At 73.1% G+C, this 115343-nt stretch carries 77 protein-coding genes, 3 rRNA genes and 1 pseudogene; 40 read left to right on the plus strand and 41 right to left on the minus strand.

Going from position 1 to position 115343, the window contains the following annotated elements; genetic code table 11:
• Nucleotides 1–71 precede the first annotated feature (71 nt).
• From C9F11_RS16500 to C9F11_RS16515, 4 genes are all read right to left on the minus strand, one after another.
• Nucleotides 72–752 (minus strand): hypothetical protein, encoded by a 681-nt coding sequence (locus C9F11_RS16500; protein ID WP_138960011.1) that lies wholly within the window; start codon nt 750–752, stop codon nt 72–74.
• Nucleotides 753–1111: 359 nt separating this feature from the next.
• On the minus strand, nt 1112–2218 hold the full coding sequence (gene prfB / locus C9F11_RS16505; protein WP_138960012.1) for a peptide chain release factor 2: 1107 nt from the start codon (nt 2216–2218) through the stop codon (nt 1112–1114).
• A 488-nt stretch (nt 2219–2706) separates the two neighbouring features.
• Nucleotides 2707–3936, minus strand: coding sequence for a serine/threonine-protein kinase (locus tag C9F11_RS16510; protein ID WP_138960013.1), 1230 nt, complete (start codon nt 3934–3936; stop codon nt 2707–2709).
• A gap of 177 nt (nt 3937–4113) precedes the next feature.
• Nucleotides 4114–5736 (minus strand): serine/threonine-protein kinase, encoded by a 1623-nt coding sequence (locus C9F11_RS16515; RefSeq protein WP_138960014.1) that lies wholly within the window; start codon nt 5734–5736, stop codon nt 4114–4116.
• A 538-nt stretch (nt 5737–6274) separates the two neighbouring features.
• Between C9F11_RS16515 and C9F11_RS16520 the strand changes: the two genes are divergently transcribed.
• From C9F11_RS16520 to C9F11_RS16555, 8 genes are all read left to right on the plus strand, one after another.
• Nucleotides 6275–9601, plus strand: a complete 3327-nt coding sequence (locus C9F11_RS16520) for an FHA domain-containing protein (RefSeq protein ID WP_138960015.1) — start codon at nt 6275–6277, stop codon at nt 9599–9601.
• Between the two features lie 219 nt (nt 9602–9820).
• Nucleotides 9821–11197, plus strand: a complete 1377-nt coding sequence (locus C9F11_RS16525; protein ID WP_138960016.1) for an extracellular solute-binding protein — start codon at nt 9821–9823, stop codon at nt 11195–11197.
• 109 nt (nt 11198–11306) lie between these two features.
• Nucleotides 11307–12587, plus strand: coding sequence for a sugar ABC transporter permease (locus C9F11_RS16530; protein ID WP_138966574.1), 1281 nt, complete (start codon nt 11307–11309; stop codon nt 12585–12587).
• A complete protein-coding gene (locus C9F11_RS16535; RefSeq protein ID WP_138960017.1) occupies nt 12584–13483 on the plus strand; it encodes a carbohydrate ABC transporter permease in 900 nt (299 codons plus the stop codon). Before C9F11_RS16530 ends, C9F11_RS16535 begins: the two co-directional genes overlap by 4 nt.
• Before the next feature lie 210 nt (nt 13484–13693).
• Nucleotides 13694–15985, plus strand: coding sequence for a bifunctional glycosyltransferase family 2 protein/CDP-glycerol:glycerophosphate glycerophosphotransferase (locus C9F11_RS16540; RefSeq protein ID WP_138960018.1), 2292 nt, complete (start codon nt 13694–13696; stop codon nt 15983–15985).
• 1 nt (nt 15986) lies between these two features.
• The gene (locus C9F11_RS16545) at nt 15987–16886 is read left to right on the plus strand and encodes a class I SAM-dependent methyltransferase (RefSeq protein WP_138960019.1); all 900 of its coding nucleotides are present in this window, start codon (nt 15987–15989) and stop codon (nt 16884–16886) included.
• 84 nt (nt 16887–16970) lie between these two features.
• Nucleotides 16971–17906, plus strand: coding sequence for a hypothetical protein (locus tag C9F11_RS16550; protein WP_138960020.1), 936 nt, complete (start codon nt 16971–16973; stop codon nt 17904–17906).
• On the plus strand, nt 17903–20743 hold the full coding sequence (locus C9F11_RS16555) for a stealth conserved region 3 domain-containing protein (RefSeq protein ID WP_138960021.1): 2841 nt from the start codon (nt 17903–17905) through the stop codon (nt 20741–20743). Before C9F11_RS16550 ends, C9F11_RS16555 begins: the two co-directional genes overlap by 4 nt.
• On the opposite strand, the gene C9F11_RS16560 is transcribed toward C9F11_RS16555, so the two are convergent.
• Nucleotides 20740–21375 (minus strand): response regulator transcription factor, encoded by a 636-nt coding sequence (locus C9F11_RS16560; RefSeq protein ID WP_138960022.1) that lies wholly within the window; start codon nt 21373–21375, stop codon nt 20740–20742. The genes C9F11_RS16555 and C9F11_RS16560 overlap by 4 nt on opposite strands.
• Nucleotides 21376–21702: 327 nt before the next feature.
• Here C9F11_RS16560 and C9F11_RS16565 point away from each other — a divergent pair, with 327 nt between their 5' ends.
• From C9F11_RS16565 to C9F11_RS16595, 8 genes are all read left to right on the plus strand, one after another.
• Complete coding sequence (locus tag C9F11_RS16565; protein WP_138960023.1) at nt 21703–21984, plus strand: hypothetical protein; 282 nt, start codon at nt 21703–21705, stop codon at nt 21982–21984.
• Nucleotides 21985–22077: 93 nt separating this feature from the next.
• Nucleotides 22078–22671 carry a stage II sporulation protein M gene (locus C9F11_RS16570; protein WP_138960024.1) on the plus strand — a complete coding sequence of 198 codons (594 nt, stop codon included), beginning with the start codon at nt 22078–22080 and terminating at the stop codon, nt 22669–22671.
• Between the two features lie 228 nt (nt 22672–22899).
• Nucleotides 22900–23586, plus strand: coding sequence for a hypothetical protein (locus C9F11_RS16575; protein WP_138960025.1), 687 nt, complete (start codon nt 22900–22902; stop codon nt 23584–23586).
• A gap of 23 nt (nt 23587–23609) precedes the next feature.
• A complete protein-coding gene (locus C9F11_RS16580) occupies nt 23610–24128 on the plus strand; it encodes a hypothetical protein (RefSeq protein WP_138960026.1) in 519 nt (172 codons plus the stop codon).
• Nucleotides 24125–25816, plus strand: coding sequence for a hypothetical protein (locus C9F11_RS47400; protein WP_171075754.1), 1692 nt, complete (start codon nt 24125–24127; stop codon nt 25814–25816). Before C9F11_RS16580 ends, C9F11_RS47400 begins: the two co-directional genes overlap by 4 nt.
• Complete coding sequence (locus C9F11_RS47405; RefSeq protein ID WP_171075755.1) at nt 25813–26424, plus strand: ABC transporter ATP-binding protein; 612 nt, start codon at nt 25813–25815, stop codon at nt 26422–26424. Before C9F11_RS47400 ends, C9F11_RS47405 begins: the two co-directional genes overlap by 4 nt.
• Nucleotides 26421–27395: an ATP-binding cassette domain-containing protein gene (locus C9F11_RS16590; RefSeq protein WP_138960028.1), complete on the plus strand. Its 975-nt coding sequence runs from the start codon at nt 26421–26423 to the stop codon at nt 27393–27395. The genes C9F11_RS47405 and C9F11_RS16590 overlap by 4 nt, the downstream gene beginning before the upstream one ends.
• Nucleotides 27388–28137: an ABC transporter permease gene (locus tag C9F11_RS16595; protein WP_138960029.1), complete on the plus strand. Its 750-nt coding sequence runs from the start codon at nt 27388–27390 to the stop codon at nt 28135–28137. Before C9F11_RS16590 ends, C9F11_RS16595 begins: the two co-directional genes overlap by 8 nt.
• A 58-nt stretch (nt 28138–28195) precedes the next feature.
• Here C9F11_RS16595 and C9F11_RS16600 read toward each other — a convergent pair whose 3' ends face one another.
• A complete protein-coding gene (locus C9F11_RS16600; RefSeq protein WP_138960030.1) occupies nt 28196–30295 on the minus strand; it encodes a CDP-glycerol:glycerophosphate glycerophosphotransferase in 2100 nt (699 codons plus the stop codon).
• 154 nt (nt 30296–30449) lie between these two features.
• Between C9F11_RS16600 and C9F11_RS16605 the strand changes: the two genes are divergently transcribed.
• Both C9F11_RS16605 and C9F11_RS16610 read left to right on the plus strand, forming a co-directional pair.
• On the plus strand, nt 30450–33914 hold the full coding sequence (locus C9F11_RS16605; protein ID WP_138960031.1) for a CDP-glycerol glycerophosphotransferase family protein: 3465 nt from the start codon (nt 30450–30452) through the stop codon (nt 33912–33914).
• Nucleotides 33911–35434 carry a hypothetical protein gene (locus tag C9F11_RS16610; protein ID WP_138960032.1) on the plus strand — a complete coding sequence of 508 codons (1524 nt, stop codon included), beginning with the start codon at nt 33911–33913 and terminating at the stop codon, nt 35432–35434. Before C9F11_RS16605 ends, C9F11_RS16610 begins: the two co-directional genes overlap by 4 nt.
• Here the strand turns inward: C9F11_RS16610 and C9F11_RS16615 are convergent.
• Nucleotides 35419–36846: a glycosyltransferase family 39 protein gene (locus C9F11_RS16615; RefSeq protein WP_138960033.1), complete on the minus strand. Its 1428-nt coding sequence runs from the start codon at nt 36844–36846 to the stop codon at nt 35419–35421. The genes C9F11_RS16610 and C9F11_RS16615 overlap by 16 nt on opposite strands.
• 296 nt (nt 36847–37142) lie before the next feature.
• On the opposite strand from C9F11_RS16615, the gene C9F11_RS16620 reads away from it, so the two are divergent.
• The 5 genes and pseudogenes from C9F11_RS16620 to C9F11_RS49940 all read left to right on the plus strand — a co-directional run.
• Nucleotides 37143–38786, plus strand: coding sequence for a glycosyltransferase family 2 protein (locus C9F11_RS16620; protein ID WP_138960034.1), 1644 nt, complete (start codon nt 37143–37145; stop codon nt 38784–38786).
• Between the two features lie 94 nt (nt 38787–38880).
• Nucleotides 38881–39873 carry a UDP-glucose 4-epimerase GalE gene (gene galE, locus C9F11_RS16625; RefSeq protein WP_138960035.1) on the plus strand — a complete coding sequence of 331 codons (993 nt, stop codon included), beginning with the start codon at nt 38881–38883 and terminating at the stop codon, nt 39871–39873.
• Nucleotides 39874–40003: 130 nt separating this feature from the next.
• Nucleotides 40004–40900, plus strand: coding sequence for an NAD(P)-binding domain-containing protein (locus C9F11_RS16630; RefSeq protein ID WP_138960036.1), 897 nt, complete (start codon nt 40004–40006; stop codon nt 40898–40900).
• A gap of 116 nt (nt 40901–41016) precedes the next feature.
• Nucleotides 41017–41802 (plus strand): ABC transporter ATP-binding protein, encoded by a 786-nt coding sequence (locus tag C9F11_RS16635; RefSeq protein WP_138960037.1) that lies wholly within the window; start codon nt 41017–41019, stop codon nt 41800–41802.
• An 830-nt stretch (nt 41803–42632) separates the two neighbouring features.
• Nucleotides 42633–42947, plus strand: a pseudogene (locus C9F11_RS49940) (FtsX-like permease family protein); the annotation flags it as partial.
• A gap of 1506 nt (nt 42948–44453) precedes the next feature.
• On the opposite strand, the gene C9F11_RS16645 reads toward C9F11_RS49940, so the two are convergent.
• From C9F11_RS16645 to C9F11_RS16660, 5 genes are all read right to left on the minus strand, one after another.
• Nucleotides 44454–46124, minus strand: coding sequence for an IS1182 family transposase (locus C9F11_RS16645; protein ID WP_138958190.1), 1671 nt, complete (start codon nt 46122–46124; stop codon nt 44454–44456).
• Nucleotides 46125–46457: 333 nt separating this feature from the next.
• Complete coding sequence (locus tag C9F11_RS16650) at nt 46458–47102, minus strand: response regulator transcription factor (protein WP_138960038.1); 645 nt, start codon at nt 47100–47102, stop codon at nt 46458–46460.
• The gene (locus C9F11_RS16655; protein ID WP_138960039.1) at nt 47090–48259 is read right to left on the minus strand and encodes a sensor histidine kinase; all 1170 of its coding nucleotides are present in this window, start codon (nt 48257–48259) and stop codon (nt 47090–47092) included. Before C9F11_RS16655 ends, C9F11_RS16650 begins: the two co-directional genes overlap by 13 nt.
• A 10-nt stretch (nt 48260–48269) precedes the next feature.
• Nucleotides 48270–48434 (minus strand): hypothetical protein, encoded by a 165-nt coding sequence (locus C9F11_RS47410; RefSeq protein WP_171075756.1) that lies wholly within the window; start codon nt 48432–48434, stop codon nt 48270–48272.
• A 135-nt stretch (nt 48435–48569) separates the two neighbouring features.
• The gene (locus C9F11_RS16660; RefSeq protein WP_138960040.1) at nt 48570–49202 is read right to left on the minus strand and encodes a TetR/AcrR family transcriptional regulator; all 633 of its coding nucleotides are present in this window, start codon (nt 49200–49202) and stop codon (nt 48570–48572) included.
• 148 nt (nt 49203–49350) lie between these two features.
• On the opposite strand from C9F11_RS16660, the gene C9F11_RS16665 reads away from it, so the two are divergent.
• From C9F11_RS16665 to C9F11_RS16680, 4 genes are all read left to right on the plus strand, one after another.
• A complete protein-coding gene (locus C9F11_RS16665; RefSeq protein ID WP_138960041.1) occupies nt 49351–50274 on the plus strand; it encodes an ABC transporter permease in 924 nt (307 codons plus the stop codon).
• Nucleotides 50261–51040, plus strand: a complete 780-nt coding sequence (locus C9F11_RS16670) for an ABC transporter ATP-binding protein (RefSeq protein WP_138960042.1) — start codon at nt 50261–50263, stop codon at nt 51038–51040. Before C9F11_RS16665 ends, C9F11_RS16670 begins: the two co-directional genes overlap by 14 nt.
• Before the next feature lie 154 nt (nt 51041–51194).
• Nucleotides 51195–53411 carry a CDP-glycerol glycerophosphotransferase family protein gene (locus C9F11_RS16675; RefSeq protein WP_138960043.1) on the plus strand — a complete coding sequence of 739 codons (2217 nt, stop codon included), beginning with the start codon at nt 51195–51197 and terminating at the stop codon, nt 53409–53411.
• The gene (locus C9F11_RS16680; RefSeq protein ID WP_138960044.1) at nt 53408–55084 is read left to right on the plus strand and encodes a glycosyltransferase family 2 protein; all 1677 of its coding nucleotides are present in this window, start codon (nt 53408–53410) and stop codon (nt 55082–55084) included. The genes C9F11_RS16675 and C9F11_RS16680 overlap by 4 nt, the downstream gene beginning before the upstream one ends.
• On the opposite strand, the gene C9F11_RS16685 is transcribed toward C9F11_RS16680, so the two are convergent.
• The 3 genes from C9F11_RS16685 to C9F11_RS16695 form a co-directional block, all read right to left on the minus strand.
• Nucleotides 55023–55535: a GtrA family protein gene (locus C9F11_RS16685; RefSeq protein WP_138960045.1), complete on the minus strand. Its 513-nt coding sequence runs from the start codon at nt 55533–55535 to the stop codon at nt 55023–55025. The genes C9F11_RS16680 and C9F11_RS16685 overlap by 62 nt on opposite strands.
• The gene (locus C9F11_RS16690) at nt 55532–56419 is read right to left on the minus strand and encodes a polyprenol monophosphomannose synthase (protein ID WP_138960046.1); all 888 of its coding nucleotides are present in this window, start codon (nt 56417–56419) and stop codon (nt 55532–55534) included. The genes C9F11_RS16685 and C9F11_RS16690 overlap by 4 nt, the downstream gene beginning before the upstream one ends.
• Nucleotides 56420–56611: 192 nt before the next feature.
• Nucleotides 56612–61585 (minus strand): NAD-glutamate dehydrogenase, encoded by a 4974-nt coding sequence (locus C9F11_RS16695; RefSeq protein WP_138960047.1) that lies wholly within the window; start codon nt 61583–61585, stop codon nt 56612–56614.
• Between the two features lie 523 nt (nt 61586–62108).
• Here C9F11_RS16695 and C9F11_RS16700 point away from each other — a divergent pair.
• Complete coding sequence (locus tag C9F11_RS16700) at nt 62109–62675, plus strand: DJ-1/PfpI family protein (RefSeq protein ID WP_138960048.1); 567 nt, start codon at nt 62109–62111, stop codon at nt 62673–62675.
• A 78-nt stretch (nt 62676–62753) separates the two neighbouring features.
• On the opposite strand, the gene C9F11_RS16705 is transcribed toward C9F11_RS16700, so the two are convergent.
• On the minus strand, nt 62754–63431 hold the full coding sequence (locus C9F11_RS16705; RefSeq protein WP_138960049.1) for an HAD family hydrolase: 678 nt from the start codon (nt 63429–63431) through the stop codon (nt 62754–62756).
• 82 nt (nt 63432–63513) lie between these two features.
• Nucleotides 63514–64029 carry a hypothetical protein gene (locus tag C9F11_RS16710; protein WP_138960050.1) on the minus strand — a complete coding sequence of 172 codons (516 nt, stop codon included), beginning with the start codon at nt 64027–64029 and terminating at the stop codon, nt 63514–63516.
• 561 nt (nt 64030–64590) lie between these two features.
• Between C9F11_RS16710 and C9F11_RS48640 the strand changes: the two genes are divergently transcribed.
• Nucleotides 64591–65103: an Rv3235 family protein gene (locus tag C9F11_RS48640; protein WP_249401762.1), complete on the plus strand. Its 513-nt coding sequence runs from the start codon at nt 64591–64593 to the stop codon at nt 65101–65103.
• A 123-nt stretch (nt 65104–65226) separates the two neighbouring features.
• Here C9F11_RS48640 and secA read toward each other — a convergent pair whose 3' ends face one another.
• Complete coding sequence (secA, locus tag C9F11_RS16720; protein WP_138960051.1) at nt 65227–68082, minus strand: preprotein translocase subunit SecA; 2856 nt, start codon at nt 68080–68082, stop codon at nt 65227–65229.
• 310 nt (nt 68083–68392) lie between these two features.
• On the opposite strand from secA, the gene C9F11_RS16725 reads away from it, so the two are divergent.
• Nucleotides 68393–68965, plus strand: a complete 573-nt coding sequence (locus C9F11_RS16725; protein ID WP_138960052.1) for a GNAT family N-acetyltransferase — start codon at nt 68393–68395, stop codon at nt 68963–68965.
• Between the two features lie 240 nt (nt 68966–69205).
• A complete protein-coding gene (locus C9F11_RS16730) occupies nt 69206–70408 on the plus strand; it encodes a crosslink repair DNA glycosylase YcaQ family protein (RefSeq protein ID WP_138960053.1) in 1203 nt (400 codons plus the stop codon).
• Between the two features lie 127 nt (nt 70409–70535).
• Here C9F11_RS16730 and C9F11_RS16735 read toward each other — a convergent pair whose 3' ends face one another.
• From C9F11_RS16735 to mtnA, 7 genes are all read right to left on the minus strand, one after another.
• Nucleotides 70536–71279 (minus strand): response regulator transcription factor, encoded by a 744-nt coding sequence (locus tag C9F11_RS16735; protein ID WP_030686988.1) that lies wholly within the window; start codon nt 71277–71279, stop codon nt 70536–70538.
• A 198-nt stretch (nt 71280–71477) separates the two neighbouring features.
• Nucleotides 71478–72227, minus strand: a complete 750-nt coding sequence (gene raiA, locus C9F11_RS16740) for a ribosome-associated translation inhibitor RaiA (RefSeq protein ID WP_138960054.1) — start codon at nt 72225–72227, stop codon at nt 71478–71480.
• A 258-nt stretch (nt 72228–72485) separates the two neighbouring features.
• Entirely contained in the window at nt 72486–73385 is a 900-nt protein-coding gene (locus C9F11_RS16745) for a ComF family protein (RefSeq protein WP_138960055.1), read from the minus strand.
• 220 nt (nt 73386–73605) lie between these two features.
• Nucleotides 73606–75360: an LpqB family beta-propeller domain-containing protein gene (locus tag C9F11_RS16750; protein ID WP_138966579.1), complete on the minus strand. Its 1755-nt coding sequence runs from the start codon at nt 75358–75360 to the stop codon at nt 73606–73608.
• A 73-nt stretch (nt 75361–75433) separates the two neighbouring features.
• Complete coding sequence (gene mtrB / locus C9F11_RS16755) at nt 75434–77611, minus strand: MtrAB system histidine kinase MtrB (RefSeq protein ID WP_138960056.1); 2178 nt, start codon at nt 77609–77611, stop codon at nt 75434–75436.
• 1 nt (nt 77612) lies between these two features.
• Nucleotides 77613–78302, minus strand: a complete 690-nt coding sequence (gene mtrA / locus C9F11_RS16760) for a two-component system response regulator MtrA (RefSeq protein ID WP_189176211.1) — start codon at nt 78300–78302, stop codon at nt 77613–77615.
• A gap of 4 nt (nt 78303–78306) precedes the next feature.
• On the minus strand, nt 78307–79425 hold the full coding sequence (mtnA, locus tag C9F11_RS16765; protein WP_138960057.1) for an S-methyl-5-thioribose-1-phosphate isomerase: 1119 nt from the start codon (nt 79423–79425) through the stop codon (nt 78307–78309).
• 392 nt (nt 79426–79817) lie between these two features.
• On the opposite strand from mtnA, the gene C9F11_RS16770 reads away from it, so the two are divergent.
• From C9F11_RS16770 to C9F11_RS16790, 5 genes are all read left to right on the plus strand, one after another.
• Nucleotides 79818–81116: a hypothetical protein gene (locus C9F11_RS16770; RefSeq protein WP_138960058.1), complete on the plus strand. Its 1299-nt coding sequence runs from the start codon at nt 79818–79820 to the stop codon at nt 81114–81116.
• A 106-nt stretch (nt 81117–81222) separates the two neighbouring features.
• On the plus strand, nt 81223–81900 hold the full coding sequence (locus tag C9F11_RS16775) for a DUF4129 domain-containing protein (RefSeq protein WP_249402187.1): 678 nt from the start codon (nt 81223–81225) through the stop codon (nt 81898–81900).
• A complete protein-coding gene (locus tag C9F11_RS16780) occupies nt 81897–83201 on the plus strand; it encodes a DUF4350 domain-containing protein (protein ID WP_138960060.1) in 1305 nt (434 codons plus the stop codon). The genes C9F11_RS16775 and C9F11_RS16780 overlap by 4 nt, the downstream gene beginning before the upstream one ends.
• On the plus strand, nt 83198–84181 hold the full coding sequence (locus tag C9F11_RS16785) for a MoxR family ATPase (RefSeq protein ID WP_138960061.1): 984 nt from the start codon (nt 83198–83200) through the stop codon (nt 84179–84181). Before C9F11_RS16780 ends, C9F11_RS16785 begins: the two co-directional genes overlap by 4 nt.
• Nucleotides 84181–85491 carry a DUF58 domain-containing protein gene (locus tag C9F11_RS16790; RefSeq protein ID WP_138960062.1) on the plus strand — a complete coding sequence of 437 codons (1311 nt, stop codon included), beginning with the start codon at nt 84181–84183 and terminating at the stop codon, nt 85489–85491. Before C9F11_RS16785 ends, C9F11_RS16790 begins: the two co-directional genes overlap by 1 nt.
• Before the next feature lie 110 nt (nt 85492–85601).
• On the opposite strand, the gene rrf is transcribed toward C9F11_RS16790, so the two are convergent.
• The 4 genes from rrf to C9F11_RS16810 all read right to left on the minus strand — a co-directional run bounded on the left by rrf (nt 85602) and on the right by C9F11_RS16810 (nt 92464).
• Nucleotides 85602–85718: ribosomal RNA gene (gene rrf, locus C9F11_RS16795) — 5S ribosomal RNA — on the minus strand.
• 89 nt (nt 85719–85807) lie between these two features.
• Nucleotides 85808–88931, minus strand: a 23S ribosomal RNA gene (locus tag C9F11_RS16800).
• A gap of 318 nt (nt 88932–89249) precedes the next feature.
• A 16S ribosomal RNA gene (locus C9F11_RS16805) occupies nt 89250–90775 on the minus strand.
• Together the 16S, 23S and 5S rRNA genes form the textbook arrangement of a ribosomal RNA operon.
• A gap of 681 nt (nt 90776–91456) precedes the next feature.
• A complete protein-coding gene (locus C9F11_RS16810; RefSeq protein WP_138960063.1) occupies nt 91457–92464 on the minus strand; it encodes a stage II sporulation protein M in 1008 nt (335 codons plus the stop codon).
• A gap of 107 nt (nt 92465–92571) precedes the next feature.
• Here C9F11_RS16810 and C9F11_RS16815 point away from each other — a divergent pair, with 107 nt between their 5' ends.
• The gene (locus C9F11_RS16815; RefSeq protein ID WP_138960064.1) at nt 92572–93579 is read left to right on the plus strand and encodes an RDD family protein; all 1008 of its coding nucleotides are present in this window, start codon (nt 92572–92574) and stop codon (nt 93577–93579) included.
• A gap of 8 nt (nt 93580–93587) precedes the next feature.
• On the opposite strand, the gene C9F11_RS16820 is transcribed toward C9F11_RS16815, so the two are convergent.
• Both C9F11_RS16820 and ahcY read right to left on the minus strand, forming a co-directional pair.
• Nucleotides 93588–94202: a hypothetical protein gene (locus tag C9F11_RS16820; protein ID WP_138960065.1), complete on the minus strand. Its 615-nt coding sequence runs from the start codon at nt 94200–94202 to the stop codon at nt 93588–93590.
• A 518-nt stretch (nt 94203–94720) separates the two neighbouring features.
• Nucleotides 94721–96178: an adenosylhomocysteinase gene (gene ahcY, locus C9F11_RS16825; protein WP_138966581.1), complete on the minus strand. Its 1458-nt coding sequence runs from the start codon at nt 96176–96178 to the stop codon at nt 94721–94723.
• 377 nt (nt 96179–96555) lie between these two features.
• On the opposite strand from ahcY, the gene C9F11_RS16830 reads away from it, so the two are divergent.
• Together C9F11_RS16830 and C9F11_RS16835 are read left to right on the plus strand one after the other, a co-directional pair.
• Complete coding sequence (locus C9F11_RS16830) at nt 96556–98733, plus strand: fructose-specific PTS transporter subunit EIIC (RefSeq protein ID WP_138960066.1); 2178 nt, start codon at nt 96556–96558, stop codon at nt 98731–98733.
• A gap of 140 nt (nt 98734–98873) precedes the next feature.
• Nucleotides 98874–100544, plus strand: a complete 1671-nt coding sequence (locus C9F11_RS16835; protein ID WP_138958190.1) for an IS1182 family transposase — start codon at nt 98874–98876, stop codon at nt 100542–100544.
• A gap of 124 nt (nt 100545–100668) precedes the next feature.
• Here C9F11_RS16835 and C9F11_RS16840 read toward each other — a convergent pair whose 3' ends face one another.
• From C9F11_RS16840 to C9F11_RS16870, 7 genes are all read right to left on the minus strand, one after another.
• Nucleotides 100669–101601, minus strand: a complete 933-nt coding sequence (locus C9F11_RS16840) for a cation diffusion facilitator family transporter (protein ID WP_138960067.1) — start codon at nt 101599–101601, stop codon at nt 100669–100671.
• A gap of 138 nt (nt 101602–101739) precedes the next feature.
• The gene (manA, locus tag C9F11_RS16845; RefSeq protein WP_138960068.1) at nt 101740–102891 is read right to left on the minus strand and encodes a mannose-6-phosphate isomerase, class I; all 1152 of its coding nucleotides are present in this window, start codon (nt 102889–102891) and stop codon (nt 101740–101742) included.
• A 119-nt stretch (nt 102892–103010) separates the two neighbouring features.
• On the minus strand, nt 103011–104165 hold the full coding sequence (locus C9F11_RS16850; protein WP_138960069.1) for an SIS domain-containing protein: 1155 nt from the start codon (nt 104163–104165) through the stop codon (nt 103011–103013).
• Between the two features lie 83 nt (nt 104166–104248).
• Nucleotides 104249–104425, minus strand: coding sequence for a Trm112 family protein (locus tag C9F11_RS16855; RefSeq protein WP_138960070.1), 177 nt, complete (start codon nt 104423–104425; stop codon nt 104249–104251).
• A 211-nt stretch (nt 104426–104636) separates the two neighbouring features.
• Nucleotides 104637–106001 (minus strand): phosphomannomutase/phosphoglucomutase, encoded by a 1365-nt coding sequence (locus C9F11_RS16860; protein WP_138960071.1) that lies wholly within the window; start codon nt 105999–106001, stop codon nt 104637–104639.
• A 160-nt stretch (nt 106002–106161) separates the two neighbouring features.
• The gene (locus C9F11_RS16865) at nt 106162–107778 is read right to left on the minus strand and encodes an L-lactate permease (protein ID WP_138960072.1); all 1617 of its coding nucleotides are present in this window, start codon (nt 107776–107778) and stop codon (nt 106162–106164) included.
• 256 nt (nt 107779–108034) lie between these two features.
• The gene (locus tag C9F11_RS16870; protein WP_138960073.1) at nt 108035–108457 is read right to left on the minus strand and encodes a DUF3499 domain-containing protein; all 423 of its coding nucleotides are present in this window, start codon (nt 108455–108457) and stop codon (nt 108035–108037) included.
• 262 nt (nt 108458–108719) lie between these two features.
• On the opposite strand from C9F11_RS16870, the gene C9F11_RS16875 reads away from it, so the two are divergent.
• Nucleotides 108720–109175 (plus strand): metallopeptidase family protein, encoded by a 456-nt coding sequence (locus C9F11_RS16875; protein WP_138960074.1) that lies wholly within the window; start codon nt 108720–108722, stop codon nt 109173–109175.
• A gap of 15 nt (nt 109176–109190) precedes the next feature.
• Here C9F11_RS16875 and C9F11_RS16880 read toward each other — a convergent pair whose 3' ends face one another.
• The 3 genes from C9F11_RS16880 to C9F11_RS16890 form a co-directional block, all read right to left on the minus strand.
• Nucleotides 109191–110675: a DUF5719 family protein gene (locus tag C9F11_RS16880; RefSeq protein WP_138960075.1), complete on the minus strand. Its 1485-nt coding sequence runs from the start codon at nt 110673–110675 to the stop codon at nt 109191–109193.
• Nucleotides 110672–114394, minus strand: a complete 3723-nt coding sequence (locus tag C9F11_RS16885; RefSeq protein ID WP_138960076.1) for a glycosyltransferase — start codon at nt 114392–114394, stop codon at nt 110672–110674. The genes C9F11_RS16880 and C9F11_RS16885 overlap by 4 nt, the downstream gene beginning before the upstream one ends.
• Nucleotides 114395–114628: 234 nt before the next feature.
• Entirely contained in the window at nt 114629–114892 is a 264-nt protein-coding gene (locus C9F11_RS16890) for a WhiB family transcriptional regulator (RefSeq protein WP_030672713.1), read from the minus strand.
• Between the last annotated feature and the right edge of the window lie 451 nt (nt 114893–115343).

A 115343-nucleotide genomic window follows, 5' to 3' on the forward strand; every position in this document is an offset into this window, starting at 1 on the left:
GGCCGCGCACGCGAAAAGGGCCCGGAGCCGCTCGGCTCCGGGCCCTTTTTCAGTTTGTCGCCCCGGGAGGGTTACGCCGCGGCGCCGCGGTTGCCGACCAGGCGCGGCAGCAGGCGGAAGCCGATGCCTCCCGCGATCATCGTCGCGGCACCGATGACCAGGAAGGTCACCTCGGTGGCGCCGGTCTCGGCCAGCTCGCCGTCGTTCTTGCCCTGCCCCTTGTCGGCCACCTGGTCGACCTGCTGCGGGGAGGTACCGGTGTCGGTCAGGCTGTCCTTGCCCTGGCCCTGCTCGACGGGCCGGTCGCCGCCACCGGCGGGGTCGGCGCCGTTGCCGCCGCCGTTGCCACCGCCGCCCGTGCCGCCGTGGCCCGGGTCGCCCGGGTCGCTGGTGGGCTTGGGCGGGTTCGTGGGCTCCGTGGGCGGGTCGGTGGGCTCCGGCGGGTCCGTCGGCTCGGTCGGCTGGTCCGTCGGCTCCGGCGGGTTGGTGGGCTCCGGCGGGTCCGTCGGCTCGGTCGGCTCGTCGGTCGGCTCCGGCGGGTTGGTGGGCTCCGGCGGATCGTCGTCGTCACCCGGGAGGTCCGTGTCGACGCCGACGCCGTTGTCGTCGGCGGAGGCGCTCGCGCCCGTGCCGCCCAGGTCGACGCCCACGTCCAGGGCCGAGGCGGCGCCGGCGGCGGTGAGCGACGCACCGGCGGCGATCACCGCACCAGCGGCTATCCGCGCGATGCGGATCCGCGTCTTCTTGGTCATCAGGCTGCTACCCCCAGTAGCTGAATCGTCAGTGAGGCAGCGCCCGGGGCCCGGGTCACGGGGTGGCTCTCGATCGGCCCCCCGGATCACACGCGCCCCAGAAACACGCATGCCGCCCGACAGCTTTTCCACTTTCCTGAGCACCGTCAAGGACGTTGCGCGCGCGATGCCCGTTATGCGCTCAGTTGACCGTCGAGCGGACATGCGACTGTGACGAAAGGACGCGGGAAAAGCGCGCGGGGCCCACAACTGCCCCACAGAACACGGCAACCGCGGCCCTGTGGGCCGCGGTTGCCGTGAATGCCGCGGGGTGCCCGACGACCCGGCGGAGACCCCGCCATGTCGACAAAGCGCCGAAATTACTTCTCCTGCTGCTTGCGCCAGCGAATTCCGGCCTCCAGGAAGCCGTCGATCTCGCCGTTGAACACCGCTTCCGGGTTACCGACCTCGTGCTCCGTCCGCAGGTCCTTCACCATCTGGTACGGGTGCAGGACGTACGAACGCATCTGGTTGCCCCAGGAATTGCCGCCGTCGCCCTTGAGGGCGTTCATCTTCTCCTGCTCCTCCTGGCGGCGGCGCTCGAGCAGCTTCGCCTGGAGGACGTTCATCGCGGTCGCCTTGTTCTGGATCTGCGAGCGCTCGTTCTGACAGGAGACGACGATGCCGGTGGGGAGGTGGGTCAGGCGGACCGCGGAGTCCGTCGTGTTGACGCCCTGGCCGCCGGGGCCCGACGAGCGGTACACGTCGACGCGCAGCTCGCTCTCGTCGATCTCGATGTGGTCGGTCTGCTCGACCACGGGCAGGATCTCGACGCCCGCGAAGGACGTCTGACGGCGGCCCTGGTTGTCGAACGGGGAGATGCGCACCAGGCGGTGCGTGCCCTGCTCCACGGAGAGCGTGCCGTACGCGTACGGCGCCTGGACGGCGAAGGTGGTCGACTTGATGCCGGCCTCTTCCGCGTACGACGTCTCGTACAGCTCCGTCTTGTAGCCGTGGCGCTCCGCCCAGCGCAGGTACATGCGCTGGAGCTTCTCGGCGAAGTCCGAGGCGTCGACGCCGCCGGCCTCCGCGCGGATCGTGACCAGGGCCTCACGGGCGTCGTACTCACCGGAGAGGAGGGTGCGGACCTCCATCTCGTCCAGGGCCTTCCTGACCGCCGTGAGCTCCGACTCGGCCTCCGCGCGGGTGTCCGAGTCGTCCTCCTCCTCGGCCATCTCGAAGAGAACGCCCAGGTCGTCGATGCGCCCGCGCAGGGTCTCCGCCTTGCGCACCTCCGCCTGGAGGTGGCTCAGCTTGCTGGTGATCTTCTGCGCCTCGTCCGGGTCGTCCCAGAGCGACGGCGCGGCCGCCTGCTCCTCGAGCACGGCGATGTCTGCCCTCAGCTTGTCGAGGTCCAGGACGGCCTCGATCGACTCCATGGTCGAGGAGAGGGACTTGAGCTCTTCGGATACGTCGACGACTGCCACGACACCAGCGTAACGGCTGCGGCTGGCGTCCCTCCCCCCTGCGGGGCGGGACGCCCCTGCGGCGGCCTGCGCCGGAGCCCGGCCGGGCCTCCTCGGGCCGGGCCTCCCGCCCGCCCGCTGCCCGGGTCCGGCGGGCCGGGGCCCTTCACTCGGGGCGCCTGGGCCCGGGGCCCCCGGTGTCCTTCCGCCGCTACCGCGGCGGTGCTCCCCACCCGCCCACCCGTCGCTCCCCGGCTTCGCCCGCCCGGCCCCGACGCGGGGCGCCGCGGCCGCCGTCGCCGACTCCCCCGCCGCTGCCGCGGCGGGCCTGCCCACCCTCCCACCCGAATCTCCTGGCTTTGGGGGTGGGCCTCCACCCGGGGCGGCGGGACCGGGGCGCGGGGCTCGGCACGGGGCCAGTGCGCGCTGGGCACTGCGGGTGAGGTGGGGGCGGGTGGGTGGGGCCAGGCCGCGCTAGCGGGTGGGGCCGGGGCGGGGCACGGGGTGGGTCAGGGGGTTGGGGGGGCTGTGGTTTTGGGGGTGGAGGGCGGGGGGTCGTCCGTGGTGGCGTACCAGGCGCCTGCGCCTATCGCGGCGGCCAGGGCCGCCCCCGCCACCCCGAGGGCGATCCGGCGGCGCCGCGTCGTGGAGCGGTGGCGGGCCGAGCCGGGCCGGGCGGTGCCGGTCGCGCGGGGGACGCGGGCGGTGCCCAGGGCGCCTCCGGCCAGCTCCTCGGGGCCGGGGACGCGCATGGAGGTGTGGGTGTCGCGGTTGGCGTCGGCGGGGGTGGCGCCGGGGACCAGGGGGACGGCGCCGCGCCGGGGGGCGCGCGGCCGGGGCTCCGGTGGCGCCTCCTCGCGCGCCTCGGCGCCCTGCGTCTCCGCGTCCGGCTCGTCGACGTCCAGGGGCGGGATGCCCGCGAGCAGGGGGAGCTGTTCGCGCAGGCGGGCCGCGAGCTCGGAGGCGCGCAGACGGGACGCGGGCGCCTTGGCCAGGCACTGGACCATGAGCTGCCAGAGCTCTTCGGGGATGCCGGGCAGGGGCACGACGGTCTCGGTGACGTGGCGGCGCAGGATCGCGCCGGGGTGGCCGCCGCCGAAGGGGGTGAAGCCCGCGAGGAGCTCGTAGAGGACAGTCGCGAGGGCGTAGATGTCGACGGCCGCGCGCGGGGGCAGGCCCTCGATGATCTCGGGCGCCAGATAGTCCGGCGTACCGATGATCTTCGTGGCCCGGGTCCGGCGCGGGGTGTCGATGAGTTTGGCGACGCCGAAGTCCGTCAGGAGGGCGGGGTGGGAGCCGCCGGGGCCGAGGGGGCCCTGCATGTCCAGGAGGACGTTCTCGGGCTTGACGTCGCGGTGCACGATTCCGGCGGCGTGCGCGGCGGCCAGGGCGTCGGCGACGTCCGCGACGATGGCCACGGCGGCCTCGGGGGCGAGGCGGCGCTCGCGCTCCAGGCGGGTGCGCAGGTCCGTGCCGCGGACGAGGTCCATGACGAGTGCGAGGTCGTTGCCGTCGACCACCAGGTCGTGGACGCCGACCACGCGCGCGTGGTCGAGGCTCAGCAGGGCCGTGCGCTCCTGGACGAAGCGGCCGACGAGCTCCTGGTCGGAGGCCAGGTCCTCGCGCAACAGCTTGATGGCGACGGGCCCCTCGGGCCCCTCGCCCAGCCACACCGTGCCGGCGCTGCCACGGCCCAGGATCTGATGGGCGGTGTACCGGCTGCCGATCTTGCGTGCCAAGACTGCTCCTACGGATGTGTGTTGGCGTCAAAAGTACGCGTCCGTGACACCAACCTTCACTCCGGGAGCGGAAATCACCCCTCAGATGTCGACAAATCCCCTAGGTCGCGGGGATGTTGCCGTACGGCGGCCCGGACGGGGTCCGGGCCGCGGGCTCAGCCGCTGATCGCCGCGGGCTCAGCCGTTGATCTTGGAGCTCCACTCCGAGAGCTTGTCCCAGACGTCCTGGAGCTGGTCCCAGTACCCCTTCGTCGTGCCGATCCAGTCCTGGAGCGGGCTCAGCTCCCAGACCAGCCAGCTCGCGACGAACAGGATGACGAGAACGACCAGGCAGCCCTTGAGGCAGCCGAGGCCCGGGATCTTCGTCGGGTTCGCGCTGCGCTGGCGGCGCTGCCGGGGCGGCTCGGGCTGCGGCGGCTGGGGCGCCGGGGCGGGCGCCTGGGGGGCGTACGGCTGCGGCTGCTGCGGCGCGTACGGCTGGGGCTGGTGCTGCGGCGCGTACTGCTGCTGCGGGGGGTACGGCTGCGGCTGGTGCTGGGGCGCGTACGGCTGCGGCTGCTGCGGCGGGCGCTGCTGCTGGGGGCGGGCGACCTGGCGCTGCGGCCGGCGGCGCAGCGGGTCCTGGCTGGGGTCCAGGTACTGCACCTGCGTCTGGTCGTTGCGGTCGCGGGCGGCGCGCATCTGGCTCTGCCAGGGGTGCGGGTCGTCCGGGCCCTGGCCGGGGCCCACGGGCGGCATGACGGCCGTGGGGTCGGCGCCCTGGGGGCCGCCGGTGTGCGGCATGACGCTGGTGGGCGCGGCCGGGTCGTAGGCGCCCGGGGCGCCCGAGGTGTTCGGCAGGACCTGGGTGGGGTCGGCCGCGCCGGGGGCGCCGGGCACCGGAGCGGGCGCCGGGTCGGGCGCGAGCAGGGCGGCGACGCCCTCGGCGGCGGCGATCTGCGCGGCGGAGGCGTGCACGCCGATGCCGTCGGCGACGGTGCGCAGGGCGCGCGCCAGGTTCTCGGCGCTGGGGCGGCGGTCCGGGTCCTTGCTCAGGCAGCGCTCGATGACCGTCCACAGGGGGTCGGGGACGGTGGAGGGGCGGCGCGGCTCGGCGCTCAGGTGCTGGTGCAGGACCTCGAGCGCGGAGCCGCCGGCGAACGGCGGGCGCCCGGTGACCAGCTCGTACAGCAGGATGCCGGCCCCGTAGATGTCGACCGCGCTGGTCTGCGGGCGGCCCTCGGCGGACTCCGGCGCGACGTACGCGGGCGTGCCGACGAACTCCTGGGTGCGGGTGAGGCCCGGGGAGTCGGCGAGGCGGGCGATGCCGAAGTCCGTGAGCATCGGGTGCATGCCGTCGGCGTCCTGCTTGACCAGGACGTTCGCGGGCTTCAGATCGCGGTGGACGACGCCGTCGGCGTGGCTCGCGGCCAGCGCGTCGGCGATCTGCGCGGTGAGCAGGGCGGCGGCGGCCGGGCTGAACGGGCCGTTCTCGCGCAGGTACTTGTGCAGGTCCGGGCCCTCGATGAGGTCCATGACCAGGGCGAGCAGATCGCCCTCGACGACGAGGTCGCGGGTGCGGACGATGTTCGGGTGCGTCAGCCGGAGCAGGACGGAGCGCTCCCTGAGGAAGCGCATCACGACGTCCGCGTCGTTCGCGAGCTCCTCCTTGAGGACCTTGATCGCGACGGTCTCGCCGGGCTGGCCGGGGACGGCCGCCTCGGCACCCGCGGTCTCCCGCTGGCGGGCTCGCCAGACGGTGCCCGTGGCGCCGCGCCCGAGCGGCTCCTCGAGCAGGTACTTGCTGCCTACCGGCCGCACGTCATGCGCTCCCTGCTGGATCGGTCTGGATCTGTGGTCCTCGGGCTCCCGGTGACCCGGGGATCCCGGTCGGCCCTCGCCGCGATGGGCGTTCCGACCCACTGTAGTGCCGCCGGACGGGGCACTGGACGACGATCTTGCCAGTGGCCGCCGCCCGTGCGGACCTTTGTTCGCAGGGAAGACGCGCTACCAGGGCCGTTGGTTGCCGACGCCCTCGGACCGGGGTGCGAAAGGGGCCCCGGGCGGGGCTCTCGCAGGGGTTCGACAGGGGCTCGATAAGGGCTCGGCAGGGGCTCGGCGGAAGCGCGCGCCCTCCGGGGGGTGACGATTTTCCTTCTGGCCCGCTTCCCGCACTTTTCCGGGCACGTTTCCGTACAGAGGCGACCAATCAAGATCACTTACGGGTGGGGGGCGGGCGTGTTGTCAGTGGCAGGTGCGAGGATGCTTCCGTACTGGCCGACGTGCCCGTGTGCGGTGGGGGGAATCACAGCGCGAGTCCCCGTGCCGGGCGCCCAGCGCAGAAGGGACCGCTGACGGCATGCAGATCCGGCTGACCGTCCTCGGGCCGCGTGGCGGCCAGACCGCCGAGCCGGGGGGACGCCCCGCGACGGCCTGCGACGTGCTGGTCACCGCGCCCGCCGGGACCGCGCTCGCCGCCGTCGCCTCGGGCCTCGCCGCCGCCGTCGCCGCGGGCGAGGGCCCCGCCGTCCTGTACGCGGAGTCGGAGCGGCTCGACCTCCAGCGCTGCACGCTCGGCGAGCCCCCGCTGGTCGACGGAGCGGTGCTGTGCGTGGGCACCCCCGCCGAGCCGGGCCCCGAGCTCGCGGACGCCGCCGCCCAGCTCCACGTCGTCGCCGGTCCCGACGCGGGCGGCGTGCACCTGCTGCACGGCGGCCAGATCCGCGTCGGCCGCTCCGCGCAGGCCGACGTCCCCCTGGACGACCCGGACGTGTCCCGGCTGCACTGCGCGGTCACGCTCGACCCGGACGGCCGGGTCACGGTCACGGACCTCGGCTCGACGAACGGCACGGCGGTGGACGGCCGCGTGCTCACCGACCGGCCGGTGCGGCTGGCCTCCGGCTCGCTCCTGCGCATCGGCGAGTCCGTGCTCCGGCTGACCACGGGCAGCGGCATGGGCGGCGTGCTCGACACCGCGGCGGACGGCGAGGGGCACGTGCGCGTGCGGGTCACCGCGGAAGGAGCCGAAGGAGCGACAGGAGCGACAGGAGGGGCCGGAGCCACGGCGAGGGGCGTCGGGGATCTGCGCGGCGCCTGGGGCGCCCAGGTCGCGGGAGGCGCCGGAGCGCCCGGCTTCTCGCCCTCGCCGGGTGCCGCGTCCACCGTGCCCGGCCCGGCCGCCGCACCCGGCCGCCGCGCGTCGTCGTCCGGTCCGTCCGTCCCCGTCACCCCCGGAGAGGGCGTGACGCAGCACGCGTACGGCACGGCCGAGTGGGGTGCCTCCGGAGGCAGCGGGGACGGTGAGAGCGGGATCGCGGAGTCCCCCGTGGTGCCCCGGCAGGGCGGCGTGCCCGAGGCCGAGCGGCACCGGACCGGCACCCCCGCGCGCGGGACGCCCCTGCCGCGCGGCGTGCGCAAGCGGGGCGGCCTGTCCGCGTGGGCGCGGCGGCTGACCGGCGGGCGCGGCGAGGAGACGGCGCGCGAGCACGGTGCGTACGACGAGGTGCACGAAGGGCCACAGGACCCCGAAGCGGTGGAGGAGTGGGGCGACGCCGGGCCGCTCCCGGAGCCGGTGCCCGAGGTGTGGCCCGACGCGGCGGCGCTGCTCCTGACGGCGCTCGGGCCGGGGACGCGGCTGTGGGAGCGCGGGCCCGCGCACCCGGAGGCACTCGCGGTGCGCCTCGGCACGGTCGACCGGGCGGCACCCGGGCAGAGCGCTCTGCTGCCCGCCGTGCCGGTGACGGTCAGCCTCGGGGAGACCGGCGCGCTCGGTCTCGCCGGGCCGCGCGAGCGGCTCGCGGGGCTCGCCCGGTCGGTGCTCGCCCAGCTGGCCGCGCTGCACTCCCCCGCGGACCTGGAGATCGTGCTGATCAGCACGGACCGGGCGCGGACGCCGGGCGAGCGGGCCGCGGAGTGGGCCTGGCTCGGCTGGCTGCCGCATCTGCGGCCCGCGCACGGCCAGGACTGCCGTCTGCTGCTCGCGTACGACCGCGAGCAGGCGGCGGCGCGCACGGCCGAGCTGCTGCGCCGCCTGGACGAGCCGGAGCCGGCCGAGGCGGGTCCCGGCGGGCCGGGGCGGGCTCAGGAGCGGACGGTCCGGGAGGCGTCCGGGCCGCGCACGGTGGTGGTCGTCGACGGCGACCCCGGTTCCGCCGCGCTGCGGGAGGCCGCCGTGCGGCTCGCGCGGGACGGCGGCCGGGCCGGGATCCACGTCGTGTGCCTGGCCGAGACGGCCGCCGCCTCGCCCGCGTCCCCGGTGACGGAGACGTACGAGGCGGCGTGTTCGGTGTCGCCCGCCTTCCGCGCCTGCGGGGCGGTCGCGCTGCTCAGCGGTGACGTGGCGACGGCCCTGCGGGTGCTGCGCACGGCGGACGGGCAGCCCGCGGGGCACGGCACGGTCGCCGTGGTGGACGCCGTGTCGGCGGCCTGGGCGCAGCGCTTCGCGCGGGCGCTCGCCCCGCTGCGGCCCGACGGCACGGGCGGCGGGCACGCGCGCGTGGCGGCGCCGCTGCCGCAAGCCGCGCGGCTCCTGGACGAGTTGGGGCTCGCCCGGGCCACGCCCGCCTCGCTGATGGCGCGGTGGGCGGCCGCCGGGGACGACGCGGGTGCCCTGGGCGGGCGGGCCTGGGCGGTGCTCGGCGCGGGGGCGCGCGGGCCCGTCGTGGTGGACCTCGCCGCGGACGGGCCGCACCTGCTGGTGGCGGGGCCGCCCGGCAGCGGACGCACGGAGCTGCTGCGGTCCGTCGCCGCGTCCCTCGCCGCCGCCGAGCGGCCCGACCGGCTCGGCGTCGTCCTCGTCGACGGCGGGGTCGACGGGCGGGACGGGGGCACGGCGGGCGGCACCGGTGCGGGCGAGCGGCCCGGCGAAGGGCTGCGGGCCTGTACGGACCTCCCCCACGTCGGCACCCACCTCGCCGCCAACGACCCCGTACGGATGCGGGAGTTCGCGCAGTCCCTCACCGCGGAGCTGAAGCGGCGGGCCGAGCTCCTTGGACGGCAGGGGTTCGCCGAGTGGCACGCGGGGCGGCTGGTGGCCGGGCGGATCGTGGCGCCCCGCGGGGCGCCGGACGCCGAGGCGGGCGGGGCCGTGGGGGCCGGGGACATCGAGGCGCCGAGCAGCTCCACGCTGCGGCTGCGGCCGCCGGGGGCCGGGGCGCGGCCCGAGCCGGGGCCGCCGCTCGCGCGGCTCGTCGTGGTCGTCGACGACTACGACTCCTTGCTGGCGCCCGCGCTCGGGTCGCCCGGGCGGCCCGCCGCCGGGTCCGTCGTCCGGGCGCTCGACGCGGTGGCCCGGGACGGGGAGCGGCTCGGGGTGCATCTGGTGGCCGCGGTGCGGGGTGCCGAGCGCGTGGCCGAGACGGAGGTCGGGCGGCGGACGGGGCTTCGGGCCACGCTGGACGCGCCCGGGGGCGGGGTGGAGGATCCGGCTCCCGGGCGGGGGGTGTTGGGCGGGAGTGACGGGCGGGTCACCGCCTTCCAAGCGGGGCGGGTCACGGGGCGCATCCCCCGTACGGCGACCCTGCGGCCCACCGTGGTCCCCCTGGAGTGGGATCGCATGGGGGATCCCCCCACGCGCCGCCCCGTCCGCGAACTGGGCAACGGGCCTACGGACTTGGCGCTGCTGGCCAGTGCGCTCGATCGTGCGGCGCGGGAGGTCGCTGCCGACCAGGTGCCGTCCCTGCTGTGACGCCGGGGCCGCGTCCGGGCCGCGCCCCTGCGTGAAGGCCGCGCGGCACCTGGTGCGGCCCCGCGGGACGACTGCCCACGGCAGGGACGGAGCCGAGGAACTGACCGTCACAACGGCATCACGATCGGCGACTTGACAGCGTAGGCCGTCTTGCCGCCCCACGCCCCCGGGCGTAGACAGACCGGAACGGGACTGTCAGGGGAAGAGAACGGGGCAGTGATGCGCAGCACTCTTCGTACACGCACGACCGGCAGGATGGTCGCCGCCACGGCGGTGGGCGCGCTCGCCCTCGGCCTCACCGCGTGCGGCGGTGACGACGACAAGGACGACGACGGCAACGGCAAGGGCGGCGGCAAGAAGACCGCGGCCACCGTGCAGCTGCCGAAGCTGGACGGGCAGAAGCTGTCGGTCTCGGCCGTGTGGGGCGGTGCGGAGCGCAAGGTGTTCCTCAGGGTCCTGGACGAGTTCGAGAAGCGGACGGGCGCCAGCGTGTCGTTCGTGCCCGCGCAGGAGCCGATCATCAGCTTCCTCGCGTCGAAGGTGGCGGGCGGCCAGCCCCCGGACGTGGCGATGCTGCCGCAGGTCGGCGCGGTGCAGCAGGCCGTGGCGAAGAAGTGGGCCAAGCCGCTGGGCGCGGCGGCGCAGAAGGAGCTTGACGAGAACTACGCGCAGGGCTGGAAGGACCTCGGGACGGTCGACGGCAAGCAGTACGGCGTGTACTTCAAGGCGGCCAACAAGTCGCTGGTCTGGTACAACACCAAGGTCTTCGAGAACGCGGGCGTCGACGAGCCGAAGACCTGGGACGCGTTCCTGAAGACCGCCCAGACGGTGTACGACTCCGGGGTCGCGCCCGTGTCCGTGGGCGGCGCGGAGGCCTGGACGCTCACCGACTGGTTCGAGAACGTCTACCTCTCGCAGGCGGGCCCCGAGAAGTACGACCAGCTCGCCCAGCACAAGATCAAGTGGACGGACCCCTCCGTCAAGAAGGCGCTGACGACGCTCGGCGGGCTCTTCGGGAAGAAGGGGTTCGTCGCCGGGGGCGCGGACGGCGCGCTGCAGACGGAGTTCCCGGCGTCGGTGAAGCAGACGTTCGTGGGCGGCGAGCAGCCGAAGGCGGGCATGGTCTTCGAGGGCGACATGGTGTCGCTCTCGATCTCCGAGACGAAGGCGAAGATCGGCACGGACGCGAAGGTGTTCCCGTTCCCGGCGGTCGGGGACGAGTCCCCCGCGGTCGTCGGCGGTGACGCCGCGGTCGCGCTGAAGGACGGCAAGGGCGCGCAGGCCCTGCTCACCTTCCTGGCCTCGCCGGACGCGGCGAGGATCTGGGCGGAGGCGGGCGGCTTCGTGTCGCCGAACAAGAACCTGGATCTGGCCGCGTACCCCAACGACGTGCAGCGCGGCATCGCCAAGGCGCTCATCGCGGCCGGCGACGACATCCGCTTCGACATGTCCGACCAGGCGCCCCCGGCCTTCGGCGGCACGCCGGGCAAGGGCGAGTGGAAGGCGCTCCAGGACTTCCTGAAGAACCCGAAGGACGTCGCGGGCACCCAGCGGACGCTGGAGGACGCGGCGGCCAAGGCGTACCCGAAGAGCTGACGGGGCGATGACGACTCCGGACGCCGGGGGCACCGCCGCGGTGCCCCCGGCCAGGCCGACGGCGCGTACGTCCACGACCGGCCCGCGCGGCGCCGGTCCGCGCAGGAGCGTGACCGGGACCCGCAGGACGGTGGCGGCCCTGTTCCTGCTGCCCGCCCTGGTCCTGCTCGGCGCGCTCGTGCTGTATCCGATCGGGTTCTCGGTCCTGCGCAGCTTCTTCGACAAGAGCGGTGACTTCGCGGGCGTCGACAACTACGAGACGATGTTCGAGGACTCCGGGATCCGTACCGCCGTCAAGAACACGGCGATCTGGGTGGTGTTCGCGCCCGCGGTGGCGACCGCGCTCGGCCTGATCTTCGCCGTCCTCACCGAACGGGTGCGCTGGGGCACGGCGTTCAAGATCGTGATCTTTATGCCGATGGCGATCTCGATGCTGGCGGCGGGGATCATCTTCCGGCTCGTGTACGAGGCGAACCCCGACCGCGGGGTGGTCAACGCCGTGTGGGTGGGCGTGCACGACACGTTCGTGGAGTCCTCGCACTTCCCGAGCGGGCACCTGGCCGCGCGGTCCCCGATGAAGGAGGCGGGCGGCGGCGCCTTCGTGACCCGCGCACCCGTGCGCGCCGGGCACCCGGTGGCCCTGCCGCTGACCGGCGTACCGCCCGACAAGATGCCCGACGACGCCGCGTCGGCGAAGCGCGCCGAGGCCGACCCCGGCAAGGTCACCGGCACGGCCTGGCAGGACTTCACCCGCGGCAAGGGCCGCGGCGAGGTCAACGCCCCGGACGCCGTCGAGCTCGGCTACCCGGGCATCAGGATCGAGGCGGTCAAGGACGGCGAGGTGGTGGCCTCGACGACGGCGGCGGACGACGGCACCTTCGCCCTGCCGAAGGAGGCCGACGGGGCGCTCCTGCGCTACCCCGCGTCGAACTTCCGCGAGCCGTACGACGGGGTGAACTGGCTCGGCCCCTCGCTCATCACCCCTGCCGTCATCGGCAGTTACGTGTGGATGTGGGCCGGGTTCGCGATGGTCCTCATCGCGGCGGGCCTCGCGAGCGTGCCGCGCGAGCTCCTGGAGGCCGCGCGCGTGGACGGCGCCAACGAGTGGCAGGTGTTCCGCCGGGTCACGGTGCCGCTGCTCGCTCCCGTCCTCGCGGTCGTCCTGGTCACACTGATGATCAACGTGATGAAGATCTTCGACCTGGTCTTCGTGATCCCGCCGGGCTCCTCCAAGGACGAGGCGAACGTCCTCGCCGTCCAGCTCTACAACTCGGCCTTCGGGGACCAGAACGACGGCGTGGCGAGCGCGATCGCGGTGCTGCTCTTCGTCCTCGTGATCCCGGTGATGTGGTTCAACTTGCGGCGGCTGCGGCGGGAGGCGAAGCGATGAGCACGCACACTCGGGCCGCCGCGGAGACGGGCGTGGTGAAGGCCCGGCAGTCGCTGGGCGGGCGGATCGCGGGGCTGCTCGGCGGCACCGCGGTCCGGGTCTTCCTGATCCTCGTCGGCCTGTTCTGGCTGGTGCCCACGCTCGGCCTGCTGCTCGGCTCGCTGCGCACCAAGGAGGACATGAGCGCGACCGGCTGGTGGAAGGTCTTCGGGGCGCCGTCGCAGCTGACGTTCGAGAACTACTCCAGCCTCCTGAAGGACGAGACGATCACCGACTCGATCCTGACGAGCGTGTCCATCACCGTCCCGGCGACGCTGCTGGTCGTGGTGCTCGGCTCGCTCGCCGGGTACGCGTTCGCGTGGATGGAGTTCCCGGGCCGCGACTGGTGGTTCCTCGGGGTGGTGGGGCTGCTCGTGGTGCCGGTGCAGGTGGCGCTCGTCCCGGTCTCCGACCTCTTCGGCAAGATCGGGATCTTCGAGACGACGACGGGCGTGGTGCTCTTCCACACGGCCTTCGGGCTGCCGTTCGCGATCTTCCTGCTGCGGAACTTCTTCGCGGAGATCCCCCGCGAACTCCTGGAGGCCGCGCGCCTGGACGGCGCCGGTGAGCTGCGGCTCTTCATCCGTGTGGTGATGCCCCTCGGCGCGCCGGCGATCGCCTCGCTGGGCATCTTCCAGTTCCTGTGGGTGTGGAACGACATGCTGATCGCGCTGATCTTCGCGGACGCGGGCAGCCCGCCGATCACCGTGGCGCTCCAGCAGCAGGTGCGGTTCTTCGGGGACAACGTGCAGATCCTCGCGCCCGGCGCGTTCATCTCGATGGTGATCCCGCTGGCGGTGTTCTTCGCGTTCCAGCGGCAGTTCGTGTCCGGCGTGATGGCGGGCGCCGTCAAGTGAGGACGCGTGCGCGCCCGCGCGCCCGGTGGCGCAGAAATGATCAACTGCCTTACGCCGTACGGGGTTTGAGCGGAAGGGGACGGTCCGGCACCGGACCGGCCCCTTTCCGTTCGCTTGACGGGCGTCCCCCGATGGGGAGACCCGGGCGTAACCAGATCACCCCACCGGGCGTTCCCGGGCAGAGTGCCCGCGCCGACCCATGGATGTGCCGTGCCCCGGTTCAGTGTCATCGTCCCCGCGTACCAGGTGCAGGCCTATCTGCACGAATGCCTCACGTCCGTGCTCGAACAGAGCTTCGCGGACTGGGAGCTGATCGCGGTCGAGGACCGCTCGCCGGACGGCTGCGCCGCGATCATCGACGAGTTCGCGGGCCGGGACGCCCGGGTCAGGGCCGTCCACCTGGAAGAGAACGTGGGTCTCGGCCGCGCGCGGAACGCGGGCATGGAGCACGCCACCGGCGACTACCTGGTCTTCCTCGACGCCGACGACAGCATGGCGCCCGGCTCCCTCCAGGCCATCGCCGACCGGCTGAAGGAGACCGGCGAGCCCGACGTCCTGGTCTACGACTACGAGCGGACGTACTGGACGGGCGAGCGGGTCCGCAACCAGCTCGCGCACCTCCTCGACGAGGACGGCCCCGCCCCCTTCGAACTCGGCGACAGGAGCGGCCTGCTGCGGCTGCTCATGGTCGCGTGGAACAAGGCGCACCGCCGTGAGTTCGTCGAACGCATCGGCCTCACGTTCCCGCCCGGCACCTACGAGGACGCGCCGTGGACGTATCCGCTGATGATGTCCGCGAAGTCCATCGCGACGCTCGACCGGGTGTGCGTGCGCTACCGGCAGCGGCGGCGCGGCGGGCTCCTCGGCACGGCGAGCCGCGCGCACTTCGACGTCTTCGACCAGTACGAGCGGGTGTTCGCGTTCCTCGACGCGCGCCCCCACCTGCCGGAGGCCTGGCGGGCGCTGGTCTTCCGGCGCATGGTCGACCACTTCCTGACCATCTACTCCCGCCCTGAGCGGCTGCCGCACGGCAGCAGGGCCGAGTTCCTGCGCCGGGCACGCGCCCACTACCGCCGCTTCCGCGTCCCCGGCTCCCGGCCGCGGGCGGGCGCCCGGCTGCGGCACGCCCTGGTGCGGCTCGGCTCGCACCGCGCGTACCAGGTCCTGCGGTCGGTGCGCCGGTTCGGCGCGGCGGCCGTGCGGTACTCCGCGGGGGCCCTCGGCCGGGCCCGGGAGTCCTTGCTGCGGCTGCACTACCGGATCCAGCTGCGGCGTCCGGTGCGCGCGGACCTCGCGGTGTTCACGGCGGGCGACGGGCGGGGGCACAGCGGCGACCCGGGCGCCCTGGAGACCGCGTTCCGCGAGCTCGCGCCGCACGTGCGCACCGCCTGGCTGGCCGCGCCCGCGCACCACCACACACTGCCGACCGCGACCCGCAGGCTCACGCCCGGCACGGCCGCGGCCCGGACGGCCCTGGCGCGCGCCGCGTACCTGGTGAGCGACTCCGGCTTCGACGGCCGGCTCGCCAAGCGCCCCGGGCAGCTCGTGGTGCGGACCCACCCGGGCACGCCCCTGCGGCACGAGGGCGCCGACCTCCTGGAGCGCCCGGCGGCCGCGTGCGGCACGGACGTCGACGCGCGGCTGCGCGACGCCGACACCTGGGACTACGTCGTGTCCCCCAACCGGCACGCGACCCTCGCGGGCGAGCGGGCGTACCCGGCGGCGTACACGACGCTGGAGTACGGCTGTCCGCGCAACGACCGCTACCAGCGCGCCACCGCCATCGACGTGGCGCGGATCCGCGAGAGCCTCGGCGTACGGCCGGGGACGACGGCGATCCTGTACGCGCCGGAGTACCGCGACTACCGGCGCACGCAGCGGCTCGGCGTCGACCTGGAGCGGCTGCTCCGCCGCCTCGGCCCCCGCTTCACGGTCCTGGTGCACGCCCCCCACGTCGACGCGGAGCCGCTGCCCGACGACCTCACCGGGCGCTGGGTCGACGTGTCCGGCGAGCCGGACCCGGGGCGGCTGTGCCTGGCGGCGGACGCGCTGGTCACGGACTACTCGTCGCTGATGTTCGACTACGCCAACCTGGACCGGCCGATCGTCCTGCACGCCGACGACTGGGAGGCGTACGAGGCGGCCCGCGGCACCTACTTCGACGTCCGCGCCTTCCCGCCGGGCGCGGTGGCGCGCGGCGAGGACGAGCTGGCCGACATCTTCGCGTCGGGGCACTGGCGGGGCTCGCGCTCGGCCCAGCTGCGGCGGGCCTTCCGGGAGCGGTTCTGCCCCTACGACGACGGGAGTGCCGCGGAGCGTGTCGTGCGGCGGGTGGTGTTCGGGGCGAAGATCCCACTACCTTCGGTCGTGGCGCTCCCGGAGCGGCACCCCACGCCGGCGGCGGGGCCCGAGGGCACCCGTGTGTCCGGGGCCGAGGGCTCCGGGGCAGCGCAGACCGCCGCGCTCCTGTCGCAGCGCACTCCCCCCAACTCCAGGATCTGAGATGCCCGAAGCCTCCGCTTCCGTGCCCACGTCCGCGCCCGCGTCCGCCGAGGAGCCGGACGACCTCCCCGTACCCACCGCCTTCTCCGACGTGAAGGGCTGGTTCCACCCGGCCGACCAAGTGCTCTTCGACTGGTTCCTCAGCCGTCAGCTGGACCTCGGCGAACCGGGCGACCTGCTCGAACTCGGTGCCTATCTGGGCAAGAGCGCGATCTTCATGGGGTCCTATCTGCGGCCCGACGAGACCTTCACGGTCTGCGACCTGTTCGACTCGCCCGCGCCCGACGACGCGAACTCCAAGGAGATGGGCCGCTCGTACGCGACGCTGACCCGGCGCGCCTTCGAGGCCAACTACCGCTCCTTCCACGACGAGCTGCCCCAGGTCGTGCAGGCCCCCTCGGCGGGGATCGCCACGCACGTGCCCGGGGGGAGCTGCCGCTTCGTCCACATCGACGCCTCGCACCTGTACGAGCACGTGCACGCCGACATCGCGGCGGCGCGCGAGCTGCTCACGCCGGACGGGATCGTCGTCCTGGACGACTTCCGGGCCGAGCACTGTCCCGGCGTGGCCGCCGCCACGTGGGGGGCCGTCGCCACGACGGGGCTGAAGCCGCTGTGCATCACGGCGACGAAGTTCTACGGGACGTGGGGGCGGTACGAGGCCGTGCACGGGGAGCTGGGGCGGCTCCTGAAGGGGCGGGACGACATGTGGCACGGGGCGGAGGAGGTGGCCGGGCACCCGATGATCCGCATCAGCGGCCGCAAGGCCCGCACCCCGGCCCACCCCCGGTCCCGGCACGCCTCCGTCGCGCCGCCCCGCAAGGACGAGGCCGGGCCCCGCCGCACCCGCCGCCCGCGCGGCCGGGGCCTGGCGGCGCTCCTGCCGGGCCGCAGGCGCTGACCCCTGCCGGGTGCCGCCCGGGGGCGGGGTGACCGCCGCGCGGCGCTCCCGGTGCTCCAGGCACCGAGCGGGCAAAGTGGGGCGATGCAGACTTTTCTGGCCAGGGGGTTGGCCCGCAGGGCCCGGCAGGCCACCCGCAGGGCCCGGTTCCGGGTCGAGCGGGCCACCGCGGGACGGCAGCGGCAGGGCGACGGTGAGCTGCTCGGGCCCGTTCACCTGTCCCTGCGGGACAGCCGCACCCTCAATGTCGCCCTGTCGGCCCCCGGCCCCGCGCGGCTCCTGATCAGCCGCGGCCCCCGCCGCTTCCGCGTACCGCTCGTGCTCGAAGCGGAGACGGCGCTGCTCACGGCCACCGTCAGCCTGCGGGACGCCGCCGAGGACGCGCGCGGCGCCGGGCCCGTCCTGGGTGAGGGCGTGTGGCGGCTGACGGTGGAGACGACCGGCGCCGACGGCCGCGTACGCCGTCAGGGGCTCGCCCTCGCCGACGCGCCGGGGCCGCCGGGGCCGACCCTCCCGCACGCCCCGCACCCGCGCACCGGCACGCTCCTGCGGCTCGTGCGCTGCCGGGGCGGGCGGGCCGCGGTGCAGGTCACGCGGTCGCGGCCGCGCGCGGAGCTGGTGCGGTTCGAGCCGCGCGGGGACGGCATCACGGTGCACGGCCGGATGGTCGCGGCGCGCGCGGCGCAGCGGGCCAGCGCGGTGCGGCGGCGGGACGGCCTGGCCGTGCCGGTGCGGCCCGAGTGGGACGGCGACCGGTTCCGCTTCGCGCTTCCGCTGGCGGCGATGGCCGGGGCGGGGCCCGGCCAGTGGGTGTGGGACTTCCGCGTGGGCGAACTGCCGCTGGGGCGCTGGCTGACCGACGTACGGGACCTGCCGTCGGCGTTCCCCACGCCCTTTCGGCTCGTCGCCCTTGAGGGCGGCGGTCTGGTGCGGGCCCATCCGCACGTCACCGCGTCCGGCGCGTTCGCCGTGACCTGTCTGGACCTGGGGCGGGGCCTGGAGCAGAAGGAGACCTCATGAAGATCACGTACCTCCTCGGCTGGGGAGACGAGATGGGCGGCACCGAACTCGCCACGTACACCCAGGCGCTGCACCTGGCCGAGCGGCACGACGTGGAGGTCCTCTCGGTCTTCCGCACCCGGGCCGAGCCGTTCTTCCCCGAGGCGCGGGGCCTGGCCGTGCGCTATCTGGTGGACCGCACGGTGACGCCCGAGCGGCCGGTGCGCGGCTCGCGGCTCGACGAGGCCGCCTGCCGGGAGCTCGCCGCGCTGCCCAGCGAACTGATCGCGCGCTCCTGGGAGTCGGCGTTCGACCGGCTCGCGGACGTGGAGCTGACGGCGGCGCTGACCGATCTCGACGCGGACGTCCTGGTCACCACGACGCCCGCGCTGCTCGCCGCGGCCGTGCGGCTCGTGCCCGGACGCGTGGTGACCGTGCACCAGGAGCACCGGCCGACGCAGCGCCGCGGCCCGTCCGGTGAGCCGCTGCTGCTCTTCGCGCCGCGCCTGGACGCCCTGGTGACGCTGACGGAGCGGACCCGGGAGTGGATCGCGGAGTCCCTCGGCGCGACGGCGCCGGAGCTCGCGGTGATCCCCAACGCGGTCCCGGACGGCTTCAGGCCGCGCGCCGACGGCGGCAGCAAGGTCATCGTGATGGCCGCGCGGCTCACCGGCGAGAAGCGGGTCGACCACGCGGTCCGCGCCTTCGCGCAGCTCGCCGGCGCGCACCCGGAGTGGACCCTGCGGATCTTCGGCGGCGGGCACCGCGAGGCGAGCCTGCGCCGTCTTGTGGACGCCTTCGGCCTCCAGGACCGGGTCGAACTCCTCGGCCCCTGCCAGGACATGGCCGCCGAGTGGGCCAAGGCGGGTCTGACCCTGATGACGGCGGGCCACAACGAGGCGTTCCCGCTGGTCCTCCTCGAAGCCCTCGCGGCGGGCGTGCCGGTGGTGGCGTACGACGTGATGACGGGGCCCGCCGAGATCGTGCGGCACCGCGTGGACGGCCTCCTCGTGCCGCCCGGCGAGATCGAGCGGCTTGCCGCGGCCATGGCCGAGCTGATGTCGGACGACGCCACCCGGCTCGGGTACGCGCGGGCCGCCCGCGAGGGCGTGTACGCCCGCTTCTCGTCCGAGCGCGTGACCGCGCTGTGGGAGGAGCTGTACGCGCGGCTCGTCGCGGGCCGCGACCGGCCCGAGCGGCTCGCGGAGCGCGCGGACCGGGTGGCGCTCGGCGTCGCGTCCGGCGGCCCGGGCTTCCGGCCGACCGCGCCGCACACCCTCGACGCGCCCGCGCCCGCCGACGAGCGGGCCCGCGAGGAGGAGATCCTCGCGGCCGACGACGCCCTGATCCGCTCGGTGGGGCGGCTCGCCGAGCGGCGCGACGACGTCCGCACCGCCGACATGGCCGCCTGGAACCTGGACCTGACCGCGAGCGCCCTCGACGCGCGGGACGTGCCGTACGTCCTGGTGCGGACGAACGGCGGCTCGACCGCGCACACCCTCGCCGTCGCCGACGACCACCGCGACGCCGCCCTGAAGGCGCTCACCGAGGCGCTGCACGGCCGGGCCGTGTACGCCGAGCTCGTGGCGCCGCGCGACGCCGCGCCCGGCGTGGTGCTCGCCGAACGCCTCGACAGCGTCGGCGAGATGGCGGGGATCAAGGTCTTCAAGCCGGTCACCACGACGACGCTCTCGCTGCGCCACGGCGTGCAGCAGGCGTGCACGGTGGCGTTCTGGACGCGCACCGGCGGGCCGGAGGGGAGCGGGCGGGTGTGGCGGGCGCCGTTCGGGAGCACGCTCGCCGGGGCGGAGCTGCCGTCCCTGACGCCCACGGCGCGGCTGCGGGTCGGCGCGCGGGAGTACCCGAGCCTCGACGTCTTCGCGCGGCTGCTCATGAAGGACGTCGACTTCCCCGTCGACGCCGTCTACACCTGGGTCGACGACACCGACCCGGCCTGGCGCTCGGCCCGCGCCGCCGCCCTGGGCGACGGGGACGGCGGCGCGTCGGCCGACACCGGCGCGGTCCGCTTCCGCAACCGCGACGAACTCCGGTACTCCCTGCGGTCCCTCGCGATGTACGCGCCCTGGGTGCGGCACGTGTACCTGGTCACGGCGGGCCAGGTCCCGGCGTGGCTGGACGAGGACCACCCGGGTCTGACGGTGGTGGACCACCGCGACCTGTTCGCGGACCCGGACGGCTGTCTGCCGACGTTCAACTCGCACGCCATCGAGACCCAGCTGCACCGGATCGACGGCCTGTCGGAGCACTTCCTGTACTTCAACGACGACATGTTCCTGGGCCGCCCCACGGCCCCGGACACGTTCTTCCTGCCGTCGGGTCTTGCCCGGTTCTTCTGGTCGTCGGTGTCCGTGCCCGACCTGCCGGTGTCCGCCGCCGACGAGGGCTATCTGGCCGCCGCGAAGAACAACCGGGCGCTGCTGCGCCGCGACTTCGGCCGCACCGCGACGCACTGCCTGCTGCACGTGCCGTACGCGCTGCGGCGCGACGTCCTCGCGGAGCTGGCCGAGCGGTACGGCGACGAGCTCGCGGCGACCGCCCGCAACCCCTTCCGGGGCGCGGGCGACCACTCCGTCGTCTCGTCGCTGTTCCAGCACTACGCGTATCTGACGGGCCGGGCCGTGCCCGGCTCCCTCGCGTACGACTTCGTGGACATCGCCGAGCGCGCCGACCACGCCCGGCTCGGGCAGCTGCTCCAGTCCCGCGCCAAGACCGCGTTCTGCGTCGGTGAGACGCCCGGCGGGGACGTGTCGGACGAGGAGGCGGCCCTCGCCCTGCGGGCGTTCCTCGCGGCCTACTTCCCGGTGCCCTCGCCCTACGAGCGGGCCGCGGGGGCCTAGGCCGCCGAGACCTCGATGCCGTGGGCGAAGAGTGCGGCCTGGACGCGGTTGTCCACGCCGCACTTCGCGTACACGGCGCTGATGTAGGACTTGACGGTCCCGGCACTGAGGCCGAGGCGCCGGCCGATCTGCTGGTTCGTCAGGCCCTCGCCCACCAGGGCGAGGACCTCCCGCTCGCGCAGCGAGAGCGGCGCCCCGCTGTACGCCTCCCGCGACTCGGCCCGGGCGGTGGTGGCGCCGGCGCGGTGGATCCACGCGGCGGGCAGCACGGCGGCCCCGGAGGCGAGGGTGTGCACGGCGTGCGCGAGGGCGCGGACGTCGGCGTCCTCCGGGAGGTAGCCGGAGACGCCGGGCGGCACGCCGACGACGGTGGGGCGGGTGACGGCGGCCTCGCCGAGCAGCGCCACGGGGACGCCGGACAGTTCGCCGCCCCTGACCGCGTCGAGCAGCCGGTCGATGCCGGGCAGGATCCGCGACGCCAGGACGACCGAGTCCGGCTGGGCCCGCACCCACGCGAGCACCCCGTCGACGTCTCCGTATGAGGTGACCGTGAATTCCCCGCCGTCCGCGAGGGACTGCGCGAGCCCCCTGCGGATCAACGGGTGGTGGTGCGCGACCGTCACGTTCAGCATGGCTCCCCCGAGCGATCCATTAGTCAAGAAGTCGTCAATATGTGGTCGGGCTTCAACCTACCCCAGCGGTGCCGCGTTGACGTGCGGCCATGCGCTCAGATGAGAGCTCCGACAACTCCTGCGCGTATGTCCGGATTTAGCACCCCTACGCATCGGTAACTGCCGAATGGCCCCGTCAACAGGCAGTAGGGCGTGCTCCGCTTCCCCCACAAGATCGTTACCGGGTCCGGCGCTCTCGCCGGGCCCGTCAACGGACGTGCCCGCCCCGCGCCAATCGGGGCGGGCACGCGTCCGATCGTAATGAATCGATCCGAAGGAACACGCGACATGAACCGCTCGGCCACCCGCCGTCCCCTGACCACCGCCGCCGTCACCGCCACCGTCTTCGGCGCCTTCATGGTGGCCGCCACGGCCACCCCGTTCTTCCTGAAGAACGTGCTCAACATGAGCAAGGACTCCGCGAACGTCGTCTACCAGTCGATCATGACGGGCATGGACGTCGCCTCGGCGATCGGCCTGGTCTCCGGCGGCCTGGCCGTCGGCTCCGTGATCATCTGGGGCGTCAAGCAGGCCATCAAGAAGGGCGGCAAGAAGGCCGTCGTCGCCTAAGTCCCGAGGCAGCGCATCCGGCCGGGACCCCGCACGCGCGGGGTCCCGGCGGGACCGACCGGCACCACCGAGGGCACGGAGACGCGAGGGCAGATGGATACGACGACCGGGCCGATCGCCCGGCCCTCGGCCGTGGGCGGCTTGAAGTCCGCGGCGGCGGGACTCCTGCGGCGGCAGTGGCCCGCCGTGGTCAGCGGCGCCCTGCTGTGGCTCGCCGCGTTCGGCGCGGGCTGGTGGTTCGCGCCCGCGGACCCGACCGGGGTCAGCCGGGCCCCCAAGGAGGCCGACTGGAGCCTGTTCGCGGAGATCCTCGCGCGCAACGTCGGCGTCTCGGCGGCCCTCTTCCTCGGCGTCGCCACGCTCGGCGTCATGACGATCCCGCTCACGCTCCTGACCGGGACGCTCGCGGGCTACTACTGGGGCCAGGGCAGCGCGGTCCTCGGCACGCACGGCGTCGTACGCCATCTGCTGCCGCACATGCCCCTCGAACTGGCCTGCCTCGCGCTCGCCGCGGCGGCCGGACTCGTGCCCCTCGTGACGTGGGCGCGCGCCGGACTCGGGCGGCGGCCCGCGCCGGAGCGCGGCACCCGGGACCGCTTCGGCTTCCAGGACGCGTGCCTGCTGTGGGGCGTGTCCCTGGCGGGCCTGACCCTGGCCGCGGCGGTGGAGACATGGGTGAGCACGTGAGGGCGGGGGCGCCCGTGACGACCGGGGCGTCCGCCTTGGCCGAGGCTTTTGTGATGCCCGAGGGTTTCGCGACGGCCGGGCCTGCCCCGGCGGGCGGGGCGCCCGCGGGCGACGGGGCTCCGGCTGCCATCGCGGGCGGGCCTGCCACGGCCTGTGAGGTCGCGGGCGACGGGGCACGCGGTGCCAGTGAGACCTTTTGAGACGGGCGGCACGATCGGGATGGGGAGCATGAGCGGGACTACCGGGACGACCGGCATCACCAGGGCGAACGGTGTGGCGGGGCTGCCCGCCTTCGACGACGACGCCCCCGGCGCGGCGCCCGCGCCCCCGCCCGCGCGCGGCCCCTTCGGGCAGCGCCTGCTGACCCGGCGCGGCCACGCCCTCGGTGTGAGCGCGCTCGTCGTCGCCACGGCCGGGTTCAGCGTGCCGCTGTGGGGCGAGATCCACGACCAGGTCGTGGAGCGCGTCGACAGCGCGTCCGAGGGCGCCATCGGCATCGGCACCAGCATCGCCTGGTGCACCAGCCTGCTCGCCAACGTCCTGACGCTCGGCCTGCTCGGCGTCCTCGTGGGCGCGCTCGGCGCGGTCGCCACGCGCCACCTGCCGCTGCCCGGCGCCCCGCGCACCGCGGACGGGAGCGGCGACTTCACCCGGCTGCGGCGGGCGTTCACGCTCGGCTGGGCCGCCTTCGTCCTCGCCAAGCTCACCGCCTGGACCGTGGCGGGCCTCGCGCTCGGCCACGACGTCTCGCGGGCCGTGCCCACGGTCACGCACCTCGACGCCTGGCTGCCCCTGCTGCCCTGCGCGCTGCTGCTCGCGGGCCGCGCCGCCGGTGCCGCGTGGCCGCGCGCCGCGGCCGTGGCCGCCGCGGTCACCGCCGTCTACGCCACCGCGCTCGGGCTGCTCCCCTCCTGACGTCCCACCGCCCCCGGAGAACCATGCTGCACCGCCTCTTCCACGCCACCCTGGGAAACCCCCGGCTCCTGCGGTTCGCGCTGCGCTGCTGGACCGTGGTCATGGACGGCATCGCCCGGCCCGGGGTGCGGATCGCGGGCGGGGTGCTCGCGGCGGCCGCCGGGGTGTGCGCGGTGGCGTACTTCGCCGCGTTCCGGGCCACGGCCGACGCGACGCGGCGGGCCGTCGAGAGCTCGGCCGATCTGAGCGGCGACCCGGACGACGTCGTCGGCGTCCTCCAGCTGCTCAGCGTCGTCTGGCTGCTCAGCGGCGTCGTGCTGATCGCCGTCGGACTGCTCGTCGCCGTGGCGCGCTGGGGCAGCGTCCTGATGATCGTCGGCGGGGTGCTGTGGTGGGCCCCGCTCGGCATTCTCGCGCTGTACCTGCCGTCCGCGACGGCGCCCAAGCTGCTCGCCGCGGCCTTCGTCGCGCTGGTCGTGCCCGCCACCGTGCTCTGCCCCGCCGAGCGGTTCGGCGGGGCCCGCGCCGGTGAGGCGGCATGACGGCCCGCCCGGGCGGCTCCTGGCCGCGCACCGTGTACGCCCTGTGGCTCGCCGACACCCGGCGGCGGCTCAACCTCCTCGCCGGTACGGGCCCTTCGGCGCGGCGCCGCCGGGCGGCGGCGCGCGTCGTCGTCTGCGCGGGCGCGGCCGCGCTGCTCGGCACCCTGGTCGTGCTCGGCCGCACCCTCGGCGTCCTGGCGCCGCCGGGACCGGACCTGCGGACGGACCTGGCCACGTGGACCTGGACGCCCGTGGCCCTGTGGTTCCTCTGCCAGCTCTTCAGCGCCGAACCGGCCAAGGCCCGCGCCCTGGTGAGCCCGCCCGACGCGAGCGTGCTGCACCCGCTGCCGGTCTCCCGCGCCCAGGTGGTGACCGCCCGGCTCGTGGTCCCCGCGGCGGGGATCGCGGCGGGGCTGCTCGTCGCCGCGGCCGCGATCGCCGTGCCGTGGCTCGCGGCCGGGGCCGAGGGGCGCGCCGCCCTGCCGGTCCTCGCGGTGCACGCGGTGGGCGCCGCGGTCAGTGGCGTCGCGCTGCGCGTGGCCCTGGTGACGGCGCTCATGGTGCGCGTGGTGCGCGTGCCGCAACTGCCTCGCCTGGCCGTCGCCCTGGTGGGCGGCGGCCTGACCGGCGTCGTGGCGGCGCCGTTCGTCCGCGCGGTCGGCGGCGGCTCGGGGCCCTCCGAACAGGACGTGGCCCGGCTGCTCGGGGACGCCGTGACGGCCTCGCGTCCCCAGCTGTGGACGGACCTGCACGAGCCGGACGCCCTCGGCGCCGCCGTCGCCGGGTACGCCGCGCTCACGCTGCTCCTGGCCGCCTTCGCCGTGCTGCGGGTGCGGGCCACCGTCCGCCGCGACGCGGCCGCGGGCCCGGCCGCCCGCGCGGCCACCGGCTCCACGGGGGCATGGCCCGCGTCGCCGTACCGCGCGGTGTGGCGCGTGACGCGGCTGCGGCTGCTGCGCGGGCACCCGGAGACCGTCGGCGGGCTGCTGCGGCTCCAGCGGCTCGGCGTGTTCGCCGGAGCGGCCTGCGCGGCCGTCGTGGTGACGAACGGTCAGCCGGTGTGGCAGCTGCCCCCCGCGGCCGTCGGCGCCCTGTTCGTGGCGGCCGCGCTGCTCACGACGAGCGAGGTCGTGCAGGTCTGCGGCATCGAGGCGGACCGGGAGTGCTGGGACGCGCTGCGCCAGTCGCCGCGCCCCACGGGCGCCTGGGTGGCGGCGAAGGCGTGGGCGGCGACCGCGGCGGTCGGCGCGGCGATCGGCCCGTTCGCCCTGGGCGCGGCCGCGCTGTGCGGGGTGCGCGGCGCGGCCGCCTGGACCCAGACCCTGCTCGCGCTCGCCGCCGTGGCCTGCGGCGCGGGCTGCGCCACGGTCCTCACCTACTTCTGCGTGCCGCGCGCGGAGACCTTCGCCGACGGCCGGGTCACGCGGGCACCGGCGGCGGACGTCACCGAGGGCGTGTTCGTGGCCCTGCTGACCGTGCCGGTCACGGCGGGCGCGGGCCTCTGCCGGGCCCTCGCCGACGGCACCGCGGCCCGCCTCGCGCACGGCGCGCTGCTCGCGCTCTCGCTCGCGGGCGCCTGGGCCGCGCTGCGCGCCGTCGCGGCCCGCGACCTGCCCGACCCCAAGGCGGCGCCCGCCGCGGCCGCCGCACCGCCCGCCAGCCAGCAGAAAGCCGGAGCGCTCCAGTGATAGTCATCGACGACCTCGTCGTCCGCCGGGGCCCGGCGGACGTCCTCAGCGGCCTGAGCGCCCGCGTCGCCGCGGGCGAGTCCGTCCGCGTCGCCGGACCGAACGGCAGCGGCAAGAGCACGCTCCTGCGGGTCATCGCCGGGCTCACCGCGCCCGACGCGGGCCGCGTCGCCGTCGACGGCCGGGCGCCCGGCGACCCTGCGGTGCGGGCCCTGCGCGGCCATGTGCAGGAGCCGCCGCCGCTGTACGAACACCTCACCGCGGCCGAGCAGCTGGGGTTCACGGCAGGAGTGTGGGGCGTGCCCGCGGGCGGGCTGCGCGAGCGCGCGGCGGCCCTCGGGCTCGGCGAGCGGTTCGACGTGCTCGTCGGCGAACTCTCCCTCGGCCAGCGCAAGAAGCTCGGCTACGTCTGCGCGACCGCCCACGCGCCCCGGCTCCTCCTGCTCGACGAGCCGTTCAACGGCCTGGACACGGCCGCCGAGTCCGCCGTGCGCGACGACCTCGCCCGGTGGCGGTCCGAGGGCCGCACGCTCGTCGTCGTCTCGCACTCCGACACCTCGGTCGCGGGCCTGGTGGACCGCACCCTGACCCTGGAGGCCGCCGCGTGATCGAGGTCCGCGACCTGGTCAAGTCCTACGGCGGCCGCCGCGTCCTGGACGGCCTGTCGTTCACGGCCGCGCCCGGGAGCGTCACCGCGTTCCTCGGGCCCAACGGCGCGGGCAAGAGCACCACGCTGCGGATGGTCCTCGGCCTCGGCACCCCCGACGCGGGCAGCGCCCTGGTGCGCGGCGTGCCGTACGCGGAGCTGCGCGACCCGCTGCACACGGTGGGCGCGCTGCTCGACGCGTCGGCCTGCCACCCGGCGCGCAGCCCCCGCGCGCACCTCGCCTGGCTGGCGCGCACGCACCGCGTCCCGCTGGCGCGCGTGGACGAGGTCCTCGGCCTGGTGGGCCTCGCGACGGCCGCGCGCAGGCCCGTGCGCGGCTTCTCGCTGGGCATGCGGCAGCGGCTCGGCATCGCGGTGGCGCTGCTCGGCGACCCCGAGGTGCTGCTGCTCGACGAGCCCATGAACGGCCTGGACCCCGAGGGCATCCAGTGGCTGCGCAAGCTCCTGCGCGCCCTCGCCGACGAGGGCCGCACCGTCCTGGTCTCCAGCCACCTCATGCACGAGATGGCGGTCACCGCCGACCACGTCCTGGTGATCGGCCGGGGCCGGGTCCTCGCCGACGGCGACATGGCCTCGCTCCTGACGGCGGGCCCGGCCGCCGTCCGCCTGGTGTCGCCGCGGCTCGACGCGCTCGCGCCCGCCCTGCGCGCCGAGGGCGCGCAGGTGGCGTACGACGACGAGCCGGACACCGCGACCGTGACCGGCCTGACCGGCGCCCGCATCGGGGACGTCGCCGCCGCGCACGGCTTGAGCGTGCACGAACTCACGCCCGTGCGGCCGTCGTTGGAGGAGGCGTATCTGCGTCTGACCGAGCGCGCCGCCGAGTACCGCGCGACCGCACCCGCGGCCGCCGCCACGGCCGTGACCAGCAAGTCCGACGACTCCCGGAAGGAGGCGGCGCTGCATGCGTGACCTGCTCGCCGCCGAGTGGATCAAGCTCCGCTCGGTGCGCTCCACCTGGACCCTGCTCGCGCTCGGCAGCGCCCTCACCGTCGCCGTGGGGCTGCTGTTCTGCGCCCTGATCGGCCCCGAGTACCGGGCCGCGGACGCCGGGCGGCAGCGCGAACTCGACCCGGTGGGGCTGACGTTCACGGGACTTCAGTTCGGGCAGGTGCCGCTGGTGATCCTCGCGGTGCTCGCCGTCGGCAACGAGTACGGCACCGGGATGATCCGCACCACCCTCGCCGCGGTGCCCCGGCGGGGGCTCTTCCTCTCCGCCAAGCTCGCCCTGCTCGGGCTCGCGGGGGCCGCCTGGGGTCTTGCCACCGGCGCGGTGACGCTGCTCGCGGGGAGTGCGGTGCTCGGTGCGGGCCTTCCCCCGAGCGGCGAGGGCGTGCGCGCCGTGGCCGGCGCGGGGGCCTATGCCGGGTTGCTCGCCGTTCTCTCCGGTGCCCTTACGTTCATGGTGCGGCGCTCCATGACCGCGCTCGGGGTGCTCCTTCCGCTGCTGTTCGTCGTCTCCGGGGTCATGGCCACGGCTCCGCGGCTGCGGCCGCTCGCTCGGCTGCTTCCGGACCGGGCGGGGCTTCGACTGATGCAGACCCACCAGGACGCGGGGGATCTGACTCCCCTGGCCGGGGGTGGGGTGCTGCTGTTGTGGGTGTTGCTGGCTGTTGTGGTGGCGCGGTTGGTGCTGCGTCGTCAGGAGTGTTGAGCGGGTGCCGGTTCGTCTGGGTTGCTCGCGCAGTTCCCCGCGCCCCTAAAGCGGGCGCCTACGCCTCGCCCAAGAAGAGATGCCGGACCACCCGTTCCGCCGCTCCCCCGTCGTCGTACGGGCAGAAGCGGGTCCGGAAGGCGGACCGCAGGCGGGTGGTGTCGGGGGTGTCCCAGGCGTGGTCGCGGAACAGGGCGACGAGGTCGTCCTCCGTGGTGGCCACCGCGCCCGGGGTCTCGCCCTCGTGGCCCGACAGGAGGTCGAAGTACGTGCCGCGGGCCAGGCGGTAGGCCTGCCAGTCGGGGGCGTAGGTGACGATCGGGCGGTCCAGGCAGGCGTAGTCGAACATCAGCGAGGAGTAGTCCGTCACCAGGGCGTCGGCGGCCAGGCAGAGGTCCTCCACGCGCGGGTGGCCGGTCACGTCGAGCAGGCCGGGGTGCGCGGCCAGGCCCGCGTCGGCACCGTAGAAGTAGTGGGCGCGGACCAGGACCACGTACGCGGGTCCGAGCGCGGCGGCGAGGCGCTCCAGGTCGAGGCGGGGCAGGAAGCCCTTCTGGTAGTCGCGGTGCGTGGGCGCGTACAGGAGGACCGTGCGGCCGTCGTCGACGCCGAGCTCCTTGCGGACGCGGCGCACGTCGTCGTCCGTCGCGGTGAAGTACACGTCGTTGCGCGGGTAGCCGAGCTCCAGGGCGCGGTAGGACGCGGAGGGGTAGACGCGCTCCCAGGTCTCGGTGGAGTGCGGGTTGGCGGAGAGGCTGAAGTCCCACTGGTCGACGTGGTCCATGAGGCGCTGGAAGCTGAGGTTGTGCGTGCTCGCGGGGTAGCGCCGCTGGTCCATGCCCATCTTCTTCAGGGGCGTGCCGTGGTGGGTCTGGAGGTAGACCTGGCCCGGGCGCTTGGTGAAGCCGCCGGGGAAGCTGGAGTTGTTGATCAGGTACGTGGCGCGGGCCATGGCCCGCCAGTAGCCGAGCGAGCCCGCGAACACGTGGTCGACGCCGGGCGGGACCAGGTGCCGGTGGTGGTACGAGACGACGAAGACGCCCTTGACGTGCGGGGCGAGTTCGCGGGCCTTGGCGTGGATGGCGGCCGGGTTGCAGGCGACGCCGCGGTTCCAGTACGCCCCGTAGACGGCGAGTTCCGGGTCGAGGCGGGCGGTGCGCAGCTCGGCGCGGTAGGCGGTGCGCTTGACGCGGGCGGCGAGCTGCTTCTTGCGCCGGGCGAGCTGGGCGCGCAGGGCGGCGCCCCGGCTCGCGGTCCGCTCCAGGCGTTCGTAGGCGCGGTGCGAGCCGTCGGCCAGGGCGCGCTCCTCGGCCGATGCGGGTGTGTGGCCCGGCGGGCGGTGCGCGCCGAGCAGCGGGGCCGCGCGGCGGAAGAACTCCGGCCGGTCGCGCGGGGCGACGCGCCCGGGGTCGCCGAGGACGGCGAGCAGATGGCGTACGGCGTGCGGGTAGAGCCGGGCGACGGCGTCCGGGGCGTCGTAGGCGCCGGTGAACAGCTCCTCGTAGCGCTCGATCACGGTGAGGTGCCGCTCGCCCGGGGTGTTGGCGAAGCCGCCGACGCGCCGCTCCCGCCAGCGCACGCACACCCGGTCGAGCGCGGCGACGCGGTCTCCGGCCTGGAGGGTCGCCCGGTGCGCGGGCACCACGTCCTCGTAGGGGCCCGCTGAGAACGCCAGACGCTGCCCGGTCCAGAACTCCCGCCGTACGACGCGGTTCCAGGCGGCAGGTGTGACGGCGAGCGGATCGCCGGTCAGGTCGTCGCGTCCGGCGCGCACGTCTCCCCACCAGTTGATCCTGTCGTGTCCGAACAGCAGGACGTCCGGGTCGCCCGCCCCGGTGAGCGCGGCGTCGGCGGCGCCGAGCGCGCCGGGCAGGAGCAGGTCGTCGCCGTCGAGGAAGAGCAGATAGGCGCCGGTGGCGCGGGCGGCCCCGGCGTCGCGGGCGGGGCCCGGGCCCCGGCTCTCGGGCAGCCGGACGAGGTGCGCGCGCGGGTCGCGGCGCGCGTAGGCGGCGGCGATGCCCGCGCAGCCGTCGGGGGAGGCGTCGTCGACGACGATCAGTTCGAGGTCGCCGAAGGACTGGTCGAGCACCGAGTCAAGGCACTCCCTGAGATAGCCCTGGACGCGGTGGACGGGCACGACTACGGAGAAGCGCGACATACGCACCGACGGTAGCCAATGCGTACGGACCGCCGAAGAACCCTCACTCGTAGGGGTGATCGGCGCCAACAAGGGCGACGCGACCGGGAAAACGGGAGGGATACGCCCGTAATGGACGTATTGCCCCCGTACGCCCAGGAAAGGCCGGTCGCCCGTGCAGCCCCGACTCAGCGTCGTCGTACCCATCTACAACGTCGAGGAGTTCCTTGAGGAGTGCCTGGAGTCGATCGCCCGGCAGACACCGGGCCCCGGGGACGGCCCCGGCTCCCGCGGCGGCCTGGAGGTCATCCTCGTCGACGACGGCTCCACCGACGCGAGCCCGGACATCGCGCGCGCCTTCGCCGCCCGCGACCCGCGGTTCGTCTACGTGCGCCAGCCCAACGCGGGGCTGAGCGCCGCCCGCAACACCGGCGTGCGGCACGCGAGTCCGGGCGCCGCGTATCTGACGTTCGTGGACAGCGACGACGTCGTGCCGGACGGCGCGTACGCCCGGATGATCGAGAGCCTGGACATCAGCGGCTCCGACTTCGCCACCGGCAACGTGTGGCGGCTCACCGAGCGCGGCCGCTCGCAGGCCTGGCAGTACCAGTGGCTCACCGAGCCGCGCACCCGCACGCACATCGGCCGCGATCTCGCGCTCCTGGCCGACCGCGTCGCCTGGAACAAGATGTTCCGCAGGGCGTTCTGGGACCGGCACGGCTTCGTCTTCCCCGAGGGCAGGCTGTACGAGGACACGCCGGTGATGATCCCCGCGCACTTCCTCGCCGAGGCCGTGGACGTGCTGAGCGAGCACGTCTACTACTGGCGGGTGCGCGAGGGCTCCATCACGCGGCGGCGCACCGACGTCAAGGGCGTGCGCGACCGGATCGCGGCCTGCGCCCACGTCAGCGCCTTCCTCGGCGAGCGCGCGCCCGGCCTCAAGGCGACGTACGACGCGTCCTGTCTGCGCGACGACTTCGTGTACTTCCTGGAGGGGCTTCCGATGGGCGGTCCCGAGTACCGGGCCGCGTTCCTGGACGGCACCACGGAGTTCCTGGGCGCCGCGGACCCGGACGTCGTCCGGCGCCTCCCCGTGGACCTGCGGGTGAAGTGGCAGCTGGTGCGCGAGCGGCGCGCCGAGGAGCTGATCGCGCTGCTCGCCCGCGAACGCCGGGGCGGCAAGGGCGTGTTCGCGGTGCGCGGCGCCCGCCGCCGGTACGCCGCGTTCCCCGGCGTCGGCGCGCTGCCGCGCGAGCTGACCCGGCTCGGCCGCGGCGAACTGCCCGTCGTGGCCCGGCTGCGCGAGGCCTCCTGGGACGCCGAGGGGCGGCTGCGCCTGAGCGGCTACGCGTACGTGCGCAACCTCCCGGCCGACCGCCCCACCAGGAGCGTGAAGACCGGGCTCCTCAAGTCCGCCCACAGCAAGGGCAGGTTCCGTCGCGTGCCCACCCGCACCGTCTCCCTGCCCGAGGCCACCGAGGCCTCGCGCCAGCAGCTGCACAGCTACGACCTGTCCGGCTTCGAGATGACCGTCGACCCCGAGCGCCTGAAGACCGGCGGCCGCTGGCAGCCCGGGAACTGGCTGCTCGGCGTCGTCGTCGCGGGCCACGGCACGGTGCGGCGCGCCGCCGTGCGCGCCCAGGACGGCGCGGGCACCCAGTCCCTGGTCCGCGACCTCGACGACGGGCTGCGCCTGACGGCGGGCTTCAGCAAGGGGCGGCTCGTCCTGCGGATCCAGGAGTACGCGGCACGCGTGGACGCCCACCGCCTCGACGACGGCCACGCCGTGCTCACCGGGGCGCTCACCGGCGGCGCCCGCCCGCGGACGCTGCGGCTGAGCAACGGCTCCGCCGAGTTCCACTACCCGGTCACGGTCGCCGGCGACCGCTTCGACACCCGGATCCGCCTCGCCGACCTGGAGGACGTGCCGCCCGCCCCGCAGCACGCGCCCGCCCAGGTCGAGCCCCCGCACGGCGACCGCTGGCAGGCCCGCCTGGTGCTGCCCGACGGCAAGCGGGTGCCGCTCGCCGCCGCCCTCGGCCTGCCGCCGGGCCGGTACGCGTCCCGGCCAGGCCGCGAGCTGTGCGCCACCGCCGACGACCAGGGCCGCCTCGTCGTGGAACTCACCCGGCAGCCCGTCGCCGACCGCCTGGCCTGGACCGACGACGGCGGCCTCACCGTGGAGGGCACGGCCACGCCCGCCAGCTGGCCCAGCGCCGAACTCGTGCTGCGCCACAGCGGCCGCGACGACGAGGTGACCGTGCCGGTGGAGCGCGTCGGCGGCCGCTTCCGCGCGGCCCTCGCCCCCGGCGGCGGCGTGCTGCGGCAGGGCCGCTGGTACGCCTTCCTGCGGGAGGCCGGGCACGGCGGACCGGGTGTGCCCGTGCGGGTCCTCGCCTCCCTCGGCGCGGCCCTGCCGGACCACCGCACCGTCGGCGGGCGGCGGTTCACCGTCGACCGGCGCTTCGGCGACCGGCTCCTGATCGAGGCCGGGTCCGTGCTCGCGCCCACCGAGCGCGGCGCGTACCGGCGCCACCGGCTGCGCACCGAGCACTACCCGAGGGAGCGCGCCAAGTCCCTGCGCGACGCGGTCCTGTACCTCGGCGGCGACTCGCCGCGCGCCGTCCACGACGAACTGGTGCGGCGCGGCGCCGACGTCGAGCACCTGTGGGTCACGCACGACCAGCAGACGCCGGTGCCGCCCGGCGCGCGCGGCGTGGAGGAGCACAGCGCCGCCTGGTACGAGGCCCTGGCCCGCTGCCGCCGCGTCGTCACCGCGGGCCACCTGCCGGACTTCTTCGAGCGGCGCCCCGGCCAGACGGTCGTGCAGACCTGGCACGGCGCCCCGCTCAAGCGCCTCGGCACCGATCTGACCGACACCCTGTACGCCGACCACGGCCACCTCGACGCGCTGCCGCGCCTGGCCCGGCAGTGGAACGTCCTGGTCTCCCCCAACCGCTTCGCCACCGGGCACCTGGGCCGCGCCCTCGCCTACGACGGGGAGGTCCTGGAGGCCGGGTCGCCGCGCAACGACGTGCTGTTCGCCGCCGACCGCGCCAAGGTCGCCGAGCGCGTGCGCCGCGACCTCGGCCTGCCCCCCGGCAAGCGGGTCGTCCTGTACGCGCCGACGTACCGCGACCACCTCGCCGCGGCGCCCGGCCGCTTCCGCTACGAGGCCGCCCTGGACTTCCGCGCCGCCGAGCACGCCCTCGGCGACGACCACGTCCTGCTCGTCCGCAAGCACCCGCTCACCTCGGGCCGCCTCCCCGGCGCCCGCGCGCCCTTCGTGCGCGACGTCAGCTCCCACCCCCGCGCCGCCGAACTCCTGCTCGTCGCCGACGTCCTGGTCACCGACTACTCGTCCCTGATGTTCGACTTCGCGCACACCGGCAGGCCGATGCTGTTCCACGCCTACGACCTGGAGCACTACCGCGACACCGTGCGCGGCTTCTACCTCGACTTCGAGACCCGCGCGCCCGGACCGCTGCTCGCCTCCACCGCCGACGTCGTGGCCGCCCTGCGCGACCTCGACGCGGTCACCGCCCGGCACGCCCCCGCCTACGCGTCCTTCCGCGCGGAGTACTGCGACCTCGACGACGGCCGGGCGGCGGCCCGCGTCGCGGAGAGGCTCATGCGGTGACCGCGCTCCTGACCGGGCGCGCCCCGGCGGGCGCCACGGCCTCGGGCCCCGGACGGCTGTGGCGGCCGACGCCGTTCCTGGTCTTCGGCGGCCTGTTCTGGCTCGGCATGACGCTCGCGTACTGGCGGGTCCCGATGTGCTGCGACTTCGGCCAGCACGCGGCGGTCGTCGAACGCCTCAAGGCCGACCTGCTGCACCCGGCCCACCCGATGGCGGACCTGCCGGGCGACGGCAGCGCGTACTACTCCCCCTACGCCGTCGCCCAGGCCCTGTTCGCCAAGGCCACCGGCCTGACCGGCTGGGAGACGGTCAAGCTCGCCGGTCCGGTCAACCTGCTCGTCCTGCTCACCGGCCTGAACCGCTTCGTCCGCGCCCTCACGCCCCGGCCCTGGGCCCCGGTCCTCGCCCTCGCCGCGATGGTCCTGCTGTGGGGCACCCGCACCGCCTGGTGGAGCGGCTACCTGGGCCTGCTGTCGATGACGGGCAACCTCGGCTACCCGTCGGCCTTCGCCATCGGCCTGACCTTCTGGACCTGGTCCTGGACGGCCACGGGCCCGAAGTCGGCCTGGGGTTACGGGGGGCTGGGCGCGCTGTGCGGCCTGATCCTGCTCATCCACCCGATCTCGTCGGTGGCAGCGGTGATCGGGGTGGCGTCCTTCGCGGTCGCCCGCCGCGGACGCCCCCGTGCCGCGGCCCGCTGGGCCCTGGCCGCCACGGCCGCCGTGGCAGTAGCGACGACCTGGCCCTACTTCAACCCCCTCACCCTCGTGGGCGACTCCTCAGTGGACGGCATCCACCGACAGCTCTACACAGAGATGCCCGCGCGCTTCTGGCTCGCGGGCCTCGGCCTCCCCGCCCTGGGCCTGCGCTGGCGCCGCGACCACCGGGACCCCCTGGTCCTGATGTTCGCCCTCGACTGCGCGGTCGTCGCCTACGGCTGGCTCAGCGGCCACTACACGTACGGCCGCATCCTCGGCCTCACCCTGGTCCCCCTCCAGTTCGCCCTGGCGATCGAGCTGGCGGCGCCCCGCCCGTGGGGGACGCGCCGCGCCGCGCTCGCGGGGGCGGCCGCGCTCGGGGCGGCCGTCGGGTTCTGCCAGGTCCAGGCGGGGGCGGTGGTGCCCCGCGCCCTCGACCCGGTGGGCTTCGACCAGCCGCCGCGCTGGCCCGGCTACGCCTGGGCGGCCGCCCGGATGCACCCCGGCGACGTGGTGCTCACCGACGGCTACCGGCCCACGCGCTCGCTCCCGGCCTTCGGCGCCAACCTCGTCGCGCCCGCCTGGCCGGACACCTCGCTCGCCGAGGAGGAGCGCGGGCGGCGGCTGCGCGCGGTGCGGGCGTACCTCGCGCCGGAGTCGACCCGCGCCGAGCGCGCCGCCGTCGTGCGCCGCTACGCCGTGCGCTGGCTGCTCCTCGACCCGGCGCAGCGGGTGCCGCCGGAGGCGGTGGTGGTGGCGTGGGGGCCGCGCACCGGCGAGGTCCTGGCCAGGGTCGGCGGAGCAGGTCAGCGGCGTACGTAGAGCCGCAGCGCCCCGCCGACCGTGACGTACTCGGCGTGCCGGGCGAACTCCCCGCGCAGCACGGCGAGCTTGACGCCCTCCGTGCCGCCGCGGTCACCGGCCGCGCCCCGCAGCGGGCCCGCCTCGGAGAGCACCCAGAGGCGGTCCACGCCCGCGAGCCTGCGGCGCAGTTCGGCGGGGCCCGCCTCGCGGCCGTAGAGCGTGCCGGACGCGGCGCCCGACGTCCGCAGGGCCACGTCCCGTACGCCGTGGAAGGCGTCGGGGTACGTGAGCGGGACGCGGCGGGCGATGAGCGGCAGATACAGGACCGGGTCGCCGGGGCGCAGTTCGCGGGCGGCGACGGCGGCGAGCGCCGCGTGGTCCTCGCCGCGCCCGGCGGCCCGGTCGCTCCGGTGCAGGGGGAACTGCCACCAGAAGACGCAGCCGACGGCGAGCGCCCCGGCGGCGGCCACGGCACCGCGGCCGCGCCCGCCCGAGAACGCCCGCACCGCCCGCACCGCCCGATCGGCGCCCGCCGCCACCAGCAACGGCCCGCCCGCGAGCGCGAACAGCACGTACCGCGCGTGGTACAGCGGCCACTGCTGCGAGACCGCGAGCAGCGCGGCGGGCGGCACGACGAGCAGCGGCAGGGCCACCGCCTGGAGGGGGAGCCCGGCGCGGCGGCGGGTCCAGGGGCCGCACAGGGCGAGCGCGGCCAGGGCCAGTTCGGCGGCGAGGACGGCGAGCGTCGGCCCGGTGAACTCCCGCAGGAGCCGCACCGCGGCCGTGCCGTCGGGCGGCCGCAGCCAGCCGACCTGCGCCGCCTGCCGGTGCGAGACGAGGGCGAGCGGCACCAGGGCCAGCGCGGCGGGGGCCGCCGCGCCCGCCCAGGCCCGCCGCACGCGGGGCGCGGCGCGGCCGAGCAGCAGGGCCACGGCGTGTGCGGCGAGCAGCAGCCCGGCGAGTTCGTGCAGGAGCACGGTGGCGGCGCTCACGGCGGCGTACGCGCACCACGGCCGGGGCCGCTCCGGGCGCTCGGCGGCCCGGACGAGCAGCAGCGTGGCGAGGGCCGCCCCGGCGGCGACGAGCGCGTAGGAGCGGCCCTGCTGCGCGTACTGCCCGGCGAGCGGTGTCACCGCGTACAGGAGGCCCGCCCACAGGCCGACGCGCGGGCGGGCGAGGCGGGCCCCGACGGCGGCGACGAGCCCGGCGGTGGCGGCCGCCGCGAGCACGGACGGGAGGCGCAGCGCGAGCTCGCCCGCGTCGGCCGGGAGCACGGTGTGCATGAGCAGGTAGTAGAGGCCGTGCACGGCGTCCACGGTGCGGAGGAGCCGCCAGATCTCGGGCAGCGAGCGGCGCGCGACCTGGAGCGTGACGCCTTCGTCGCGCCAGACGTTGCCGCGTACGACGCCCCACAGGCCGACGGCGAGCATGACGAGGGCGGGCGCGAGGACGACCCCCGCTCCCCGGAGCCGCCCCGCACTCCCCGTCCGCCCTGCCCGCCCTGCCTGCCCCGTCCGCTCTGCCTGCCCTGCCCGCTCCGCCTGCTCTGCCTGCCCTGCCTGCCCTGCCTGCCCTGCCTGCTGGAATCGCCTGTACCGCTTGCCCCGCGTGACCCGCACGAAGAAGAGCTTTGCTCCGATATGACAGGGATTAACCAGACATGCCACAGACGACCCAGCACGGGCCCTTAATCGGATAATTCCTGGCAACCTCTAACATTTCCCTTGTGGAACCGAATTCGCCTCAGGCGCAGCCGTCGTCCCCGTGCGTCACCGTCGTCGTGATCGGCTACAACGACGCCCCGCACGTCGCGGACGCGGTGCGCTCCGCGCTCGCCCAGGGCCCCGTGGTCCGGGAGGTGATCGCCGTCGACGACTGCTCGACCGACGACAGCCTCGCGGTCCTGCACGACCTGGCCGGGGCCGAGCCGCGCCTGAAGGTGCTGCGCCGCGCGGCCAACAGCGGCGGCTGCGGCGCCCCGCGCAACGCCGGGATCGACGCCGCCACCGGCGCGTACGTGATGTTCCTCGACAGCGACGACGTGCTGCCGCCGGGCGCGGCCGAGGCCCTGCTCGCCGCCGCCGTGCGCCACGGCGCCGAGGTCGCGTCCGGCCTGTGCGTGCGCCGCGAGCTGCCGTCCGGGCGCGAGGTGCCCTGGCAGCCCGAGCTGTACCGCAAGCCCGCGCTCGTCGCCCGCCCCGAGCTGCGCCCGCGCCTGGTCCACGACACCCTCTGCGTCAACAAGCTCTACCGCACGGACTTCCTGCGCGCGCACGGCGCCCGCTTCCCCGAAGGCCGCTTCCTCTACGAGGACTTCGTCTTCGGCGCCCGCGTGCTCGCCGCCGCGCCGCGCGTCGCGCTCGTCCCCGACCCCGTCTACGTGTGGCACGTGCGGCGCGCCGCCGCCAAGCTGTCGATCTCCCTCGACCGCTCCGGGATCGCCAACTGGAAGGCCCGCGTCGGGGCCCACCGCCAGGCCGTGGACATCCTGCGCGCGACCGGGGACAGCGGCGGCAAGGCGCTCGCGCGGGCCGCGCGGGCCAAGTTCCTCGACCACTCCCTGCGGATATACGCACGCGAGCTGCCCGCGCGCGGCACGGCGTACCAGCGCGAGTGGTGGGCGCTCACGCGCGCGTACCTGACGGAGTTCGACACCGCCGACCTGGAGGCCGCGCCCGCGCCAGGACGCGTCATCGCCCGGGTCCTGCTCGCCTCGCCGCACCCCCGCGACCTGGCCAGGATCCAGCAGGTGGCCGCGCGCCCGGCCCGGCTCGCCCCGCCGTACGCGCGCGCGGGCGACGCCACGCCCGTGTGGTCCGCCGACCTGCCCCAGGTCACCCTCGACCACCTCCTCCACCGCCCGCTGCGGCTGCTCCCGCTCACCGTCGACGCCGAGCTGCGCCCGCGCGCGGGCACGCTGCGGCTGCGCCTGCACGAGCTGTACGGGCGGGTGGCCGAGGCCGGTCCCGCCGTGGTCGACGTGGAGCTGGTGCCCCGGGACGGCGGCCGCCCGGGGCTGCGCCGCACCGCCGCGTTCGGCGCCGGGACGCCGGACGGGACCTGGGAGGCGGAGGTCCGGCTCGACCTCGGCGCGCTCGACGGCGACGTCTTCGACCTGCGGGTGCGCCTGCTCTTCGACGACGGCACGACCCGCGAGACCACGGCCCGCGCGGTGCCGGGCCCCGGCCTGCTGCGCCGCGCGGTGGTACCGGACGGGCGGCGCGGCGTGCTGCTCGTCCAGCCCTACGCCACCCGGGCCGGAAACCTGGCGGTGCGGCTCGCGCCGGGCGCGCTCGGCGTCGCCGGGGTCGCGCGGCGGCGGTTCGGGCGCCTGTTGCGCGCCCTGCGACCGGGAGGAAACGCCCACTGACACACCCCTCACCCCGCCTCTGCGAGACTGCACCGTCCGGGACGAGCACGACACACGACACACGACACACGACAGACGACGGGACGAGCTGACCATGACCTGGCTGATCACCGGCGGCGCCGGCTACATCGGCGCGCATGTCGTACGCGCCATGACCGAGGCGGGCGAGCGGACCGTGGTCTACGACGACCTGTCCACCGGCATCGCCGCGCGCGTACCCGCCGAGGTGCCGCTCGTCACCGGCTCGACCCTGGACGCCGGGCCGCTCGCCCGCGCCCTGGCGGAGCACGAGGTCACGGGCGTCATCCACCTCGCGGCCAAGAAGCAGGTCGGCGAGTCCGTGGAGCAGCCCCTGCGCTACTACCGGGAGAACGTGGAAGGCCTGCGCGTCCTCCTGGAGACCATGACGGACGCGGGCGTCCCGGCCTTCGTCCTGTCCTCCTCCGCCGCGGTGTACGGCATGCCGGACGTCGACCTCGTCACGGAGGACACGCCCTGCCTGCCGATGAGCCCGTACGGCGAGACGAAGCTCGCGGGCGAGTGGCTGACCCGCGCGACGGGCCGGGCCACGGGCCTGCGCACGGCCTGCCTGCGGTACTTCAACGTGGCGGGCGCGGCGAGCCCCGACCTCGCCGACACCGGCGTCTTCAACATCGTCCCGATGGTCTTCGAGAAGCTCACCCAGGGCGAGGCCCCGCGCGTCTTCGGCGCCGACTACCCCACGCCCGACGGCACCTGCGTGCGCGACTACATCCACATCAGCGACGTCGCCGAGGCCCATGTGGCCGCCGCCCGGCGCCTCGCCGAAGTGCCCGAGGGCACCGATCTGACGCTCAACATCGGCCGGGGCGAGGGCGTCTCGGTCCGCGAGATGGTCGACCTCATCGCCGACGTCACCGGGTACGCCGTCCCCGCCGAGGTCACCGGGCGCCGCGCGGGCGACCCGGCGCGCGTCGTCGCCGCCGCCGACCGCATCACGGCCGAGCTGGGCTGGTCGGCCAAGCGGGACGTGCGCGAGATGGTCGAGTCGGCGTGGGCGGGCTGGGTGCGGCTGCACCCCGAGGCGGAGCGCGCGGCGGCGTCCTGACCCGGCGGCGCGAGCACCCACCGAAAGGTAAGTACCCCACTAAATAGTCGGTACTTGAGGAACGCGACGGTGGAATCCAGGCTGGGGTGAGCGATCAACACCCCCACCCCGCCCCAGCATTGGAGCCTCCATGCCCACGCCTGCCCGCACGCCCGTGACCGTCGTCGGACTCGGGGCGATGGGCGCGGCGCTCGCCTCCGCCCTCCTCGCCGCCGGGCACCCCGTCACCGTCTGGAACCGCAGCCCCGAGAAGGCCGCGCCGCTCGTCGAGCAGGGCGCCGCGCACGCCCCCGACATCCGCGCGGCCATCGCCGCGAGCCCGCTGACCGTCACCTGTCTGACGACGTACGACGCGACCCTCGCCGCCCTGGAGCCGGCCGCCGCCGAACTCGCCGGGCGCGCCCTGGTCACCCTCAACTCCGGCAGCCCGTCCGGCGCCCGCACCATGGCCTCCTGGGCCACCGGGCACGGCGCCCGCTTCCTCGACGGCGCGGTCAAGAACGTGCCGACGGCCGTCGGCAAGCCCGACACCCTGCTGTACTACGGCGGCGACCGGACCGTGTTCGACGAGTACGGGGCGACGCTGCGGGTCCTGGGCGGCGACACCCAGTTCCTCGGCCCGGAGCCGGACCTCGCCGCCCTGTACGAGCTGGCCGTCGGCGGCACCCTGCTGCCCGCCCTGCTCGGCTTCTTCCAGGGCGCCGCCCTCGTCACCGCGCGCGGCCTGACGACGGACACGCTGGTGCCGCACACGAGGAAGTGGCTGGAGATGATCGGCTCGCTGCTCCCGCACTACGCGGCGGAGATCGACCGCGGCGACTACTCCGCCCCCCTCTCCGCCATCGAGATCTTCCACGCGGGCATCCCGTACGACGAGGAGCTGGGCACCGAGAACGGCCTCGACGTGCGCTGGCACGCGCCCATGCACGACCTGCTCCGCCGGGCCATGGCCGAGGGGCGCGGGGACCAGAGCATCTCCGCCCTGGTGGAGCTGTTGCGGAACCCGGCCGAGCACACGGGGGTGTAGCAGGCTCCACCCCCGCTCCGGTACCGCGCTCTCTCGCGGCGCACGGGCCCTGATTCCTAGCGTTTCCTCCGACGGGCGGCGCGATCGCCGCGACGGCCACGGAGAGGACGTACGGCATGTTCAGGCGGCGCGGACCCGCGCGGGAGACGGTCGAGGAGCGGCGCCCCGAGAGCCACGCGCTGACGCTCGACGGCGTCGGGCGCACCTACCGGCGCGGCGCGCTCGTGGCCCTGCACCCCGTGGACCTGGTCGTGCCGCGCGGCCGCTTCCTCGCGGTCATGGGGCCCTCGGGGTCGGGCAAGTCGACGCTCCTGCAGTGCGCGGCGGGCCTCGACCGTCCGACCTCCGGCACCGTGCGGATCGAAGGCGTCGCCCTCGACGGCCTCAAGGAGGCCCGGCTGACCGGCCTGCGCCGGGAGCGCGTCGGCTTCGTCTTCCAGACCCACAACCTCGTCCCCTCGCTGAGCGTCGCCGAGAACGTCGCCCTGCCGCTGCTCCTCGGCGCCGCCGCCGACCCGCACGGCCCCGCGACCCGGGCGCTGGCCGCCGTCGGCCTCGCCGACCGGGCCGACGACCGCCCGGCCGAGCTGTCCGGCGGCCAGCAGCAGCGCGTCGCGATCGCCCGCGCCCTGGTCACCGACCCGGCCGTCGTCTTCGCCGACGAGCCCACCGGGGCCCTCGACCCCGAGACGGCCCACGACGTCCTCTCGCTCCTGCGCCAGGCCGTGGACCACGACGGCCACACCGTCGTGATGGTCACGCACGACCCGGCCGCCGCGGCCTGGTGCGACGAGGCGGTGTTCCTGGCGCAGGGGCGGCTCGTGGCGGCGCTGCACCGCCCGGACGCGCCGCGCGTGCGGGACGTGCTGCGCCGCATCGGCCGGGCGGCGGTGGCGGCGTGAGGGCCGCGTCGCTGCTCGCGGCCCGCGCGGCGCGCACCCACCGCAAGGCCTGGGCGGCCGTCTTCGCCGCGCTCGTGCTCACCTCGGCCCTGCTCGGCGCCTTCGCGCTCGCCGTGGCCTCCGCGGGCCTCGGCCACGCGCGCGTGGAGCGCTACGCCGCCGCCGACCTCGTGGTCGCCGGGGACCAGCACACCCGCTACACGACCAAGCCGTGGGGCTCGGAGCCCGAGACGGCCACGGCCGGGCTGACCGAGCGCGTCCGGGTGCCGGAACGCGTCCTGGACGTGGTGCGCGCGGTCCCCGGGGTGCGGCGCGCGGTGGCGGACCGGGTGTTCCCCGTCGGCGCCGGGGGCCGGGCGGCGACCGGCCGCCCCTGGGAGGCGGCCCGCCTCGCGCCGTACGCGCTGCGCGCCGGACACCCGCCCCGGCACGACCGCGAGGTCGTCGTGGGCGGCGGCCACGCCCCCGGGTCCCGCGTGCTGCTGCGGGTCGGCGACGCCGAGGCGGCGTACCGGGTCGTCGGCACCGCGCACGGCCCCCGGTCGGCCGTCTACTTCACCGCGGCCGAGGCCCGCCGGCTGGCCCCGGGGACGGGCACCGTGGACGCCGTCGGCGTCGTGACGCGGCCCGGCGTCCGCACCGCCGACGTCTACGACCGGGTGCGCGCGGCCGTGGACGGGGCGGGCCTGCGCGGCGCGGACCGCCGGGCCGAGGGCGACGCGGCCCGGCTGCGCGTCCTCACCGGGAACGGCCGGGGCGCGGCGGAGCACCTGGCCGCCGCGCCCGCCCGCGCGGGCCTCCTGGAGCTCCTCGGCGCGGTGGCGGGCTCCGTGGTCCTCGTCGCGCTCCTCGTCGTCTCCTCCACGGTGGCGCAGGCCCTGCGGCAACGGGCCCACGAGCTGGGCCTGTTGCGGGCCGTGGGCGCGACACCGCGGCAGCTGCGCGGCGCGGTGGGCCGCGAGGTGGGCCGCGTCGCCATGGCCGCGGGGCTGCTCGGCGCGGCGCTCGCTGTCCCGACGCACGCGGGTCTGCGCGCCCTGCTGGACGCCCGCGACGCACTGCCGCCCGGCCTGGAACTTCCCACCCCCGTCTGGCTGTTGGCGCTCCCCCTCGGCACGGCGGGGGTGACGCTCCTCATCGCCCGCCTCGCGGCCCTGTTCGCGTGCGCGCGCACGGCGAAGGCGCGCCCGGCCGAGGCCCTGCGCGAGCCGGAGCCGGGGACCGCGCGCCGTGTCACCGGGCTCGTCCTGCTCGGCGTCGGCGTCACCTCGGCGGGGACGGCCGCGCTGCAGCACGGCCAGGCGGCCGCCGCCGCGGCGAGCGCCGCGGCCCTCGCCCTGGTCATCGGGTGCGCGCTGCTCGGGCCGTGGATCGCGCGCGGCGCGCTGCGCGTGCTCGGCGGGCCGCTGCGGCGCGCCGGGGGCCCGGCCGGGTACCTCGCGGCCGCCAACTGCGCGGCGACGGCGGGCCGTCTGGGCGCGGCGATCACGCCCGTCGTCCTCGTCACGGCCTTCATGGGCGTCCAGCTGTCGGCGGGCGCCACGCTGACGCACGCGGCGGGCGCCCAGCTGCGCGACGCCGTCCGCGCCGACCTCGTCGTCCGGGCCGACGGGGGCCTGCCCGCCGGGGCCCTCGACCGGCTGCGCGCGGCGCCCGGGGTGCGGGCGGCCACCGAGGTCGTCCACAGCACGGTGGTCGTGGCCCGCCGCGAGGCGGGCTCCCCGCGCCTGGACCGCCTCCCCGTCCTGGGCGTGACGGCCCCCGGCCTGCGCCGGACCCTGGATCCCGCCGTCACCGAGGGCACCCTGGCCCGGCTGCGCCCGGGGACGGTCGCGATCAGCCGGGAGCGCGCCCGCGACCTGGACGCGGGCGTCGGCTCCCCGGTGTCCCTGCGCCTCGGCGACGGCACCGCGGTCCGCCCGCGCGTGATCGCGGTGTACGAACGCGGCCTGGGCCTCGGGGACTTCCTGCTCCCCCGCGACGAACTGGTCCGCCACATGTCGGGAGGCGGGCCCGGGGAGCGGCGCGTCCTGGTGACCACGGAGCGTCCCGGCGTCCCCGCCACGGAGCGTCCCGGCGTCCCGGCCGCGGAGCGTCCCGGCGTCCCCGCCACGGAAGGTCCCGGCGTCCCCGCCGCGGAAGGTCCCGGCGTCCCGGCCGCGGTACGGTCCGTCGTGCCCGGGGCGCGGCTCTCCCGGGGAGCCGGTGCCGTGCGGGACGCGGTGCGGGTCGCGCCCGCGGACCAGGCCCTGGCCGATGTGGTCACCGGGGCCGTCGTCGCCGCGATCGGCGGCTTCACCGCCCTCTCCGTGCTGTCCACCCTCGCCCTCATCGGGGTGGGGCGGCGGCCCGAGCTCGCGCTGCTGCGGCGGGTGGGGGCGGGGCGGGCCCAGCTCCGGCGCGTGCTGCGCCTGGAGGCCGGGGCCGTGGCGCTCACGGGCCTCGCCGTCGGCACGGCCGTCGCCCTGGTCCCCCTCACCGCCTTCACCCTCACCTCCGCGGGCACCCTCCCCCACCTGCCCCTCACCCAGGCCGCGCTCATCGTCGCCCTGACCTCCGCCACGGTCTGCGCGGGCACGCTCCTGCCCGCCCGCGGGGCGCTGCGGGGCCGCTATCCCACGAGGGATGCCGTTGGCGAATTCGGGGTCCTGCTACTTCGCCCCGTCGATCGTTTGGTCGGCGGGGCGAAGTCGTGCGAAGTGGCTGGTGCGGGTCCGGGCCAGGGGTGTTCCGGTGAGGTGGGCGTCGAGGCGGGCAAGGTTGATCGCGGTTGCGGTGAGCTGGTGCTGGAGGCGGGTTCTGGCGAGTCCGCGGTAGCGGCACCGGCGCAGACCGGCGGTGTGAACAGCGTGGGAGAGGGTGCCCTCGATGCCGTTGCGGGCCGCGTAGCGTTCCCGCCACTCGGGAGTGCCCTGGGCTGCACGGGCCTGTTGGATCGCCTCGTGTTCGGCCCGGGGCCGCAGGGTGATTTCCCTTCTCGCGGCTCGGGGTGAGCTCACGCACTCGGGGCGCGCGGGGCAAGTGCGGCAGTCAGCGGGTGAGAACCGGACGATGATGATGGGGGCGCCACGATCGGAGATCTTGTCCCGCCATTGGGTGGCGTTCTTGCCGTTCGGGCAGGTCACGGTCTGGCTCTGCCAGTCGATGGCGAAGGCGCTCTGGCTGTAGGGGCCGCTGGCCTGGGCAGTGGTGTTGCCGCGGATGGGGCCGGTCAGGGTGATGCCGTACTGACGATCGGCGGTGACGATGCGGGGTCCGTCGATGTAGCCAGCGTCCAGTAGATGCTCGCCGGGCAGAAGGTCCCTGGCGGCGAGGGCGTCGTGGACCAGGTTGGTGGCCGTGCTGTCCTGGACGGTAGCGTCCTGCGTCAGCACGTTCGTGATCAGGTGAGACGTGTCCGCATCGCAGGTCTCGGTCAAATGGACCTTGAAACCGTCCCACTTGATATCCCGCTTCACACTCGCGCGAGCGTCGGTGTCATAGGGGCTGACCAGGCGAAGAGCACCCGGCGGGCACTCTTTTGGGTCCCGCCATCGCACCTCGCCCTCCGTATCGAACACGTACTGCTGAACCCAGGCCCGGCGCAGGATCTGGACGGCGGGCAGCTCGCGCAGCCACACGGGCGCCCCGGCGGCGTGCACGTCGGCCAGCAGGCGCATGCCGTCCCGGCCGGTCTGCTCGGCCAACTCGGTCCGCTTGGCCTTGCCGGAGGGCAGCCAGTAGTCCTCCGGCCGGGTGGCATACCGGTCGAACCAGGCCGGATCAGCGTGGGCGGACAGCCAGTTGGGGGCCGCAGCGGCGAGTGCGTTGAGCGCAGCGCGCAGGGTCTCGATGACGAACTCCAGCCGGTTCAGCGACCGGATCGCGGCCAGTACGTGGGTGGAGTCGGTGCGGGCCCTGCCTGGCGCCTTCAGCATTCCCGCCTTCCGGGCGGACTCCAGGACGTGGTCGAAGACCTGCTGCCCCGCTTCCGCCTCGACCAGCCGGGTGCGGAACTCGCTGAGTACGGAGTAGTCGAAGCCCGGGTCGGTAAGCTCCAGGCCCAGGGCGTATTTCCAGTCGATCCGGGCCCGCACCGCCAGGGCCGCCTGCCGATCGGGCAGCCCCTCGGCGAACTGGAGTACCGACACCAGCGCGAGCCGGCCCGGGGACCAGGCCGGCTTGCCCCGGGACGGGAACAGATCCGCGAACTGCTCGTCCCGGAACAGCACCCCCAGCTCATCCCGCAACCGGATCGCCAGACTGCCCTTCGGGAACGCCGCCTGGGCCACCCGCACCGTCTCCGCGGGGATCTCCCCATCTCCGATCGGACGCATCGACATCGACACCCACCCCATACGACAACGTCGGCCTTCAAGACCACAACCAGGTCTTGAAGGCCGACGTCACGCAGAGCCCCGAATTCGCCAACGGCATCCCCACGAGGTGAGGAGCCCTCGCGGGTGCGCCCCAGACCCGCCCCTTCCCGATTCCTGGGGGCTCCGCCCCCAGACCCCCGCTCCTCAAACGCCGGAGGGGCTGAAACACAGCCGCAAGCGGCACCATCCAGCCCGTCCGGCGTTTGAGGACGAGGCGCGAAGCGCCGATAAGGGGGTCCAAGGGGGCGAAGCCCCCTTGTTCGGGAAGGGGCGGGTCAGGGGCGCCCCGCGAGGGCATCAGCCCCGGTTCAGATACGCCAGCACAGCGAGGACCCGCCGATGCCCCGAGTCCGTCGGGGGCAGGCCGAGCTTGAGGAAGACGTTGCCGATGTGTTTGCTGACGGCCCGGTCGGAGACCACGAGCGCGGCGGCGATGGACGCGTTGTCCCGCCCCTCGGCCATGAGCTGGAGGACCTCCCGCTCGCGGGGCGTGAGCGAGTCGAGGGGATCGGACCGCCGCCGGGTCAGGAGCTCCGTGACGACCTCGGGGTCGAGCGCGGTGCCGCCCCCGGCCACCCGCTCCAGCGCGTCGAGGAACTCGTCGACCCGCCCGACCCGGTCCTTGAGGAGGTAGCCGACCCCGCCCGCGCCCCCGCCGAGCAGCTCCGCCGCGTACGTCTCCTCGACGTACTGGGAGAGGACGAGCACGGGAAGGCCGGGCAGCTCGCGGCGCGCGGCGAGGGCGGCGCGCAGCCCCTCGTCGCGGAAGCCGGGCGGCATGCGGACGTCCAGGACCGCGACGTCGGGCCGGTGTTCGAGGAGCGCGGGCAGGATCTCGGGCCCGGTGGCCGCGACGGCGGCGACCTCGTGCCCGGAGGTCGAGAGCAGCAGCACGAGGCCTTCCCGCAGCAGGGCGTTGTCCTCGGCGATCACCACACGCACGGCAGCTCCACTTCGATCACGGTCGGCCCCCCGGCGGGGCTGTTCACCTCCATGATCCCGTCGAGCGCGGCGACCCGGCGCCGCATGCCGAGCAGTCCGCTGCCGCCACCGGTTCCTCCGGCGCCCCCGCGGCCCTCGTCGCGCACGGCGATCCGCAGGCCCGTGCGCCGCCGGGCCAGGTCCACCGAGGCGTGCGCGGCCCCGCTGTGCTTGGCGGCGTTGGTGAGGGCCTCGGCGACCACGAAGTACGCGGCGGCTTCGACGGCGGCCGGGGCCCGGGGGCCGTCCTCGACGCCGTCGTCGCGCACCGCCACGGCGAGCCCGCTGCCCGCGGCGAGCGCGCGCACGGCGCCGACCAGGCCCCGGTCGGTGAGGATCGGCGGGTGGATGCCGCGGACCACGTGCCGCAGTTCGGTGAGTGCCTCCTCGGCCTGGAGCTGCGCGTCGTCGAGGAGCTTGCGGGCGGCGTCGGGGTCCTTGTCGTAGGCGCGCTTGGCGAGGCCGACGCGCATCGAGAGGGCGACCAGGCGGGCCTGCGCGCCGTCGTGCAGGTCCCGTTCGATGCGCCGCAGTTCGGCGCCGTGCGCGGCGACGGCGTCCGCGCGCGTGACGGTCAGCTCCTCCACGCGCTCGGCGAGTTCGGCGGCGCGCAGGGCCTGCGGCGCGGGCCTGAGCAGCGCCCGCGACCAGACCGCGTCGAGCGCGGCGAGCCGTCCGATCAGCGGCAGCACGAGGGCCCTGCGGCGCAGCAGCCCGCACCACACGCCGTCGACGAAGGCCCCGAAGACCCACAGCACGAGCATGGCGTAGAGGAACACCAGCCCGTACGCGAAGTGCGCGACGAGCCAGCGCAGATCGCGCCAGGTGCCGGGGTCCCGCAGCGCCGTGCGGACGCGCGCGGTGAGCGGACCGTCCAGCGGCGCGTACGCCTCGGGGATCTCGACGCCGGACCCGCGCGCGACCTGCCGCCGCTTGAACCGGGCGAGGCGCCGCAGCAGCAGCACCGTCTCCGGCAGGACGCCGAGGCCGACGACGATGAGGGAGGCGACGGCCGTGAAGAGCAGCACGCCGACGAACACGTACGAGACGAGCGCGAGGCCCGCGCCCGCCAGCAGCTGCATGGACGCGCGGTCGGCGCGCTCCAGCGTCTCTCGCATGGACAACAGGCTAGGAGTGGCGCTCACGGGTCAGGACCAGGCCCGTGATCGAGCCGATGACGGCGAGCCCGGTGACGACGCTGATGACGACCTGCTGCACGCCGTCGAAGACGAGGCTGCTGAACGCGTTGACGATCACGCCGAGAGCGAGGACGAGCCAGAGCAGGGACTTCATGACGAGGCCTTTCGGGGCGTCCGCTGGTCGCGGAGGACTTCCGTACGCCCCGACTCTGCCGGTCGCGGCGGGTGCGGGGCCAGGGAGGACGCTCCCAGACCGGGGGTGTAGCCCGCTACACCCCCGGGGCCGCCGCTACAGCGCCCTGAGGGCCGCCGCCGTCGCCGCAGTGAGCCGCTCCACATAGCCCTGGGGCAGCTGCCCGCGGACCACCACCGCGCGCCAGTACAGCGGGCCCGACATCAGGTCGAGGGCCAGCTCCTCGTCCAGGCCCGCGCGCAGCTCGCCGCGCGCGGCGGCCTGGGCCACGATGCCGCTGGCGACGCCGTGCTGGCCCTCGCGGAGCGCCTTCTGCAGGGCCGCGTCGATGTCGGGGTTGCGGGCCGCCTCGGCCATCAGGTCGGGGATCACCTGGGAGGCGACGGGGTGGCGCAGGGCGCGCGAGGTCACCTCGTACAGCAGGCGCAGATCGCCTTCCAGGGAGCCGGTGTCGGGCGTGGGCAGGCCCTGGACCGCGAGGGCCGACACCAGGTCGAGGACGAGGTGCAGCTTGGAGCGCCAGCGGCGGTAGACGGCGGTCTTGCCGACGCCCGCGCGGCGCGCGATGCCCTCGATCGACATGCGCGCGTACCCGACGGCGGCGAGTTCCGCGAAGACGGCGGACCGGATGGCCTCGGTCACGTCCTCGCGGAGCACGGCGGCCCCGGCCGGTGCCCTGCGGCCCTGCTCACCCGGCTTCTTCTCGCCCGTCCTGCCGCTCGTCGTCATGGGGACAGCATAGAACGTGACGACGAAACGGTTGCGTCCCGACGTCGGAACGCCCTACTGTCGACGTCACGACGATACGGACCCGTCCCGACGTGGAGGGTGCCGCGCGTCGCCCTCCGCCCCGCGCCCCCGAGCGAAAGCAGCGGACGTGACCCAAGTCCTGGAGAAGCCCCCCGCGACCCCGGCCCCCGCCCCGGCGTCCGGCCCGTCGCCCGCCGAGCTCGCCGCCCGCCACGGCCTCACGGTCAGCGGCGCCCGCGTTCCGCTCGGCACCTATGTGCGCCGGCTGTGGCAGCGGCGCCACTTCGTCACGGCCTTCGCCACCGCGCGGCTCACCGCCCAGTACAGCCAGGCCAGGCTCGGCCAGCTCTGGCAGGTGATGACGCCGCTGCTCAACGCGGCCGTCTACTACTTCGTCTTCGGCGTCCTGATGAACACCAAGCACGACGTGCCCGACTACGTGCCCTTCCTGGTCACGGGCGTCTTCGTGTTCACCTTCACGCAGCAGTCCGCCCTCGCGGGCACCCGCGCCGTCGCGGGCAACCTCGGCCTGGTGCGCGCGCTGCACTTCCCCCGGGCCGCGCTGCCGATCTCGTACTGCCTCCAACAGCTCCAGCAGCTGCTGTTCTCCATGGTCGCGCTGCTCGCGATCCTGCTGTGCTTCGGCGTGCCGCCCACCGCGTCCTGGCTCCTCGTGCCGCCCGCCCTCGCGCTGCAGTTCACCTTCAACGCGGGGCTCGCGCTCGCGCTCGCCCGGCTCGGCGCGCGGACCCCGGACGTCGCCCAGCTGATGCCGTTCGTCCTGCGGACGTGGATGTACGCGTCCGGCGTGATGTGGAGCATCGACAAGGTCCTCGCCGACCGGGACCTGCCGCACGCGGTGACCGTGCTCCTGGAGGCCAACCCGGCCGCCGTCTACATCGACCTGATGCGCTTCGCCCTCATCGACAGCTTCCACGCCGGGCAGCTCCCCGCGCACGTGTGGGCGTGGGCCGTGGGCTGGGCGCTGCTCGCCGGGGTCGGCGGGTTCGTCTACTTCTGGAAGGCGGAGGACACCTATGGACGTGGCTGAGCGGCACGGACGTACCCCCACGGTGATCGCGGACGAGTTGCACATCGTGTACCGGGTGAACGGCGGGAAGACGGGCCGGGGCAGTGCGACGGCGGCGTTGAGCCGGATCGTGCGGCGGGGTGAGTCGCCGGGGGTGCGCAAGGTGCACGCGGTGCGGGGGGTGAGCTTCACGGCGTACCGGGGTGAGGCGATCGGTCTGATCGGGTCGAACGGTTCGGGCAAGTCGACGCTGCTGCGGGCGGTGGCGGGGCTGCTGCCCGCCGAGCGGGGCAGGGTCTACACCGACGGCCAGCCCTCGCTGCTGGGGGTGAACGCGGCGCTGATGAACGACCTGACCGGTGAGCGCAACGTGATCCTGGGCGGTCTCGCGATGGGCATGGGCCGGGAGCAGATCAGGGAGCGCTACCAGCAGATCGTGGACTTCTCGGGGATCAACGAGAAGGGCGACTTCATCACGCTGCCGATGCGGACGTACTCCTCGGGGATGGCGGCGCGGCTGCGGTTCTCCATCGCGGCGGCCAAGGATCACGACGTGCTGATGATCGACGAGGCGCTCGCCACGGGGGACCGCAAGTTCCAGAAGCGCTCGGAGGCCCGCATCCGCGAGCTGCGCAAGGAGGCGGGCACGGTCTTCCTGGTCAGCCACAACAACAAGTCGATCCGTGACACCTGCGACCGGGTCCTGTGGCTGGAGCGCGGCGAGCTGCGCATGGACGGGCCCACCGACGAGGTCATCAAGGAGTACGAGAAGTTCACCGGTAAGTAGCCGGACGGCCGGCCCTCGCGCGCGGAGCCACGCGGAGCCCGGCCGCAGCCCGGCCACAGCCGCCGAACCCCTTTGTGCCGCCAATGTCCGGATCATTACACTATGGGAGCGTTAAGCGGCAGAAGGAGCCCGGAGGGACCCGAAGGAGCACGGCATGAGCGAGGACCGGCCGCACCTGAGCGTCGTCGTCCACGGGCGCAACGTCCAGGGCCACTTGGGCGAGAGCCTCGACGCCCTCGCCCGCCAGCCGGACACCGGCGTGGAGGTCGTCGTCGCCGCCGTCGGCACCTCCGCGCGGGCGGCGGCCGCCCGCCACCCCGGCCTCACCCTCGTCGCCCTGCCCGACGGCACCCCCGACGGCGCGGCCCGCGCGGTGGGCGCCGCCCGGGCCCGGGGCCGCTGGCTGCACTTCGTGCCCAGCAAGGACAGCGTGCCCACGGGCGCCGCCCGCGCCGTCGCCGAGCGCGTGGCCGCGCTGCCGGACACCGTGGACGTCCTGCTCACCGACCACACCCGGTCGACCTGGCGCCACACCCGGCTGCCGAGCCCCGACGGCCGGTTCCTGGCGCAGCCGGGCCGCCGCGACGTGCGCCTCGCGGACTGCCCCGACCTGCTGAGGACCGTTCCGCTCCTGGGCACCCGCGTGCTGCGCCGGGACTTCTGGCAGGCCCGGCGGGACCAACTGGCCACGGACGACGAGCTGTTCGCGGCGTACGCCGCGCTCCTGAGCGCCGACCGGATCGCGGCGTACGACCAAGTCGCCCTGGAGGAGCGGCAGGTGCGGCCCCAGAGCCTGCCGCCGCCCACGGCCGCGGACCGCTTCGCCCTCCTGGAGACGTACGAGCGGCTGCTGCGCCTGGCCGAGGAGCGCGCGGCGGGCGCGGGGCCGCTCGGCGTCCTGTACGCGGCGATGGTCACCGCCAGTCTGCGGACCGTGGCCCGCGCGGAGCTCCCGGAGCCGGAGGCCCGGGAGTTCTTCCACCGTGCCTCGCTCGCGGCGGTCGCCTTCCGCCCGCCCGGACACCGGCGCCCCGGCGGCCTGGAGGGCGTGCGCCGCCGTCTGCTCGAAGAGGACGCGTACCCGAAGTACCGCGCCGTCCAGGCCGCCGACCAGCGGCGCCGCCAGGTGCGCTCGGCGGTGGCGGGCGGCAGGAGAAGGGCGGCGAGGACCGTCCGCGGCCTCCAGTACCAGCAGGACCTGCGGCGCCCCCTCGACCCCCGCCTCGCGGTGTTCTCGGCCTACTGGGACCGGGGCGTGGCCTGCAACCCGGCCGCGATCGCGGCGAAGCTCGCCGAGCTCGCGCCCCACATCCACCCCGTATGGGTGGTGTCGCGGGCGAACGAACCGCTGCTTCCGCCGGGCACCGACCACGTGATCCCCGGCAGCCGCCGCTACTGGCGCGTCATGGCGACGGCCAAGTACCTGGTGAACAACGCCAACTTCCCCAACGCGATCGTCAAGCGGCAGGGCTCCGTCCACCTCCAGACCCACCACGGCACCCCCCTGAAGCGCATGGGCCTCGACCAGCTCGACCACCCGGCCGCCGCGCAGGGTCTCAACTTCCACGACCTGCTCGCCCGCGTCGACCGCTGGGACTACAGCGTCAGCTCCAACACCCACTCCACGGAAATGTGGCAGCGCGCCTACCAGTCCCGCTACGTCGAACTCGACCACGGCTACCCGCGCAACGACGTCTACTACACCGCGACGGCCGCCGACGTCCGGGCCGTCCGCGACCGCCTCGGCATCGCCCCCGGCAGCCGCGCCCTGCTCTACGCGCCCACGCACCGCGACTACGAGGCGGCCTGGACCCCGCGCCTGGACCTGGCCGCCCTGGCGGACCGCCTCGGCGAGGACACCGTCCTCCTCGTCCGGGGCCACTACTTCTACGGCGGCGGCGCGGGCCCGTCCCTCGCCGCACCGCGCCGCACCGGCCGGGTCCTGGACGTGTCCGCGTACGACCCGGTGGAGGACCTCGCCCTGGCGGCGGACGCGCTGATCACGGACTACTCCTCCCTCATGTTCGACTACGCCAACCTGGACCGGCCGATCGTCGTCTACGCCGACGACTGGGAGACGTACGCGACGACGCGCGGGGTCTACTTCGACCTGCTCGCCGAGCCCCCGGGCGCGGTGGCGCGCACCCAGGAGGAGCTGACGGAGGTCCTCACCACCGACGCCTGGCGGGACGCGGCCGCGGGGCGGGCGCGGGCGGCCTTCCGGCGCCGCTTCTGCGAGTTCGACGACGGCCGCGCGGCGGAGCGGGTGGTGCGCCGCGTGTTCCTCGGCGAACCGGAGTCGGCGCTGCCGCCCGTCGTGCCGCTCGACGGGCGCACCCCCGCCCCGACGCCCGGGGAGGCGGCTCCGTGACCCCCGACGTGACGATCACGGTCATCGTCTTCAACGACGCGGACCGCCTGCCGCGCGCGGTCCGCTCCGCGCTCCGGCAGACCCACGGCGACATCGAGGTGATCATCAGCGACGACCACTCGACGGACGCCACCCCGCGCGTGGCCCGCGAACTCGCCGCCCGGGACCCGCGCGTCCGGTATCTGCGGCTGCCCGCGAACAGCGGCGGGTGCAGCGCGCCCCGCAACCGCGCGATCGACCTCGCCCGCGCCCCGTACCTGATGTTCCTCGACAGCGACGACGAACTGCCCGAGCGCGCCGTGGAGTCGCTGCTCGCCGCCCACGCCGAGCGGGAGGCCGACTTCGTGATGGGCGCCGTCGAGCGCGTCCGCGTCGACACCGGCCGCACCTCCACGTGGATGCCCCACCTGGTCGCGGAGCGCCGCACGGTCGAGGGCATCGAGACCGAACCCGGCCTGCTCTTCGAGCACCTGTCGACGAGCAAGATGTACCGCAAGTCCTTCCTGGACCGGAACGGCCTGCGCTTCCCCGAGGGCATCCACTACGAGGACCAGCTCTTCACGGCCCAGGCCTACTGCCTGGCCAAGGCCTTCACCGTGATCCCCGAGCCCGTCTACCGCTGGTACATAGAGCCCTACGGCGCCGCCTCCGCGGCCTCCATCTCCAACCAGCGGCACAAGCTGGCCAACGTGCGCGACCGCGTGCACGTCCAGGGCCTCATCGACGACTTCCTGCGCACCAGCGGGACCACCGGGCACACAGCCCTGCGCGAGGCCAAGGACTACAAGTTCCTCAAACACGACTTCCGCCTGTACGCGGGCGACCTGCCCCACCGCGACGATGCCTGGCTGCGCGGCTTCGCGGACCTCGTGAACCCGTATCTGGCGGGCCTGTCCCCCGCGGCGTACGAGCGCCTTCCGCGCGCCGAGCGCGTGGTCCTGCGCCTGGTGCGGGACGGACGCCTCGACGAGGCCCGGGTGGCCGCCCGCGCCCTCGGCCACCCCGTCGCCCCGCGCGAGGCGACGGCCGACCGGGACGGCCGCCTCTACTGGGGCGCGCGGCTCCCCGAGACCCCCGCGGCCCGGCGCGACCTGGACCTCACCGACCTGGCCCTGGACACCCGGCCGTTCCCCGGCGCCCTGTTCCGCCACGAGCTCACCCGGATCGAGCCGGGCCCCGGCGCGACCCTGCGCCTGAGCGTGCGCACCTACGACCCGGGGCTACGGCTCCCGGTGGGCCCGCGGGTGGCGTCGCTGGTCGTCGCCCCGGGCGGGCGGCGCCTGACGGTCCGCTTCCGCCTCGACCCCGTGCGCCCCGGCGTCTTCGCGGGCGAGACCGTGCTCGACCTGACCCGCGCCGCCCTGCCGCCCCAGGGCTTCGAGGGCGTCCGGCACCCCCTGGTCCAGCTCACCGAGGGGCGGCTGCGCAACAGCGGCCTGCTGCTCGCGCCCCTGGACTTCCCCGCGGTCACGGCACGCGTCGGCTACCGGCACGGCACCGCGCCGCACCGGGTCACGGCGGAGCCGGAGGGGCGGGGCGCGGGCCGCCTCCAGCTGCGCTGGACGCCCGTGGGCGTGACCGCGCGCCTGGTGCGGCCCCTGGCGCTGCGGCTCACGCGCTCCGCGGCTGGGCGCGGTGCTGGAACACCCAGGTCCGGTACACCAGGAACCTGAAGGCCGACGCCAGGACGATGGACTGGGCCTTGGCGACGTTGGCACCGAGGGGGCCGTTCAGCCCCGCCCCGTGGTACGCCGCGTAGAACAGCAGGGTCTCCATCGCCACGCCGATGCCGCTGAAGGCGAAGAACAGCACGATCTGGCGCCGGGTGCGACGGGCCCGGTCCCGGTAGGCGAAGAAGCGGAAGCCCAGGTAGTTGGTGCCCATGGCGACGACGCTGGCGAGGACCGTCGCGGCCATGGGGGCCGAACCCAGGCCGTGCAGCAGCAGGTTGAAGACGAGGAAGTTGACCGCGACGCCGCTGCCGCCGACCACGCCGAACTTGGCGAGCTCCACGCACAGCCGGCGCAGCCGCGGCGGGACCCGCCGCGCCGGTGCCACACGCTGCCCCGCCGCCTCGTGCGGCGCGCCCGCGAGCCGGGCCGCCTCGTGGAGGGTGCTCGTCATCCCAGCGGCCCCCGGTCGCCGCGCGCCGCCCGCGCCGCCCGGCCCACGAGGGCGTCGCGCGCCCCGCGGCGGGTGTCGCGCAGGCGCAGCTTCCAGGGCATGGCGACCGACTCCAGCTGCACCATCAGATTCATCTTGGACTCGCCGACGGTGCGGTCCTCGAAGTGGATGGGCACCTCCACGAGGCCGAAGCCGTGCCGCAGCGCGCGGTACTTCATCTCGACCTGGAAGCTGTAGCCCGCGCTGTCGACCGTCGCCAGGTCCACGGCGCGCACGGCGTCGGCGCGCCACAGGTTGAAGCCGCCGGTGATGTCCCTGACCCGGGTGCCGAGGATCGTGCCCGCGTACGCGTTGGCCCAGCGGGACAGCAGTTTGCGGTGGGCGCCCCAGGCATCGGAGAGCGTGCCGCCCTGGACGTAGCGGCTGCCGACGACGACCCCGGCGTCGGTGGCGAGGGCCACGCCTAGCAGCTCGGCGACCTTGTCGGCGGGGTGGCTGCCGTCGGCGTCCATCTGGAGCACGTAGTGCGCGCCGTCGGCGACGGCCCGCGCCATGCCCGCCGCGTAGGCCCGGCCGAGGCCGTCCTTCTCGGTGCGGTGCAGGACGCTCATGCGGCGCGTCCCGTACGTCTCCTCGACGCGCCGGGCGTGCTCCTCGGCGAGGGCCCCGGTGCCGTCGGGGCTGGAGTCGTCGACGACGAGCAGGCGCAGGCCGGGCAGCGGCAGCGCCATGAGGGCCCTGGCCATGCCGGGCAGATTGCCCGCCTCGTTGTACGTCGGCATCACGACGGTGAGCGGAGTGGCTCCCCACTCCTCGGGCAGCTGCGGCGCTCCGAAGGCACGGACCGCGCTTTCCGCAGCGTCCAGCGGACTTGCTTCTGTCATCGGCTTACCCTGTGACCTTCCCGAAATAATCTCATTCACCGTACCCCAAATGCCCGATTTGCCAGCGCAGGCGCGTGCGGCGTGTGCGACGTGTGCACCGTCGGCGACGGACGCGGACGCGGCGCGGAACACCGCGGGAAAAACAGGGGCGCCCCGCACCGAACGGTGCGGGGCGCCCCGGCGACGCGGGGACTACGAATGCGTACGCAGCAGCGTGCGCATGGTCCGCATGGCCACCGACAGGTTCGCCAGGTCGAAGGCGTCCGAGCCCTGGATCTCCTCCAGGGTGGTCCTGGCCCGGCCGAGGATCGCGGCGTTCTTCTCCTCCCACGCCTTGAAGCGCTGCTCGGGCGTCGAGGAGCCGTCGCCCGCGGCCAGGATGTCGGCCGTCAGCGCGGCGTGCGCCGCGTACAGGTCCTCGCGGATGGAGGCCCGCGCCATGGACTGCCAGCGGTCGTTGCGCGGCAGCTCGATGATGCGGTCCATCAGCTGCGTGATCCGGAGCCGGTCGGCGAGGTCGTAGTACACCTCGGCGACGTCCAGCGGGTCGCGGCCCGTGCGGTCGGCCACGGCGACGATGTCGAGCGCGGGGAAGGCCGAGGAGAACCCGGCCACGCGCTGCGCCAGCTCGTCCGGCACCCCGGCGCCGGTCAGCTCCTCGCGGATGTTCTCGTACCACTCCAGGTCCGAGCCGCGCACCAGCTTGGGCAGCGACGCCCACACCTGGGTGACGCCCTCGCTGAAGAAGCTGACCGTCTCGGCGAGCTGCAGCGGCTGCGGCCGGTTGTTGAGCAGCCAGCGCGTGCCGCGCTCGACGAGGCGGCGGCAGTGCAGGCGGACCCGCGTCTGCACGTCGGCGGCCACCACGTTGTCCAGCGCCTCGACGGCGTCCCACACCTCGCCGAGCCCGAAGATCTCGCGGGCGGCGAGCTGCGCCCGGACGATCTCCTCCAGGGACGCGCCGGTCTCCTCGCGCAGCCGGTGCAGGAAGGTGGAGCCGCCCGAGTTCACGGTGTCGTTGACCAGGACCGTGGTGATGATCTCCCGGCGCAGCGCGTGCCCGTCGACCTGCTCGGGGAACTTCTCCCGCAGCGCCTTCGGGAAGTACGCGTGCAGCAGCCGCTGGAGGTACGCGTCGTCCGGCAGCGAGGTCTGGATCAGCTCGTCCGCCGTCACGATCTTCGTGTACGCGAGCAGGACGGCCAGCTCCGGCTGCGACAGACCGCGCCCGGAGCCGAGCAGCTCCCGGACCTGCCGGTCGGTCGGCAGGAACTCCAGGGAGCGGTCCAGATGGCCCTCGCGGACCATGCGCCGCATGAAGCGCTGGTGCGCGTGCAGCAGCGAGGGGGCCTCGAAGACGGAGTTGGCGAGCGCCGTGTTCTGCGCGTAGTTGTTGCGCAGGACGAGCTGGCCGACCTCGTCGGTCATCTGGGCGAGCAGCTTGTTGCGCTGCTTGACGGTCATGTCCCCGGCCTGCACCACGGCGTTCAGCAGGATCTTGATGTTCACCTCGTGGTCGGAGGTGTCCACGCCCGCGCTGTTGTCGATGGCGTCCGTGTTGATGCGTCCGCCCGCGCGGGCGAACTCGATCCGGCCGAGCTGGGTGAGGCCGAGGTTGCCGCCCTCGCCGACGACCTTCACGCGCAGGTCGGCGCCGTTGACGCGGATGGCGTCGTTGGCCTTGTCGCCGACGTCCGCGTGCGACTCGGCGGACGCCTTCACGTACGTGCCGATGCCGCCGTTCCACAGCAGGTCGACCGGCGACTTCAGGATGGCCTGCATCAGCTCGGCGGGCGTCATCTTGGCGCCGCCGGTCTCGATGCCGAGGGCCTCGCGGATGTGCGCGTTGAGCTGGATCGCCTTGGCCGAGCGCGGGAAGATCCCGCCGCCCGGGGAGAGCAGGTCCTTGTTGTAGTCGGCCCAGCTGGAGCGGGGCAGCTCGAACAGGCGGCGGCGCTCGGCGTACGAGGTGGCCGCGTCCGGGTTCGGGTCGATGAAGATGTGCCGGTGGTCGAAGGCGGCCACCAGGCGGATGTGCTCCGACAGGAGCATGCCGTTGCCGAACACGTCGCCGGACATGTCGCCGACGCCGACGACGGTGAAGTCCTCGGTCTGCGTGTTCACGCCCAGCTCGCGGAAGTGCCGCTTCACGGACTCCCAGGCGCCGCGCGCGGTGATGCCCATGCCCTTGTGGTCGTAGCCCGCGCTGCCGCCGGAGGCGAAGGCGTCGCCGAGCCAGAAGTTGTAGCTCTCGGCCACCTCGTTGGCGATGTCGGAGAACGTCGCCGTGCCCTTGTCGGCCGCGACCACCAGATAGGTGTCGTCCTCGTCGTGGCGCACCACGTCGGCCGGGGGCACGACCTCGCCCGCGACCAGGTTGTCCGTGATGTCCAGCAGCGCCGAGATGAAGATCTTGTAGCAGGCGACGCCCTCGGCGAGCCACGCGTCACGGTCCACCGACGGGTCGGGCAGCTGCTTGGCGACGAAGCCGCCCTTCGCGCCGACCGGCACGATCACGGTGTTCTTCACCATCTGCGCCTTGACCAGGCCGAGGATCTCCGTACGGAAGTCCTCACGCCGGTCCGACCAGCGCAGGCCGCCGCGCGCGACCTTGCCGAAGCGCAGGTGCACGCCCTCCACGCGCGGCGAGTACACCCAGATCTCGTACGCGGGCCGCGGCGCCGGCAGGTCGGGGATGGCCTGCGGGTCGAACTTCATGGAGACGTAGCCGTGCGGCTTGCCGCCCGCCGCCTCCTGGAAGAAATTGGTACGCAGCGTCGCCTTGATGACGGTGAGGAAGGAGCGCAGGATGCGGTCCTCGTCGAGCGACGCCACCTGGTCGAGGGCGCCGTCGAGCTCTTCGAGCAGGCCGTCGGTCAGCTCGGTGCCCGCGCGCTGGCGCTCGGGCGACATCCGGGCCTCGAAGAGGGAGACGAGCAGCCGCGTGGTGTGGACGTTGTTGCGGAGGGTGTCCTCCATGTAGTCCTGGCTGAAGGTGGAGCCCGCCTGGCGCAGGTACTTGGCGTACGCGCGCAGGACCATCGCCTGGCGCCAGTTCAGACCGGCGCGAAGGACGAGCGAGTTGAAGCCGTCGACCTCGGCCTCGCCGGTCCAGGCGGCGGCGAAGGCCTCCTGGAAGCGCTCGCGGCCGTCGTCGCCCAGGTAGTCGCCGCTGCCGTTGCCCAGCTTGGGCATGCGCAGGCCGAAGTCGTAGATCCACGCGTTCGTACGGTCCGCGCAGCGCAGCTCGTACGGCCGCTCGTCGGTGACCTCCACGCCCAGGCGCTGGAGGACGGGCAGGACGGCGGACAGCGAGACCTGGCCGCCGGAGCGGTAGATCTTGAAGCGGCGCTCGTCGGGGGCGGCGCCCACCGGCTCGTACAGGCTGAGCGCGAAGTCCTTGTGGCCCTGCTGGAGGTGCTCCAGGTGGACCAGGTCGGCGACGGCGGCGCGCGGCGTGTGGTCGGCCTTGTAGCCCTCGGGGAACGCTCCCTGGTAGCGGCGGAGCAGCTCGGCGGCGCGCTCCTCGCCGCACTCGGCGGTCAGCGCCTCGGCGAAGCCGTCGGCCCAGGAGCGGGCGGCCTCCACCAGACGGGACTCGATGCGCTCGACGTCGGTGTCGGAGAGCGCGGGGACCTCGCCGCCCTTGGGCACGCGGACCACGAAGTGGATGCGGGACAGGATCGACTCGGTGTTCCAGGCCGTGAAGTCGACGCTGGCGCCGTTGAGCTCTTCCTTGAGGATGTCGATGATCCGCAGCCGGACGCCGGTGGTGTAGCGGTCGCGCGGCAGGTAGACCAGGGCCGAGTAGTAGCGCCCGTACACGTCCTTGCGGAGGTAGAGCCGCAGCCGGCGGCGCTCCTGGAGGTACAGGACGCTGGTGACGATCGACCGCAGCTCGTCGGGGGGCGTCTGGAACAGCTCGTCGCGCGGGTACGTCTCCAGGATCTGGAGCAGGTCGCGGCCGTCGTGGCTGTTGGGCGAGAAGCCCGCGCCCTTGAGGACCTCGGCGACCTTGCGCCGGATGACGGGCACGCGGCGCACCGACTCGGTGTACGCGGCGCTGGAGAAGAGGCCGAGGAAGCGGCGCTCGCCCACCACGTTGCCGTCGGCGTCGAACTTCTTCACGCCGACGTAGTCGAGGTAGGACGGCCGGTGGACGGTGGCGCGGCTGTTGGCCTTCGTCAGGACGAGGAGCTTGTGCTCGCGGGCCTTGGCACGGGCGTCGGCAGGCAGCCGGTTGAAGGACGGGCCGCCCGGGTGGTGGTCGTCGCCGCTGTGCTTGGGGTCGGAGCGCAGGATGCCGAGGCCGGTGCCGGGCACGGCGGTGAGGGAGTCCTCGTCGGTGAGGTCGTACTCGCGGAAGCCGAGGAAGGTGAAGTGGTCGGCGGCCAGCCAGCGCAGCAGCTCGCGGGCCTCCTCGACCTCCTCGTCCCGGACGTCGGTCGCGGTCGGTTCGGTCGGCAGCTCGTCGGCGATGCGCAGCGCGGACTCGCGCATCTTCTCCCAGTCCTCGACGGTCTCGCGGACGTCGGACAGGATGCGCAGCAGGTCGGTGGTGATCTGCTTCAGGTCGGAGCGGTCGGTCTCGCGGTCGATCTCGACGTGGATCCACGACTCGGTGAGCGTGTCGTGCGGCTTGTCCGCCCCGGCGGGCTGCGCGGGCAGCACCTCGAGAAGCTTGCCGGTCAGGTCGCGGCGCACGATGACCTGCGGGTGGATGACGACGTGGATGCCGCGGTTCTGCCGCGACAGCTCGTTCGTCACGGAGTCCACGAGGAACGGCATGTCGTCGGTGACGACCTCGACGACGGAGTGGCTGCACGTCCAGCCGTTCTCCTCGACCGTGGGCGTGTGCACCCGGACGTTCGCGGTGCCCTGCGGGCGGTTCTCCGCGAGGCGGTAGTGCGAGAAGGCGGCGCCGAAGACGTCGACCGGGTCGCGGTCGGTGAGGTCCTCTGGGGCGGTGTGCAGGTAGTAGCGCTGGAGGAACGCGAACACCTTGTCCTGGTCGGACTGGGCGGCCGGGTCCGAGCCGGACCCGCCACCGCCCTTCGACCCGGTCGGTGCTCCCGTTGGCAGGCGCCCCCCGACCGGGCTGTTCTCAGCTACCCGGGCGGCCCGCGCGAGCAGCTCGGCCTTGGCTTCGTCCAGCTTGGTCTGCATTGTCCTCTGACTCCTGTCGCGCGCCGTTGCGTGACGTAGAAGGAAGTGATGTGACGTAACGCCGCGACGCGGGGTCTCCGGTCGAGGTCGACGTTATGCCGCGATGAGCGATGAGCGGGCGGGATTCCGCCATTTCCGGGGTGATCGTTGGCCGGTCCTGAGGGGCGCGCTGACCGCGCTGTCCGCACCGCGGGAAAACGTCAGCGCGGCGCCCGGCACGGATGTCCTCCGTGCATAGCGGGCGCAAGGCGGAGGCGGCGGTGCCTCCGCGGGATATCGCGCTGATCACGGGACAAGGCTATCGCCCTCCACCGGGAACTCGTCATGAGCCGTATGTGTACAAAACCTGGGCCCGAACTTTGACAGTCTGCACAGTCCCGCCCTCCCGGTCCCCGTGCGGCCCGGGAGGCCCTCTTGGCAAACGCCCCCGTCGGATGCACGTTGACCTGGACGGCCGCCACGAGGCGACCGGCAGGCGGACGGCGCGCGACGTACGACGCGGCGAGCAGGGGAGCGAGCAGCGATGGCAGCCAAGATCCTGATAGTCACCGGTGACGCGGCGGAGTCACTGGAGGTCCTCTACCCGTACCAGCGACTGCGTGAGGAGGGGTACGACGTCCATATCGCCGCCCCGTCCCGCAAGAAGCTCCAGTTCGTCGTGCACGACTTCGAGCCGGGCTTCGACACCTACACGGAGAAGCCCGGGTACACCTGGCCCGCCGACCTGGCCTTCGCGGAGGTCGACCCCGGGCAGTACGTCGCCCTCGTCGTCCCCGGCGGGCGGGCGCCCGAGTATCTGCGCGGCGACCTCGAGCTCCGCAAGATCCTCAAGGCCTTCTTCGACGCGGACAAGCCGGTGGCGCAGATCTGCCACGGCCCCCTGCTCACCGCGGCGGTCGGGGGCCTCGCGGGCCGCCGCGTCACGGCCTATCCGGCCCTGGAGATCGACATGCAGACCGCCGGGGCCACCTTCCAGGACGCGGAGGCGGTCGTCGACGGCACGCTGGTCTCGGCCCGGGCGTGGCCGGACCACTCGGCGTGGATGCGGGAGTTCCTCACGGTCCTCAGGGCGAAGGCGCCGGTGACGTAGCTCTCCTCCTGGGTCGTCCCCCTGGTTGTGGGCAGCTGGTCCCCCAAGGGGCCGGGGGCTGGGGGCAGGGGGCCGGGGCTACGCCACCAGGCTTTCCGCGAGGTCCACGGCCTCGCCGAGGGAGTCCACGACGGGAACCCCGGCGAGCTCAAGGCTGCCCCGGCTGTGCGACCCCCCGGTGTACAGCACCGCCCGCGCCCCGACGTGCGCCGCGGCCACCGCGTCGTCCACCGCGTCCCCGATCACGACGATCCGCGCCGCGTCGACCCCGTCGAGCGCCGCGAGGTGCCGCACCATCCGCTCGGCCTTCCCCGTGTGCGACCCGTCCGTACGCCCGTCGATCCGTACGAACCGCTCGGCGATCCCGTGCCGCCGGACCAAGGGCACCAGCTGCTCGTGCGGCGCCAGCGAGAGGAGGGACTGCGTCCGCCCCGCGGCCTGCCGCCCGGCGAGCAGCTCCGCCGCCCCCTCCGCGAGGGCGCACGCGTCCACCCGCGCCCCGTAGTGCTTGTGGAAGACGGCGTCCATCATCAGCCACTCGTCCTCCGTGGGCAGCCGCCCCATCAGCCGCTCGTAGAACCGCGGCACCGGCACGCAGTACAGCTCGCGATACCGCTCAAGAGTGATCGGCTCCAGGCCTATCTCGACGAACGACGCGTTCGTCGCGTCGATCACGGCGTGGATGTCGTGCAGGAGTGTCCCGTTCCAGTCCCAGACGATGTGGGCCCCGTGCGCCCCGCGCTGCAGCTTCCCCATGCACAAGACCGTACCCGGCCCCACTGACAGCACCGCTCCCACGGCCCTCGGGGCCGGAGCGGGGCCGGGGCAGGCTCAGGGCTCAGGCGCCGGGCCCGACCAGGTTCGGGATCTCCTGGGTCGCGTACCAGAGCAGCTCGTGGTCCTCCGCGCCGTCCACGACGAACTGGGCGTCGTCGTCGCCCTGGTCCGCCGCCCCCAGCGCGTCCGCCGCCGCCGTGACGTCCGGCTCCGCGTCGTCCGCGTCCACGTGCACGGCCGCCGCCTTGGCCAGCGGCAGCGCGCCCGCGATCCGCACCTCGCCGAGCGCCCCCGCGTCCAGGCCCCGGTCGGGGTCGGCCACGGCGGCACGGTCCGGCACGTCCGCCGCGAGGACGACCCGGCGCCGCGCGGTGCCGGGCTCGCCCGCGAGCAGCCGCAGCGAGGCGAGCGCCGCCCGGTTGAGGGCCGCGTACTCCAGTTCCTCGATGTCGTCGGACACGTACCACTCGCGCAGCGCGGGCGTCACGGCGTACGCGGTCAGCGGCCCGGGACCCACCTCGCCCGCCTCGTGCGCCTGCGCGAGACGGGGCAGTGTCAGGGGTACGTAGACGCGCATGGCTTGGCCGCTTTCGTAGTAGCGAAGGCTCCCGGCAGGGGCTTCAGGATACGTGCGCGCGTCCCCCTTCGAGGTGCTGCCCGAGCCCCTCGCCGCGTCCACTCCCGTCCGGCCCGTCACCCGCACCGGCCCCGTGGCCAGGGGGTCGCGGGCCCCTCCGCTCACCCGGATGAGCGAACCGCCCCGGCGGGCTCGCCGGGGCCTCGGGAGCGTTGCCACGGCCGCTCTCGCCGCCGTACAAGATCCCAGTGAAGTTACCCCTCGGTATCCCGGCGCCGATCCCGAACCCGTCCCCCGGATCCCGGTCCCGAACCGGTCCCCAACCCCGGCCCCGAACCCGTCCCCGCATCCCAGGCCCGCATCCCAGGCCCGAATCCCGGGCCTGAATCCCAGCCCCCGATCCGGTCCCGGGTCCCGCGTCCCGACGCCGGGTCCCGCGTCCCGGGTCCCGCGTCCCGACCCCGGGTCCCGCGTCCCGGGTCCCGCGTCCCGACCCCGGGTCCCGCGTCCTGAGGGCCGGGCCCATCCGCTCTCGCCGTTACCCGTTCCGGAGGCCCTGCCGTGTCCCAATCCCCCACACCGCCGCCCGTGGCCGCCGCGCCCGCCGCGCCCGCCGGGCCGAAGGTCATGACCCGGCCCCGCCGCCCGGCCGCGTCCCGTCCACCGGCGGGGCGTCCGCCCGGGCGCCCCGATCCGCGCCGCCCCGGCTCCCGGTCGCACCGGGTGCCCGCGCAGCCTCCCCCGCACCCGGCGGAGCTCTTCACGGAGCTGCTGTTACTGGTGCTCAGCGGCCAGCGCCCGGTCCACGCGGTGGCCCGCCACGTCGCCCACACCGCCTACGACGACCTCGTCCGGCTCGCCGAGCTGCTTCCGCTGCGCTCCGTGGGCGGCCACCGGCCCGCGGTGCGGCGCGTCGGCCACTACGAGGTGCGGCCCGGCGTCTACGAGGTCTTCGCCCGCGTCGGCGCGGGCCCCGCGCTGCGCGCCCTGGCGTTCCGGCTGCACCGGGGCGACGACGAGCGCTGGCGCTGCACCGCCGTGGAGGTCGACAGCGGCGTACGGCACCGGGCGTGAACGCCGGAGAGCGCCGGGTGCCGCCCGGGGAACGCCGAAAACGCCCGGGGCGCGGGAGGACGCCCGGGAACGCCGAAGGGCCGGGTGCCACCGGCACCCGGCCCCGCTCGGTCCGCTCAGCGCCTACTTCTTGCGGCGCCGGCCGCCCTTCTGGGCCTTGCGGCGCTCCGCGCGCGTCATGCCGTCACCGCCGGCCGCGGGCGCGCTGCCCGCGGGCTCGCCGGAGGTCGTGAAGTCGCCCTCGTCGACACCGCCCTCGGCGTTCGGCGCCTGGAAGTGCAGGCGGTCCGGGCGCTGCGGGGCGTCCAGGCCCTTGGCCCGGATCTCCGGGCGGGCGGCACCGGCCGGAACCGCGTCCTGCGCGCCGTCCTTCGTCAGGGACGGCGCGGCGTCCGCCACCGGAACCTCCTCGACCTGCTGCTCGACCTGGACCTCCAGGTTGAACAGATAGCCGACGGACTCCTCCTTGATGCCGTCCATCATGGCGTTGAACATGTCGAAGCCCTCGCGCTGGTACTCGACCAGCGGGTCCTTCTGCGCCATGGCACGGAGGCCGATGCCCTCCTGGAGGTAGTCCATCTCGTAGAGGTGCTCGCGCCACTTGCGGTCGAGGACCGACAGGACCACGCGGCGCTCCAGCTCGCGCATGATCTCGGAGCCGAGCTGCGCCTCGCGGGCCTCGTATTGCTGGCGGACGTCTTCCTTGATGGCCTCGCCGATGAACTCGGCGGTCAGGCCCGCGCGGTCGCCGACCTCGTCCTCGAGCTCCTCGATGGTGACCTTCACCGGGTACAGCTGCTTGAAGGCGCTCCAGAGGCGGTCGAGGTCCCACTCCTCCGCGAAGCCCTCGGCGCTCTCCGCCGCGACGTACGCGTCGATGGTGTCGTCCATGAAGTGCTGGACCTGCTCGTGCAGGTCCTCGCCCTCCAGGACGCGGCGGCGCTCGCCGTAGATGACCTCGCGCTGGCGGTTGAGGACCTCGTCGTACTTGAGGACGTTCTTGCGGGTCTCGAAGTTCTGCTGCTCGACCTGCGACTGGGCGGAGGCGATGGCGCGCGTGACCATCTTGTTCTCGATCGGGACGTCGTCCGGCACGTTCGCCATGGACATCACGCGCTCGACCATCTGGGCCTTGAACAGGCGCATGAGGTCGTCGCCGAGCGAGAGGTAGAAGCGCGACTCACCGGGGTCACCCTGACGGCCGGAACGGCCGCGCAGCTGGTTGTCGATGCGGCGCGACTCGTGGCGCTCGGTGCCGAGGACGTAGAGCCCGCCGAGGGCCTTGACCTCTTCGAACTCGGCCTTGACCGCCTGCTCGGCCCGCTCCAGGGCGGCGGGCAGGGCGTGCGCCCACTCCTCGATGTGCTCCTCGGGGTCGAGGCCCTGCTGGCGCAGCTCCGCCTCGGCGAGGTCCTCGGGGTTGCCGCCGAGCTTGATGTCCGTGCCACGACCGGCCATGTTCGTCGCGACGGTCACGGCGCCCTTGCGGCCGGCCTGGGCGACGATCGTCGCCTCCCGGTCGTGCTGCTTGGCGTTGAGCACCTCGTGCTGGACGCCGCGCTTGGACAGCTGCTGCGAGAGGTACTCGGACTTCTCGACCGAGGTGGTGCCGACGAGGATCGGCTGGCCCTTCTCGTGCTTCTCCGCGATGTCGTCGACGACCGCGGCGAACTTGGCGACCTCGGTGCGGTAGATCAGGTCGGACTGGTCCTTGCGGACCATCGGCCGGTTCGTCGGGATCGGGACGACGCCCAGCTTGTAGATCTGGTGGAACTCGGCGGCCTCGGTCATGGCCGTACCGGTCATGCCGGACAGGCCGGGGACTTCCTTGCCCTGGTGGTCCTGGCGCTTGTAGAGGCGGAAGAAGTTCTGCAGGGTGATCGTGGCGAGCGTCTGGTTCTCGTCCTTGATGTCCACCCCTTCCTTCGCCTCGATGGCCTGGTGCATGCCCTCGTTGTAGCGGCGGCCGGCGAGGATACGGCCGGTGTGCTCGTCGACGATCATGACTTCGCCGTCGATGACGACGTAGTCCTTGTCCTTCTTGAACAGTTCCTTGGCCTTGATGGCGTTGTTCAAGTAGCCGACGAGCGGGGTGTTCACCGACTCGTAGAGGTTGTCGATGCCGAGCCAGTCCTCGACCTTGGCGACGCCGGACTCGTGGATGCCGACGGTGCGCTTCTTCTCGTCGACCTCGTAGTCCCCGGTCTCCTCGATGCCCTTGAGGGGCTCGCCGGGCTTGCCCTTGGTGAGGCGGGTGACCAGCTTGGCGAAGTCGCCGTACCACTTGGTGGCCTGGTCGGCGGGGCCGGAGATGATCAGCGGCGTACGCGCCTCGTCGACGAGGATGGAGTCCACCTCGTCGACGATCGCGAAGTTGTGGCCGCGCTGGACGAGCTCGTCCTGCGACCACGCCATGTTGTCGCGGAGGTAGTCGAAGCCGAACTCGTTGTTCGTGCCGTAGGTGATGTCGCAGTTGTACATCTCGCGGCGCTGCGCGGGCGGCATGTTCGCCAGGATGCAGCCGACGTTCAGGCCGAGGAACTTGTGGACGCGGCCCATCATTTCGGAGTCGCGCTCGGCCAGGTAGTCGTTGACCGTGATGAGGTGCACGCCCTTGCCCGAGAGCGCGTTCAGATACGCGGGCAGAGTGCCGACCAGCGTCTTGCCCTCACCGGTCTTCATCTCCGCGACATAACCCATGTGCAGGGCCGCGCCACCCATGATCTGCACGTCGTAGTGGCGCTGTCCGAGGACGCGCTTGGCGGCCTCGCGCACGGTGGCGAAGGCCTCCGGCATCAGGTCGTCGAGCGTTTCGCCGTCGGCGTAACGCTCCTTGTACTCCGCGGTCAGCGCGCGCAGCTCGGCGTCGGAGAGGACCGTGAAGTCCTCCTCGATGGAGTTGACCTGGTCCGCAATGCGGTGCAGCTTGCGCAGGATCTTGCCTTCGCCTGCACGCATGATCTTCGAGAGGACGGACACGGGGGTTGGTCTCCTTGCCGGTCGGGCCTGGCACGGTCGGTTGTACTCGTCGGGCAACGGCCATCGTATGCGAGGACCCCGCCACGCCGGGAGGTCTGCCAGTACGTCAACGCTCGGGCGGCCTGGAAGGTGCCGCATACCGGGCCATCCGACCGCGGATCCGCCCACCGCCGCACCGCCCCCGCGCCGCCCCCGCGCCGCCTCCGGCACGCGCCGGGCCGGACCGAGGCACCCTTCCGTCGACGCCCCGGACCGAGGGCTAGGCCCCAAACCGCTGGCGCCGCGCGGGGCGCCCGCGCAGAATCGGCCGATGGAGCCCGTCACTCTCACCACCGAGCGCCTGCTGCTGCGCACCTTCACGTCCGCCGACACGGACGAGGTGTACGCGGCGTGCCAGGACCCCGACATCCAGCGCTGGACGACCATCCCGTCGCCCTACGCGCGCGTGGACGCCGAGGGCTTCACCGGCCGCATGGTCCCCGACGGCTGGCGCCACGACATCGAGTACACCTTCTCCGTGCGTCCCCGTGCGGGCGGCCCCCTCCTGGCCGCGACGAGCCTGCACCACCCGCGCGCGGGCAGCTGGGAGATCGGCTTCTGGACCGCCAAGGAGCACCGGGGCCACGGCTACATGACGGAGACCGTCCAGGCGATGGCCCACTGGGCGTTCACCCGCCTCGGCTGCACGCGCCTGGAGTGGCGCGCCGAGGTGGGCAACGAGGGCTCCCGCGCGGTGGCCGAGAAGTCGGGCTTCACCATCGAGGGCACCCTCCGCGCGGCCCTGCCCAACAAGAACACCCTCCGCGACTGCTGGATCGGCGCCCTCCTGCCCACGGACATCGGCTTGCCGTCGCAACAGCAGTATCTGCCGACGGCGAACTGAACGACGAGCGCGCAGCCTGAACGACGAGCGCGCAGCGGACCTTCAAGCCCGTCCGGCGCTTGAGGACGAGGCGCGGAGCGCCGATAACGGGGGTCCGGGGGCGGAGCCCCCTGGTTTCGGGAAGGGGTGCCCGCGCGCGGAGCGCGCTGATGGACCCAGCGGGGCGCCCCCGCGAGGGCAGCCGCACGCGAAGGCCCACCCGGGCCCCCGCTGTCAGACCCTCCCCCTATCGTTCCGACCATGACCGAGCCCACCCGCACCCCGCCCCCCGAGGCCACCCTCACCGCCGACGAAGCCCGCCGCCTCGCCCTCCGGGCCCAGGGCTTCCTCGGCGCCCCCGACCGCAGCGCAGGCGTCCGCGGCGTCCTCCGCCACCTGGGCGCGGTGCAGCTGGACACGATCTCGGTCCTGGCCCGCTCCCACGAGCTGATCCCGTACGCGCGCCTGGGCGCGGTGGGCCGCAAGCAGGTCGAGTCGGCGTACTGGGGCCCCGCGTCCCCCGGCGCGCCCGCGGGCAGGCCCCACGCCTTCGAGTACTGGTCGCACGCCGCCTGCGTCCTGCCCATCGAGGAGTGGCCCCACTTCGCCTTCCGCCGCCGCGCCTACCGCGCCCGGCCGCACTGGCACCACGACCTCCCGGACGGCGCGTACGACCAGGTCATCAAGCAGCTCCGCGCCGAAGGCCCGCTCACGGCCACGGAGTTGGGCGGCGCGAAGAACAAGGGCGAGTGGTGGGACTGGTCCGACTCCAAGATCGCGGTGGAGCGCGCGCTGATGTACGGCGAGGTGGTGTGCGTGGAGCGCCGCAGCTGGAAGCGGGTGTACGACCTGGCGGAGCGCGCCGTCCCCGACGACCTGCTCCACGACGACCTGGACGACCGGGAGTGCGTGCGCCGTCTGGTCCGTCTGGCGGGCCAGGCCCTCGGCGTGGGCACGCGTGCGGACATCGCGGACTACCACCGCCTCAAGGGCGAGCAGTTCGACGCGGTCGTGGCGGACTCCGGCCTGGTGCCGGTGGCGGTCGAGGGCTGGGACAAGCCCGCCTGGGCGGACCCCGAGGCCCTCGCGACGCCTCCGCGCGGCCGCCACCGCACCACGCTCCTGTCGCCCTTCGACTCCCTGATCTGGGAGCGGGCCCGGACGGAGCGGATCTTCGGCTTCACCCACCGCCTTGAGGCGTACGTCCCGAAGCCGAAGCGGATCCACGGCTATTTCGCGATGCCGGTCCTCGCGGGCGGCCGTCTGGTGGGCCGGGTGGACCCGGCGCGCGAGGGGGGCACGCTGGTCGCCAAGCAGGTGTCCCTGGAGGGCCCCAAGGCGGTTCCCGCGGTCGCTCGGGCGCTTCTGGAGGCGGCGGAGTGGGTGGGCTGCGACGCCGTGCGCGTGGAGCGCGTGGCGGACCGCCCCGAGCTGACGGCCGACCTGGTCCGCGCCCTGGGCTGACGACCACCCGGCCCGCCCCGGCCACGGCCCGCCAGACGGTCACCGGGGCCGGGCCGGTCACCGGCACCGGGGCGGGCGGCGGCGCCCCGCAGCCCGGCGGCGCCGGGTCGGGCCGGCGGCGGACAGGTCAGCGGATTTCGAGGATCTTCTCCCGCATCGCGTACACCACGGCTTCCATCCGGGAGTGCAGCTGGAGCTTCTCCAGGATGTTGCGCACGTGGTTCTTCACGGTGTTCTCGGAGATGAACAGCTCCTTGGCGATGTCCCGGTTGTTCATGCCCGTGGCCACCAGCTTGAGGACCTCCAGCTCCCGGTCGGTGAGCCGGGGCGCGGGCACGAGCCGTCGCTCGTCCGTGCGCTGGATCATCGACTTGAACTCCGTGAGCAGCTTCGACGCCATCGACGGGCTGATCTGCGACTGCCCGTCGGCCACCGCCCGGATCGCCGTGGCGACCTCGTCGGTGGAGATCTCCTTGAGCAGATAGCCGGTGGCGCCCGCCTTGATCGCGTCGTAGAGGTCGGCCTCCTCGTCGCTGATCGTCAGCATGATGATCTTGGCGCTGGGGGCCACCTCCTTGATGGAGGTACACGCCTCGATGCCGCCGCGCTTGGGCATGCGCACATCCATGAGCACGATGTCCGGCAGCAGGTCCGCGGCCTTGTCCACCGCCTCCGCGCCGTCACCGGCCTCCCCGACCACCTGGATGTCCTCCTCGGCGGCGAGGACGATCTCCAGGCCGCGGCGGAAGAGCGCGTGGTCGTCCACCACGAGGACCCGGATGGGCTCCTTGCGCGGGGCGCCCGCGTCCGTGCCGATGCCGATGCCGTCCCCGGCATCCTCGTTCCGCATCGGTCCGAAGCTGTCCGCCATCGTTCCTCCCCCTGAAGGCCAGGGCCAGTGTCTTGCCTTGGCTGCACCAACCCTAGGCAGGGTCAAGCGGGTTGGGCTGTCGGGCCCATGATTCCATGCCCGGCGGCCGAGCCGCGCGCGCAGTGGGCGCACGGGGGTGCCCCTGGGGGCGCACACGCGCTCCAGGGGCACCTGCCTACGCGCTCCGCGAGGGGGGCGTCAGCCGCCGAGGGCGCTGCCTCCGCCGGCCGACTGCGCCTGGGTGACCATGGGGTCCGCGTTGAGGTGGATCACTCCGTAGTCGTAGGCGTGCCGCCGGTAGACGACGCTCGGTTCCTTGGTCTCGGAGTCGATGAACAGGTAGAAGTCGTGGCCGACCAGCTCCATCTCGTAGAGCGCCTGGTCGAGTGACATGGGGGCTGCGACGTGCGTCTTCTCGCGGACCACGAGGGGGCCTTCGCCCTGGATCTCCAGCGAGCCGATCCTGGTGGTCGGCACGCCGTCGGGCTCTTCGTCGTGGGCCACGGTGCCGTCCCCGTTGAGATGCGCCGCGTCCGGCACGCGGCTGGCGACCTCGGCGGCGGTGAGCCTGCCGGTGCCACGCCTGTTGTGCCGCTTCTCGTGCTGCTTGCGCAGCCGGGCTTCGAGCTTGGCGGTCGCCAGGTCGAGTGCCGCGTACGGATCCGACGCCGAGGCCTCGGCCCGGATCACGGGTCCGCGCCCGCGGACGGTGATCTCCACACGGTCGGAACGGTCGGCCTGACGCGGGTTGGTTTCCTTGGACACCTCGACGTCGAGGCTGATCACCTTGCCGTCGAGCTTCTGGATCTTGTCCAGCTTCAGCTTCTCGGCCACGTGCTTGCGGAACCGCTCGGGCACCTCGGTCTTGCGGCCCTTGACGACGATGTCCACGCAGAACTCCGTTCCCGGATCGCTCCGCCACCTCGGCGGGGCTTCTCCCTTTTGCACCAGACCCCGGGCACTCCCGGAGCCTCGGACTCGGTGACTTCCACCTCCTCCTCCCCCGTGGGCAAGATCTCCACCCACCGGCCCCGGGTGATTGCGGAAAACCCATGGACCGGCATTCCGATATGCGAGGAAGCGCTGTCCGCTGCTCCTCACAACCGAACATATCTCGCCCGGACGGATGTCGTCACCCTCTACTGCGGCGTACCTCCATTCGGGCTTCTTGACCCTCTCACTACCTGCAACGATGAAAGTTCTCAGTCAGTTCCGGTTTATTTCGAAGGAATCCGGTGAAGCCGCGACGACCGCCGCGCTGAGTGTCTTTGCGGACCCCTTTGCCCCGGCCACCAGGGCATTAGCGGACGTGCCCACGGCGCCGTTCTGCTTACCGTGGCTTGGCTGGTTCCCTATCTGGTTCTCCGCCCCGTTCCGTGCCTCGGGGCCGGTCCGGTGCGCTCGGTCATCTCCTTCCCCGTATGCGCCGTTCACTCCATCCAGCGCACGCGCCGCTTCCCTGAGGGAGGCGCCGGTCGTCACGAGGTCGTCCACGACGACAACGTGCCCCGCGCCCCGCAGCAGCGGCCCCGCACCGGCCACCACCCCGAGCGCACCCGACAGATTCGCCCGCCGCTCGCGGGAGTTGAGACCGGACTGGTCGGCGACCGGCCGCCGCTGCCGCAGCGCCCCGAGCACCCGCGCGGGCACCCCGTGGCGGCGCAGCTCACCCGCCGCGGCCAGCGCGATCCGCCGCACGGGGTCGTGCCCCCGCGCCCGCACCGCGCGCCCCGCGGACGGCACCGGGACGAGCAGCACGGAGGCCGCACCGGCTCCCCCGGCGGCCGCACCGCGCGCCCCGTCCGCGCCGCCGTACGCCAGCGAGGCCCGCACCGCGCCCGCGAGCGCCTCGCCGAGCGGTCCGACGAGCGCCAGCGCGCCCCTTTCCTTGTGTGCGAGCAAGGCCGCCCGCACCGCTTCCTCGTACGCCGCCGCCGCGTGCACCACCGGAAGGCCCGGCGGCTCCGGCACCGGCCGCACCCTGCGCGGCGCGGCCCCGCACAGAGCGGTCCGGCACCGGGCGCACAGCGCCACCCGAGGCGTCCCGCAGCCTCCGCACTCGGTCGGCAGCACCAGATCCGTGAGGTCCTGCCACCACCCCCGCATGCCCACCACTGTGCCAATGCGCGGGCCGCCCTGCCACCCCTGTGGATAACCCCCTGTGGACAACGGACCGCACCCCGGCTGGGCTGCGTCGACGCGCCTCTGTACCGACTTCCGCGCGCCGGGAGACGCGCCCGCCCCTGAGGCGCCCCTGAGGCGCTCTGAGGGGCGCTCCAGGGGCAGGCGCGGGGGCGGCTCCGGGGGCGGCTCCGCCCCACGGGCGTCACCCGGGATAGACCGGCCCCGTCCCGTCCTTGCCCACCGTCTGCCACTGCGCCCCCGACGGCAGCCGCACGATGCCGTCGTCCGAGTGCGCGAGCAGCGGCTGCGTCTCGTCCTCGGACGCGGCGATCTCCTTCACGCCGGTCAGACCGGGCAGCGTCGCGCCCGCGCGCGCCGAGCCGTCGCACTGGACGTACCGCATCTGTTGCACGCCACCGGACTCGCGGCCGACCACCACGAGACGGCTCGGGCCCGCCCAGGACATGGCGGTGACCTCCTCCATCTGCGGGGCCGCCTCGCGCGGCTCGACGACGGAGATCTCCGGGCGCTCGCCCTTGCCGCCCGAGCGCTCGACCCGGCCGATGCGCAGCGACGTCTTGCCGCCCTTCTTCACGAGCAGCGCGATGCGCACGCCGTCGGCCGAAACCCGGACCGCCTCGATGCGCCCGTCCAGGCCCGAGACGCCGACCTGCACCGGCTCGCCCGTGCCCTGGTCGAGCCAGAGCAGGCGCGGCCGCTTCCGGTCCCGGTCGGCCACCCACAGGTCGCCCCGGCCGTCCCAGCTGGGCGTGGACAGGCCCTGGTCCGGCGTCTTGCCCCGCGAGCGCAGCTCGGGACCGCCGAGCGCACCGCCGACCAGGGACGCCGTGTACAGCCGGTGCCCGTCGGCCGACACCCCGGCCGCGCGCACCTCGTTGCGCGACACCGCGACCGACTGCAGCTCCTCCTCCGGCTGGCCGAACGGCCCGGACACCGGCTCGGGCTTGGCGTTGCTCCCCGCGTTGCCCGGCATCCGCACCAGGCGCTGCTTGTCGTCGACGAAGTACTGGTACGCCGGGCGGTTCGTGCTGCGCGGCGACGCGACCGTCTCGGCGCGGTCCTTGCCGAGCACGCACAGCTGCGAGCCGCCCTCGCGCTGGAGTTCCACCTGCTCCACTCCGGAGGAAGCCAAGTCCTGGAGGGTGAAGAGCAGTTGCGCGGCCATCTCGGTGCACCGCTCCTGGCCGACCCGGCCACCGCGCCCGCTCAGGGGCACGACCAGCTTGTTCTTGTCGTCGGGCGCCAGCGACTTGGCGTCGGGCGCGAGCCTCGTCCCGGTGTCGAACCGCGAGTTGACCACCGGTTCGAGCCAGTGCGTCGGCCCGTCCAGCAGCGACTTCACCGTCTCCGTCAGTGGATCGATGCGCTGCCGTACGTAGATGGGGTCGGCGACGAGCGCCTTGGGGCCGCCGCCGCGGCTGCCCGCCCCGGGCTCGGCGAAGTAGTACTTGTTGACCGCTTCGTAGTTGCGCTCGAAGTCCGATTCGCCGAGCACGATGCCCTTGGGCAGCCGGTCGATGCGCCACGCCCGGCCGTTCTGCCCGCTCTGCTGCGACAGGTGCACCGTCTGCGCGTACGACTTCTCGTCGGGCACGTACGCGTGCTGCTTGTTCACCGTCGCGACCTGGCGTCCTGTCAGCGAGTACGTCCTGCCGCCGCCGCTGTCGTTGCCCAGGTTGTCCGCGACCGTGTTCGGGCCGTCCGCGAGGACCGTGGTGGAGTGCTCCGGGTCCCACGCCGCGGACGCTTCCTTCGTGAGGTACTTCCGGGCGATCGTGAAGTCCGGGTCGTCGCTGGTCAGGGCCTCCAGGAAGCCCTGGACGATGTCCACGGCCCGCGCGTTCTCGGACGGCGGGATCGCGTACACGCGCACCTGGGACTGCGAGTCCGGGCGCTGTGACGCGTCGACCTTCTTCAGATTGCCCTCGTCGGGCATGGACGCGCACCCGGCGAGCAGCACCGCGCCCGCGGTGAGCGCGACCCCGGCCCGCAGCCGCCGCCCGTTCCCCTCAGCGCGCACGCGAGGCTCCCTCTTCCTCGTCGGCTCCAGGGCCGCTCCTGCCCGCATCCGGCCCGCCGCCACTGCCCGCTCCCGGCTCGTCGCGGTGATCAGCCTTGGGGCCCGCCTTGTGATCCGCCTTGTGATCCGCTGTCGGTGCGTACCGGTCCGTTCCCGGCGCCGGTACCTCGCCACGCGACTCCCCCGTCCGCTCGTCTCCCGGCACCAGGGGCTGGCGGGGCACCACGCGCGCGCCGTTGCCCGGCAGGGCCGTCGGGTCCACGTCCAGGGCGGCCGCCTGGGCGAGCCGGGGCGCGATCGGCGCCTTGGCGGGCACGGGCGGCGGCTGGTCCTGCGGCTGGTGCGGCACGGTGGCCCGCTTGCCGCCGCCCCCGCGCGGAAGGCCGGCGGCGTCCCGGTCGCGGTGGCGCCGGGAGTCGTCGGGTTCGAGGGGTATCGGCGAGCCCCGCAGGACCTCGTCGGCCGTGCGCGGCAGCGTGAGCCGGAACTGCGAGCCGCCGCCCGGCTCCCCCCAGGCCTGCAGCCAGCCGCCGTGCAGACGCGCGTCCTCCAGGGCGATGGACAGGCCGAGGCCCGTACCGCCGGTGGTACGCGCGCGTGCCGGGTCGGCCCGCCAGAAGCGGCTGAAGACGCGGGTCGCCTCGCCGGGCTTGAGCCCGACGCCGTAGTCCCGCACGGCGACGGCGACCGCGCCGCCCGCCACCGCCAGCTTGACGATGACGTCCTGGCCCTCGCCGTGCTCCACGGCGTTGACCACGAGGTTCCTGAGCACCCGCTCCACGCGCCGCGCGTCGGCCTCCGCGACCACGGGCTGCTGGTCGCCGACGACCCGTATGCGGGTGCCCTTGCGCTCCGCGAGCGGCTCGGCGCCGCCCACCACCCTGCGGACCACCTCGCGCAGGTCTATCGGCTCGGCCTCCAGGGCCGCCGCGCCCGCGTCGAAGCGGCTGATCTCCAGGAGATCGGCGAGCAGCGACTCGAAGCGGTCCAGCTGGTCGGCGAGCAGTTCCGCGGAGCGCGCCGTGATCGGGTCGAAGTCCACGCGCGCCTCGTGGATGACGTCGGCCGCCATCCGCACGGTGGTCAGGGGCGTGCGCAGCTCGTGCGACACGTCCGACACGAACCGGCGCTGCATCCGCGACAGCTCCTCCAGCTGCTGGATCTTCAACTGGAGGTTCTGCGCCATCTTGTTGAAGGCCTCGCCGAGGCGCGCGATGTCGTCCTCTCCGGTGACCTTCATGCGCTCCTGGAGCCGCCCCGCGGACAGCCGCTCGGCGATCCCGGCCGCCATCCGTACGGGCGTGACGACCTGGCGCACGACCAGCCAGGCGATGGCACCGAGGAGCACCACCACGAACAGGCCCGCCGTCGCGAGCGTGCCGCGCACCAGCCGCATCGACTCCTCTTCCTGCGTCAGCGGGAAGAGGTAGTACAGCTGGTACGAGTCGCCGTTGAGGTCGCTGAGCTGCTTGCCGATCACCAGGCCGGCCTGCGACGCACGGTGGTCGATGAAGTTGATGCGGGTGTTGCTCTGGTAGGCGAGCGTGCCGTCGCCGACCTTCTCGCGCACCTCTTCGGGCACGCTCTGGATCGGGTCCACACCTCCGGAGGCACGTGGTCCGCGCACGCTGCCGACGTCACCCGTATTGGAGCTCAACGTCACTACGTAGAACGCGTTCTGCCCGCCGCTGGCGAGTTGCTCGGCCAGCTCCGACATCCACACGGCGGCGTTCTGCGCCGTGGGGCCGTCGGCGCCGTCGCCCTGTGGGGAGGACGGGCGCGCGGAGTTGGCCTTCTCCTGGGCGACCTTGAAGCCGCCGTCGGCCTGGCTCTGGGAGGCGTTGACCTTCGCCTTGAGCAGGCCGTTGCTCACCGAGCTCATGACGACGAAGCCCAGCAGCAGGACCACGCCGAGCGACATCAGGAGGGTCGTGACGACGACCCGGAGCTGGATGTTGCGCCGCCACAGCCGCATCACGGGCAGCAGCGGACGGCGCACCCAGCGGGTGAAGAGCCGCAGCACGGGGCTGCCCTGCACTCCGCCCTGAAGCATCAGGCCGCTGTCGACGAGGGCCCCGAACCGGGACCCTCGCCGTGGCGGCCGCACAGTCCGCCCCGGACGCGCTCCCGGGTCGCCGGGCGCCGGAGCGGAACTGTCCTTGGACACGTCAGCTCGGTCCGGCCTTGTAACCGACGCCACGGACGGTCACCACGATCTCCGGCCGCTCCGGGTCCCTCTCGACCTTGGAGCGCAGGCGCTGCACATGCACATTCACCAGGCGGGTGTCGGCGGCGTGGCGATAGCCCCACACCTGCTCGAGCAGCACCTCGCGCGTGAACACCTGCCACGGCTTGCGGGCCAGCGCCACCAGGAGGTCGAACTCCAGCGGCGTCAGCGCGATGGACTGCCCGTCCCGCTTCACGGAGTGCCCCGCGACATCGATGACCAGGTCACCGATGGCCAGCTGCTCCGGCGCGGGCTCCTCGGAGCGACGCAGGCGCGCCCGGATGCGGGCCACCAGCTCCTTGGGCTTGAACGGCTTCACGATGTAGTCATCGGCCCCGGACTCCAGGCCGACCACCACGTCCACGGTGTCGCTCTTGGCAGTGAGCATGACGATCGGCACCCCGGACTCCGCCCTGATCAGACGGCACACCTCGATGCCGTCCCGACCGGGCAGCATCAGATCGAGGAGCACCAGATCCGGCTTGGCCTCCCGGAAAGCCGCCAACGCCTTGTCGCCATCCGCCACGAACGACGGCTCGAAACCCTCACCACGCAGCACAATCCCGAGCATCTCGGCCAGTGCGGTGTCGTCGTCGACGACAAGGACTCGTCCCTTCATGCCTGACATCATCCCATTAGCTAATCGTTACCTGGCGTGACCTGGCACACAGCTCGGCAAGGGCCTCCGCTGTGACCGGGGACACGACACCTTCCTCCGTGACGATGGCCGTCACCAACTCGGGGGGCGTCACGTCGAAGGCCGGGTTGTACGCCTGCGTCCCCAGCGGCGCCACCGGAATTCCGCCTCCCCCTTCCCCTCCCGCCCCCGCGACGAAGGGGCCCGTGACCTCCGTCACCTCTTGGGAGGCCCGCTGCTCGACCTCGATGGAGGCGCCGTCCGGGGTCTCCGGGTCCACGGTCGTCACCGGTGCCACCACCACGAACGGCACGTGGTGATAGCGGGCGAGGACCGCGAGCGGATAGCTCCCCACCTTGTTGGCCACCGAACCGTCGGCCGCGATCCGGTCGGCGCCGATCAGCACCGCGTCGACCTCACCGGCCGCGAACAGCGATCCCGCGGCGTTGTCCGTGAGCAGGGTGTACGGCATGCCGTTGCGCGCCGCCTCGTACGCCGTGAGGCGGGCGCCCTGGAGCAGCGGCCGCGTCTCGTCGACCCACAGCCTGCGCAGCCGGCCCGCGCGATGTGCCGCGAGCGCCACCGCGAACGCCGTGCCCTCGCCGCCGGAGACCAGCGCCCCGGTGTTGCAGTGCGTGAGGACGCGGTGCCCGCCGCCGGGCAGCAGCTCGTCGAGCAGCGCCAGGCCGTGCACCGCCATCCGCGCGCTGGCCTCGGCGTCCTCCTGGTGCAGCGCCCGCGCGGCGGCCAGGGCGGCACTCGCCGCGCCCCGCCCGTCCGCGCCACCGGCGACCGCGCCGCGGTACGCCGCCTGGGCCCTGCGCACGCCGTACGCGAGGTTCACGGCGGTGGGCCGCGCGGCCGCGAGCGCCTCGGCCGCCTCGTCCACGTCGAAGCCGCGGGCCGCGGCCAGCGCGACGCCGTACGCCCCGGCGATGCCGAGCACCGGCGCCCCGCGCACGGCGAGCGTCCGGATCGCCTGCACCAGAGCGGGCGCGTCCGTGCACACCAGCTCCGTCTCCTCGCCCGGCAGCCTGGTCTGGTCGAGGAGGACGAGAACGGGTCCCTCGGGCGGCTCGTCCCACCGGATCGTAGGAATCGCGGCCGTCGCAGGCATCGCAGAGGCCACGGAAGCCTCAGGGGTCTCTGGAGTCTCTGGGAGCACAGGGGCCGCGGAGGGCGCGGTGGTGCCGGAGGTCGCGGTGGTGCCGGAGGGACCGGGGACGCCGGAGGGACCGGGCGTGCCGGGCGCACCTGAGCCGCCGGGCGTCCCCGGGTCGCCGCCGGAAGTCGCCTGGGGCGGTGTCGGCCGTACGTCCTCGCCGGATTGCGCGTACTGATCAGCCATCCGCCCAGTCTGCCCGCTACCCGTCGGACAATAGAAGGTGTGCAGCCCGGCCAGCACACGGTCTCCGGGCCACCGTGCCTGGTCCCCGGGCCACCGCCCCGTGGCACGATGGCAGGCAACCTGCCGCCGCGACCGCGGACGGGCACTGTGAAGGAGCGACGATGAACGACACTCCGGGCTGGGCCTCGCCCGGATCCGCCCCCTCCGACGGCCACGACTCCGGCGAACAGGGGCCCGAGGCCCCCCAGGACCAGCCGAGCGGCCCGTCCTCGAAGTGGTCGAAGGAGCAGCCGCCGCCCGCCCAGTGGTCCGCGCCCGGCCCGGCCCAGACCCCGCCCCCGCCCGCTCCTCCCGGCCAGGGCTGGGGCGGCGGCCCCACCGGCGGCCCCGGAGGCGGCCAAGGAGGCCAGGGCGGACCCGGCGGCCCCTACCGCGGCTGGGGCGCCTGGCAGGGCCCGCCCGCCGCCGCCAAGCCCGGTGTCATCCCGCTCCGCCCGCTCGCCGTCGGCGAGATCCTGGACGGCGCGGTCTCCACGATGCGCACCTACTGGCGCACGGTCCTCGGCATCTCGCTGACCGTCGCCGTCGTCACCGAGCTCGTCGTCGTCCTTCTCCAGGGGCTCTTCCTCAACGACTCCGCCGACACCGACGCCCTGGACGACCCGAGCGCGACCGTCGGCGAGGTGACCCGCGCCCTCGGTGCCACGCTCGTGGGCAGCGGCGTCGTCCTGGTCATCACCCTGCTCGGCACGATCGTGGCGACCGCCCTGCTCACCATGGTCACCAGCCGCGCCGTGCTCGGCAGATCCGTGACCACGGCGGAGGCCTGGCGGGACTCCCGCCCGATGCTGCCCAAGCTGCTCGGCCTCACCCTGCTCCTTCCGCTCATCGCGGTGGGCATCGTCGCGGTCGGCACCCTGCCCGGCGTACTGATCGCCGCCCTCGGGGCCGGTGACGCCGGTGTCACCCTCGCGATCCTCGGCGGCCTCGCGGCCGGTCTCGTCGCCATCTGGCTGATGGTCCGCCTCTCGCTCTCCTCCCCGGCCCTGATGCTGGAGAAGCAGGGCGTGAAGAAGTCGATGAGCCGGTCCGCGAAGCTGGTCGACCGCTCCTGGTGGCGGGTCTTCGGCATCCAGCTGCTCGCCGCCGTCATCGCGAACGTCATCTCGTCGATCATCGTCATCCCGTTCACCGTCATCGCGAGCGCGCTCAGCGGCGACAGCGTCTCCAACCTCCTGGACAGCGGTACCGGTGACGTCGGCTGGACCTTCCTGATCGTCAGCGGCATCGGGCAGGTCATCGGCTCCTTGCTCACGTTCCCGATCACCGCGGGCGTCACCGTGCTCCTCTACATCGACCAGCGGATCCGCCGCGAGGCCCTGGACCTGGAGCTGGCCCGCGCGGCCGGCGTCCCGGGTCACGGCGACTCCGACACGCCCGGCAGCACCCCGGGGAGCTGATGCGGTGACCCTGGCGGGGGCAGTACTCAACAGGCTCGGCACGGCCGTCCCGTCGTCACTCCCTGGCTTCGGGACGGCGTCGCCGCGCACCGGCCTCAGGGCGGCCCTGTCGCTGCCGCGCACCGGCGACGAACCTCCGGTGACGATCCCGCGCGGCCCCGCGCGGGAGGCGGCCGAGGAGGAGCTGTCCAAGCCCGCGTACCACGAGAACGACCCGGGCCTCTTCCAGCGCGCCCTGAACCGCTTCTGGGAGTGGGCGGGCGACCTCCTCAACGCCGCCTCCGGGGCGGCTCCGGGCGGCGGGCTCGGCCTGGTCGTCATCGTGCTCGCCGTGGCCGCCGTCGGCGCGGCCCTGTGGTGGCGCCTCGGCACGCCCCGCCGCGCCCCCGCCACCTCGGCCGCCCTCTTCGACGACCGCCCCCGCAGCGCCGCCGAACACCGCGCGACCGCCGAGGCGCACGCCGCCCAGGGCCACTGGAACCAGGCCGTCCAGGAGCGGATGCGCGCCGTCGTCCGCTCCCTGGAGGAGCGCGCCCTGCTCGACCCGCGCCCCGGCCGCACGGCGGACGAGGCGGCCGCCGAGGCCGGCCGCACCCTGCCCGCGCACGCCACCGAGCTGCGTGCCGCGGCCCGGGAGTTCGACGACGTCACGTACGGCGGCCGCAGCGCCGACGCGGCCGCGTACCGGCGCATCGCCCAGCTCGACCAGGCCCTGGAGCGCGCCAAGCCGGTGCTCACCACCGTCGGCGCGTCCCCGACCAGCTCCCCCGGAGCCGACGGATGACCGGCCCCACCCCCCGCGCGGACGCACCGGGCACAGCCGCGAACACACCGGGCACCCCCGAAGGCGCCCCGTCCCGGACAGCCGCCCCGCTCGCCGAGGCCCCGGCGGACGCACCCGCGGGGACGTCCCTCGCCGCCACCCCGCGCCAGCTCTGGACCCGCACCCGGGGCATCGCCCTCGCGCTCGTCGTCCTTGTGGCCGCGGCCATCGCCATCGCCGCCGTCCGCTCCGGCGCCCAGCACGGGCGCCTGGACCCGCGCTCCGCCGACCCCTACGGCAGCCGTGCCGTCGCCGAACTCCTCGACGACCGGGGCGTGTCCACGCGCGTGGTCACCACCACCGAAGAGGCCCGGTCCGCCGCGGGACCGGACACCACGCTCCTCGTGGCCACCCCGGACCTCCTCACCGAACGCCAGCAGTCCCGGCTGCACGCCGCCACCAAGGACTCCGGAGGCCGCACCGTCCTGGTCGCCCCCAACACCCTGTCGGTCTCGACCCTCGCCCCCGGGGTCACCGCGGACTCCGCCCGCAGCCTCGACTCGACGCTGTCCCCCGGCTGCTCCCTGCCCGCCGCCCGCCGCGCGGGCACCGCCGACGTCGGCGGCAACCGCTACGAGACGCTCGTCCCGGACGCCGATTCCTGCTACTCCAGCGACGGCCTGCCCAGCCTCCTGCGGCTGCCCGCCACGGCGGCCTCCGGGGACGCGAAGGGCGACACCGTCGTCCTCGGCGCCCCCGACATCCTCTACAACGACCGCCTCGACGAGCACGGCAACGCCTCGCTCGCCCTCCAACTCCTCGGTTCCCGCCCCCACCTGGTCTGGTACCTCCCCTCGCTCGCCGATGACGCCGTCGACGACAGCGCCGACGAAGGCTTCTTCGACCTGATCCCCTCCGGCTGGCTCTGGGGCACCCTTCAGCTCGCCGTCGCCGCCGCGCTCGCCGCCCTCTGGCGCGCCCGCCGCCTCGGCCCGCTCGTCCCCGAGAAGCTCCCCGTCGCGATCCGCGCCTCCGAAGCCGTCGAAGGCCGCGCCCGCCTCTACCGCAAGGCCGACGCCCGCGACCGCGCCGCCACGGCTCTTCGCTCCGCCACTCGCACCCGCCTCGCCCCCCTCGTCGGCGTCCCCACCGCCCGGGCCCACTCGCCCGAGGCGCTCCTGCCCGCCCTGACGAGCCGCCTGCGCACGCCCGGCCGGGACCTGCACCCCCTTCTCTTCGGCCCGCCGCCCGGCGACGACGCAGGGCTCATCGCCCTCGCCGACCAACTCGACGCCCTCGAAAGTGAGGTACGTACTTCATGATGGACCCGACCACTGACAACGCCGGGAGCTCCGACCGCGCCCGCTCCTCCCTGGAGGCCCTGCGCACCGAGATCTCCAAGGCCGTGGTCGGCCAGGACCCCGCCGTCACCGGCCTCGTCGTGGCCCTCCTCTGCCGCGGCCACGTCCTGCTCGAAGGCGTCCCCGGCGTCGCGAAGACGCTGCTCGTGCGCGCCCTCGCCGCCTCCCTGGAACTCGACACCAAGCGCGTCCAGTTCACCCCCGACCTGATGCCGAGCGACGTCACGGGCTCCCTCGTCTACGACGCCCGCAGCACGGAGTTCTCCTTCCAGCCGGGCCCGGTCTTCACCAACCTCCTGCTCGCCGACGAGATCAACCGCACCCCGCCCAAGACGCAGTCCTCCCTCCTCGAAGCGATGGAGGAGCGCCAGGTCACCGTCGACGGCACCCCGCGCCTCCTGCCCGACCCGTTTCTCGTGGCCGCCACGCAGAACCCCGTCGAGTACGAGGGCACCTACCCCCTGCCCGAGGCCCAGCTGGACCGCTTCCTCCTCAAGCTGACGGTGCCCCTGCCCGCCCGCGAGGACGAGATCGCCGTGCTGCAGCGCCACGCGGAAGGCTTCAATCCGCGCGACCTGCGCGCCGCGGGCGTGCGCCCCGTCGCGACGGCAGCCGACCTCGAAGCCGCCCGCTCCGCCGTCGCCAAGACATCGGTCTCCCCCGAAATCGCCGCCTACGTAGTCGACGTCTGCCGTGCGACCCGCGAATCGCCGTCCCTTACGCTCGGCGTGTCACCGCGCGGTGCCACCGCCCTGTTGTCGACAGCCCGCGCCTGGGCCTGGCTGACCGGGCGCGACTACGTCACCCCTGACGACGTGAAGGCGCTCGCCCTGCCCACGCTCCGCCACCGCGTCCAGCTGCGCCCCGAGGCCGAGATGGAAGGCGTGACGGCCGACTCCGTCATCACCGCGATCCTCAACCACGTGCCGGTGCCCCGCTGATGGCCCCCACCGGCCGCGCCGCCCTCCTGGCGGCGCTCGGCACCCTTCCCGTCGGCCTCCTGGAACCCAGCTGGACCGGCATCCTGGCCGTCAACGCCCCGCTGGCCCTGGCCTGCGCCTGCGACTACGCACTGGCCGCACCCGTCCGCCGGCTCGGCCTGACCCGCTCCGGCGACACCACCGTGCGCCTCGGCGAGCCCGTGGACGTCGAGCTGACCGTCACCAACCCCACCAAGCGCCCCTTGCGTGCCGACGTCCGCGACGCCTGGCCGCCCAGCAGCTGGCAGCCAGGAACCGAAGTCGCCTCCTCCCGGCATCGGTTGGACGTCCCTTCCGGAGAGCGCCGCCGTCTCACCACGCGCTTGCGCCCCACCCGCCGCGGCGATCACCGCGCGGACCGCGTCACGATCCGCTCGTACGGCCCACTGGGGCTGTTCACCCGCCAGGGCGGCCACCGCGTCCCCTGGGCCCTGCGCGTCCTGCCGCCCTTCGCGAGCCGCAAGCACCTGCCGTCCAAGCTGGCCCGCCTGCGTGAACTCGACGGCCGCACCAGCGTGCTGATCCGCGGTCAGGGGACCGAGTTCGACAGCCTCCGCGAGTACGTTCCCGGGGACGACACCCGCTCCATCGACTGGCGCGCCACCGCCCGTCAGTCCGCGGTGGCGGTCCGCACCTGGCGCCCGGAGCGCGACCGGCACATCCTGTTGGTCCTCGACACCGGCCGCACCTCCGCGGGCCGCGTCGGCGACGCTCCCCGTCTCGATGCGTCCATGGACGCCTCGCTCCTCCTGGCGGCGCTCGCGTCCCGTGCGGGCGACCGCGTCGACCTCCTCGCCTACGACCGCCGCGTACGCGCCCTGGTCCAGGGCAAGGCCGCGGGCGACGCGCTTCCCTCTCTCGTGAACGCCCTGGCCGCGCTGGAGCCGGAGCTCGTCGAGACGGACGCCCGCGGCCTCACCGCGACGGCCCTGCGCACGGCCCCCCGCAGTTCGTTGATCGTGCTGCTGACCAGCCTCGACACGGCCCCCATCGAGGAGGGCCTGCTGCCGGTGCTCCCTCGTCTCACCCAGCGCCACACGGTTCTCGTCGCGTCCGTCGCGGACCCGCACATCGCCAAGATGGCCACGTCCCGGGGCACCACGGAGGCGGTGTACGACGCCGCGGCCGCCGCCCAGTCCCAGGCGGAGCGGCAGCGCACCGTGGAGCAGCTCACCCGCCATGGCGTCACGGTCGTGGACGCCACCCCTGACGCCCTGCCTCCGGCGCTGGCCGACGCCTATCTCTCCCTCAAGGCAGCGGGCCGCCTCTGAGTCCGCCCCAAGGACAATGAAGGAATGGGAGGGAAGGGGCGGGCACAGAAATGCAGCACAACGCAGAAAACCCCCGTGCCATCCGGCACGGGGGTTTCCCATCACAATTTGTTCGGCGGCGTCCTACTCTCCCACAGGGTCCCCCCTGCAGTACCATCGGCGCTGTAAGGCTTAGCTTCCGGGTTCGGAATGTAACCGGGCGTTTCCCTCACGCTATGACCACCGAAACACTATGAAACTGTGAACTACCGCACCACACCATGCAGGTATGGGGTTGTTCGTGGTTTCAGAACCAACACAGTGAACGCGAGCAACTGAGGACAAGCCCTCGGCCTATTAGTACCAGTCAACTCCACCCGTTACCAGGCTTCCATATCTGGCCTATCAACCCAGTCGTCTACTGGGAGCCTTACCCTCTCAAGGAGGTGGGAATACTCATCTCGAAGCAGGCTTCCCGCTTAGATGCTTTCAGCGGTTATCCCTCCCGAACGTAGCCAACCAGCCATGCCCTTGGCAGAACAACTGGCACACCAGAGGTTCGTCCGTCCCGGTCCTCTCGTACTAGGGACAGCCCTTCTCAATATTCCTACGCGCACAGCGGATAGGGACCGAACTGTCTCACGACGTTCTAAACCCAGCTCGCGTACCGCTTTAATGGGCGAACAGCCCAACCCTTGGGACCGACTCCAGCCCCAGGATGCGACGAGCCGACATCGAGGTGCCAAACCATCCCGTCGATATGGACTCTTGGGGAAGATCAGCCTGTTATCCCCGGGGTACCTTTTATCCGTTGAGCGACGGCGCTTCCACAAGCCACCGCCGGATCACTAGTCCCGACTTTCGTCCCTGCTCGACCCGTCAGTCTCACAGTCAAGCTCCCTTGTGCACTTACACTCAACACCTGATTACCAACCAGGCTGAGGGAACCTTTGGGCGCCTCCGTTACCCTTTGGGAGGCAACCGCCCCAGTTAAACTACCCATCAGACACTGTCCCTGATCCGGATCACGGACCCAGGTTAGACATCCAGCACGACCAGAGTGGTATTTCAACGGCGACTCCCCCGATACTGGCGTACCGGGTTCACAGTCTCCCACCTATCCTACACAAGCCGAACCGAACACCAATATCAAACTGTAGTAAAGGTCCCGGGGTCTTTCCGTCCTGCTGCGCGAAACGAGCATCTTTACTCGTAGTGCAATTTCACCGGGCCTATGGTTGAGACAGTCGAGAAGTCGTTACGCCATTCGTGCAGGTCGGAACTTACCCGACAAGGAATTTCGCTACCTTAGGATGGTTATAGTTACCACCGCCGTTTACTGGCGCTTAAGTTCTCAGCTTCGCCACCCCGAAGAGTGACTAACCGGTCCCCTTAACGTTCCAGCACCGGGCAGGCGTCAGTCCGTATACATCGCCTTACGGCTTCGCACGGACCTGTGTTTTTAGTAAACAGTCGCTTCTCGCTGGTCTCTGCGGCCACCCCCAGCTCAGGATGTAAAACCCATCACCAGGCGTGGCCCCCCTTCTCCCGAAGTTACGGGGGCATTTTGCCGAGTTCCTTAACCATAGTTCACCCGAACGCCTCGGTATTCTCTACCTGACCACCTGAGTCGGTTTAGGGTACGGGCCGCCATGAAACTCGCTAGAGGCTTTTCTCGACAGCATAGGATCATCCACTTCACCACAATCGGCTCGGCATCAGGTCTCAGCCTTAATGTGTGACGGATTTGCCTATCACACGGCCTACACCCTTACCCCGGGACAACCACCGCCCGGGCTGGACTACCTTCCTGCGTCACCCCATCGCTTACCTACTACCACCTTGGATCGGCGGCTCCACCACTCCCCTTTGCCCGAAGGCTCCAGGGCGGCTTCACGGCCTTAGCATTAATGGGCTCGATATTGGGCGTTTCAAAGCGGGTACCGGAATATCAACCGGTTATCCATCGACTACGCCTGTCGGCCTCGCCTTAGGTCCCGACTTACCCTGGGCAGATCAGCTTGACCCAGGAACCCTTAGTCAATCGGCGCACACGTTTCTCACGTATGTATCGCTACTCATGCCTGCATTCTCACTCGTGAACCGTCCACCACTGCCTTCCGGCGCAGCTTCACCCGGCACACGACGCTCCCCTACCCATCACAGTCCCCGTTGGGGGTATGTACTGCAATGACACGACTTCGGCGGTACGCTTGAGCCCCGCTACATTGTCGGCGCGGAATCACTAGACCAGTGAGCTATTACGCACTCTTTCAAGGGTGGCTGCTTCTAAGCCAACCTCCTGGTTGTCTCTGCGACTCCACATCCTTTCCCACTTAGCGTACGCTTAGGGGCCTTAGTCGATGCTCTGGGCTGTTTCCCTCTCGACCATGGAGCTTATCCCCCACAGTCTCACTGCCGCGCTCTCACTTACCGGCATTCGGAGTTTGGCTAAGGTCAGTAACCCGGTAGGGCCCATCGCCTATCCAGTGCTCTACCTCCGGCAAGAAACACACGACGCTGCACCTAAATGCATTTCGGGGAGAACCAGCTATCACGGAGTTTGATTGGCCTTTCACCCCTAACCACAGGTCATCCCCCAGGTTTTCAACCCTGGTGGGTTCGGCCCTCCACGAAGTCTTACCTCCGCTTCAGCCTGCCCATGGCTAGATCACTCCGCTTCGGGTCTTGGGCGCGCTACTCAATCGCCCTATTCGGACTCGCTTTCGCTACGGCTTCCCCACACGGGTTAACCTCGCAACACACCGCAAACTCGCAGGCTCATTCTTCAAAAGGCACGCAGTCACGAGACACCAAGCAAGCTTGATGTCCGACGCTCCCACGGCTTGTAGGCACACGGTTTCAGGTACTATTTCACTCCGCTCCCGCGGTACTTTTCACCATTCCCTCACGGTACTATCCGCTATCGGTCACCAGGGAATATTTAGGCTTAACGGGTGGTCCCGCCAGATTCACACGGGATTTCTCGGGCCCCGTGCTACTTGGGTGTCTCTCAAACGAGCCGCTGACGTTTCGACTACGGGGGTCTTACCCTCTACGCCGGACCTTTCGCATGTCCTTCGCCTACATCAACGGTTTCTGACTCGTCTCACAGCCGGCAGACTGTGAAAGAGAGATCCCACAACCCCCCAAGCGCAACCCCTGCCGGGTCTCACACGCTTGAGGTTTGGCCTCATCCAGTTTCGCTCGCCACTACTCCCGGAATCACGGTTGTTTTCTCTTCCTGCGGGTACTGAGATGTTTCACTTCCCCGCGTTCCCTCCACACCGCCTATATATTCAGCGGTGGGTGACAGCCCATGACGACTGCCGGGTTTCCCCATTCGGAAACCCCCGGATCAAAGCCTGGTTGACGACTCCCCGGGGACTATCGTGGCCTCCCACGTCCTTCATCGGTTCCTGGTGCCAAGGCATCCACCGTGCGCCCTTAAAAACTTGGCCACAGATGCTCGCGTTCACTGTGCAGTTCTCAAACAACGACCAACCACCCGTCACACACCACCAAGATGGCGCTTCACCGGGGCCGGCATTGAGGTCGGAAAGCAAGTTCCGTACCCTCAGATACCCAACAGCGTGCCCGACCCGGTCCCGCCCGGAGATCATGCGTTCCACGCTCTTACGAGCAGTACTAGCAGCCTCCGACCCGTGAACCAGGCCGAGTAGTCAACGTTCCACCCATGAGCAACCAGCATCAGACATTCGCTGATGTACTGGCCTCTGGACTGTCAGCAGAGCCGGCAGCCAAGAAGTGCTCCTTAGAAAGGAGGTGATCCAGCCGCACCTTCCGGTACGGCTACCTTGTTACGACTTCGTCCCAATCGCCAGTCCCACCTTCGACAGCTCCCTCCCACAAGGGGTTGGGCCACCGGCTTCGGGTGTTACCGACTTTCGTGACGTGACGGGCGGTGTGTACAAGGCCCGGGAACGTATTCACCGCAGCAATGCTGATCTGCGATTACTAGCGACTCCGACTTCATGGGGTCGAGTTGCAGACCCCAATCCGAACTGAGACCGGCTTTTTGAGATTCGCTCCACCTCGCGGTATCGCAGCTCATTGTACCGGCCATTGTAGCACGTGTGCAGCCCAAGACATAAGGGGCATGATGACTTGACGTCGTCCCCACCTTCCTCCGAGTTGACCCCGGCGGTCTCCCGTGAGTCCCCAGCACCACAAGGGCCTGCTGGCAACACGGGACAAGGGTTGCGCTCGTTGCGGGACTTAACCCAACATCTCACGACACGAGCTGACGACAGCCATGCACCACCTGTACACCGACCACAAGGGGGCGACCATCTCTGGCCGTTTCCGGTGTATGTCAAGCCTTGGTAAGGTTCTTCGCGTTGCGTCGAATTAAGCCACATGCTCCGCCGCTTGTGCGGGCCCCCGTCAATTCCTTTGAGTTTTAGCCTTGCGGCCGTACTCCCCAGGCGGGGCACTTAATGCGTTAGCTGCGGCACGGACGACGTGGAATGTCGCCCACACCTAGTGCCCACCGTTTACGGCGTGGACTACCAGGGTATCTAATCCTGTTCGCTCCCCACGCTTTCGCTCCTCAGCGTCAGTATCGGCCCAGAGATCCGCCTTCGCCACCGGTGTTCCTCCTGATATCTGCGCATTTCACCGCTACACCAGGAATTCCGATCTCCCCTACCGAACTCTAGCCTGCCCGTATCGACTGCAGACCCGGGGTTAAGCCCCGGGCTTTCACAACCGACGTGACAAGCCGCCTACGAGCTCTTTACGCCCAATAATTCCGGACAACGCTCGCGCCCTACGTATTACCGCGGCTGCTGGCACGTAGTTAGCCGGCGCTTCTTCTGCAGGTACCGTCACTTTCGCTTCTTCCCTGCTGAAAGAGGTTTACAACCCGAAGGCCGTCATCCCTCACGCGGCGTCGCTGCATCAGGCTTTCGCCCATTGTGCAATATTCCCCACTGCTGCCTCCCGTAGGAGTCTGGGCCGTGTCTCAGTCCCAGTGTGGCCGGTCGCCCTCTCAGGCCGGCTACCCGTCGTCGCCTTGGTGAGCCATTACCTCACCAACTAGCTGATAGGCCGCGGGCTCATCCTGCACCGCCGGAGCTTTCCACACGAAGATCATGCGATCCCGTGTCATATCCGGTATTAGACCCCGTTTCCAGGGCTTGTCCCAGAGTGCAGGGCAGATTGCCCACGTGTTACTCACCCGTTCGCCACTAATCCACCCCGAAGGGCTTCATCGTTCGACTTGCATGTGTTAAGCACGCCGCCAGCGTTCGTCCTGAGCCAGGATCAAACTCTCCGTGAATGTGTACCCGTAATCGGGTGCAACACCACGAGAGCGGAACAACCAGGAGGAATAATCCCGGTCGTTCACAGCGTCCTCGCTGTGCGCCTCCCACAGTGTGGAAGGACTTTTTCAAAGGAACCTCGCCGCCGGAACTGATGTCCGGCAGACGGGGTATCAACATATCTGGCGTTGACTTTTGGCACGCTGTTGAGTTCTCAAGGAACGGACGCTTCCTTTGTACTCACCCTCTCGGGCTTTCCTCCGGGCGCTTCCCTTCGGTATTTCGTGTTTCCAACCCTACCAGATCCGTTTTCCGTTCCGTTCCCGGTTCGGATTTCATTTCTGGTGGCCGCTGGAGGGCCTTTGCCTTTCGGCGTTTCCGACTCTATCAGATCTTTCCGGCTTCCCGGTCCGTTCCGATTTTCATCGGCGCCTTTCAGGTTTTCGCTTTCGCGTTTCCCTTTTCGGCGGTTCCGACTTTATCAGAAGTTTTGGGCCGGTCTGACCGGCTCAGGATTCCGATTCATCGGGGGTGGCCTCTCGATTGATGTGATTTCGAGAAGCAGATGGATTATCACTGCTGCCGTACGAGCTGTCCAGCTCTAGGCAACTGTTCGAATCTACCTCCCCGGTCCTTCCGTGTCAACGGTTTTTCCGGAGCGATGAGGAGACTAGCAGGTCAGAAGGGTCGTACGCACATCACGCCGCAGTGGGGACGGACGCACTCCGCTCCGCTGCGTCGATGTCGCCGGTCTCGCCCTCGCGTGCCGCCCGGCCGCCGAGGACGTAGACGTATGCGAGGAAGGCCAGCTCGGCGGCGATTCCGATGGTGATGCGGGCCCAGGTGGGCAGGCCGGAAGGGGTGACGAAGCCTTCGATGGCGCCGGACACGAGCAGGACCAGGGCCAGGCCGATGGCCATGCCCAGGGCGGAGCGGCCTTCCTCCGCCATGGCCGCGCGACGGGTGCGCGGGCCCGGGTCGATCAGCGTCCAGCCGAGGCGCAGACCCGTTCCGGCGGCTACGAAGACGGCGGTCAGCTCCAGTAGGCCGTGCGGGAGGAGCAGCCCCAGGAAGGTGTCCAGGCGGCCCGCGGAGGACATCAGGCCGAGGCCGACACCCACGTTGAGCATGTTCTGGAAGAGGATCCAGATGACGGGTATCCCCAGGAAGGCGCCCAGGACCAGGCACATCGCGGCCGCTTGGGCGTTGTTCGTCCACACCTGGGCGGCGAAGGACGTCGCCGGGTGACTGGAGTAGTACGTCTCGTACTCGCCTCCGGGGCGGGTCATGTCCCGCAGTGCCGAAGGGGCCGCGATCGAGGACTGCACCTCCGGGTGCGTGCCGACCCACCAGCCGATCACGGCCGCGAGGGCCACGGACAGCAGGGACACCGGAATCCACCAACGCCGGGACCGGTAGACCGCGGCGGGGAACCCGTGTGTCAGGAAGCGGGTGACGTCTCTCCAGGAGGCGCGGCGCGTGCCTGTCACGGCACTACGCGCGCGTGCCACCAGCTGTGTGAGGCGTCCGGTGAGCTGCGGGTCCGGGGCGCTGGACTGGATCAGGGAGAGATGTGTGGCGGTGCGCTGGTAGAGCGTGACGAGCTCGTCGACCTCAGGGCCGGTGAGCCGGCGCTGGCGGCGTACCAGGGCGTCGAGCCGGTCCCATTCGGCTCCGTGGGCCGACACGAAGACGTCGAGGTCCATCGGATTGGCTGCTCCTCGGCTTCTCGTACTGCTCCTACTGCGGCGCGATCACTCATCAGCTTGGCAGACTGGCGGTGGCGGGGGCAGCGACGGGAAGGACGGCGGGCGTGAGCGAGCTTGTGACGGGCGAGGCGGTGGCGCTGGAACTGCGTCCCGCGAAGCTGCCGAGCCGAGTGCTCGCCCTCCTGATCGACATGGTCGTGGCCTGGTCGGTGTACCTGGCCGTGACGCTGGGGCTGCTCGCGGCGACCGCGTCCCTCGACGACGCGGCGGCCGCCGCCATCGCCGTGTCGACGTTCCTGCTGGTGCTCGTGGGCGTGCCCATCGCGATCGAGACGCTCAGCCACGGGCGGTCGCTGGGGAAGCTGGCCTGCGGGCTGCGGGTCGTACGGGACGACGGCGGGCCGATCCGGTTCCGGCACGCCCTGGTGCGCGGTGCCGTCGGCGTCGTCGAGATCCTGATGATGTTCGGGGTGGTCGCCTGCATCGCGTCCCTGGTCTCGGCCCGGGGGCGGCGGCTCGGGGACGTGTTCGCGGGGACGCTCGTCGTACGGGAGCGGGTGCCCACGGGGCAGATGGCGTACGTGCCCGCGCCGCCGCCGTGGCTCGCGGGGCGGTTCTCCGAGCTCGATCTGTCGGGGGTTCCGGACGGCCTGTGGCTGGCGATACGGCAGTACCTGACGCGCATGGGGCAGTTGGATCCGCAGGTCGGCTGGGGCATGGCGGAGCGCCTCGCGGACGATCTGGTGGCGCGGACGGGCGCTCCGGCTCCGGTGGGGGTGCCGCCGGCCGCGTTCCTGGCCGCCGTGGTGCACGAGCGGCAGGCGCGGGAGGCGCAGCGGGCCTTCGGCGGGGCCGCGACCGAAGGGAGTGCGCCGTACCCGGGCTCCTATACGCCGGTGGCGTACGCCCCGAGTGCGCCCGGCTCCCCCACCCCCGTCCCGTATCCCCCGTCGGCCCCTCACGCCCCGCTGCCCTCGGCCGGGCAGTGGGCTCCGCCGTCGTCCGGTGCGGCGGACGCGGAGGCGCCCCGGGCCGTACCGCGTGCCGTGCCGGAGTCCGGGCCGCGTGATGAGCCGCGGCAGCCCTCGACGGGCTTCGTGCCGCCGGCGTAGGGCGGGCGTCAGGGGAAGGTCGACGGTGGCGACTCGAGGTGTTCGAGCTCGATGCCGGGGGCCGCGAGGACGACGTCGCCGCTGAGGTGGACGGTGTGCTGCTCCCCCGTGTCCAGGGCTGTGACCTGGTATTCGTCCACGGTCAGCGGGCCGTTGTCAGTGGCGTGTGCTTCTCTCGTCAGCAGGGCCCAGGACTGGTCGAGGGTGCGCGGCGCCAGGACCGGGTCCGTGAAGGCGACCAGGCGGACGCGGGTCGCGGGGGAATCGGGGGTGAGGCGCAGCAGCCGGGCGGTGGCGACGAGGAAGGCGGGGGACGTGCCGGTGAAGGCATGAGCGGGGGCGTTGTTCTCGGTGGCGTGCGCGCCGGTGGCGTCGGTGCGGACCCAGGTGACGCCGTCGAGGGCGGCGGCCCGCACATGCCAGCCGGAGGCGTTCAGTTCGAGACGGATGGGGCGGCCCAGTTCGTCGACGGCCAGGTCGACGGAGCCCGTGTGGTCGCCGGAGGGGGCGGTGCGCTGGGCGACGTAGCGCCAGCCGGAGGGGCCGGGCGCGCACTGGAAGTGTTCTTCAGCCAGGGGGGTGTGATCGTGCGGATCGTGCAGCGAATAGCGACCGCGGGGCATGGGGCTCGGTCCTTGTCGGGGGACGTGCGGTAGGGCGTCGTCGACGCTGTGGAGCGTCGGGCAGAGCGTATGGAGCAGCGTATGGAGGTCGTGGGGCGAGCGTACGGAGCCTTCTGAGGCGAGCCGTCGGAGGGTCCGCGCAGTCGAGTGCCGGGAGCTCGTGAGCTGAGAGCTCGTGAGCCGAGGGCCGGTGGGTCGCAGACCCGTGGGTCGCAGACCCGTGAAGCAGTGCGCCGTCAGGGATGCGGAGTCGGGCGCCCTGGCGGTGGGGCTGCCGAGGTCTGCCGTGGGGCTGCTGGCCGGCCCTGGGCTTGCGGGGTGACCACGACGCGGTCCGCGCCAGTACATCCAGTACATGACGCGGTCCGGGCCAATACGCCGACAGGCCCCCGCCACGACGGCGAGGGCCTGCTGGAGACGTACGGCCGGAGTCGACCGGACGGGCCGGGCACCGCCCAGGAAGTCGGGAACGGCCCGAGGTGGGCCGCTCCGTGATCAGGGGCGGTACGCGGGCCGGATCAGTAGCGGTAGTGGTCCGGCTTGTACGGGCCCTCGACCTCGACGCCGATGTACGCGGCCTGCTCGGGGCTGAGCTTCGTGAGCTTCACGCCGAGCGCGTCCAGGTGCAGACGGGCGACCTTCTCGTCGAGGTGCTTCGGCAGCGTGTAGACGCCGATCGGGTACTCGTCCTGCTTGGTGAACAGCTCGATCTGGGCCAGGGTCTGGTCCGCGAAGGAGTTGGACATCACGAAGGACGGGTGGCCCGTCGCGTTGCCCAGGTTCAGCAGGCGGCCCTCGGAGAGGACGATGAGGACCTTGCCGTCCGCGAAGGTCCAGGTGTGGACCTGCGGCTTGACCTCGTCCTTGACGATGCCCGGGATCTTCGCGAGGCCGGCCATGTCGATCTCGTTGTCGAAGTGGCCGATGTTGCCCACGATGGCCTGGTGCTTCATCTTGGCCATGTCGGAGGCCATGATGATGTCCTTGTTGCCGGTCGTGGTGATGAAGATGTCGGCGGTCTCGACGACCTCGTCCAGGGTGGTGACCTGGTAGCCGTCCATCGCGGCCTGCAGGGCGCAGATCGGGTCGACCTCGGTGACGATGACGCGGGCGCCCTGGCCGCGCAGGGACTCGGCGCAGCCCTTGCCGACGTCGCCGTAGCCGAAGACCACCGCGGTCTTGCCGCCGATGAGGACGTCGGTGGCGCGGTTGATGCCGTCGATGAGCGAGTGGCGGCAGCCGTACTTGTTGTCGAACTTCGACTTGGTGACGGCGTCGTTCACGTTGATCGCCGGGAAGAGGAGCTTGCCGTCGCGCTGCATCTCGTACAGGCGGTGGACGCCGGTCGTGGTCTCCTCGGTGACACCGCGGATCTCCGAGGAGAGCTGGGTCCACTTCTGCGGGTTCTCAGCCAGGGTGCGGTTGAGGACCTGGAGGATGACGCGGTGCTCGTCGTTCTCGGCGGTCTCGACGGCCGGGGCCTTGCCGTCCTTCTCGTACTGGACGCCCAGGTGGACGAGCATGGTGGCGTCGCCACCGTCGTCCAGGATCATGTTCGGGCCGCCGGTGGGCGAGTTCGGCCAGGTCAGGGCCTGCTCGGTGCACCACCAGTACTCCTCCAGGGTCTCGCCCTTCCAGGCGAAGACCGGGATGCCCTGGGGGTTGTCCGGGGTGCCGTTCGGACCGACGGCGATGGCCGCGGCGGCGTGGTCCTGGGTCGAGAAGATGTTGCAGGAGACCCAGCGGACGTCGGCGCCGAGGGCGACCAGGGTCTCGATGAGCACGGCGGTCTGCACGGTCATGTGCAGCGAGCCCATGATCCGGGAGCCGGCCAGCGGCTGGCTGGCGGCGAATTCCTTGCGGATCGCCATCAGGCCGGGCATCTCGTGCTCGGCGAGGGTGATCTCCTTGCGGCCGAACTCGGCCAGGGAGAGATCGGCGACCTTGAAGTCCTTGCCGTTGACGGCAGTCATGATGAGCTGCTCCTCGTGATGGGTCGAGGGTGGGCATGGCTGATCTGCGGCGTCGGGGTACGGAGACACACCGGCGCGCGCAGCGCAGTCCGTCGGAGGCCCTCTCTCCCTCGGCCGGTCCAGGAGCGGACCGCCCGACCGCCATCAGCAGCGACGTCTGGCACTGTCACGAATCTACACCGATCGGCGCAGTGAGCCACAAGGGTGCCGGGAGATGGGCCGTGGCTGAATCACGACCTTGCCCGGGGCTGAGCAAAGGCCATCAGTCCATGATGAACCAGGACCTTTGCGCTTTTACTCCTGTCCCTGTCTGTTGCAGGATGCCTGGAGATCGGGAACATATGCGCGATCTTGTTCGGTCAAGGCGTTAGGAGAACCACGTGACCAGTCCGGCCGACCCCCCGACCGGCGCCGACGGGCAGAAGAGGCTGAAGCTGCTCGCGGTGACCGCCTGCCCGACCGGCATCGCCCACACGTACATGGCGGCGGAGAAGCTCCAGCAGGCCGCCGACCGTCTCGGCGTCGACATGAAGGTGGAGACGCAAGGCTCGATCGGGGCCGAGAACGTGCTGTCTGACAACGATGTCAGAGAGGCGGACGGCATCATCATCGCGGCCGACAAGGACGTGGACCGCGGCAGGTTCGCGGGCAAGCGCGTGCTGTCCGTCGGGGCTTCCGAGGGCATCAGCCACCCCGAGCGGCTGATCGAGCGGGTCGGGAGCGCGCCCGTACAGGGCGGCGACGGCGCCGGGAGCGGCGGCACGGGTGCGGCCACCGGCGGCGGGGGCGGGGGCGGCGGCCGGGAGCGGAGCGTCGCGTACAAGGCGCTGATGAACGGCGTCTCGTACATGATCCCGTTCGTCGTGGTCGGCGGTCTGCTGATCGCGATCTCGCTGTCGCTCGGCGGGCACACCGACCCGAAGGGCGGGCTCGTCATCCCGGACGACTCGTTCTGGATGCACGTGAACCAGATCGGCGTCATCGGGTTCACGCTGATGGTGCCGATCCTGTCGGGGTACATCGCGTACGCGATCGGGGACCGGCCCGCCCTGGTGCCGGGCATGATCGGCGGCTGGATCGCCAACACCGGTGAGCTGTACGACTCCAAGGCGGGGGCGGGCTTCATCGGGGCGATCGTGACCGGGTTCCTGGCCGGGTATCTGGTGCTGTGGATCAAGAAGGTCAAGGTCCCGAAGTTCGTCCAGCCGATCATGCCGATCATCGTGATCCCGATCCTGGCGACGAGCGCGCTCGGGCTCTTCTTCATCTACGTCATCGGCAAACCGATCTCGTGGGTCTTCGAGCATCTGACGGACTGGCTCAGCGGGATGACGGGCACGAGCGCGATCCTGCTCGGCGCGATCCTGGGGCTGATGATCGCCTTCGACATGGGCGGTCCGGTCAACAAGACGGCGTTCCTGTTCGGCGCGGGGCTCATCGCCACCGGCAACCAGACCGTCATGGGCATGTGCGCGGCCGCGATTCCGGTGATGCCGCTCGGGCAGGGGCTCGCGACGTTGATCCGCAAGCGGCTGTACACGGAGCAGGAGCGGGAGACCGGGCTCGCGTCGCTGTTCATGGGGTTGTTCGGGATTTCGGAAGGCGCTATTCCGTTTGCGGCCGCGCGGCCCGCGCAGGTCATTCCCGCGAACATGCTCGGCGGTGCCGTGGCCGGTGCGATCGCGGGCCTCGCGAGCGTGAAGGACGCGGTGCCGCACGGCGGGCCGATCGTCGCGGTGCTCGGTGCGGTCGGCGGTGTGCCGATGTTCTTCGTCGCCGTGGCCGCGGGAACGGCCGTCACCGCCCTCGCCACCGTGTCGCTGGTGGATCTGAGCGAGCGGAGGCGGCGCGGGGTGCCGGTCGGCGGGGCGGGCGTGGCCGCCGAGCCGGTGCCGGCGGGTGTGGGCGCGGGGGCCGGTGGGGCGGCTGTGGCCGGGGCCGCGGCCGTCGCCGCACGGACCGGAGGGCGGGAGTCCGCCGCCTCGGCCCCGGTGGCCGCTCCCCCGGTGGCCGCTCCTCCGGTGGCCGCTTCCCCGGTGGCCGCTTCCCCGGTGGCCGCTTCCCCGGAGGCCGCTTCCCCGGTGGCCGAGGGTGCCGCGCCCGAGGTCCTCTCGGGCTATCTCACCCGGCAGACCGTCAAGGTCGAGCTCGCCGCCGCCGACAAGGAGGCCGCGATCCGCGAGATGGCCGGACTGCTCGCGCGTACCGGCAAGGTCACCGATGTGGAGGAGCTGGTCCGGACGGCGCTCGCGCGCGAGGCACAGGGCACCACGGGGCTCGGTGAGGAGATCGCTATCCCGCATGCCAAGACCGACGCGGTGACCTCGCCGGTCGTGGGCTTCGCGCGGTCGGCCGAGGGCATCGAGTGGGGGTCGCTCGACGGCACGAAGGCCAAGCTGATCTTCATGATCTCCGTGCCTGAGGCCGCCGCGGGCGACGAGCACCTGCGGATCCTCGCGCTGCTGTCGCGGAAGCTCATGGATGGAGGGTTCCGGGGGCGGCTTGTGGCCGCGGCGGATGAGGCCGCGGTGCTGGAGGTGCTGCGGGAGGTTCAGTGAGTCCGGTCCTTGGTACGTGAGAGGGGCCCCGCACCTGGTGGTTGGGATGCCGTTGGCGAATTCGGGGCTCTGCGTGACGTCGGCCTTCAAGACCTGGTTGTGGTCTTGAAGGCCGACGTTGTCGTATGGGGTGGGTGTCGATGTCGATGCGTCCGATCGGAGATGGGGAGATCCCCGCGGAGACGGTGCGGGTGGCCCAGGCGGCGTTCCCGAAGGGCAGTCTGGCGATCCGGTTGCGGGATGAGCTGGGGGTGCTGTTCCGGGACGAGCAGTTCGCGGATCTGTTCCCGTCCCGGGGCAAGCCGGCCTGGTCCCCGGGCCGGCTCGCGCTGGTGTCGGTACTCCAGTTCGCCGAGGGGCTGCCCGATCGGCAGGCGGCCCTGGCGGTGCGGGCCCGGATCGACTGGAAATACGCCCTGGGCCTGGAGCTTACCGACCCGGGCTTCGACTACTCCGTACTCAGCGAGTTCCGCACCCGGCTGGTCGAGGCGGAAGCGGGGCAGCAGGTCTTCGACCACGTCCTGGAGTCCGCCCGGAAGGCGGGAATGCTGAAGGCGCCAGGCAGGGCCCGCACCGACTCCACCCACGTACTGGCCGCGATCCGGTCGCTGAACCGGCTGGAGTTCGTCATCGAGACCCTGCGCGCTGCGCTCAACGCACTCGCCGCTGCGGCCCCCAACTGGCTGTCCGCCCACGCTGATCCGGCCTGGTTCGACCGGTATGCCACCCGGCCGGAGGACTACTGGCTGCCCTCCGGCAAGGCCAAGCGGACCGAGTTGGCCGAGCAGACCGGCCGGGACGGCATGCGCCTGCTGGCCGACGTGCACGCCGCCGGGGCGCCCGTGTGGCTGCGCGAGCTGCCCGCCGTCCAGATCCTGCGCCGGGCCTGGGTTCAGCAGTACGTGTTCGATACGGAGGGCGAGGTGCGATGGCGGGACCCAAAAGAGTGCCCGCCGGGTGCTCTTCGCCTGGTCAGCCCCTATGACACCGACGCTCGCGCGAGTGTGAAGCGGGATATCAAGTGGGACGGTTTCAAGGTCCATTTGACCGAGACCTGCGATGCGGACACGTCTCACCTGATCACGAACGTGCTGACGCAGGACGCTACCGTCCAGGACAGCACGGCCACCAACCTGGTCCACGACGCCCTCGCCGCCAGGGACCTTCTGCCCGGCGAGCATCTACTGGACGCTGGCTACATCGACGGACCCCGCATCGTCACCGCCGATCGTCAGTACGGCATCACCCTGACCGGCCCCATCCGCGGCAACACCACTGCCCAGGCCAGCGGCCCCTACAGCCAGAGCGCCTTCGCCATCGACTGGCAGAGCCAGACCGTGACCTGCCCGAACGGCAAGAACGCCACCCAATGGCGGGACAAGATCTCCGATCGTGGCGCCCCCATCATCATCGTCCGGTTCTCACCCGCTGACTGCCGCACTTGCCCCGCGCGCCCCGAGTGCGTGAGCTCACCCCGAGCCGCGAGAAGGGAAATCACCCTGCGGCCCCGGGCCGAACACGAGGCGATCCAACAGGCCCGTGCAGCCCAGGGCACTCCCGAGTGGCGGGAACGCTACGCGGCCCGCAACGGCATCGAGGGCACCCTCTCCCACGCTGTTCACACCGCCGGTCTGCGCCGGTGCCGCTACCGCGGACTCGCCAGAACCCGCCTCCAGCACCAGCTCACCGCAACCGCGATCAACCTTGCCCGCCTCGACGCCCACCTCACCGGAACACCCCTGGCCCGGACCCGCACCAGCCACTTCGCACGACTTCGCCCCGCCGACCAAACGATCGACGGGGCGAAGTAGCAGGACCCCGAATTCGCCAACGGCATCCCTGGTGGTTGGTGCGGGGCCCCTCTCACGTACGCCCTGTTTCAACGGTTGCTCGGCGCTGTGGGCTGTGCCCCCAGGGGGGAGGGCTTCGGCCCGGTCAGCTGCCCGTCGTCGCCGCGTCCTCGCGGTATATGTCCGGCTCCAAGTAGATGACCCGGGCGATCGGGACCGCCTCGCGGATGCGGGTCTCGGCGGCGTTGATGGCGTCGGCGATCTCGCGGGCGGTGTCGTCGTGCTGGACGGCGATCTTGGCGGCGACGAGCAGCTCCTCCGGGCCGAGGTGGAGGGTGCGCATGTGGATGATGCGGGTGACGGTGTCGCCGTCGACGATGGCCTTCTCGATCTTCTCGACCTCTTCGGTGCCCGCGGCCTCGCCGAGCAGCAGCGACTTGGTCTCGGCCGCGAGGACGATCGCGATGAGGATCAGCAGGGCGCCGATGCAGAGCGTGCCGACGCCGTCCCAGACGCCGTCGCCCGTGGCGAGCGCGAGGCCGACGCCGCCGAGCGCGAGGACCAGGCCGACGAGGGCGCCGAAGTCCTCCAGGAGGACGACGGGCAGCTCGGGTGCCTTGGCGCGGCGGATGAAATCCTTCCAGGAGAGCGAGCCGCGCAGGGTGTTGGACTCCTTGATGGCCGTCCGGAAGGAGAACGACTCGGCGATGATGGCGAACACCAGGACGCCGACCGGCCAGTACCAGTGCTCGATGTCGTGCGGGTGCTTGATCTTCTCGTAGCCCTCGTAGAGGGCGAACATGCCGCCTACGGAGAAGAGCACGATGGAGACGAGGAACGCGTAGATGTAGCGCTCGCGGCCGTACCCGAAGGGGTGTTGCGGAGTGGCCTCGCGCTGGGCCTTCTTGCCGCCGAGGAGCAGCAGGCCCTGGTTGCCGGAGTCGGCGAGCGAGTGCACGCTCTCGGCCAGCATCGACGACGAGCCGCTGAAGAGGAACGCCACGAACTTGGCCACCGCGATCGCGAGGTTGGCGCCGAGTGCCGCCACGATCGCCTTTGTTCCGCCTGACGCACTCATGTGTGCCCGTTGTCCCTTCCGTTGCGTGCCGCGCCTGCCGCGTGACACGCGTACGTTCTCCGTTCCGCGACGGCCGGGCGCCGATGGGCCCGGCCGGTGCGGTGCGTCATTGTTGCAGCACGGGAGGCGTGGGGTGGGTCAGGCCACCACGGTGGCGCGGAAAAGGGTGCCGCTGCCGGAGACGTCGGCCTTCTCGTCCGCGGGGACGAACACGGATCCGCCGGGTGTCAGGGAGAGGTCGCCCACGCGGACCTCGCCCGCCGCGCAGAGCAGGATCTGCGGCGTTCCCGCGGTGAGGTCGTGCCGGGTGTCGCCCTCGGGCAGGACGTAGCGGGAGAGCCGGAACTCGTCGATCGGCGTCTCGTAGACCTCTTCGCCGTCGGGGGACGCCTCGGGGCGCAGGATGCCGGGGTCGCTCGCCTCGAAGCGGACGACGCGCAGGAGTTCGGGCACGTCGACGTGCTTGGGGGTGAGGCCGCAGCGCAGCACGTTGTCGGAGTTGGCCATGATCTCGACGCCCATGCCGTTGAGGTAGGCGTGCGGGACCCCGGCGCCGAGGTAGAGGGCCTCGCCGGGCTTGAGGGTGACGTGGTTGAGCAGCATGGCGGCGATGACGCCGGGGTCGCCGGGGAAGTGGCGGGCCGCGTCGGCGTACGGGGCGTAAGGGCCGCCGAGGCGCTCGGCGACGGCCGCGGCCTCGGTGACCGCGCGCGCCATCTCCTCGCGGTCGGCGGTGAGGACGGCCGTGAGGACCTCGCGGAGGGCCGCGTCCTCGGGCTTGGCGCGCAGCAGGTCGACGTACGGCTTGAGGGAGTCCACGGCGAGGCCCTCGATGAGGTCGGCGGCCTCGGCGGGCGGGCGGAAGCCGCACAGGCCGTCGAACGGCGTGAGCGCGCAGATCAGTTCGGGCTTGTGGTTGGCGTCCTTGTAGTTGCGGTGGGGCGCGTCGAGGGGGACGCCGCGGGCCTCTTCGTCCTCGTAGCCCTCGCGGGCCTGCTCCAGGTCCGGGTGCACCTGTACGGACAGGGGGGCGCCCGCGGCGAGGATCTTCAGGAGGAAGGGCAGGCGCGGGCCGAACTTGTCGACGGCGCGGGGGCCGAGTTCGGCGCGCGGATCCTCGTCGATCACCTCGTTGAGCGGCCCGCGCTCGGTGCGCGAGGGCGCGCCCGGGTGGGCGCCCATCCACATCTCGGCCTGCGGTTCGCCGGTCGGCTCGACGCCGAGGAGACCCGCGATGGCGGTGGTGGAACCCCAGGCGTAGGGGCGGATGGTGTTGGTGAGGCGGTCCACGGAAGGGTCTCCCTTACGGGCGTGCGGGGACGCGGGCGGGCGCGTCCTTCGGTGCGGGTACGCGCGTGCCCCCTAGGGGTACGGGTGCACGCGGGCGGGCGCCCGTACGGGAGCCGGGGTCATGATCGGCTCCCGGAGGCGAGCGCCAGGTAAACGGCGGCGAAATCCGTGAGGGCGATCAGTTCGGCCAGGCGCTCCAGGTCGTCGCCGTCCTCGGGGTCGAGCTCGCTGAGGGGGATGTCGTGGCTCTGGGCGAGCTCACGGGCGGCGGGCGCCGCGGTGAGGCCGCCCGCGTCGGCGGAGCGGTCGCGCAGCAGGACCGCGCGGGCGCGCAGCGGCCCCGGGTCGTCGACGCGGTCGCGGAAGAAGTCGTCGCTGTCGGCGCCGCCGGTGAGGCCGCGAGCGAGCAGCGAGGCGTGCGCGGGCAGCGCTTCGGGGAGCTCGGCGGCGAGCGCGGGGTGCCCGGCCAGCTCGGCGAGCGCGGCGGCGAAGCGGCGGCCCACGGGGCCCGCGGTCTCGCCCTCGGTCCAGATCAGCGGCAGTGCTTCGGCCAGCTCGGTCGCGAGGGTCTTGGCGGGGTTGTGGTAGGTCGCGACGGCGGGGCCGCAGCGCTCCGCGACGCCGTCGAGCCGGTCGGCGACCTTCTGGAGGGTCTCCACGGGGGCGGCGACCAGGCCGGTGCGGTCGAGCAGGGCGAGCAGCGGGACGAGCAGGGACCACAGGGTGCCGGGGGCGGCGGCCGGGGCGCCCGTGCCGTCGGCGTCGTCCGTGCTGGGCCGGGGCGCCACGGCCATCGGGACGGTGAGGCCGTGCGAGCCGCTGACGCCCTCGGCGAGCGGGGAGCGGGCCGGGGCCACGGCGGCGACGGTGCAGCCGCGGCGGTAGGACTGCTCGGCGAGGAGCGAGAGGCCCGGCTCCGTGCCGTCGGGCGTGGCGATGAGCAGCAGGTCGACGGGGCCGACCCAGCCGGGCAGGGACCAGCGCAGGGCGCCCGCCGCGGGGGCGACGCCGGTGGGGGCGATCCTGATGACGGGGCAGCCGGTGCCCACGAGGGCGCCGATGAGGTCGGCGACGCCCGCGGCGGCCGTGCCGGGGCCCGCGATCAGGACGGCGCGGGGGCGGCCGTCCGGTTTCAGCTCCGTGACCCCGGACTCGGTGGCGTGGCGGACCGCGGTCCGTACGCGGGCACCCGCTTCGGCGGCGCCGCGCAGCAGGTCACGCAGGTCTGCGCGGGCGAGCTCGTCGGGGGCGTCCAGGAGCGACTCGTCGAGCATGGGGGTCCGGCCTCCGATCGCCGTGCGCGGCAGGGGTGCGGGCGGGCGTCCGTGCGGGGTGCACGCCCGCCCTCTTGTGATCCTTACTCGGGGCGGCGGGCCTCGTCGACCAGGAGTACGGGGATGCCGTCGCGGATCGGGTACGCGAGGCCGCAGTCCGTGCCTTCCGCGGTGCAGACCAGCTCGTCGTCCGTCTCCTTGAGAGGGGCGTGGCAGGCCGGGCAGGCGAGGATCTCCAGGAGGCCGGCTTCGAGCGGCATGGGGTGGTCCCTTCGGGGTGGGGTCGTGCGGCCCGCCCAGCCTATCGCTGGCCTGGGGGCCTTGGGCGGGGGCGGGCCCCTGGGGGCGGGGGCCCTGCCCGGGGAGGGGGTGGCTCCGGCCCGCCCCTCCCCCGGTGTCGCTCTGCGGGCCCGGTGGACGTTCATGCCCACCCTTCCCGGGCTCCCGGCTTTGCCGCGAGGCGCGATGCGGCTACGCCCTGATGATCGCCAGAGCCGCGTCGCGGGTCTTCTCCATGGTCTGCCGGTCGCGGGCCTCCGCGTTGAGGCGCAGGAGCGGCTCCGTGTTGGAGGCGCGGACGTTGAACCACCAGTCGGCCGTCGTGACCGTCAGGCCGTCCAGCTCGTCGAGGGTGACGCCGTCCTGGCCTTCGTACGCGGCCCTGATCGCGGCGAGGCGGGCCTGCTGGTCGGCCACCGTGGAGTTGATCTCGCCGGAGCCCACATAGCGGTCGTACTGCTCCACGAGGCCCGACAGGGGGCCGTCCTGGCCGCCGAGGGCGGCCAGGACGTGCAGGGCGGCGAGCATGCCGGTGTCGGCGTTCCAGAAGTCGCGGAAGTAGTAGTGCGCGGAGTGCTCGCCGCCGAAGATCGCGCCCGACTTGGCCATCTCCTCCTTGATGAAGGAGTGCCCCACGCGCGTGCGGACCGGCGTGCCGCCGTTCTCGCGGACGACCTCGGGGACGGTCCAGGAGGTGATCAGGTTGTGGATGACCGTGCCGGAGCCGCCGTGCTTGGCGAGTTCGCGGGCGGCGACCAGGGCGGTGATCGCCGAGGGGGAGACCGGCTCGCCCCTCTCGTCGACGACGAAGCAGCGGTCGGCGTCGCCGTCGAAGGCGATGCCCAGGTCGGCGCCCTCTTCGCGCACCCGCTGCCGGAGGTCCACGATGTTCGCCGGGTCCAGGGGGTTGGCCTCGTGGTTGGGGAAGGTGCCGTCCAGCTCGAAGTACATCGGTACGAGTGTCAGGGGCAGGCCCTCGAAGACGGTGGGCACCGTGTGACCGCCCATGCCGTTGCCCGCGTCCACGACCACCTTCAGCGGCCGGATCGCCGACAGGTCGACCAGGGACCGCAAGTGCGCCGCGTAGTCCCCCAGGGTGTCCTGGCGGGTGAGCGTGCCGGGGGTGGCCGCGGGCTCGGGGGCGCCTTCCTGCGCCCAGCTCTCCACCAGGGCGCGGATGTCGGCCAGACCGGTGTCCTGGCCGACCGGGGCGGCGCCCGCGCGGCACATCTTGATGCCGTTGTACTGCGCCGGGTTGTGCGAGGCGGTGAACATCGCCCCCGGCAGGTCCAGGGCGCCCGAGGCGTAGTACAGCTGGTCCGTGGAGCACAGGCCGATCTGGGTGACGTCCACGCCGAGGGCGGCCGCGCCGCGCGCGAAGGCGCCGGAGAGACCGGGCGACGAGGGCCGCATGTCGTGCCCGACGACGATCGCGGCCGCGCCCGTCACGCGCGCGAAGGCGGCGCCGAACTGCTCGGCCAGAGTCTCGTCCCACTGGTCCGGGACCACCCCGCGCACGTCGTACGCCTTCACGATCTGGGACAGATCAGCAGCCACGGCCAAGCCTCTCTTTACGTACGTTCAGCGACGCGTGGGGGCCCGGGCGGGCGGCCGCACGCGGCGGACTTCGTCGACGGACTTCCTACGGACTTCCTACGGCGCCCCCAAACTACCTCCAACCACTGACAGCGGGTTGTGGCGGCGTTACACAAGGACGTCAGGGAAGCATCCAGCCGAGCACCGCCGTGCTCTGGCCCACCACGATCAGGCACATCACGAGCAGCAGGCCGAGGCTCCAGGGCAGCACCTTGCGCAGCAGATCGCCCTCCTTGCCCGCGAGTCCGACGGCCGCGCACGCGATGGTCAGGTTCTGCGGGGAGATCATCTTGCCGAGCACTCCGCCCGAGCTGTTGGCGGCGGCGAGGAGTTCGGGCGAGAGGCCCGACTGTTCGGCCGCGGTGACCTGGAGGGCGCCGAACAGCGCGTTCGCCGAGGTGTCCGAGCCGGTCACCGCGACGCCGAACCAGCCGAGCACCGGCGAGAGGAAGGCGAGGCCCGCGCCCGCGTCGGCCACGAAGTGCCCGATGGTGGCGGCCTGTCCGGAGAGGTTCATGACGTACGCGAGCGCGAGGACGCTCGTCACCGTCAGGATCGCGAACCGCAGTTCGTGGACGGTCGCCGCCCACTCCCGTGCCGCCACGCGCGCGTGGACGCCGAGTACGGCGGCCGTCCCGAACCCGGCGAGCAGCACGAGCGTGCCGCCGGTGGCCACCAGGGGCAGCGAGAAGACGTTGCCCCCGACCGGGTCGCCCGCGGGGTCGGCGACGTCCAGGAAGGGCCAGTCGAAGGTGCGGGTGGCCTCGGTGAGGAGGTCCTTGACGGGCGGGATCTGCGCGACGGAGAAGATCGCGACGATCAGGGCGTACGGGGCGTAGGCGCGCAGCACGTCCGCGCGCGGGTCGTCGCGGTCGAGGTCCTCGCTGCGCGCGCCGGTGAGGACCGCGGCGCGCACGGGCTCGGCGGCGGGCCTGCGCGCGTGCGGCACGGCCACGAGGGCGCCCGCGCCCGCCAAGGCGGCGCCGATGTCGGCCAGTTGCGCGGAGACGTAGTTGGAGGCGGCGAACTGCGCGGCGGCGAAGGCGAAGCCGCAGACGAGGGCGGGCTCCCAGGTCTCGCGCAGGCCGCGCCGCCCGTCGACGAGGGCGACCAGGAGCAGCGGCACGACGAGCGCGAGCAGCGGCGTCTGGCGCCCGACCACGGTGGCGACGGTGTCCAGGGGGATGCCGGTGACTTGCGCGAGCGTCACTACGGGGGTGCCCATGGCGCCGAAGGCGACGGGCGCGGTGTTGGCGACGAGGGCGACGACCGCGGCGCGCACCGGGTCGAAGCCGAGCGCCACCAGCATGACCGCGCTGATCGCGACGGGCGCACCGAAGCCCGCGAGCGCTTCGAGCAGCGCGCCGAAGCAGAAGGCGACGACGAGCGCCTGGATGCGCGGGTCGTCGGAGAGTCGCCCGAAGGAGCGTCTGAGGATGTCGAAGTGCCGGGTGCGGACGGTCATCCGGTACACCCACAGGGCGTTGACGACGATCCACAGGATGGGGAAGAGCCCGAAGACGGCCCCCTGGGCGGCGCTGGACGCGGTCTGGCCGAGGGGCATGCCGAACACGAGCCAGGCGACGGCCACGGCCGCGCAGAGGCCGATGAGCCCGGCCCGGTGCGCCTTCATGCGGACGGCGCCGAGGAGGACGAGGACGGTGAGCAGGGGAAGGGTCGCGACGAGTGCGGACAGGCCGAGCGAGTCGGCCACGGGCTCCAGTTGCTGCACGAACACGGGTGCCTCCCTGGATGATCCCTTGATCACGGGGTGGCGAAATAGTCGTGGCCTCGACAAACAGCCGTCAATCCGTGTGCCGGTGAGGATTCACTCACGGGCGTGCGGACCGCGCGCCCGGCGGCGCGGGAAGGGGCTGGCCGGAACGTGCCCCGGTCGCCCTCAGCCGTCGGGCGAGGGCTGTGCTCAGCCGCCAGGGCTCAGCTGTCCGGACTCAGCCGCCAGGGCTCAGCTGTCCGGACTCAGCTGTCCGGACTCAGTTGTCCGGCGAGCGCAGCACCCGCAGATGGCCGCGGCGCGCGACCTCCATGGGGTCCGCTCCGCGTGACCCGCCGCCCGCCCCGGCGGCGCGCTCCTGGGGCCGTGCGGCCTCCCGCACGGCGTTGGCGAGGGCTTCGAGATCGTCGCCGCTGGGCCGGGCGGGGCCCGAGGCGTCGGCGAGCCGGACGACCTCCCAGCCGCGCGGCGCGGTCAGGCGCTCGGAGTGCTCGGCGCACAGGTCGTAGCAGTGGGGTTCGGCGTAGGTGGCGAGGGGGCCGAGGACCGCGGTCGAGTCGGCGTAGACGTACGTCAGCGTCGCGACGGCGGGTCGGCCGCAAGCGGTGCGCGAACAGCGACGTACAGGGCTCACGACGTTGGACGGTACCGCACTCTTGAGCGGGCCGCGACGACTCTCCACCAGGTCACTCCCCCGTGTCGTGCGGTACCACCGTGCGTGGCGTGTCCGGAAAGCACCGCTCTGACCTGCGGAGACACAAGGGACCAACGGGGCCTGTGGTGTTGAACCCGGTCACCACTCGGAACAAATACTGCCAATCAGGGCGAGATCGGCAGTACAGGAGAGATGCACAATCGTGCCCAAGCGTGGCTGGAATGGTCAGGAAGCGACATGCCGTGCTCCGCGCGGAAAGGGCGATCTCGGGGACTACGCTTCGTCAGTGATGGACGACCCCGTACAGCCCGGCTCCGCCGAGCCGAGGCCCCGCCGACGCGACCGCCACGGCAGGGGCATGCGCGGCCCCGTGGCGCCGCCGCAGGTCCCCCTGTCCACGAGCCGTGCCGAGGCCTTCACCGACCTCGTGCAGGACTCGGTGGAGCGCCTGGAGCGGCGCTGGCCGCAGCTCACCGAGATCGACTTCCTGGTGCTCGAGGTGCCCCCCGTCAGCGGCGGCGCCCCGGACGAGGAGTGGACCGCGGAGACCGTGCCGCTCGGGGGGACCGTGTCCGCCTCCGAGGGGCGGCCCGCGCGGGTCGTCATCTACCGGCGGCCCGTGGAGATCCGGACCAAGGGGCGGGACGAGCGGGCCGCACTCGTCCACGAGGTGGTCGTCGAGCAGGTCGCCGAGCTCCTCGGGCTCTCCCCGGAGTCGGTGGACCCGCGCTACGGCGAGGACTGACCCGCCGGCCCCGCGCTACTTCTGCAGTACCTCCAGGTCCTGCTTCGCCCTCGGCACCTCCACCGTGCCCCTGTCGTCCGGCAGGGACTGGATCGTGAACATGGGGATGCCGTTCTCGGGGACCTCCAGCATGCGGGAGGCGTAGACAGGGGCGTCCGACTGGGGCTCCAGGGTGAGGGCGTAGGAGCCCCGCAGGCCGGAGGGCACCGGCGGGGCGACGGCGAGCGTGGTGCCCGCCTTGACCGTGTACGTCTTGCTGGTGGCCTCGCCCGCCTCCGTGCCCGGGGACGCGGTCACCTTGACGCGGGTGGTCTTGTCGGGGGCCGTCAGGGAGAGCGTGGTGCCCTTGGCGCGGTTGTCGGCGACGGTGGCGCGGTCGCCCACGGGGGCGGTCGCCGGGATGAACGCCGTCTCCTGCTTGGCGCCCTTGCCGCGCGTGACGCGGAGCGCCGCCACGACCGGAACGGAGTCCTCCGTAGGAGTGAGGACCAGCGAACCCGCCTCCCCCTTCGTCACGTCACCCAGGTCCACCGCCGCCGTCATGCCCGACTTCACGTGCAGGTTCTCGTGCCCGGCCGGGGTGATCGAGCCGGTGGGCGAGGCGAGTTGGACCTTCAGGTCGGCGTCGTCGGCGCCGGGCGCGAAGGCGACGAGGCGAACCGAGGTCGCGTCCTTCGGGATGCCCGGCAGCACCAGACGGGGCGCCGGGTCGGCGGCGGCGGGCAGCCAGTCGCCGCCCAGCGCCTCGTCCGACGACTGCACGGCGGCGGCGACGCGGCCGCTGCGCGCGGTGACGTGCATCGTGAGGTTGGTCTGCGGCTTGGGCGTGAGCGTGGACAGGAGCACGGGGACGCTGGAGCGCGGCTGGATCTGGATGGACTCGCCGACCTCGGCCTTCAGGGCGCCTCCGGGGCCGTACAGCTCGATGTCCACGACCGCCGCCGCGTCGTCGGGGTTCATCAGGTGGACGTAGTCGTTGCGGCCCTTGGCGGTGCCGGCGCCCGGGAACCAGAAGTCGGTGTCCGGGGCGGTGCAGTTGGTGCCGTGCAGACCGCGTCCCGCGCCCGCGCTGACCGACGTCGTCTGCTGGGCGGTCCAGCCGGGCGCGAGGCGGCCGTCGGCGCTGCCGATGAGCGTGGGGGCCTCCGCGCCCGACTCCTCGCCGGAGACCGGCTTCCCGGGCTCCTTCTGGGTCAGGAACGGCTTGGCACCCTTGCCCTTGCCGCCCTGCGGCGCGTCCGTGAGCTGCTTGACGACGGGGAACAGCGCGGCCCCGCCCACGCGCCCCGAGGCCCGCGACGCGGGCGTGAACGCCGTGTACGTCGTCTCCGCGAGGTCGGACGTGCTGGGCTCCGGGCACAGCAGGCTCGTGCGCTCCACGGGCAGCCGCTTCGCCGCGGCGGCGGCGTCGTCGCCCGCGGGGGCGTTGACGGCGGCGAAACCGGTCACGGCGGCCAGGGCCGCCGCCGCGGCGATCAGGGACAGGGTGGTGCGGTTCACTGCTGGCTCCCGTCGGGACGCTCACTGTCGGTGCCGTGCGGGGGGCGCGGCGGCACCGGCGGGTGCTGCGGGTGGGCGGTGTCCGTGGCGTCGTAGGAGCCGTAGGTCTGGCCGTAACCGGGGTTCGTCTCGTACGTGCCGTACGTGCCTTCGTAGGCGTACGGGTCGTACTGGGCGCCCTGGTAGGGGTCCGCCTGGTACGCGTGGTCGTAGCCTCCGGAGGCGTACTGGCCGCTCTGGTGGTGCTGTTCGCCGCCGTACGCGCCCTGGTCGGCGCCCGCGTGGGCGGGGGTCTGCCACTCCCCCTGGGCGGGCGCGCGCTGGGGCGGCGCGGGGGTGTGCTGGGGCGGGACCGCGCCCAGGGCGGCCTCTTCGGGGATGCCGTCGGGGAACGCGCCCTCCTGGCCACCCTGTTCGCCCTGGGCCCGCAGCCTGCGCGCCCTGCGGCCCTCGCCCGCGGCCGCCTGCGCGGGCACCAGCTGCTCCTCCGGGAGGTCGTCGTCCACGTCACGGCGGCGGCCGGGCAGCGCGAGGACCACCAGGACGAGCGCGAGGGCGCCCTGCGTCCACAGCAGCGCCGTGTGGGTGGCCGGGGGCTCGTACGTGATGTCCAAGCGGCCGCCCGACGCGGGCAGTTCGAAGCCCTGGGCCCAGCCGTCCACGGTGGTCCTGGTCAGCGCGTGGCCGTCCAGGGTCGCCGTCCAGCCCGGGTCCGCCGCGTCGGCGAGGCGCAGCACGCGGCCCTCAGCACCGGACGGGACCTTCGTGTGCACCTCCACGGGGCCCGCGGCGACCGGCTCGGGGTCCTGGGAGCCGGACACGACGGCCGCGCGGGCGACCTGCCGGTCCACGCGCCACAGGGCGCTGCCGTCCTCCTGGCTGAGCCGGGTCAGGCCCGGCGTGGTGTCCAGGGTGCGGCTGAGCTGGCGCGGCGCGCCGTCGCGGACGAGGACGTAGCGCACCGCGTAGCCGCCGAGCTGGTCGGCCTGGTCGGCGCCGGAGCCCGCGAGGAGGCGGGCGACGATGCGGTCGAGGCGGGCGTCCGTGCCGTCCTTCGCGGCGAGTTCGGCGTCACCGAGGCGGGCGCCGGAGCCGCGGACCAGCATGTAGGCGACCTCGGCCGGGGACGCGCTGTCCAGGACGAGCGTGCGGGCCTGGTCCTGGGTGCGGCTCTCCTCGGCGACGAACGCGGGCACCTGCACCGGGTCGCGGCGCTCCAGCGGGCCGTCGGCGCCGCGGATCATCCACCCGGCGGCGGCGAGCAGCGGCCCCGCGGCCGTGGCGAACGCGATGAGCGCGGCCACCGGCTGGCGCCAGCCGAAGCTCTGCTCGGCGACGCGCGCGCGTGCGCCGTCGGCGCCGAGCGCGGCGGCGGCGAGCAGCGCGATGCCGTACGCGAGCGTGGCCGGGCCCGCCCACGCCGAGCCGTTCGACAGGGCGGCGAAGACCAGCGCGACCAGGGCGACGGCCCAGGCGGTGCGGACGGCCAGCTGCCGCTCGGCGCGCAGCAGGGCGGCGAGCGCGGCCAGGACGATGCCGATGAGCAGCAGGCCGTGCACGGTGCCGGGGCCGCCGGGGCTGCCGCCGAGCAGGTCGAGCGCGGACGCGGAGCCCGTGCCGTACGCGAGGCCTGCCTCCTTGAAGAAGCCGGTCGGCAGCAGCGTGAGGGACCAGGGCGCGAGGACGAGCAGCGGCGTGCCGAGGGCGGCGAGGAAGCGCGTGCCGTACGCGACGAGGTCGGCGCGGCGCAGGGCGAGCACCAGGAGGCCGACGACGGCGGCGATGGGCCACACGATGGGCGTGAAGGCCGTGGTGACGGTGAGCAGCAGCGCGTACGCCCACGTGGCGCGCCAGCTGCCGCGGCCGCCGTCCTGGGACGTGAGCCCGGCGGCCGAGGCTCCCGCGCGCGCGATGAGCGGCAGCAGGACGGCGAGGACGGCGGTGCCGACGCGCCCGCCCGCGAGCGCGCCGGTGGTGGCGGGCAGGAAGGCGTACGCGACGGAGGCCCAGGCGCGCAGCAGCCGGGAGGTGACCAGGGGCCGGGACGCGAAGTAGGCGGTGAAGCCCGCGAGCGGCACCGAGCCGATCAGGAGGACGGTGACGGCGAGCCCGGTGGAGCCGAACAGGAGCGTCGACAGGCCGCCCAGGAGGGCCAGGTAAGGGGGTGCCGCGTCCGTGCCGCCGATGCCCACGGGGTGCCACGCGTCCGCGTACCGGGACCACAGGTCCGAGGCGTCGGCGGGCGCGGGCAGGAGCGCGCCGCCCGCGAGCGCGCCGCCGCCGAGCAGGGACCGGCACGCGACGAGCGACACGAAGAGCAGGATGACGAAGAGCAGCGGTCCGGGTTTGCGGGCGACGCGCTTGAGGCGCGCGAACTGCTCGATCTCCAGGAAGTCGGCGTCGTCTCCGCCGGGACCGGACTCGACGGCTCCGTGCCGTCCGGCGGCGGAGACCTCGGGGTCGGAGTCGCCGCCGAGGTGGCCCGCGACCTGCTCGACGGTGGCGCGCAGCGTGGCGCCGGGCGGCGGGAACAGGGGGCGCATCTCGCCGGCGGTCGGCTGCGGCCTGCCGCGCTTCTTGCGGGCGGCGAGGATCCGCTCGGGCCGCAGCAGCGTGCCGAAGAGCCCGGCGACCTCGTCGAGGGCCTGGCCGGGCGCCTTGCCGAGGAGCAGGCCGAGCGTGCGCAGCAGGGTGCCGACGACGAGCCGGACGAGGACCCAGGGCAGTACGGCGGTGCGGGTGTTGGCGAGCAGGGCGTAGACCGCCCCCGCCTTGTCGACGCGGTGCGGCGAGGTCGCCGTACGGCCCACGCAGTCGACGGTGCGGCGCTCGCGCGAGGCGGCCTCCGCGTGCCGCACGACGGCGTCGGGGGCGACCAGGACGCGGTGTCCCGCCGCGTGGGCGCGCCAGCACAGGTCGACGTCGTCGCGCATGAGGGGCAGCCGGCGGTCGAACCCGCCGAGCCGCTCGAAGACCTCACGGCGGATCAGCATGCCCGCGGTGGACACGGAGAGCACGGGCCGTACGTGGTCGTGCTGGCCCTGGTCCTGTTCGCGCCGGTCGAGGCCGGTCCAGCGGCGGCCCGAGTGGGCGATGGAGACGCCGACTTCGAGCAGCTGTCTGCGGTCGTACCAGCCGCGGAGCTTGGGTCCTACGACCGCGACCTCGTTGCCCGCCTCGCGCTCGGCCTCGACGGCGCGCAGCAGTTCGGCGAGGGCGCCGGGCTCGGGCGCGCAGTCGTCGTGCAGGAGCCACAGCCACTGCTCGGGCTCGCCGTGCGGCAGGTCCGGCAGGTCGTAGGCCTCGTCGCGCCAGGTGCGGCTCACCGGGTCCCAGCCGCTGGGGCGCTTCAGGTACGGCAGGTCCTCCGGGGTGAGGAGGGGGGCCGTGCGCACGGCCTCGTCGACGGCGGTGCCGAAGCCGGAGCGGCGGGCCAGGTGCAGCACGCGGTCGTCGCCGAGGGCCTCGGTGACCAGGCGCGCGGAGTCGTCGGCGCTGCCGGTGTCGGCCGCGATCGCGTTCTGTACGGGGCGGTCCTGGCCGAGCAGTCCGGCGAGCGCGTCGGGCAGCCAGCGGGCGCCGTCGTGGGAGACGAGCACCGCTGTCACGACGTGCCGCGGGAACTCGGGTGGGCTCGCCGGGTCGAACCCGGCCGCGCGGGACGGGTCGAACCCGGCGGCGGCGCCGTCGTGGTCTGAGGGGTGGCTGTGCACGGACATCGAGGTACGGGCCCCGGTTCGCTGGACTGCGGTGGACGCCCGTGCCCTGTGGGGGCGCCGTGGCGTCTCGGACGGGGCCCCACACTAACGGCTGGGAACACAACGGCCCGCCGCCTGTGGACAACTGGGGAGTGCCTGGCCGGTATGCCGTGCGGGTGCGTCACACGGCGCCGCCCACCCGTCCCTGGTAGGGGCGGATGGGCGGACGGAGGGACGGTTCCGGGAGGGGGCGGATCAGACGGCCGCTTTCTTCAGGCGGCGGCGCTCGCGCTCCGAGAGGCCGCCCCAGATGCCGAAGCGTTCGTCGTTCGCAAGCGCGTACTCAAGGCATTCCGAGCGGACCTCGCAGGCGAGGCAGACCTTCTTGGCCTCGCGGGTGGAGCCGCCCTTCTCGGGGAAGAAGGACTCGGGGTCGGTCTGGGCGCACAGTGCGCGCTCCTGCCAGCCGAGTTCGTCGTCCGCGTCTTCGACCAGCAGTTCCTGAACCAGCTCGGTCATATGCGCCCCTCGTCTGTCTTCGCGTCCCCGTGGTGCTGCCGTTACCGATTTCGGCTGAACGACACGAGTGAAATTACAAGTGTGCCGATCCGGGGCAGTCAAGCCGGGATCTGCTATTGAGCCCCTTATTCACTCTGCGGAACCAAGGCTTTGCGGAAAGTGTTCATATCTACCTAAACCATGACACTCGCCAGCGACCTGTCCGACAGGTGTCCCATCGCCCGGCAGGCATCGCGTCACGTCCACTCACCGACAGGGACGCCACGACTCGCACTCCCGTTGCAGCGAACTCGCCGAAGCGAACCGGATCACATGTGGATCACGGGGTCGCGACGGCGGCCGAGCGCCGGTTGACGCGCCGGTTCGAGCGCCGGTTGGTGCGGCTTGTGTCCCCTGAAGCGCCGCACAAACCTTTCCCCTGACAGAACAACCGGATGCGGTGAAACATTGT

Source organism: Streptomyces sp. YIM 121038, assembly GCF_006088715.1.
In the GTDB taxonomy this organism is placed as follows: domain Bacteria; phylum Actinomycetota; class Actinomycetes; order Streptomycetales; family Streptomycetaceae; genus Streptomyces.

Excerpts from the sequence above, each read along its gene's own strand:
- C9F11_RS16500 (WP_138960011.1), bottom strand. The coding sequence starts at position 752 with ATGACCAAGAAGACGCGGATCCGCATCGCGCGGATAGCCGCTGGTGCG.
- C9F11_RS16520 (WP_138960015.1), top strand. The coding sequence starts at position 6,275 with ATGCAGATCCGGCTGACCGTCCTCGGGCCGCGTGGCGGCCAGACCGCC.
- C9F11_RS16525 (WP_138960016.1), top strand. The coding sequence starts at position 9,821 with ATGCGCAGCACTCTTCGTACACGCACGACCGGCAGGATGGTCGCCGCC.
- C9F11_RS16535 (WP_138960017.1), top strand. The coding sequence starts at position 12,584 with ATGAGCACGCACACTCGGGCCGCCGCGGAGACGGGCGTGGTGAAGGCC.
- C9F11_RS16545 (WP_138960019.1), top strand. The coding sequence starts at position 15,987 with ATGCCCGAAGCCTCCGCTTCCGTGCCCACGTCCGCGCCCGCGTCCGCC.
- C9F11_RS16550 (WP_138960020.1), top strand. The coding sequence starts at position 16,971 with ATGCAGACTTTTCTGGCCAGGGGGTTGGCCCGCAGGGCCCGGCAGGCC.
- C9F11_RS16555 (WP_138960021.1), top strand. The coding sequence starts at position 17,903 with ATGAAGATCACGTACCTCCTCGGCTGGGGAGACGAGATGGGCGGCACC.
- C9F11_RS16560 (WP_138960022.1), bottom strand. The coding sequence starts at position 21,375 with ATGCTGAACGTGACGGTCGCGCACCACCACCCGTTGATCCGCAGGGGG.
- C9F11_RS16565 (WP_138960023.1), top strand. The coding sequence starts at position 21,703 with ATGAACCGCTCGGCCACCCGCCGTCCCCTGACCACCGCCGCCGTCACC.
- C9F11_RS16570 (WP_138960024.1), top strand. The coding sequence starts at position 22,078 with ATGGATACGACGACCGGGCCGATCGCCCGGCCCTCGGCCGTGGGCGGC.
- C9F11_RS16575 (WP_138960025.1), top strand. The coding sequence starts at position 22,900 with ATGAGCGGGACTACCGGGACGACCGGCATCACCAGGGCGAACGGTGTG.
- C9F11_RS16580 (WP_138960026.1), top strand. The coding sequence starts at position 23,610 with ATGCTGCACCGCCTCTTCCACGCCACCCTGGGAAACCCCCGGCTCCTG.
- C9F11_RS47400 (WP_171075754.1), top strand. The coding sequence starts at position 24,125 with ATGACGGCCCGCCCGGGCGGCTCCTGGCCGCGCACCGTGTACGCCCTG.
- C9F11_RS16595 (WP_138960029.1), top strand. The coding sequence starts at position 27,388 with ATGCGTGACCTGCTCGCCGCCGAGTGGATCAAGCTCCGCTCGGTGCGC.
- C9F11_RS16600 (WP_138960030.1), bottom strand. The coding sequence starts at position 30,295 with ATGTCGCGCTTCTCCGTAGTCGTGCCCGTCCACCGCGTCCAGGGCTAT.
- C9F11_RS16615 (WP_138960033.1), bottom strand. The coding sequence starts at position 36,846 with ATGCTCGCCGTCGGCCTGTGGGGCGTCGTACGCGGCAACGTCTGGCGC.
- galE (WP_138960035.1), top strand. The coding sequence starts at position 38,881 with ATGACCTGGCTGATCACCGGCGGCGCCGGCTACATCGGCGCGCATGTC.
- C9F11_RS16630 (WP_138960036.1), top strand. The coding sequence starts at position 40,004 with ATGCCCACGCCTGCCCGCACGCCCGTGACCGTCGTCGGACTCGGGGCG.
- C9F11_RS16635 (WP_138960037.1), top strand. The coding sequence starts at position 41,017 with ATGTTCAGGCGGCGCGGACCCGCGCGGGAGACGGTCGAGGAGCGGCGC.
- C9F11_RS16645 (WP_138958190.1), bottom strand. The coding sequence starts at position 46,124 with ATGTCGATGCGTCCGATCGGAGATGGGGAGATCCCCGCGGAGACGGTG.
- C9F11_RS16655 (WP_138960039.1), bottom strand. The coding sequence starts at position 48,259 with ATGCGAGAGACGCTGGAGCGCGCCGACCGCGCGTCCATGCAGCTGCTG.
- C9F11_RS47410 (WP_171075756.1), bottom strand. The coding sequence starts at position 48,434 with ATGAAGTCCCTGCTCTGGCTCGTCCTCGCTCTCGGCGTGATCGTCAAC.
- C9F11_RS16660 (WP_138960040.1), bottom strand. The coding sequence starts at position 49,202 with ATGACGACGAGCGGCAGGACGGGCGAGAAGAAGCCGGGTGAGCAGGGC.
- C9F11_RS16670 (WP_138960042.1), top strand. The coding sequence starts at position 50,261 with ATGGACGTGGCTGAGCGGCACGGACGTACCCCCACGGTGATCGCGGAC.
- C9F11_RS16675 (WP_138960043.1), top strand. The coding sequence starts at position 51,195 with ATGAGCGAGGACCGGCCGCACCTGAGCGTCGTCGTCCACGGGCGCAAC.
- C9F11_RS16685 (WP_138960045.1), bottom strand. The coding sequence starts at position 55,535 with ATGACGAGCACCCTCCACGAGGCGGCCCGGCTCGCGGGCGCGCCGCAC.
- C9F11_RS16690 (WP_138960046.1), bottom strand. The coding sequence starts at position 56,419 with ATGACAGAAGCAAGTCCGCTGGACGCTGCGGAAAGCGCGGTCCGTGCC.
- C9F11_RS16695 (WP_138960047.1), bottom strand. The coding sequence starts at position 61,585 with ATGCAGACCAAGCTGGACGAAGCCAAGGCCGAGCTGCTCGCGCGGGCC.
- C9F11_RS16700 (WP_138960048.1), top strand. The coding sequence starts at position 62,109 with ATGGCAGCCAAGATCCTGATAGTCACCGGTGACGCGGCGGAGTCACTG.
- C9F11_RS16705 (WP_138960049.1), bottom strand. The coding sequence starts at position 63,431 with ATGGGGAAGCTGCAGCGCGGGGCGCACGGGGCCCACATCGTCTGGGAC.
- C9F11_RS16710 (WP_138960050.1), bottom strand. The coding sequence starts at position 64,029 with ATGCGCGTCTACGTACCCCTGACACTGCCCCGTCTCGCGCAGGCGCAC.
- C9F11_RS16725 (WP_138960052.1), top strand. The coding sequence starts at position 68,393 with ATGGAGCCCGTCACTCTCACCACCGAGCGCCTGCTGCTGCGCACCTTC.
- C9F11_RS16730 (WP_138960053.1), top strand. The coding sequence starts at position 69,206 with ATGACCGAGCCCACCCGCACCCCGCCCCCCGAGGCCACCCTCACCGCC.
- C9F11_RS16735 (WP_030686988.1), bottom strand. The coding sequence starts at position 71,279 with ATGGCGGACAGCTTCGGACCGATGCGGAACGAGGATGCCGGGGACGGC.
- C9F11_RS16745 (WP_138960055.1), bottom strand. The coding sequence starts at position 73,385 with ATGCGGGGGTGGTGGCAGGACCTCACGGATCTGGTGCTGCCGACCGAG.
- C9F11_RS16750 (WP_138966579.1), bottom strand. The coding sequence starts at position 75,360 with ATGCCCGACGAGGGCAATCTGAAGAAGGTCGACGCGTCACAGCGCCCG.
- mtrA (WP_189176211.1), bottom strand. The coding sequence starts at position 78,302 with ATGATGTCAGGCATGAAGGGACGAGTCCTTGTCGTCGACGACGACACC.
- mtnA (WP_138960057.1), bottom strand. The coding sequence starts at position 79,425 with ATGCCTGCGACGGCCGCGATTCCTACGATCCGGTGGGACGAGCCGCCC.
- C9F11_RS16770 (WP_138960058.1), top strand. The coding sequence starts at position 79,818 with ATGAACGACACTCCGGGCTGGGCCTCGCCCGGATCCGCCCCCTCCGAC.
- C9F11_RS16780 (WP_138960060.1), top strand. The coding sequence starts at position 81,897 with ATGACCGGCCCCACCCCCCGCGCGGACGCACCGGGCACAGCCGCGAAC.
- C9F11_RS16785 (WP_138960061.1), top strand. The coding sequence starts at position 83,198 with ATGATGGACCCGACCACTGACAACGCCGGGAGCTCCGACCGCGCCCGC.
- C9F11_RS16790 (WP_138960062.1), top strand. The coding sequence starts at position 84,181 with ATGGCCCCCACCGGCCGCGCCGCCCTCCTGGCGGCGCTCGGCACCCTT.
- C9F11_RS16810 (WP_138960063.1), bottom strand. The coding sequence starts at position 92,464 with ATGGACCTCGACGTCTTCGTGTCGGCCCACGGAGCCGAATGGGACCGG.
- C9F11_RS16820 (WP_138960065.1), bottom strand. The coding sequence starts at position 94,202 with ATGCCCCGCGGTCGCTATTCGCTGCACGATCCGCACGATCACACCCCC.
- C9F11_RS16835 (WP_138958190.1), top strand. The coding sequence starts at position 98,874 with ATGTCGATGCGTCCGATCGGAGATGGGGAGATCCCCGCGGAGACGGTG.
- C9F11_RS16840 (WP_138960067.1), bottom strand. The coding sequence starts at position 101,601 with ATGAGTGCGTCAGGCGGAACAAAGGCGATCGTGGCGGCACTCGGCGCC.
- C9F11_RS16850 (WP_138960069.1), bottom strand. The coding sequence starts at position 104,165 with ATGCTCGACGAGTCGCTCCTGGACGCCCCCGACGAGCTCGCCCGCGCA.
- C9F11_RS16855 (WP_138960070.1), bottom strand. The coding sequence starts at position 104,425 with ATGCCGCTCGAAGCCGGCCTCCTGGAGATCCTCGCCTGCCCGGCCTGC.
- C9F11_RS16875 (WP_138960074.1), top strand. The coding sequence starts at position 108,720 with ATGGACGACCCCGTACAGCCCGGCTCCGCCGAGCCGAGGCCCCGCCGA.
- C9F11_RS16885 (WP_138960076.1), bottom strand. The coding sequence starts at position 114,394 with ATGTCCGTGCACAGCCACCCCTCAGACCACGACGGCGCCGCCGCCGGG.
- C9F11_RS16890 (WP_030672713.1), bottom strand. The coding sequence starts at position 114,892 with ATGACCGAGCTGGTTCAGGAACTGCTGGTCGAAGACGCGGACGACGAA.